We start from the raw sequence: 114272 nt of genomic DNA on the forward strand, positions 1-114272 counted from the left end.
TCGCGCGCCACCGGCTCGGTGGCCCCGGCCTCCTCGTGCTTGCCGAGTTCGACGGTGGGCGGCGTGGCCGTCACCTCGTCGGCCCCGGCCGCTGCCGAAACGGTGGCCCGGTGCACCCGTGAGGTGTCGGCCCCCGCTTCCGGCGGCGGCCCCTCCGAGCGCACCGCGCGCCGCCGGTTTCGGTTCGTCACCCCACCGGTATCACTCATCGCATCTGCTCCTGCACCATCGCTGTCAGACTCGTCGGGATCACCCCGGAGCCGTCCGGTCCGATATTGGCCTGACGGTACATGCGGCCGTCGGGTCCGAGCACGGTCCCGGTACGCGGATCGTAGGACCGCGTCTCGACCGACGCCGGTTGGGTCGCACCGGCCGGAGCGCCGGACGCACCGCCCTGTGGCTGCTCACCGCCGGTATCGCCGGACGGCGCCACCGGATTCGGCGGCCCGAACGGCGGATTGTCGCCCAGCGGCACGAACCCCTGCGGATCCCGGCAGAGTTCCGGCGTGGGCGCGCGCTTGCCCGGCACCTCCATACAGGGCGTATTGCGAATGCCGCGCACCGCGAACGGCGCGTCCTGCGAGACCTTGCAGTACAGGCCGCCCGGGGTGTCCGGCACATCCCGCAGTGCGGCCGAACGCCGCTGATCGGCGGGGAGGAAGCCGGTGGTGCAGCCCTGCGGGTCATTGACGCTGACCATGAAGTCGACCATGGCCCCGTACTCCAGCGGACCGTTGAGCGCGATCGTCAGCAGCGCTCCGACCAGCGGCGGGAAAACGACCAGCAGCTGTTCGATGCCCGGATCGTAGACGTAGCTGACCTGGCCGACGCTGGCCAGATTGCGCGCGAGCAGCGGCAGCGTCGGATTCAGGTCCTGGAACAGTCGGGTGGCGCTGCCGGCGGCGCCCGGCGTCTTGCTGAGCACATTGCGCAGCGCCGGATCGTGTTCGCGCAGTTGATCGGTCAGTGTGGCCAGATCCGCGGTCCACGACCGGATCGCCGCATCGGATTCGATCTGGGTGTCCAGCAGCGGCCCGATCTGATCGATCAGGGCCTTGGTGGCCTCGGAGTTGTTCCGCGCCTCCTGGACGAGCAGGGACGCGGAGTCGAGGAAGCGCTGCAGATCCGGACCGGCACCGTCGAATGCCAGGAAGGCGTCGTCGATGACCTGCCGCAGTTTGGTGTCCGCGACACTGTTCAGCAGTCGGTCGGTCTGTTCGAGCAGGGAGCCGACATCCTGCGGTAGCTTGGTCCGCTCCACCGGGATGACCGAACCGTCGGAGAGGTTGCCGCCCGTGCCGTTGTCGACCGGGAGCAGGTCCACATACTGCTCGCCGACCGCCGACACACTGCGCACCCAGGCGTCCACGTCGGAAGGGATCTTGTAGTCGCTGTCGATGGAGAGTTCGGCGTCGACACCCTCCGGCGTCAGGCGCACCGCCGTCACCTTGCCGACGGTGGTACCGCGATAGGTGACATTGGCGTTCTCGTAGAGTCCACCGGTGGCGGCGAGTCGCACCGTGACGTCGTAGCGGCCGATGCCGAACATGGCGGGCAGCTGCACGTACGTACCGCTCATCACGGTGATGCCGATAACCGTCAGCACCGAGAAGATGACCAGCTGGATCTTGACGAAGCGCGTGAGTTTCACTGTCCACTCCCCTGCGGCACGGTGAGTCCCGGAATCGCGGGCAGCCCCGGAATCGGCGGCAGCCCGGGAATACTCGGCTCGGGTGCCTGCGACTCCGGCCGGGGGTTCAGTGGCGCGGTCCGCGGATCGACCGGCTCACCGGGGGTGCCGCCCAGCTGGCCGAGCGCTCCTTCGACGCCGCCGAAGCGCGGACCGAGCGGCGTTCCGGTGAGGAAGTTCTTGCTCAGGCGCGCGGCGGTGAGATCGTAGGTGATCTTCACGTTGAGGTAGTCGCCGCGCACCGCGCCGTCCAGGTTCTTCAGCGAGAACGGGAAGGTGAGCAGCATGTCCAGCGCCGCACTGAGATTCGTTCCGGTATTGGCGATCTCCTGCAGCAGCGGCCAGAGGTTGGCCAGTTCGGCGGTGAGGTGATCGCCGCCGTTGTCCACGATGCGCGACACCACGTCGCTGAGCCCGCCGAGCGCGGTCAGCGCACGGGTGATGTTCTCCCGGCGGTCGGCGAGCACGGTCAGCGCCGGATGGATGTTCTCGATGGCCGCGACCACCCGATCCTGTTGCTGCGCCAGGATTCCGGAGAACCGATCCAGTCCGCCCATGGCCGCGATGATGTCGTTGGTCTGCGCGTCGAGCGTGGTGACGAGGGTGTTCAGCTGCGGCAGCAGTTCGCGGATGGCCTCGGTGTCGGTGCTCAGCGCGGTGTTCAGTTCCTTGGTGATGGTCTCCAACTGGCTGATGCCGCCGCCGTTGAGCACCACCGAGAGGGAGGACAGCGTCTGCTCGGTGGTCGGGTACGCACCCGCCCGCTCCAGCGGGATGACATCGCCGGGCCGCAGTTCGCCCTGTGCCGGAACATCGGTGGGCGCGGCCAGTTCGAGGTGGTTACTGCCGAGCAGGCTGGTCTGGCCGATCTTGGCCGTGGCGTTCGCGGGCAGCTTCACATCCGGTTCGAGGCTCACGGTGACCAGCGCGTGCCAGCCCTCCACCTCGATACCGGTCACCGAGCCGACCGCGACGTCATGGACGCGAACCGGCGAATTGCGGGTCAGCGTCGTGACATTCGGCATCTGGATCTTGACTTGCCACGCCCCCGCACCGGTGCCCTCCGCGCCCGGCATCGGCAACGAGTTGAGGCCGTCCCACTGACATCCGGTGGCGCCCAACGCGATCGCGATACCGATCGCCATGCCCGCCACCCGGGTGCGGGCGAGGTGTGTGGCACGTCTCGGTTCTGGACTGACCGGAGCGGAGAGCAAAGCCAACACAGCTTTCATCAGTTGCCTCCCGGAACGGCCAGTTCGGCGATGCTGCCCGGCACCGTGACGCCGCCGGCCGCGGCCGCGACCTCCGGTGTGCTGTACACCAGCTGCTCCGGATAGGCGGTCGCATTGGTCGGCGTGCTGAGCATGAGCGGCGGATAGTTCATGGCCATGCTGTTCAGCACCGGGCCGAGCATGGTGGCGCACAGGTCCGCGCTCTTGTCGGAGTCGTTGGTCTCCAGCGCCTCGATCGACCCGCAGAGGAAGCTGATCGGGTCGGCGAAGTTGGTGAGCACCGGATAGCCGGTCAGCGACCCCTGGGCGGGCTTGTAGATCTGATAGAAGTTCACCAGGGCGGTGGGGCCGGAGTGCAGCACGCGCTCCACCTCGGGCCGCTTGTCCACCAGCAGCTGGGTCACCTCGCTGAGCCGCTGCACGCTCTCGGTCAGCGCGCCGCCGCGGGCGTCGATGAAGCGCTGCACATCCGCGACCGCGATATCCAGATTCTCCAGTCCCGCACCGAGATCGGTGGACACTCCGGCCAGCACCGAGGACACCGAGGCGAGCCGCCCGCCGAACTGCACGATCTGGTCGTTGCTCTTGGAGAGCACGTCCACGAACTGCTGCAAATTGCGAATGGTGGCGAACAGGTCGGTGCGGCCGTCGGACAGCGTGGTCAGCGCGCTGGACAGCTCCCGCAGGGTGTCGCGGAACGCCTCACCGTTGCCGTCGAGATTGTCGGCGGCGGTGTCGACGAATCGACCGAAGGAACCCTGTTCGTCATCGCCCACCGGGCCGAGGGTCGTCGCCAGCCTGGACAGTTCGGTCTTGATGTCGTCCCACTCCACCGGAATGGCGGTGCGCTCGATCGGGATGGTCGCGCCGTCGGCCAGTTTGTCGCCGCCGGTGTAGGCGGGGGCAAGCTGAATGAACCGCGCCGACACCAGCGAGGGCGACACGATGACGGCCTTGGCGTCGGCGGGCAGGTCCACGCCGCGGTCGATGGTCATCCGCACCGTGACCCGGTCGGTGCCCGGATCCACGGAGTCGATGGTGCCGACCCGCACGCCGAGCACCCGCACCTGGTCACCGGCGTAGAGGCCGCTGGTGGACGGGAAGTACGCGGTGATCTGGGTCTTGCCGATCCGGCTCACCGCCGGGTACGCGAGCACACCGACCACCGCGATCAGCGCGACCAGGGCGACGGCCCACGTCCACCGGGGCAGCTGTCCGAGGTTCTTCAGTGCGTTCATTTTCCGGGCGTTCATTTTCCGGGCTCCGTCAGTGCGGGATACAGGCCGGGAGGCTGCTGCGGACTGTTGTCGAGGTAGGAGCGCAGGTCCTCGGGCAGATGTTCGGGCCACACCAGGGCGTCGACCAGCGGCTGCAACCCCTTGCTGGTCGCGTTGGAGATGTACGCCTGGAAGTACGGGCCGCCGCCCACCTGCTCGCCCAGTGCGCCCGCGTAGGGGCCGAGGGCGTCGAGGGCGTCGGAGAGGTTCTGCTCATTGCGCTGGAGCATCGCCAATACCGAGTTCAGCCGGTCCAGCGTGGGTCGCAGCTGGGCCTCGTTGTCGTTGACGAACCCGCTGAGCTGCTGGGCCAATCCGTTGACGTACTGGATCATCTGACCGAGCGCGGTGCGCCGCGCGTCCAGCTCGCCGAGCAGCTGATTGCCGTCGACGAGCAGCGCGCTGATCTTGGCGGCTCGATCGGACAGCACCTGGGTGACGCCCTGGGCCTTGCTCAGCAGCTCGGTCAGCGCCTGGTCGCGGGTGTTGATGCTGCGCGACAGGGCGGTGATGCCGTCCAGGGCCGACCGCAACGGCGCGGGCGTATCGGCGAAGGTGGCCGACAGCGCGTCGAGCGTGGTGTTCACCTGCTCCATGTCCAGGCCGTGCACGGTGGTGGCGAGGTCGCCGAGCGCGTCGTTGAGCGAGTACGGAGAGGTGGTGCGCTCCAACGGAATCGGCTCGTCCCGGCGCAGGCGGCCGTCCCCCGCCGGGGTGACCTCGAGGGATTTGCGACCGAGCACCGTATTGGTCTTGATGGCGGCGCTGGTGCGGTCGCCCAGCGTGATGTCGCCGTCGATGCTGAACCGCACGAGCACCTTCGCGCCGTCCAGCCGCACGTCCTCGACCCGCCCGGACCGCACGCCCGCGACCTGAACCTGGTCACCGGGCACCAGACCGCCCGCGTCACCGAAATGGGCGGTGTACTGAATACCGGAGGCCAGGAACGGCAATCGGTCGAACTGGAGCGAGGCCAGTGAGATGGTCACCGCCAGCACGATGCCGACGATGCCCACATTGATCACCGATGAGCGCTGTCCGTTCACTTCGCACACCTCCCGGTGGTCTGCGCGCCGGGCAGTTTGAGGAACAGCGGCTTGCCGTCGGGGCCGTCGACCAGGAAGTCGGTGCCGCAGACGTAGATGTTCAGGAACGATCCGTAGGAGCCGATGCGAACCAGCTTCTTGTAGGCGTCCGGCAGGTTCTGGATGATCCACTCGATATCGCCGGATTGATCGTCGATGCTCGTGGCGGTACGCCCCAGCTGGTTGATGGTCTCCTTCAGATCCGGCCGGGCCTGGGTGAGCAGCCCGGTGAGATCGCCTGTCGCCCCGGAGATCCGGGGAATGGCGTCCCCGATCGGATCCTTGTCCGCGGCCAGCCCGCTGACCAACCGCTGCAATTCGTCCAGCGTGGTCGCGAATTCCTGATCACGATCGTCGATGGTGGCCAGCACCGTCTTCAGATTCTCGATCACACTGCCGATCAGGGCATCTCGCTCGGACAGCGTCTTGGCGAAGGAGCCGGAGCTGTTCAGCAGCGACACCAGTGTGCCGCCCTGCCCCTGGAAGATCTGCAGCAGCGCCTCGGTGAGGTCGTTGACCTGCGCCGGATCCAGGCCGCGCAGCAGGGGCTTCATCCCGCCCAGCAGCATGTCCAGATCCAGTGCGGGCTTGGTGCGGTCGGTGCCCATGGTCGCGCCCTCCCGCATCACCTCCGCCGTGCCGGGGCCCTCCAGCAACTCCAGATACCGGTCGCCGACCAGGTTCTCGTAGCGGATGGCGGCCGTGGTGCTCTGGTAGAGCCGGTACTTGCGGTCCACGTCGAATTCGAGATGGGCGAGATTGTCCTCGCCGACCCGCACCGAGGTCACCGAGCCGACCGGCACACCGGCGATGCGCACCTTCGCCCCCGGCAGGATGCCCGACGAGCTGGTGAACACGGCCTTGTAGCCGTACTCGCGGGAGAACCGCATCTCACTGAAGACGATCCCGAGCATGCCCAGGATCAGCACCATGACGAGGGTGAACAGGCCGAGCTTGACCGTGACCGCGTGGGGTGTGAAGCGCACCGCTACCTCACCCCCGGCAATCCGGCGAACAGCAATTCGAAGACGGTGCCCTCGTTGAGGCTCGGTTCGGTCGGCGGCTGCCAGACATGCCCCTGTGAGGTGTCGGTGACCAGGTAGTTGGCCTTGTCACCGGTCTCCCAGCCGGTGACGTCCTCACAGTGCGGTCCGCCGGTGGCGTTCACCTTGGGCAGATCCTCCGGGTACTTGTAGGGCTCACCGGCGGGCATGAGGCTGGCGTTCATGGAGACCGCCGGATACCGGCCGCCGAAGATCTCACCGTAGAGCGGCATCAGCGGGCCGAGGCCGTTGACCACGCAGGACACCGCGGTGCGGTACTCGTACAGGGTGTCTGTGGCCGGATGCAGCAGTCGAAGTGCTTCCACCAGCGGCGATTCCGTCTCGTTCAGGATCGGGGTGGCGGTGTCGGCCAGTCCGATGATGTTGGTGAGCACCAGGTCCAGATCCCCGGCCCGCTCGGCCAGCGTCCCGCCGGTGACCACCAGATTGTCGGTGGTGCGCAGCAGATCCGGCACGGTGTCGGCGTAGAGGCCGGTGACCTGGGTGGTCTTGCGCAGATCCTCCTGCAGGGTGGGCAGTGAGGGGTTGATGTCGCGCAGGAACGCCTCGCTGTCGACGAGCAGCTGGTTGATCTTCTCGCCACGGCCCTGCAATGCCGAACCCACCGCCTGCAACGTGGCATTCAGCTTCTCCGGCTCGATTTTCGCGAGCACGTCATTGAGATGCTGGAACAGCGTATTGAATTCGACGGTAACCGAACTCGCTCGCACCACTGCGCCGGGTTGCAGTGATTCCCGCGAAGCATTCTGCGGCGCAATGAAATTGATATATTTCGCGCCGAATACCGTGGTGGACCTGATATCCACGACGGCATTGGCGGGCACCATCCGCAGCTGTTCCGGATCGAGTTCGAGATCGATGCGCGCGCCGTCGGCGGTGTTGTGCACACCGGAGACCTTGCCGATTTCCACGCCGCGGATCTTGACCTTGGCGTCCGGGTCGAGCACCAGGCCGCTGCGCGGCGATTCGACGGAGACCTTGACGGTGTTCTCGAAGCCGCCCGCGAACATGACCAGGCAGAGGGTGACCACGGCCACCACGCCCAGCACCATGCCGAGCCCGCACAGCCGGATCACCCACGGCTCTTCGAACCGTGATTGTGGTTTGCGTGTTTGCGTACCCATTCGCCGCCCTACCCGGAGAGATGGAAGTTGCCGGAGGTGCCGTAGATGGCCAGCGAGATCAGCAGCGTCACGGTGACGACCGCGACCAGGGAGGCCCGCACGGCGTTGCCGACCGCGACTCCCACGCCGACCGGCCCACCCGCGGCGTGGAAGCCGTAGTAGGTGTGAATCGCCATGACCGCCAGGGCCATGAAGATCGCCTGCGCGAACGACCACAGAATGTCGCTGGGAATCAGGAAGGTTTCGAAGTAGTGGTCGTAGACGCCCGCCGACTGCCCGTAGATCACCACGGTCGCGAAGCGACTCGCGATGAAGGAGGCGATCACGGCGAGCGAGTACAGCGGAATGATGGCGATGATGCCCGCGAGCATCCGGGTGCCGACGAGGAAGGGCACCGGGCGAATCGCCATGACCTCCAACGCGTCGATCTCCTCGGAGACGCGCATGGCGCCCAGCTGCGCGGTGGTGCCCGCGCCCAGGGTGGCCGCCAATCCGATGCCCGAGATCACCGGCGCGGCGATGCGCACATTGATGAACGCGGCGAAGAAGCCGGTCAGCGCCTCGACGCCGATATTGCCCAGGGAGCTGTACCCCTGCACGGCGATGGTGCCGCCCGCGGCGAGGGTGAGGAAGCCGACGATCACGACGGTGCCGCCGATGACCGCGAGCGCGCCGGTGCCCATGGAGATCTCGGCGATGAGCCGAATGGTCTCGGTGCGGTAGTGCACCAGCGCCCGCGGCACCGAGGCCATCGACTGCGCGTAGAACACGGCGTGTTTGCCGACGGAGTCGATACCCTCGCCAACACGCCTGACCCGCTTGGTGATTCGCGGGAATCTGGACTCGATCACGAACGCCATCAGATCACCGCGCCGTGAACTTGATGCCGACCGCGGTGACGACCACGTTAACCACGAACAACACCATGAAGGAGAAGACGACGGTCTGGTTGACCGCGTCGCCCACGCTCTTGGGGCCGCCCTTCACGTTCAGCCCCAGGTAGCAGGCGACGAGTCCGGCCGCGAGTCCGAACAGGGTGGCCTTCACCTCGGAGATGACGAGTTCCGGGAAGTGTGTCAGCAGCGTGATGCCGTTGACGAACGCGCCCGGGTTGACGTCCTGGAGGAAGACCGAGAACAGGAAGCCCCCGAGGATGCCGATGGTGCTGACGAGGCCGTTGAGCAGTGCCGCCACGAACATCGAGGCGAGCACGCGCGGTACCACCAGGCGTTGGATGGGATCGATGCCCAGCACCCGCATGGCGTCGATCTCCTCACGGATGGTGCGGGCGCCGAGATCCGCGCAGATGGCGGTGGCGCCCGCGCCGGCCACGATGAGCACGGTGACCATCGGGCCGACCTGGGTGATGGACCCGAAGGCCGCACCCGCGCCGGAGAGGTCGGCCGCGCCGATCTCCCGGAGCAGGATGTTGAGCGTGAAGCTGACCAGCACCGTGAACGGAATCGCCACCAGCAGGGTCGGGATGATCGATACCCGAGCCACGAACCACGCTTGTTCGATGAATTCGCGGCGCTGAAATGGGGGCCGTACCGCGGCGCGAGCGACGCTTCCGGCGAGTTCGAAGAACCCTCCGACCGCCCGCAACGGCACGGCAAGAACGTCGTTCATTCCCGCGTTTCCTCCTGCCCCTGCCTTGCTTATAGCGCACGAGATCTGAATGTGATCTACGCCCCGCTGAATGATTAGAACACGTTCACTGGCGCTGCGTAAGGCTTTCGCAGGTATTGAACAGCTCTTTTTCTCGGTGATAGCTAGGCGCTTGAGAACTTGTTCACTATGGGGTCACTCTCGTGTCTGAGACAGCCCTTGTGAGGCGTCCCACACCGTTGAACCCCATTCCTACCAATAGTTGATCGTGTGATCAACCGGGGGCCGGACGTAACCCCCGCTATGGGAAACTCAGTCCAGATCCATCAGCGACGACGCCGAAAAGGTAGCGCCGGAAGGGCGTTCGGCAAAATACCCGCCGAGTGTCGCGGCGAGTCCCGCCGCGGTCCACTCGCCCTCGGCATCGAAACGCCGCTCGACGACCGGCGCGGCCATCAGGGCGACCATCGGGCCGTACACCACGAACAGCTGGCCGGAGACGCGCTCGGCCGCCGGGGAGGCGAGGTAGGCCACCAGGCGGGCGACATGATCCGGCGACAGTGGATCGGGCCCGTCCTGCGGGGCGGCGGAGAAGACGTTCTCCGTCATGGCGGTGCGCGCCCGCGGGGCGATGGCATTGGCCGTCACGCCGAAACGTGCCAGCGCGCGGGCGGCCGACAGGGTCAGCGCGGTGATACCGGCCTTGGCCGCACCGTAGTTCGCCTGCCCCTCCGGACCGAGCAGTCCGGCCTCGGAAGAAGTGTTGACAATGCGCCCGTACACGGGCGCGCCCGCCGCCTTGGACTTGGCGCGCCAGTAGGCGCCCGCATTGCGGGTCAGCAGGAAGTGTCCGCGCAGGTGCACCGCGACGACGGCGTCGAAATCCTCGTCGGACATGTTGAACAGCATGCGGTCCCGGGTGATGCCCGCGTTGTTGACCACGATGTCCACCCCGCCGAAGGCTTCGTCGGCGGTGTGGATGAGGGCGTCGGCGGTGGCACGCTCGGCGATGCTGCCCGCGACGAATTCGGCCTTCGCGCCCAGTGCCCGGATATCGGCGAGGGTAGCGTTGACCGCGTCGTTCTCGGCGAGATCGTTCACCACGACCGACGCCCCGGCGCCGGCCAGGGCCAGGGCCTCGGCCCGGCCCAATCCGGCGCCGCCGCCGGTCACGATCGCAACCCGGCCCGCAAGACTCACATCAGAAACGCTCACCGGGCCGACTTTAGAACGTGTTACACCTTGCTAGCAAGGATGGTTTCAGACAAGTTTCAGGGCCGCCTTCGGGCACTGCGCCACGGCCGTGCGAACATCGTCCTCCTGATCGGCGGGCACCTCGGCGGCGGTGATGTGCAGGATGTCCTCGTCATCGAGATCGAACACGTCGGGGGCGATTCCGACACAGATGCCGTTCGCCTCGCACTGGTCGAGATCGACGGTGACCTTCATAGCCAACTCCTTTGCCACAACTATGGGCCGAGCCTAACAAGACAGCCCCTGCCCAGGTACCCGGAAATACCGGAACAGGCTCCCATACTGGAACAAGTTCCACTTGGTGTGCAATTATCGCCTCACCACCTCGGTTCGCGGCGCGAGCCTTCCAGGCCGCGAACCCGCCGCATCGCCAGGCGCGGCAGAAAGGACATCGCACTATGCGCATTGCGTATACGCCCGAGCAGGAACAGCTGCGCGCCGAACTGCGCGAGTACTTCGCTCGACTGATCACCCCGGAACGACGCGACGCGCTGTCGGCCCAGACCGGCGAGTACGGCCACGGCAACGTGTACCGCGAGGTCGTCGCCGAGATGGGACGCGACGGCTGGCTGGCGCTGGGCTGGCCCAAGGAGTACGGCGGGCAGGACCGCTCCACCATGGATCAGCTGATCTTCACCGACGAGGCCGCCATCGCGGGCGCGCCGGTGCCGTTCCTGACCATCAACTCGGTCGCGCCGACCATCATGCACTACGGCACCGAGGAGCAGAAGAAGTTCTTCCTGCCCAAGATCGCCGCGGGCGAACTGCACTTCTCCATCGGCTACTCCGAACCCGGCGCGGGCACCGATCTGGCCTCGCTGCGCACCACCGCCGTGCGCGACGGCGACGAGTGGATCATCAACGGCCAGAAGATGTGGACCAGCCTCATCGCCTACGCCGACTACATCTGGCTGGCCGCGCGCACCGACCCGAATGCCAAGAAACACAAGGGCATTTCCATGTTCATCGTGCCGACCACGGCCGAGGGCTTCTCCTGGACCCCGGTGCACACCATGGCCGGTCCGGACACCAGCGCCACCTACTACCAGGACGTGCGGGTCAAGCACAGCGATATGGTCGGCCCGGAGAACGGCGGCTGGTCACTGGTCACCAACCAGCTCAATCACGAACGGGTGGCGCTGACCTCCTCTGCCCCGCTGGCGCTGGCCGTGCGGCAGACAGTGGAGTGGGCGCGGGAGGCCAAGACCTCCACCGGCGCTCGCGTCATCGACCAGGAATGGGTGCGGATCAATCTGGCGCGCGTGCACGCCAAGGTGGAGTACCTGAAGCTGCTCAACTGGGAGATCGCCTCCCGGGCCGACGCGGGTGGGGATGCCGCGCCGCGCCCGTGGGACGCCTCCACCTGCAAGGTGTACGGCACCGAACTGGCCACCGAGGCCTACCGGCTGCTCATGGAGGTGCTCGGACCGCAGGCGTACCTGCGCCAGGACTCGCCGGGAGCGCAGCTGCGCGGGCGGCTGGAGCGCATGCACCGCGCCTGCCTGATCCTCACCTTCGGCGGCGGCACCAACGAGGTGCAGCGCGACATCATCGCCATGACCGCCCTACGCCAGCCGCCCGCCACGCGTTGAGAGCCGTGTCCGACACCCCGGCGTTCACGGGCCCTCCGTGGTTACGCAAGCTTCCTCCTCCCGGCCCTGAGCGAACGCCGACCGAAAGCTAGGTACCTCCATGGATTTCACCCTGACCGAAGCGCAGCAGGATCTGGCCCGGCTCACCGCCGAGGTGACCGGCAAGCTGGTCACCGCCGACCGGCTGCGCGAACTCGACCGCACCACCGATGCCGAGGGCAACGACACCGTGCGCTTCGACGCGGCGCTGTGGAAGTCGCTGGCCGAGACCGGCGTCCTGGCCGCGGCACTGCCGGAAGCGGTGGGCGGCAGCGATTTCGGCGTGCTGGAGCAGACGGCCGTGCTGCGTGAACTGGGCAAGTCGGTCGCGGCGGTGCCCTACCTGTGGTCGGTGGCGCTCGGTGCGGGCGCACTGGCCGCCTTCGGCTCCCCGGCGCAGCGCGAACTCGCCGCGGCCGCCGCAGCCGGCGAGACCATCCTGACCGTGGCGCTGAGCGAGGAGCGCAACTGGGAGCCCGCCACGCCCGTCACCACCGCCGACGAGAACGGCTCCTGGCGGCTGTCCGGCGTCAAGATCACGGTGCCCTTCGCCCGGCAGGCGGTGCGAATCCTGGTGCCCGCCACCGTGAACGGCCGCGCCGCCGTCTTCCTGGTCGATCCCGCCGAACCCACCGTGCACCTCGCCGACCAGCTGGTCACCGACCGCTCCCCCGAGGCGGAGGTCGAATTTGCCGGTGCCCCGGCGGAATTGGTGGGCACCCTGGAGCAGGGGCCGGAGATCCTGACCTGGCTGCTGGAGCGCGCCTGGCTGGGCCTGGCCGCCCAGCAACTCGGCACGGTGGAGCGCGGCCTGGAGCTGGTGGCCGAATATGCCCGCGAGCGTGAGCAGTTCAACCGCAAGATCGGCAGCTTCCAGGCCGTGGCGCAGCGCCTCGCCGACGCCTACATCGACGTGCAGGGCGTGCGCCTGGCCGTCCAGCAGGCGGCCTGGCGACTGGCCGAGGGCCTGGACGCCGCCGCCGAGATCCACACCGCCAAGTACTGGGCGGCCGACGCGGGCCACCGCATCGCCCACACCGTGGTGCACGTGCACGGCGGCGTCGGCATCGACCGCGATCACATCGTGAACCAGTACTTCACCGCCGCCAAGCACAACGAGTTCGCCCTCGGCGGCGCGAGCGACCACCTGCGCGCCCTGGGCGGCATCCTGGCCGCCAGCTGAGGTCCGCGCACCGGGCGGCGGCACGGATTCCGGGCCGCCGCCCGGTGCGTATCCGGCCCTGTCCCAGGGGCACCGATGAGTTTTCGATGTCCGCTTCGTCCTTACCGGTGACACGCAACGAGTACGCGCCGAGAGGACGACACCATGGCCAGCAAGATGATCTTCATCAATCTCCCCGTTTCCGATCTGGACCGGTCCAAGGGGTTCTACGAGGCGCTCGGCTGGAAGGTGAATCCGGACTTCACCGACAACAACGCCGCCTGCATCGTGGTGGACGACAACATCTGCCTGATGCTGCTGACCAAGGAGTTCTTCACCAACTTCAGCAAGCGTGCCATCGCCGACACCACCGGTACGGTGGGCGCGGCCTACGCCCTGTCCCTGGCCAGCGCCGCCGAGGTGGACAGTCTGGTCGAAGCCGCCCTGGCGGCCGGCGGCACCGAGGAGGCCGACGACAGCCGCCGCGCCCAGGAGGCCGAGGCGGGCATGTACGGCCGCACCTTCATCGACCCGGACGGCCACCAGTGGGAGCCCTTCCACATGAACTACCCGGGCTGATCCCCCGACGCCGACGTTCTCCGACGCCGAAATGCGAACGGCCCGACGGGTATACACCCGGCGGGCCGTTCACGCGTGTCGTCGCGCCGACGTCGGACCACCCCGACGTCATCCACCATGCGCGCCGACAGGGTCTACGCGGTGGTCGAAACCTCCGACCCTTCGCGCCACTCCTGCGGCAAACCGAAGAGCGGGAACAGTTTATCGGTGTCGAGGAAGAAGTTGAGACCGGAAATGCGATCTCCATCCAGTTCGAGCACGGTGATGGACCACGGCACCCACCGGCCCGGCTCGTCGCTCGGCTTGTAGTGGCCGAAGGCGGGCAAACCGTTCGCACCCGCCAGCGGCACCATGCGCGAATCGCGGCAGGCGTGGCCGTGGCCGAGCATGAAGGCGGCCACATTGTCCGGGCCCGACACCCACAGCGAGATGGGCGGCATGGACAGCGCCACATCCTCTTTCAGCAGGGCGGTGAGCGCGTCCATGTTGTAGGCCTCGAACGCCTTGACGAAATCGTCGACGAGTTTGCGCTGCTGCTCGTCGGTTTCGTCGAAGGTCTTGCCCTCGTCGGGCTGCACCTTGGACATGGTGGCGCGGGCGCGCTGCAGGGCACTGTTCACCGAGGCCGGCGACATCATGAGCATGTCGGCGGTCTCGTTCGCGGAGAAGCGCAGCACCTCGCGCATGATCAGGATGGCGCGCTGGGTGGCGGGCAGATGCTGCACCGCCGCCACGAAGGCCAGCCGCAGCGTGTCCTTCACCGAGGCGTGGTCGGCCGGATCAGCACCGAAGGCCAGCGCGTTCGGAATGGGCTCCACCCACACGTAGTCCGGCTCCGGCATGGGCAGCGGTGAGTCGGGCGTGGACGGCCCGTTCAGGTCCATGGGCCGGGCGCGGCGCTGCGGCCCGTCCAGCATGTCCAGACAGACATTGGTGGTGATCTTGTAGAGCCAGGAGCGCAGACTGGAGCGCCCCTCGAAGGACTCGTAGGACTTCCAGGCGCGTGTGAAAGCCTCCTGCACGGCGTCCTCGGCCTCGAAGGAGGACCCCAGCATGCGATAGGCGTAGGCACACAGCTCACGGCGGTGCCCCTCGAACGACTGCAACACCTCATCGAGGGAGGTGGTGGACCTGCCGGACTGCTTGCTCATAGGGCCACTCTGGCACACCCCACCGACATGTTGGGAGTATCGGAAAGGACTGCCTTCCATATCCTTCGGCTCCGGGCGAATCCTCGGATGATCCGGTGTTTTCCCTGGTTGAACGGATCGGAGCCGGTCGCGGCACGGATCGCGACCGGCTCCGGAACCGGGCACTACTTGCTGGCGGGCGCGGGCGCGTCCTCGTCGGCGGGACGCTCCTCGGTTTGCGCCTTGGCCCACGTGTAGTCGGGCTTACCCGCCGGATTCCGCTTGATCTGGTCCACGAACCACAACGCACGCGGCATCTTGTACGACGAGATCTCCTGTGTCAGCACCGGACGCAGCTCCTCGAGCGTGGGCCGGTTCGCGCCGCGACACTGCACGACCGCGACCACCTTCTGCCCCCAGCGCTCGTCCGGCACGCCGACCACCAGCGCGTCGAAGATCTCGGGGTGGCACTTGAGCGCCCCCTCGACCTCCTCCGGGTAGATCTTCTCGCCGCCGGAGTTGATGCTCACCGAACCGCGGCCCAGCATGGTGACGGTGCCGTCCTCCTCGACGCGGGCGTAATCGCCCGGAATCGAGTACCGCTTGCCGTTGAACTCCTTGAAGGTGGCCTTGGTCTTGGCCTCGTCCTTGTAATAGCCGAGTGGGATGTGCCCGCTGCGGGCCAGGAAGCCGATCTTGCCGGAACCGGGCTCGCAGGGATTGCCGTCCTCGTCGAGCACCTGGGTGGAGGCGTCGATCTTCACGCGCGGGCCGCCGGTGTGGTTCTGCCCCTTGGTGACCACGGACAGACCGCCGAAACCGGTCTCCGAGGAGCCGATGGAGTCGCTGATCATCCGATTCGGCAGCAGCTCGAGCATCTTGTCCTTGAGCGTCGGCGAGAACAGCGCCGCGCTGCTGGCGATGACGTAGAGGCTCGACGCGTCGTAGGGCTCACCGGTTTCCGGATTGCCCTCGAGCAGCGCGTCCACCATGGGCCGGGCCATGGCGTCACCGGTGATGAAAATGAGGTTGATCTTGTGCTTTTCGACGGCCCGCCACAGCCCGTGCCCGCTGAACTCCGCGAGCATGAGCGTCTTGCCGCCGCCGAACAGGCTCTGGAAGGTGGCCCACTGCGAGCCGCCGTGGATCATCGGGGCGACCGGGTACCGGACCATCTGCGGGTTGGCGGCGCCCAGCTTGGCGAGCTCCCACTCGTCGGTGACGTATTCGCCGGTGAGGAAGTTGATTCCGCCGCCGAGCACCCGCCAGACATCCTCCTGCCGCCACATGACGCCCTTGGGCATACCGGTGGTGCCGCCGGTGTAGAGCATGTAGACGTCGTCGGGCGAACGGTCCTCGAAGTCGCGCTCGGGCGAGCAACCGGCAAGCGCCGCTTCGTATTCCACGGCACCCTCGGGTAGCGGCAGGTCGGTGCCGTCCGCCACCACGAGGACCGATTTCAGCTGCGGGGTGTTCGGCCAGACGTTGGCGACCTTGTCGCTGTAGCGACGCTCGACCACCAGCGCGACCATATCCGAGTTGTCGAAGATGTACTGCAACTCGTTCTCGACATATCGGAAGTTCACGTTGACCATGACGGCGCGGGCCTTGAACACCGCCACCATGGCCTCGATGGCCTCGATGGTGTTCCGCGAGTAGATACCCACCTTGTCACCCGGTTGCACCCCCTGTTCTCGCAGGTAGTGCGCGAGTTGGTTGGCTCGCCCCTCGAGCTCGGCATAGGTAACCGAGCGAGTGTCGTCGACCAGAGCGACGTTATCCGGCATGAGGTCGATGGCGTGTTCGACAAGGTCCGCTATGTTGTGGCTCACATGATGAAAATAGAACGTGTTCCTGTGTGTGACAAGACACGATTTTCAATCCATACCACGAGAGATTGCCGCTGCCGCCACAGAAGAGATTGTGGCTGCCGCCACAGAGTACGTCGTTTACCGTGGGCGCATGGACTTCTTGGCGATCTTGCGCGACCGGCTCACGGCCTTCGGTGAGCTCATCACCGCGGACGTCGATCTCACCGCACCGGTGCCCACCTGCGGCGACTGGACCCTCCACGATCTGGTCGAGCATATGGGGCGCGGAAATCAATGGGTGGTGACGGCGGTCGCCGAACTGCGGGGCGACGGCGAGGGCGAACCCGCGCCGCACGATCCGGCCGAACTGCGGGCCTGGTTCGACCGAACCTCCGACGCTCTCGTCACCGCACTGTCGGCCGATCCGGCCACGGAGGCATGGACTTTCACCCGACTGGCCCCGCGCACCGTCGGCTTCTGGCGCCGCCGCCGCACCCACGAGACGGTCATGCACCTGTGGGACGCGCAGTTCGCGCTCGGCGTCGCCGCGCCGATCGACGCCGCGCTGGCCGACGACGGTATCGCCGAGGTCTTCGACATGTTCGCGCAGCGCATGATCGACCGCGGGCTGGCGACCCCGCCCGAGGCCGCCGTACAGGTGCGGTCCACCGACACCGGGACCATCCGGACCTATGGCAAGGGCGAGCCGACCGCCGAGATCGCCGCGCCCGCATCGGATCTGCTCCTGCTGCTGTGGCAGCGCAAACCGAGTTCGGACCCGGCCTTCGCCTGGCAGGGCGACCGGGAGTCCGGCGAGAGCGTGCTAGCCGGGCCGCTCACGCCGTGACGCCGGGAATATAGAACTCGTTCTACGACTGCACGAGGGGGGTGAGGCGGGCCAGCTGCTCGGTGTCGCGGACCCCGACGAGCAGCATGGTCACGCCCGCGTCCTCCCACACCTTCAGCTGCTCGCGCACCTGCGCCTCATTGCCGACGATCATCGTGTCGAGCATGAGCTCATCCGGCACCGCGGCCGCCGCCTCGTCCTTGCGGCCGCTCCGGAACAACCGGGTGATCTCCTCGACCTGCTCGCCGTACCCCATCCGCCGGTACACCTCGGCGTGGAAGTTCAGCTCCTCCGCACCCATGCCGCCGATGTAGAGCGCCATGACCGGCCGCATCCGATCGAGCTCGGCCTTCGAATCATCGGTGAGGATCACCTGGGCGGTGGCGGCGATCTCGAAGTCAGCCCGCGAACGCCGGGCACCCGCCCGCGCGAAGCCCTCGTCCAGCCAGGAGTTGTACATGTCCGCGAGCCGGGGCGTGTAGTAGATGGCCAGCCAGCCGTCGGCGATCTCGGCGGTCAGCGCCACGTTCTTCGGCCCTTCGGCCCCCAGCCAGATGGGCAGGTCCGCGCGCAGCGGATGGGTGATGGGCTTGAGCGGCTTACCCAGGCCGGTCGCGCCCGGACCGGTGTAGGGCAGCGGATAGTGCGGTCCGTCGCTGGTCACCTTGGCCTCGCGGGCCAGCACCTGCCGCACGATCGACACGTATTCGCGGGTCCGCTGCAACGGCTTGGCGAACGGCTGCCCGTACCAGCCCTCGACCACCTGCGGTCCGGAGACCCCGAGCCCGAGGATGTGCCGTCCGCCGCTGAGATGATCCAGGGTCAGCGCGGCCATGGCCGTGCCCGCGGGCGTGCGCGCCGACATCTGCACCACCGACGTCCCCAGCCGCACCCGGTCGGTGCTCGAACCCCACCACGCCAGCGGCGTGAACGCGTCGGACCCCCAGGACTCCGCCGTGAAGACGGCGTCCCACCCGGCCTGCTCGGCCGCGACGACCAACTCCTGGGCATTGCCGGGCGGCTGTGCACCCCAATAACCGAGCTGCAACCCGAACCGCATGATCGACTCCCTTCCCAACTGGCCTCTTGCGACCATAATAAGAACCTGTTCTACTCGATCTCGTGACTCTGGGGAACACCGAAGTACTCGCCGCACCGCTGCGGATGCAGTTCGACTACACCCGCTCCACCGGTCCGACCATCGGCCGCTTCCTGACCGGCCTGCGCGTCGGGCAGATCGTCGGTGTGCGCGGCTCCGACGGGCGCGTGATCGTGCCGCCAGCGGAATTCGATCCGATCACGGCCGAACGGCTGACCGAGTTCGTCGAGGTCGCCGATGTGGGCACCGTGCGGTCATGGAGTTGGGTGGCCGAACCGCTGCCCGGCCAGCCCTTCGACCGCCCCTTCGCCTGGGCGCTCATCCAACTCGACGGCGCGGACACCGCCCTGCTGCACGCCGTGGACGTGGCCTCGCCCGCGGATATCAGCACCGGGATGCGGGTGCGGGCGCGCTGGGCGACCGAGCGCAAGGGCTTCATTCACGACATCGCCTGCTTCGAACCGGGCGAATTCTCGGTCGCCGCAACGCCCGCGGAGGAGACCGAGCCGATCACCGGCATCGTGACGCCGATCGACCTGAGCTTCAAGCACACCGCCGCACCGCAGGAGACCGCCTTCCTGAAGGCCCTCGTGGAGGGCAGGCTGCTCGGCGCGAAGGCGGGCAACGACGGCAAGGTGTACTTCCCGCCGCGCGGGGCGGACCCGCGCACCGGCGCACCCACCGAGGACTACGTCGACCTGCCCGACACCGGCATCGTCACCACCTACTGCGTGGTCAACGTGCCGTTCCAGGGCCAGCGCATCAAGCCGCCGTACGTGGCCGCCTACATCCTGCTGGACGGCGCGGACATCCCCTTCCTGCACCTGGTGCTCGGTATCGACGCCGCCGAGGTGCGCATGGGTATGCGGGTGAAGGCGGTGTGGAAGCCGCGGGAGGAATGGGATTACGGGCTGGACAACATCTCCCATTTCGAGCCCACCGGCGAGCCCGACGCCGACTACGAGACCTTCGCGCACCACCTGTAGAGAGGCGCTGAAACCTTGAACAACACAACGGATATCGCGGTGGTGGGCTTCGCGCACGCACCGCACGTGCCGGAGACCTTCGGCACCACCAACGGCGTGGAGATGCTGCACCCCTGCTTCACGCGGCTGTACGACGACCTCGGCATCAAAACCGCCGATATCGACTTCTGGTGCTCCGGCTCCTCGGATTACCTTGCCGGGCGCGCCTTCTCGTTCATCTCCGCCATCGACTCCATCGGCGCGGTGCCGCCCATCAACGAATCCCACGTGGAGATGGACGCGGCCTGGGCACTCTACGAGGCGTGGGTGAAGCTGCGCTCCGGACAGGCGAAGACGGCGCTGGTGTACGGCTTCGGCAAGCCCTCGGCGGGCACTCTGCGCCAGGTCCTCACCCTCCAGACCGACCCCTACGTCGTCGCGCCGCTGTGGCCGGACGCGGTGTCCATGGCCGGATTGCAGGCGCGGGCCGGACTGGACGCCGGACGCTGGACCGAACAGGACATGGCCGCCGTCGCCGCCGAGAGCGCCGCCGCCGCGGCCGCCTACGGCGAGGCGACCGAGACCGCCCGGACCGAGACCGATATCGAGAAGCTGCTGGCCGCGCCGTACGTGGCCGACCCGTTCCGGGCCCACGACATCGCGCCCATCACCGACGGCGCGGCCGCCATCGTGCTGGCCGTGGGCGACCGGGCGCGCGAGCTGTGCGAGCGGCCCGCCTGGCTGACCGGTATGGCGCACTACATCGACACCCCGATGCTGGGCGCGCGCGATCTCACCGTCTCGGAGTCCACCACCCGTGCGGCCCGCGCCGCCATCGGCGACGGCCCGGCCGGATTCGACGTCGCCGAACTGAACGCGCAGTACAGCCATGAGCAGATCATTCTCCGGCAGGCCATCGGGCTGAACGGTTCGACCCGCATCAACCCCTCCGGCGGGCCGCTGGCGGGCAACCCCCTGTTCGCGGCGGGTCTGGAGCGCATCGGCTTCGCCGCCACCGAAATCATCAACGGCAATGCGAATCGCGCCCTGGCCCACGCCAGCAGCGGTCCGGCGTTGCAGCAGAACCTGGTCGCCACTTTGGAGGCACGATGAACGCAGCATCGCACAGCGATTCGGTGAGGGGTGGTGGCCGGGAGACGGGTGGGCCCGCCGCCGTACTCGGCACCGGACAGACCAACCATGTGACCAAGCGGTCGGACGTGTCCATGGCGGGGATGTGCCGCGAGGCCATCGACCGCGCCCTCGCCGACGCCGAGCTCACCATGGCCGATATCGACGCGGTCGTCATCGGCAAGGCCCCCGACTTCTTCGAGGGCTCCATGATGCCGGAGCTGTTCATGGCCGACGCCCTGGGCGCGACCGGGAAGCCGCTGCTGCGCGTGCACACCGCCGGTTCGGTGGGCGGCTCCACCGGCATCGTGGCCGCCAATCACGTGCAGGCGGGCGTATACGGCAAGGTGCTCGCCGTCGCCTGGGAGAAGCAGTCGGAATCCAATGCCATGTGGGCGCTGTCGAATCCGGTGCCCTTCACCAAGCCGGTCGGCGCGGGTGCGGGCGGCTACTTCGCCCCGCATGTGCGCGCCTACATCCGCCGCGCCAATGCCCCGCTGCACATCGGGGCCATGGTCGCGGTGAAGGACCGCCGCAACGGCGCCCGCAATCCGCTCGCCCACCTGCGGCAGGCCGATATCACCATGGATTCGGTGCTGGCCTCCCAAATGCTCTGGGATCCCATTCGTTTCGACGAGACCTGCCCGTCCTCGGACGGTGCGTGCGCGCTCGTCATCGGCGACGAGTCTTCGGCCAAGGAGCAGGAGGCCCGCGGCCGGACGGTGGCGTGGGTGCACGGCACCGCCATGCGCACCGAACCGCTCGCCTACGCGGGTCGCGATCAGGTGAATCCGCTTGCCGGACAGGACGCTGCCCGGGCCCTGTGGGAGCAGGCCGGCATCACCAATCCGCTCGAGGAGATCGACGCGGCCGAGATCTATGTGCCGTTCTCGTGGTTCGAGCCCATGTGGCTGGAGAATCTCGGCTTCATGCCCGAGGGCGAGGGCTGGAAGCTCACCGACTCCGGCGACACCGCCATCGGCGGCAAGCTGCCGGTCAATCCGTCCGGCGGCGTGCTGTCGTCCAATCCGATCGGGGCCTCCGGGCTCATCCGCTTCGCCGAGGCCGCCAAGCAGGTGATGGGCCGCGCGGGCGACTATCAGGTGGAGAACGCCCGCAAGGCCTTCGGGCACGCCTATGGTGGTGGCTCACAGTACTTCTCGATGTGGGTCGTGGGGAGTGAGCAGCCGTGACCACCACCACCGAGCATCCGGCGCGGGTCGCCGGAGCCGCCTCGCAGGCCGCCGTCCGGGCGCGCGACAAGGCCGCCTGGGTCGCGCTCTTCGCCGCCGACGGCATCGTGGAGGATCCGGTCGGGCCGTCCTTCTTCGACCCCGAGGGCAAGGGCCACCGCGGCACGGAGGCCATCGCGGCGTTCTGGGACAAGGCGATCGCCCCGACCGAGCAGATCGAATTCCTCTTCGAGGACTCCTTCGCCTGCGGCCGCGAGATCGCCTTCACCGGGAAGATCCGCACGTACATGGGCGGCCAGGTGATCGACGCCGAGGGTGTCTTCACCTACAGGGTGGACGAGGACGGGAAGATCCTGGCCCTGCGCGCCTTCTGGGAGCAGGAGCGCGCCATGGCGACCATGAAACCGGCTGGAACACGCTAGAACTCGTGCCCGACCGCTACGCGAGCGGGCACGATCCTCGCTCGATACGATCCGAAATGCGCGGCGGGCGTCCGGATTCCGGACGCCCGCAGCGCTTTTCGTATCGGCACTGTCGATTCGCCTCAGTGCCGCACGGGGCACGTCTTGTAATCGACCTCGAACTCCTTGATCCCGTTGAGCCAGCCGGAGCGCAGTCGCCGCGGATCGCCGATGCCGGTGATATCCGGCATGTGATCGGCGATGGCATTGAAGATGATCTCCACCTCGAGGCGGGCCAGGTTCGCGCCGATGCAGAAGTGTGCGCCGGTGCCGCCGAAGGACAGGTGCGGGTTGGGATCCCGCAGGATGTCGAAGGTGAACGGGTCCTCGAACACCTCTTCGTCGAAGTTGGCCGACCGGTAGAGCAGCACCAAGCGCTGTCCCTTCTCGATCCGGACGCCCGATAGTTCCGTGTCCTCCAACGCCGTGCGTTGGAACATGCTGACCGGCGTGGCCCAGCGGATGATCTCGTCCGCCGCTGTCAGGGGCCGCTTCTCCTTGAACAGCTCCCACTGCTCCGGATTCTCGAGGAAGGCGAGCATGCCGTGCGTGGTGGCATTGCGGGTGGTCTCATTGCCCGCCACGGCGAGCATCATGACGAAGAAGCCGAACTCCTCCGACGACAGCGCCTCCCCGTCGATCTCGGCCTGCACCAGTTCGGTGACGATATCGCTGGCCGGACACCGCTTGCGTTCCTCGGCCATCTGGTACGAGTAGCCGAGGATCTCGGTGGAGGCGACCAGCGGGTCGGCATCGCTGTCCGGATCGTCGTAGCCGGTCATCTCGTTGGACCAGCGGAAGATCTTCTTACGGTCCTCCTGCGGCACGCCGATCAGCTCGGCGATGGCCTGCAGCGGCAGTTCGGCCGCCACCTGCTCGACGAAGTCACCGCGCCCGGACTCGGCGGCGGCCCGCACGATCCGCTCCGCCCGCGCGGTCAGCTCGGCGCGCAGGCCGTTGATCACGCGCGGCGTGAAGCCCTTGGCGATGATCTTGCGCAGCTTGGTGTGCTCGGGCGCGTCCTTGTTCAACATCACGAACCGCTGCATTTCGATCTGCTCACGGGTGATGTCGTCGTTGAAGCGCGGGATGGCGGTGTTCTCGAAGTTGGAGAACACGTCGCTGCGCCGGGAGACCTCTTTGACGTCGGCGTGCTTGCTGACCACCCAGAAGCCGTCGTCGTGGAAGCCGCCCACGTCCGGTGATTTGGGGTTCCACCAGATGGGGGCGGTCCGCCGCAATTCGGCGAATTCTTCGACCGGGACTCGGCTCTCCCACATGTCCGGGTCCGTGACATCGAATCCGTCCGGAAGATTGGGACGCATTGAGGTGTCGACCACCAGCAGTCTCCTTCGACCGACTGAAACACGTTCTACCATCATTGAAGCACAGGTGGTACGACTGAGGAAGGCGAATTAGTAAACAGCTGTAACAGAATCCGAACCTGTTTCAGTTTGTACCCGAAAGGAACGACATGGGAACTCCCGTCATCGTCGAGGCCGCGCGCACGCCCATCGGCAAGCGCAACGGCTGGCTTGCCGGCCTGCACGCCGCCGAACTGCTCGGCGCGGCACAGCGGGGCGTGCTCGAACGAGCGGCCTTGGACCCCCTGCTGGTGGAACAGGTCGTGGGCGGCTGCGTCATGCAGGTCGGCGAGCAGTCGAACAATGTCACCCGCACCGCCTGGTTGCACGCGGGCCTGCCCTGGCAGACCGGCGCGGTGACCATCGACAACCAGTGCGGCTCCGCCCAGCAGGCCGCGGGCCTGGTCGCCGGACTCATCTCGACCGGGGCCATCGAGGTCGGCCTGGCCTGCGGCATCGAGTCCATGAGCCACGTGCCGCTGGGCGCCAATGTCGGCACCCACGCCGGGCCCCGCCGTCCGGCCAGCTGGGATATCGACATGCCCGACCAGTTCACCGGCGCGGAACGAATCGCCAAGCGGCGCGGCATAACTCGCGACGACACCGACGCCCTGGGTGAGCGCTCACAGCGGCTGGCCGCGCAGGCGTGGGCGGAGGGCCGCTTCGACCGCGAGGTGCTGACCGTCAAGGGCGCGCCGCAGGTGGACAAGGAGGGCAACCTCACCGGCGAGACCATGGACGTCAGCCGCGATCAGGGCCTGCGCGAGACCACCCGCGAGGGCCTGGCGAAGCTGAAGCCGGTGCAGGAGGGCGGTATTCACACCGCGGGCACCTCCTCGCAGATTTCCGACGGTGCCGCAGCCGTTCTACTCATGGACGAAAGGGCCGCCGCACGCAATGGTTTGCGCCCACGCGCCCGCATCGTGGCGCAGTGCCTGGTCGGCGGTGAGCCCGAATACCAACTCGACGGGCCGGTGCAGGCGTGCGCCCGCCTGCTGGAGCGCAGCGGCATGAGCATGAGCGATATCGACTTGTTCGAAATCAACGAGGCTTTCGCATCCGTGGTGCTGTCCTGGGCCTCGGTGCACAAGCCCGACTTCGACCGGGTGAATGTCAACGGCGGGGCCATCGCGCTCGGCCACCCGGTCGGCAGCACCGGATCGCGGTTGATCACAACGGCTTTGCATGAGCTGGAGCGCTCAGGCAAGAGCACCGCGATGATCCTCATGTGCTGCGGTGGTGCACTCGCGACGGGCACGATCATCGAACGGGTCTAGTCCCCAACCATTTTCGGCCATGAGGTTGAACATTCATCCTACGACCGCTCAAACGTGGCGTACGCCACACAAACTTCGGTACAGACAAGATGATGACTCGTCAGCTATCTTATAGCTACTAGCGGCTTGTTACGGAAGACCTTCGCGACGGGCCAGAACCGGGGCTCTTAAGCCATCCGCAAGAACCGTGAGGGTGGCCCGCAAACGCCCAAGCCACAGCGGGTTCACCGGATCACCGCCGAGAAGGTTCAAGGAAATCGCGAATCAGGCGTAGGTTTTCAGTTACTGAGCCGCTAATATCAATGATACGTATCCGAGATAACGACTGTTAGTACAGCGAAGGGAATTGGGCGGCTCACAATGGCTGATTTCGCGGCGCGGCTGAACAAGCTGTTCGAAACCGTGCATCCCCCGGGGCGTAAGCCGCACACCAACGCAGAGGTGGCGGCGGCCTTGACGGCCTCCGGCCATCCGATCTCGAAACCGTATCTGTCACAGCTGCGGTCGGGACAGCGCACGAATCCGTCGGACGAGACGGTGGCTGCGCTGGCGAAGTTCTTCAAGGTCAAGCCGGACTACTTCTTCAACGACATCTACGCTGCCAAGATCGATCATGATCTGGAGCTGCTGTCCCAGCTGCAGGGCTACGGACTGCGTCGGCTGTCGAGTAGGGCCTTCGACCTCTCCGAAGAATCACAGAACCTCCTCACCTCCATGGCGGAGAAGTTGCGGGCATCAGAGGGGCTGCCCGAAATTCCTCCGGACGGCACGGAATAGGCCCTGCCTCAAGGCAACACAGTGCGAGTGACTCGGAACCGCACTGTGTTGGTTTGTCACAGGACTCTTCCAGCCGGTTCCACGAGGAGCGTTCGAACGATACGGCGCTGCTTGCAGGGCAGCGTCGCCATCGTGCGGCTGGCACATGGGGTGTTGCACCGGTCTCAGGGCACAGAGACCATGTGGCGTACACCCCTGCGCGGAGCAGATATGCGCACTCCTGGCATATCGCTGCGCGGGGTCCGAGCACATATCGGTGAGACGACCTCCCCTGGTGTGCATCGCGCAGATTGTCGGGCGATGCACCGGATACGGCCACGGGGGGTCGTTTCGTTTTGCTGGATTTCCGATCGAGTTGTGCAAACCGCACACGCGATCTGTGCAAAGTGCACTTTCAGATGCACACGACGGTCAGGACCATCGCCATTCCGGCGCACTTATGACCGGAATCCACCGAAAGGTGGACCCCGGTCGAATAGAGCGTTTCAGCGCTGCGCGGACGGCTGACCGGCCCCACTTTCCAGCGCCTCGTCGAAGGCGCGAGCAATGGCCTGAGCCCAGCCGCGTGGGCTCACGCCGGGGGGCGGGGCGATCCATCGACCGTCGACCACGGTCTCGCCGAAGGGATTCCGCGCCCACAACGCCACCCGCTCGGCCCGTTCGGCCACCGATTCGGGCGGCGCACCGGCATCGGCCAGCTCCACGCCGCCGCCGGACTGCAAGAACAGGGCGTCCATGATCTGCGCCACCTGGTCGGATGCCTTGAGCTGGGTGGTGGACCCGGTCTGATCCTTGGTCACCACCTCCGGGAAGCGCGCCACCAGCACCCGGTGCAGGGTGCGAATCTCCCGCAGCAGCAGGCGAGCTCGCAGCCAGAGCTCGATCACGATCCACACCGCGCCCACGGCGATCAGCAGTGACGCGATCTGCCAGGCGGGCCAGAACCAGTCCGGCTGCTGCGGTTTCGGCATGGCGGCGTGATCGATCTCACGTCGCAGCGACAGCGTCGACAGCACACCGACCACCAGGGTGCCGGTGGTGTAGAGCGCGATGCCGCGGCCCAGGGTGGTCCAGTCCAGGTTGCGCACGCCGGTGATGACGATGAAGACGCAGCCGAGCAGGGCGACCACCCAGCCGAAGGTGGTGGACCACACCAGGGTGATGGTCATGGCGATGAGGCCGCCCGCATAGATCATCCAGGAGATCTGGCGCAGATTCCGGCGTGACACCACCGGCCACGCCGCCGCGGCCACCACCGAGGTCGCCGTCACGAACAGCGTCCAGAGCATGGGAGTGAGCCTGTCGGACAACCACATTCCGCGCACCCCGGCCGGCGCGATGTGATCGACCGCCACCGCCACATCCGGAATCGCCACGGTGGAGGCCGCCGCGACGGATGCCACCGCGATCACGATCGCCACCCGCGCGGTCGTCGCGGGCTTGACGAGCACCCGGCCCACCCGCGCCCCGGCCGCCATCCAGACCAGTAGAGCCGTCAACCAGAAGGTCATGCCGTGTCCTCCCGCTCGAGGGGGTGACCATGATCACGTACGCTGCCTCCTCCGGGCTCTGACCCGGTCAGCAGTCTCCCTCGCGGATGCCCGGGGGACCCTCCGTGGTTACGCACGCTGCCTCCTCCGGGCCCTGACCCGGTCAGCAGTCTCCCTCGCGGATGCCCGGGGGACCCTCCGTGGTTACGCACGCTGCCTCCTCCGGGCCCTGACCCGGTCATCCGAGTGCCTCGTCGAAGCGCAGGACCGAGACGCCCGCGCCGCGGCTGTTGAATACGCGCAGTCGGGTCATGAGCATGTTCGCGAAAGTCTCCGCCTCCCACTCGCACAGTTCGTCCTCGCCGAGATCCACGATCTGCTGGTGTGCGCGCTGGCTGAGCATGTAGGCGATGAGGTCCTCGCTGGCCTCCAGCGTGACCTCGGTCGCGGCCTCGCCCGGATGGTCGAACACGATATGCCCCAGCTCGTGCGCGAGGGTGTGCTCGCGCGTGGGTAGCGCGGCGGCCAGCACGATCACATCGCGGTCCGGGTAGCTGCGGCGCTGACCGCACACACCCGGCCCCAACTGCGCGCTGGCGATCTCGATGGGCCGCCGTCGCTCCAGCGAGATGGCGTCGACCACCTCGTCGAGGGTGGTGGCGTCGAAGTCGGCGGCGACCGCGCACACCGCGTCGACGGCGGCCGCCACCCGACGGTAGGACCTGCTGGCGCTGCTATGCGCTCGACTCTCGGTCATCGCTGCCCCCTCACGCCCTCGGGCCGAAGAACTGGGCGCGCGCGGCATCGATCCGCGCCTGCGCCGCGGACGCGCTCTGCGCGCTCACTGCACCGGAACCCACGCCCGCCAGCGTGAGCGCAATGAGTCCGCCGATGACCGACAGCAGTTTGATCGGTGGCAGCAGACCCGAGTCGGAGGTGGGCCGCACCTGCGGATCCGGCTGTGCCAGCACCGGATCGGGCGCCGCCGGCGGAGCGGGAGGCGCGGGTGGTGCCGGAGCCGCCTCCACCGCGGGCGGCACGACCAGCGGAGCCACCACGGGCAGCGGTACCTGGGGCGCGGGTGCGGGCGGTTTCGGAATCTCCAGCGGTACGGGCGGAGGCACCGGTGCGGGTGTCGGCTGCGGGATCAGCAGTAGCAGCAGCGGGGAGGCGCAGACGGCGGCCGAGCCGACCCCGGCCGAGCCCAGCGCGCCCGAACCCGTCGCCGCCGAACCGGCCCCGGCGGAACCGACCGCCGCGGAACCGATCCCGGCGGAACCGACGGCTGCCGAACCGACCCCGGTCGATCCGGTCGCGGCCGAGCCGAGCGCGGCCGAACCGGCACCCGAACCCGTCGCGGCGGACCCGGCGGCGGAACCCGCACCCGCGGAGCCCACCCCGGCCGAACCGACGGCCGCCGAACCGGTACACAGCGCGGCCAGCGCGGCCGACCCGGTAGCGGCCGATCCCACCGCCGCGGAACCCACAGCGGCCGAACCCGTCCCGAGCCCCGCCGAACCCGTGATACCCAGCAGCGTGGCCAGGGTCGCGGCGGCCGAACCCGTCCCGACAGCGGCGGAACCCACTGCCGCCGAACCGGTCCCGAGACCGGCCGAACCCGTGATACCCAGCAGCGTGGCGAGAGTCGCCGCGGCCGAACCCGTCCCGACAGCGGCGGAGCCGACCGCCGCCGAACCGGTCCCCAATCCGGCGGAGCCGGTGAGACCCAACAACGTGGCGAGGGTGGCCGCCGCCGAACCGGTGCCGACAGCGGCGGAACCCACTGCCGCCGAACCGGTCCCGAGACCGGCCGAACCGGTGAGGCCGAGCAGTGCCGCCATACCCGCGGATCCGGTGCCGAGTACGGTGCCCGCACCCAGGCCGGCGGAACCCACTGCGGCGGAACCCGTTCCGAGCGCGGCGGACCCCGTGGTCAGGGCGGCGGAACCGGAGCCGACGACCACCGACCCGGCTCCCGCGCCCGCCGAGCCGAGGGCGGCCCCGGCCGAGCCGGTGGCGGCGGAACCGGTACCCAGGGCGGCGGAACCCGTTCCGCCGACGGCGGATCCGGTGGCGGCGGAGCCCACGCCCGCCGAGCCGGTGGCGGCCGAGCCGATTCCGGCCGAGCCGGTGCCGAGCAGTGCGCCGACCAGATCCCACGGACCGGCGGCGGGGGTCGGCTGCAGGGGTACTTGGACGGGCTGGGGTTCGGGCGCGGGTTCGAGGTCGATGCCGCCGGGCTGGGCCAGGGCCGCCATGGGCCCGAGCAGCGTCGTACCGGCGACCATCCCGGCCACCGCCACTATGCGCAAGGTGCGACCAACACTCACGCGACAGCCTTCCCCTCATCGGTTTTACTGCGCAGTCCAATCGCCCGGTCGCCCCGATTGCCGGACCTTTGCGGAACGCGGGTCATGCTACCGACAACCCACCCACCCCGCACAACTCTTCCCGGCATTAGGGGCTGCAACCAACCGTACGTCCACCCCCGCCCCGACACGCCGAATATCACAAACCGCCCCAGGACAATTCGGGCGTAACACCCGCACCACCGCGCAGCTCACCCCACCCGGCACGCCATTGTGAGACTGCCTGGTCCGCACGCGACCGATTGGTTTGCTGTGCCGGAAACGAAAGAGGTTGCGGGAGAGCGATCCACCATAGCGGCCATCGCGAAATGTGATGATGGACACAAACGAACGTCGCCGGTACCCCGCGAGCGGTACCGGCGACGTGAGATCTACGAGTGCTATGCCCCGTAGACCGGCTCGGGTTCGGTGGCCTTGCTCAGCAGATCGCGGACGACCGGACCGAGCTCGGCGGGCTCCCAGCGTGCGCCGCGGTCCACCGAGACGCCGTGCCGCCACCCGTCGGCGACGGTCACCTTGCCTCCCTCGACCTCGAACATGCGACCGGTGACACCGGCGGAGTCCGCACTGCCCAACCAGACCACCAGGGGTGAGACATTCTCCGGCGCCATGGCGTCGAATCCGTCCTCCGGGGCCGCCATCATGTCGGCGAAGACGGTTTCGGTCATGCGGGTGCGCGCGGCGGGCGCGATGGCATTGACGGTGATTCCGTAGCGCGCGAACTCCGCCGCCGCGGTCAGGGTCAGGCCCGCGATACCGGATTTGGCGGCGGCGTAGTTGCCCTGGCCGACACTGCCGAGCAGACCCGCGCCGGAACTGGTGTTGATGATGCGTGCCTCGGGCCGACGCCCCGCCTTGGATTCGTTGCGCCAGTACTCGGCGGCATGTCGCATGGGCGCGAAATGGCCCTTGAGATGGACCTTGATCACGGCGTCCCACTCGTCCTCGCCGAGGTTCACCAGCATCCGGTCCCGCACGATGCCCGCATTGTTGACCAATACGTCGAGGCGGCCGAAGGTCTCGACGGCGGTGGCGATCAGGCGGCGCGCACCCTCCCAGTCGGAGATGTCGTCACCGTTGACCACGGCCTCGCCGCCGAGCGCCTTGATCTCCTCGACCACCTGCGCGGCCGGGGAGTCGGGGCTGGGCGCACCGTCCAGTTCGGCTCCGAGGTCGTTCACCACGACCTTGGCTCCGGCGGCGGCGAAGGCGAGGGCGTGCGCGCGGCCGATGCCCCGGCCCGCACCGGTCACGATGACCACGCGGCCGTCGCAGATCTTGTTGTCCGTCATATCGATACCTCTGTGTCGGAAGAGTTGAGGATCGGGGGCCCAGCCCCCGCGCCCCCGGTGGATGAGTGGTATCCGGAGTCCGCGGGCCCAGCCCCCGCGCCCCCGGCGGCCGTGAGGTTCTCGGGCTCCCACCCGGCTAGCCCCCTGCTGCCGAGGGCACCTCGGCGGTGGAGGCGTCCAGGAAGGCGGGCTTCTCGCCGCCGCCGTGGACCAGCAGGGTGCCGCCGCTGATGTAGGAGGCCAGCGGGGAGGCCAGGAAGGCGGCGGAGCGGCCGATATCCTCGGGGGTGGCCAGGCGCTGCAGCGGGACGGTGCCGCTCACCGCGGCGATGCCGTCGTCGTCGCCGTAGTGCAGGTGGGAGCTCTCGGTCTCGACCATGCCGCAGATGACCGAATTGATCCGGACCTTGGGGGCCCATTCGACGGCGAGCGACGAAACCAGGCTGTCCACACCGGCTTTCGCGGCACCATAGGCGGCGGTGCCGGGCGAGGGCCGGTGCCCGCTGACGCTGGAGATCATCACGATGGAACCGCCGCCGCGCTGTCGCTGCATCACCTCGTTGGCGGCCTGCGACACCAGCAGCGGCGCGAGCAGGTTCAACTGCACGATCTTCGAGTGGAAGTTGGCGCTGGCGTCGGCGGCCAGCGCGAAGGGCGCGCCACCGGCATTGTTCACCACGGTGTCGAGCCGCCCGTACTTCAGCACGAGGGTGTCGACGAGTTTCCGCACCGAATCCGGATCGCGCACATCGCACGGCAGGAAGTCGATCGCCCGGCCGTCCACCTCGACGGGCATGTCGGCGGGTCGGCGCGCACAGGCCACCACGGTCGCACCGGCCTCCAGGAAAACCCGGCTGATCCCGGCTCCGACGCCGCGCACGCCGCCGGTCACCAGGACGACGGAGCCGGAGAGGTTCACTTCGATTGCCACCGTGCTAACCTACCAAGCACTTGCTTGCTTTGCCAACGATGGGACATTCGATGGGGATCAACCGTCACACCGAATCCGACGGCGTGGAAGTCGTCACTGTCGACTACCCGCCGGTCAACGCCCTGCCCTCGGACGGCTGGTTCGCCCTGGCCGACGCCGTCCGCGAGGCGGGGCGCGACCAGATCACCCGGGTGGTGGTGCTGCGCGCCGAGGGGCGCGGATTCAACGCGGGCGTGGACATCAAGGAGATGAACCGCGACACCGGACATACGGCCCTGATCCGCGCCAACCACGGCTGCTTCGAAGCCTTCGCCGCCGTCTACGACTGCCAGGTCCCCGTCGTGACCGCCGTGAACGGCTTCTGCCTCGGCGGCGGCATCGGCCTGGTCGGCAACTCCGACGTCATCGTGGCCTCCGACGACGCCACCTTCGGCCTGCCCGAGGTGGATCGCGGCGCGCTCGGCGCGGCCACCCATCTCGCACGCCTGGTCCCCCAGCACCTGATGCGCACCATGTTCTACACCGCGGGCACCCTCACCGCGCAGCAGCTGTACCACTACGGCTCGGTCTACAAGGTGGTGCCGCGGCCCGAACTCGACGCCGCCGCGATGGAGGTCGCCAAGAACATCGCGAACAAGGACGGCCGCGTCATCCGCGCCGCCAAGCGGGCGCTGAACGGGATCGACGTGCAGGACGTGCACCGCTCCTACCGCTACGAGCAGGGCTTCACCATGGAACTCAATCTCGCGGGCGTGGCCGACGAGATCCGGGCGCGCTTCGACGACGATCTGGCCGCGCAGAAGAAGGGGAAGTAGAGCCATGCGCGACAAGCGAATGTCCCTGGACGACGTGGTCGGCGAACTGCGCAGCGGAATGACCATCGGCCTCGGCGGCTGGGGTTCCCGGCGCAAGCCCATGGCCTTCGTGCGGGCACTGCTGCGGTCGGACATCACCGATCTGACCGTGGTCAGCTACGGCGGGCCGGACCTCGGCCTGCTGTGCTCGGCCGGCAAGGTACGCAAGGCGTACTACGGTTTCGTCTCCCTGGACTCCGCGCCGTTCTACGATCCGTGGTTCGCCAAGGCGCGCACCGAGGGCGCGATCACCGTGCGCGAAATGGACGAGGGCATGGTGAAGTGCGGCCTGCAGGCCGCCGCCGCCCGCCTGCCGTTCCTGCCGATCCGCGCCGGATTGGGTTCGGCCGTAATGGATTTCTGGGAGGGCGAGCTGAAGACGGTCGAGTCCCCCTATCCGACCGACGGCAAGACCGAGACCCTGGTCGCCATGCCCGCGCTCGACCTGGACGCCTCCTTCGTCCATCTGGACCTGGGCGACAAGCACGGCAATGCCGCCTACACCGGCGTCGATCCCTACTTCGACGATCTGTACTCGCTGGCGGCGCAGCGCCGGTACCTCTCGGTGGATCGACTCGTGGAGACCGACGAGTTGGTGAAAGCCGTTCCGCAGCAGGCGATCATCCTCAACCGCATGATGGTCGACGGCGTGGTGGAAGCCCCGGGCGGCGCGCACTTCACCTTCTCGGGCAGCTACGGCCGCGACGAGCGGTTCCAGCGCCACTACGTGGAGGCCGCCAAGACGCCCGAATCGTGGGCCGAGTTCAGGGCGCGCTACCTGGACGTCCCCGAGGACGAATACCAGTCCGCCGTCCGCGCTTTCGCCGAGGAGCAGAAATGAGCGACACCGCCGTAATCACTCGGGCCGAGGTCTGCGTCGTCGCGGCGGCCGAGATCTTCCGCGGCGCGGGCGAGATCATGGCCAGCCCCATGTCCACCGTCACCACCATCGGCGCGCGGCTGGCGCGGCTGACCTTCGAGCCGGATCTGCTGCTCTCCGACGGTGAGGCGCTGCTGCTCGCCGAGGTTCCGCCCATCGGGGGCAAGGCGCCCATCGAGGGCTGGATCCCGTTCTCCAAGGTGTTCGACGTGGTGGCCTCGGGTCGCCGCCATGTGGTCATGGGCGCGAATCAGCTGGACAGGTACGGCAATCAGAACCTGTCGGCCTTCGGTCCGCTGCAACGTCCGACCCGGCAGATGTTCGGCGTGCGCGGCGCTCCCGGCAATACCGTCAACCACGCCACCAGCTACTTCGTGCCCAAGCACAGCAAGCGGGTGTTCTGCGAGAGCGTCGACATCGTCTCCGGGATCGGCTACGACAGGATCGATCCGGAGAATCCGGCCTACCGGTTCCACCATCTGCACCGGGTGGTGTCGAACCTGGGCGTCTTCGACTTCGGCGGACCCGGGCACACGCTGCGCGCGCTGTCGCTGCATCCGGGCGTCACCGCCGACGAGGTCGCCGAGAACACCTCCTTCGAGATCGCCGGGCTGGCCGAGGCGGGCGAAACCCGGCTGCCCACCGAGGAGGAACTGCGGATCATTCGAACGGTGCTGGATCCCAAGGGTTTCCGGGAGAAGGAAGTGACATCGTGACCGCCCGGCTGCGCACGCCGCTGACCGAACTGATCGGCATCGAACACCCCATCGTGCAGACCGGGATGGGCTGGGTCGCCGGACCCGGCCTGGTCTCGGCCACCGCCAATGCGGGCGGCCTGGGCATTCTGGCCTCGGCCACCATGACCTTCGCCGAACTGGAAGCGGCCATCGCCAAGACCAAGGCGCAGACCACCAAACCGTTCGGCGTGAATATCCGCGCCGACGCCAGCGACGCCCCCGAACGCATCGAACTGCTCATTCGCGCGGGGGTGCGGGTCGCCTCCTTCGCCCTCGCGCCCAAGCAGGAGCTCATCGCGAGGCTGAAAGACGCCGGTGTGGTGGTGGTTCCGTCCATCGGCGCGGCCAAGCACGCGGTGAAGGTGGCGAAGTGGGGTGCGGACGCGGTGATCGTGCAGGGCGGCGAGGGCGGCGGGCACACCGGCCCGGTCGCCACCACCCTGCTGCTGCCCTCGGTGCTCGACGCCGTGGACATTCCCGTGGTCGCCGGCGGCGGCTTCTTCGACGGGCGCGGGCTGGCGGCGGCGCTGTCCTACGGTGCGGCCGGGGTCGCCATGGGCACCCGCTTCCTGCTCACCCAGGAGAGCAGCGTGCCGGACGCGGTGAAACAGGAGTATCTGCGGCGCGGACTCCAGGACACCGTGGTCTCCACCAAGGTCGACGGCATGCCGCACCGGGTGCTCAATACCGAACTGGTGCAGCGGCTGGAACATTCGGGCCGCACCCGCGGGTTCGTCGCCGCGGCGGCGAACGCGCTGAAGTTCAAGGGCATGACCGGCATGACATGGTCGACCATCGTCAAGGACGGTCTGGCCATGCGCAAGCACAAGGACCTCACCTGGTCGCAGGTCATCATGGCGGCCAATACCCCCATGCTGCTGAAAGCCGGTCTGGTGGAGGGCAATACGCAGGCGGGTGTGCTGGCCGCGGGCCAGGTCACCGGCATCATCGAGGACCTCCCCACGGTCGCGGACCTCATCGACCGCATCATCGACGACGCGGTCGCCCGCATCGACGACCTGAACTCCTACCGCGTCACCGACCCCGAATCCGCGACCGCCTGAACCCTGCGACCGCAGGCCCCCTGCGACCGCTTGGCCCTTGCGACCGCAGGTCCCTGCGACCGCCCGACGTGTGCGTCACGGCCCGGACCCGTGACCCCCTGATCCGCGCGGCAGACACGATTCGCCGCGCAACCCGACGGATCCGGACCATCCCGTCCGATCCGCGGCGCGACCACCACCTACCGGTCGCGCGAGCCGCCCCCGGTTCCTCTCGCCCGGGGGCGGCCTTCGCGCTTTTCGGCGGACTGGGCAACACCGCCCTGGCACCTGCAAGCGCCGACCTGCGGAAAAGCACTCGAGCTATGTTTGAGGCGACCGTTCGCAATGGGTTGGAGTGATTTCCGTGAGCGTTCCCGCCATGCACCCACGGCCGGGAAGTTTGCGCGTTATCGCAGAGCAGATCGAACGCGCCACGGGACTGCGCGTGGAAATCCTGGGCGGCCACCTCGTGATGTCGCCGCCGCCGCGCGGTAAGCACGCGGGAACGATCCGCAGGCTGCGCGTTCAACTCGAGGCGCGAATGCCGCCCGGTCGCGCAACTTACGAGGTGACCTCGATCGGCATGCCGGACGATGCCGATGACTACTGCACCCCCGGTCTGGTAGTCCTGCCCGACGCCTGGGACGTGGACGATTCCTGGCTGGCGGATCCGGCCGATGTCGAACTGGCGGTCGAGGTTATCTCGCAGTCGGAGAAGGCTCCACGGATCACCGACAAGAACGGCTGGTACAGCGCAGCCGGAATTCGAACGCTACTGGTCCTCGATCCACGATTCGGACGCTGGTCGGTGTTCACGCATCCGAGGGCCGGTGAGTACCACGGCCAGCTCACCGGGGAATACGGTGAGCTGGCTCCGCTGCCGGAGCCGTTCGGCTTCGCTCTCGATACCGAGTCTCTGCCCGTCTATCGGTGAGGACTCGACACCCCGTGCGCGCGGTCCGCGGCCGGATTCCTCGATGCTGCGGTCGGCGATCTGGGCCACGCCGACCGCCACCTGTTCGTCGGCGTGTGCCCTCGCGGCATCCGCCGATGCTCGCCCGGGTGGCGGTCGGTTCTGTGCGGCGCGAGCTCGAATCAGCCGCTCGTCAGCCCAGGACGACTCAAGCGGCGTTAGCGGTGCACACCACGGTGTGCACCCACGCCCCGCTCAGTTCGGAGGAGCCGAAGCTGGCCAGTGGCGCGGTGGGCGTGTACTCGCCCAGGCGGGAGTATGCCGCGTCCTCGGCCTCCTTTCGGGTCGGACCGCTCGCAGCGGCGGCGCCGTCGGCACTCTCCACGATGACCCCACACCCGTTGGCCCACGACAACCAGATCTCACAGTCGTCCGCACCGCAGTCCGCGAGAGCAGCCTGCTTGGCCGTTTCGAAGCTCGGCGTGTTGACGCCGACGCCGGACTGCCACATCGACGGGCTGAAGGCGATCGCGGCGAACTGACCCCCGACCGCATTGGCGGCGCCGGCACCGGCCAGCGATCCCACGACCAACCCGGCGGCGGCCACGAAGCCGCCGATCTTGCTCATCTTGCTCATTACTCAGTGGTCCTCACTCACAGTCGCTCCGGTACGGAGCTACCAAGATCATCCACGAATCGGCTGTGATGCACACGTCGTGGCTCGCTCTCGGTCCCCACCCGGGTTCCCCTGTCATCCCGCTGTCGGCGGGCGGCTACCGGGTGGGCGGCTCGTCGTAGGAGGAGGTGCCCTCGTCCAGCAGCGGCTCCTCCACCTTGAAATGCGCCGGGGCGAACAGGCGCAGCACGTGGTAGCCGGTGATCACGACAATGGTGCCCAGCGCGATGCCGGAGAGGGTGAAGTTCTCGGTGATCTCCATGCTCACATTGCCGATGCCGATGATCAGGCCCGCGGCGCACGGCACCAGGTTGAGCGGATTGCGCAGGTCGACTTTGGCATTGGTCCAGATCTGCGCGCCGAGCAGGCCGATCATGCCGTACAGGATGACGGTGATGCCGCCGAGCACACCGCCCGGAATGGCGGCGACCACCGCGCCGAACTTGGGGCACAGGCCGAACAGCAGCGCGAACAGGGCCGCCGCCCAGTAGGCGGCCGTCGAATAGACGCGGGTGGCGGCCATGACGCCGATGTTCTCGGAGTAGGTGGTGTTGGGCGGGCCGCCGAAACCGGTGGAGAGCATGGAGGCCGCACCGTCGGCGGCGATGGCGGTGCCGAGTTTGCCGTCCAGATCGTCGCCGGTCATCTCGCCGACGGCCTTGACGTGGCCGACATTCTCGGCGACCAGCGCGATGACCACGGGCAGCGCGACCAGGATCGCCGACAGCTCGAAGGCCGGGGCGTGGAAGTCCGGCAGGCCGATCCAGGCGGCGTCGGCCACCCCGGACAGATCCAGCCGCCAGTGCTCGGTGACCGCCCCGCTGCCGTCGGCGGAGGTGATCGGGCCGAGAATCCGGTCCAGCAGCCACGACAGGCCGTAGCCGAACAGCAGCCCCAGGAAGATCGCGATGCGCGCCCAGAAGCCACGCAGCGCGACAACCGCCAGACCGGTGAACAGCATGGTGAGCAGCGCCGTCCACTGGTCCTGCGGCCAGTAGGTGGAAGCGGTGACCGGCGCCAGGTTGAAGCCGATGAGCATGACCACCGCACCGGTGACCACCGGCGGCATGGCGGCGTGGATGATGCCCGCACCGAACCTGCGCACCGCCAGACCGATGAGGAATAGGGCCGCGCCGACCGCCAGGCAGGCGCCGGTAATGGTGGCGATACTGCCGCCGTCGGCCTTGATCACCGCGGCCACGCCCACGAATGAGAGCGAACAGCCCAGGTAGCTGGGCACCTTGCCGCGGGTGGCGAGCAGGAAGATGGCGGTGGCGACGCCGGACATCATGATGGCGAGGTTCGGATCCAGCCCCATCAGCACCGGGGCCACGAAGCTCGCGCCGAACATGGCGACCACATGCTGGGCGCCGAGCCCGAAGGTGCGCGGCCACGACAACCGCTCATCGGGTTTGACGACCGCGCCCGGGGCGGGAGTCCGCCCGTCGCCGTGCAGCGTCCAACGCACGCCGAGGTCCATACTCACTCCGCTTTCTACGGGTCCGAACAATGCTGCGAGCATCGTAGGCGAGCAAACGCTCGGCTTCGCGCCGCGGCGGAGGGGCGGGAGTCCGACGGGCGCGGCAGCCCGGCCCGGACTCGGCGAGCACCACAGCGATAGTCCGCAGCAACCACGACGAGCCGCCGCGAGCACCGCGCGAGCACCGGGAGGCCCGACCCCCACGAGCGTGAATGAGATTTCGACGTGCGCACCCGGCCGGGAGCCGACGATCGGCGACGAGCAACCGGTCCCGGTGCGGCGGGCTAGAGGCCGTAACGCCGTCGGATGTGTGGGGGTAGGGCGTGCGGGTTCTCATCGGTGCTGTCGAGGTCGTCACCGGGAAGTTGCCGCGGCTGGCGGGGCGCGGGTCGAGTGGGCCGCCGCGTCGGCGGGTGGGGCTGTGCTTGCCCACCCTGCGCCCCTGGCGCGGACTGCCCGAGCGCACCGGTTGCGGGCGGGAGCACACCGGTGGGTGGTGTAGAGCCGACCACGGCCCCACACCGCGTCGGCACGGCGGATGGTGCCGGGTCGCTTGCGGGCTGCTGCCGCATCGACCGGGCGGGATGCCGCCGCGTGCGCTCGGCGGACTCCGCCTCGATCTCGATGAAGTGGTGCAGCGCCGCGGCAATGGTCGGGTCGGTGACCAATTCCCGGCGCAGGTCCGCCACCTGGTCGGCGGCCTGCCGTAGGGCTTCGGTATGCGCGGCCGAAATCGCCTGTGCCAGCACCGGATCAGCGAGCTCGAGGGCGGTGATGCGGCCATCGGAGGCGACCTCGATTCGAATCCCGGCCGACACCGCCGCCCCGCGCACCCGCTCGATCCCGTCCTGCACGCGGCGGGCCGTGCGCGCGATCTCCTCGAACCGTCCGGCCACCGATGCCGACATGCCGACCTCACCTCCCGCGCTGCCGTCCACCGGCATCGACACTCCAACCGCACCACTGCGCTCCCCGCACGACCACCCCCCCAAGTCATCCACGTCCACCTCGCACACGCGCCGGATCACCCACGCACCCCCGTCATCCGTGCGACCCACGTCGCCGAGCGCCGGATCGCCCGCACGGTCGATGCCATCTACGCGGCAGAGTTGTCCGCGACGGCCACTTCACCCGCACGCTCGGCGTCGGCACTCATACCTGCGCGGCTCGGTCGTAACGTGGCTCGGGTCGCACGATCCATGGTGGTCGATCCGGTGCTCGTCGGGGGCGGATCGGGTGTTCTCGCACCGGTTTCAGGCGGATGGGTTCGGGGTTCCGTCGAAGTAGCGCTGCACCGTGGGGCCGAGCCAGGTGACGAGTTCGTCGGTTCTCATGGCTACCACCGGGGGCAGGCGCAGGACGTAGCGGCACAGGGCGACGCCGAGCATTTGGGTGGCGATGAGGCCCGCGCGGGTGATCGCGTCGGCCGGTGCGGCGCCGCGCGCCACGATCATGGGCACCACCTGGCCGCCGAACACCTCGCGCATCTTCTGGGCCGCACCGTCGTTCGTGACCGCGGCGCGCAGCAGGGCGGCGAGGGATTCGTCGGTATCCCAGCGCTGGACGGCGAAGGACACCAGGGCCGTGCCCAGTTCGGAGATGGGGACGTCGGCGAAGTCCGGGAGCCGCAGGTCGATATCGGCAGCCAGGGCGAACAGTTTGTCCTTGGAGCCGTAGTAGCGCATCACCATGGCCGGGTCGATGCCGGCGTCGGCCGCGATGGCGCGAATGGTGGCGCGGTCGTAGCCGTCGCGGGCGAAGCGTTCGCGCGCCGCGGTGAGGATCGCGGCCCGAGTCGCGTCGGACCGTCTGGTGCGTTCCGCAGTCATGTCAACAAGTGTAGGCCAACAAGTGTTGACCAAACGCCGTCGTGGCTCTATCGTTGTCAACAAGCGTTGGCCAACAGATGTTGACCGAATAATACCCTTGGAGGACATGATGATTCCCGAAAAGACCGATGTCCTGGTGATCGGCGGCGGACCCACCGGACTCATGCTCGCCGGGGATCTCGCGCGAGCGGGCGTCACGGTGACCCTGGTGGAGAAGCACGCGCACGGCTCGGAACTCACCCGCGCGTTCGGCGTGCACGCCCGCACCCTGGAGCAGTTCGACGCCCGCGGCATCGCGGACGAGGTACTCACCGGCGGAGCCACCCTGGACAAGCTGCGGCTGTTCGAGCACGCCGTGGTCGATCTGGGCAAGCTGCTCGACAGCCGCTTCCCCTACCTGCTCATCACCCCGCAGACCCACGTCGAGGACGTGCTGCGCAAGCGCGCGCTGGAGGCGGGTGCGAACCTGGTGACCGCCGCCGAACTGATCACCTTCACCGACACCGGTGACGGCGTCGACGCCGAGGTGCGCTACGAGGATTCGGTCCACCCCGTGCGGGCGCGGTACCTGGTGGGCGCGGACGGCTACCACAGCCGGGTGCGCGAAACCCTCGGCCTGGAGTTCCCCGGCAAGTCGGTGCTGAAGTCCATCACGCTGGCCGACGTCCAGCTCAGCGAACCGCCCCAGGATGTGCTGGCGGTCAACGGCGTCGGCGACGCCTTCGCCTTCATCGCGCCCTTCGGCGACGGCTGGTACCGGATCTTCGCCTGGAACCGCCGCAATCAGGTGCCCGACAGCGAACCGGTGACGCTGGAGGAACTGCGCGAGGTCGTCACCCGGGCGCTCGGCACCGATTTCGGCATGCACAGCCCGCGCTGGCTCTCGCGCTTCCACAGCGACGAGCGGCAGGTCGAGTCCTACCGGGTCGGCCGGGTGTTCCTGGCCGGCGATGCGGCGCACGTGCATTCACCCGCCGGCGGTCAGGGCATGAACACCGGCATCCAGGACGCCGCCAATCTGGGCTGGAAGCTCGCCGCGGCCGTGCAGGGCTGGGCTCCGGAGGGCCTGCTGGACACCTACCACGCCGAACGGCATCCGGTCGGCGCGGAGGTGCTGCGCAGCAGCGGCGCCATCATCCGCGCGGCCATGCTGGAATCCAAGCTCGGGCAGCTGGTGCGCAACACCCTGGCCGGTGGCGCGCTGTCGCTGCCGCCCGTCGCGCACAAGGTGGCCGGATCGCTGTCGGGCATCGGGTTCGCCTATCCGCGCAAGCACGGCACGGATCACCTGGTGGGCACCCGCGCCGCCGATATCGAGCTCACCGACGGCCGGCTCTACGAGGCGCTGCGCGACGGCAAGTTCGTCCTGGTCACCGCCGCCGCGACGGCGGTACACGGGCAGGACGACCGGGTCCGGATCGCCGTCGCCGCGGACCCCGACCAGCGGCCCACGCTGGTCCGCCCGGACGGCTACATCGCTTGGGTCGGAGCCCGGGGCGCCGTGGATCTGGATGCGGCACTGGCGGATTGGGTCCACTGAGTCAGGACAGGATCCGAATCTGCGACATCATGTCGTGGTCGGCGTGGTCGAGATTGTGGCAGTGCCAGACATAGCCGCGAATCTCCGGAGCCGCCACGGAATGTCCACCGTGCATGCCGCCGGGTGCGATCGCCTCCGCACCCGGCGGCACACGCAGTGCGGCATCCGGATCGAAGCCCAGCTCCGCCACCGACGGCCAGTGCACCAGCACCCGGGTGATGGTGTCGGTCGGGCACTCCACCGTGTCCTTCCAGCCGTATTCCCATGGCGGTGGCAGCTGCTGAGGGCCGAGCGCGTACGGATCGGCCGACGGGGCCCAGCGAATTCCGAAGGCGGGCGGCAGATTCGACCACCAGTAGGCCGAGGTGAGAATGGGCTGCCGCCCGAGCACCCGCATCCGCGCCAGATGGATGTGGATGGGATGGTCGAAGGGCGTGCTGTTCACGATGTCCCACTGCTCCACCGATCCCGCCCGCGCCCGGTCGATGTCCTCGGTGAGGAACGGCAGATTGTTCTGCGACATCATGGTCGGGAAGACGGCGGCCGCGCGCGAGTCGTCGTTGAGTCCGAGCAGCGTCATGGTGCGCACCGACTGCGGAACCGCCATCGGCGCAAGCGGTTCCGGCAGTAGCGGACCACCGCGCAGCACCGGCGGCACGACTGCTGGCGGCCCGCTCCCGGCCACCGCGAACCGCATGATGGGCCGCAGCTCCGGCACCATGAACACGGTATTGCCGAGGTCGTTGTAGGCGGTGTTGATCAGGTCCACGGTCTCGCCGTCGCGCATGCCGCTGAAATCGACGAGCAGGTCCACTCGCTCCCCCGGGCTGACGCGAATGGACGGCGTCGCAACCGGCGCGTCCAGCAGTCCGAGATCGGTGCCGATGGCCCACAGCGGCAGCCCGTTGGTGAGCTCGAAAATATAAGGGCGCGAATTGGACCCGTTGAGCAGCCGGAACCGGTACAGGGTGCGGCGCACCTCCAGGCGCGGCCAGACCACCCCGTTCACGCACGCCACGTCGCCCAACTGCCCGGACTGGTTGTAGCCCTCGGGAATGTAGATCCCCACCATGGGCTGGATGCTCCCGTCCGGGTTGAAGGTGCGGTCCTGCACGATCAGCGGGATCTCGAACTCCCCGGCGGGCAGTCCGAGCGGATTGTCCGCCGCTCCGGTGTCGAATTCGTCCCGCACGTAATACATTCCGGCCAGCCCCGCCTGGATGTTGAGCCGGGTGATCCCCATGGCGTGATCGTGATACCACAGCGTGGCGGCCTCCTGGCGATTGCTCGGCTCGTAGGTGGCGCGGCGGCCGTTGCGCCAGGTGACGAGCGGATGCCCGTCGGCGTCCGGGGCGTTCGCGCCGCCGTGCACGTGCACCGTCATGCGGGGATCGGTGCGATCCAGCTCGGTGACGCCGTGCATGGTGAGGTCCACGTGCGAGGCGAGCACATGGGTGCCGAGTTCATTGCGAAAGCTGATGCGAGCCGGGCGATCTCGCCAGGCTTCCAGATTCGGTCCCAGATACGCCCGGTCGTAGCCCCAGGTGCGGGTTTCCGGCAGGTCGCGATGGAAGCGGTGCGTCCCCGACCGGGCCGCGAAGTTCCCGGCGGCGGGGCGGGTCTCCGGAATGGGCAGGGCGTCCACGAAGGGTTCCAGGGGCGGTGAGTGATAGTTGAGCGGCGTGATGGGCGGCGGCGGGATCGGGGGCACCGGCAGCGGTGCGGGCGGCAGCGGGACCGGGGCACCCGCCGCGGGCACGGCGAAGCCCGATGCGGCGATACCGAGAGCCCCCATCAGGAACCCCCGTCTGGGCAGGTTCGCACTCATGACCACACCGATTCTGCGCCGCGGTACCCGAGAGAGACCGAGGCTCTGGCGTTTTCGTTATCCAACAGACTCATCGGCCCGGACGCCACCGCCATTACCCGCCGATACGGCGAACGCCGCGCACCCGGGGTGCACGGCGTCCGAATGCGACCGACGGTCAGCCCATGCGTTCGATGATCGTCACATTGGCGGTGCCGCCGCCCTCGCAGATGGTGAGCATCCCGTAGCGGCCGTTCACCCGCTCCAACTCGTTGAGCAGCGAGGCGAACAGCTTCGCACCGGTCGCGCCGAGCGGATGGCCGAGCGCGATCGCGCCGCCGTTGACGTTCACCTTCTCCGGATCGGCCCCGGTCTCTTCGATCCACGCCAGCACCACCGACGCGAATGCCTCGTTGATCTCGATGACATCCATGTCGTCGATGGTCAGCCCGGTCTGCTCCAGCGCCCACCTGGTGGCCGGAATGGGCGCGGTGAGCATGAGGATCGGATCCGCGCCGCGGGCGCTCACGTGGTGGATGCGGGCGCGCGGGGTGAGGCCGTACTCCTGTACCGCCCATTCCGAGGCCAGCAGGGTGGCGCTCGCACCGTCGGAGATCTGGCTGGCCACCGCCGCGGTGATGCGGCTGCCCTCGGCGAGCGGCTTCAGGCCCGCCATCTTCTCCATGCTGGTCTCGCGCGGGCCCTCGTCGATCCAGAAGTCACCGACCGGCACGATCTCGCGGTCGAACTTGCCCTCGACGATGGCCTTGCGGGCGCGGTCGTGGCTGCGCAGCGCCCACGCCTCCATCGCCTCGCGGGAGATGTCCCACTTCTCGGCGATCATGTTCGCGGAATTGAACTGCGACACCTCACCGGTGCCGTAGCGGTGGTCCCAGCCCTGCGCGCCGACGAAGGGCGCGTCGAAGCCGTACTGCTGACCCGCGAGCATGGCGGCCGAGATGGGAATGGCGCTCATGTTCTGCACGCCGCCCGCCACGATCACCTCGGCGGTGCCGGACATGACGGCCTGCGCGCCGAAGGTGATGGCCTGCTGCGAGGACCCGCACTGGCGGTCGACGGTGACGCCCGGCACCGATTCCGGGTAGCCGGCGGCCAGCCAGGCGGTGCGGGCGATATTGCCCGCCTGCGGGCCGATGGTGTCGCAGCAGCCGAAGACCACGTCGTCGACCGCCACCGGGTCGATAGCGCTGCGGCCCAGCAGTCCCTGGATCGCCGCCGCGCCCAGGTCGGCCGGGTGCACCTCGGCCAGGGCGCCGCCGCGCTTGCCGACCGGGGTGCGCACGGCGTCGATCACGTACGCCTCGCGCATGGGGGCGTACCGGCGGCGGGTGGGTGCAGACATGAAGAACTCCTACTTGCTGGGCTGTTCGGGATTGGTCAGCCCGTCGAGCACGATGGTCAGATACTGCTTGGCCAGGCTGTCGACCGTGATGCGGCCGCCGGGGCGGTACCAGCGCACCGACACCCAGACGGTGTCGCGCAGGAACCGGTAGGCCAGTTCGATATCCAGTTCCGGCCGGAAGCTGCCGTCGGCGACGCCATTGGTCAGCACCCGGTGCCACAGCTCCCGGAACTCTTTGTTGTATTCCTCGATGTAGCCGAAACGCGGTGTGCCGCTGAGGCGTTTGGCCTCGGCCTGGTAGATCGCCACCGCGGCGTGCGATCGGTCGAACGATTCGTACGACGCGATCACCAGGGCTTCCAGGGTGTCGCGGGTGGGCAGGCCCGCGTCGACGATCTCCCGGTAGCGACCGAAGAGGTCGTCGAGGAAGCCGCGCAGGATTTCGTCCACCATCGCTTCCTTGGAATCGAAGTGGTGGTAGAGACTCCCCGATAGAATCCCCGCCGCGTCGGCGATATCGCGGACCGTGGTGGCGCGCAGGCCCCGCTCGGCGAAGAGATCGGCGGCCAGGCCCAGCAGCTCGCTGCGACGTGCTGATTTGGAGGGGTCAGGTGGTGGGGTCACCTCGCCAATATACAACCAAGCATTTGCTTGGTCGAGTCAGCGCACCGAGTAGCGCAGCGGCGAGGCGACGGAGAGGTCGGCCAGCAGGCGGTCGCAGATCACTATGGGCGAGATTCCGGCCCGGGCCATGCGGGCCACCAGGGCGAGACGACGTTCGGGGCTGTCCCATTCGACCGTGAGTGGATCGCGGCCCGGGCCCGCGTCCACGGTGGCCATGACCCGGGGGACACCGCCGTCACCGCGTTCCTCACTGAGCTTGAGCACCATGCCGCGCTGCCAGGCGCGGTAGGTCTCCATATCCGCGCCCACCACCAGCTTGTCGGTGGCGGCGCACAGCCCCTCGGCGATGCCGTCGGCGAAAGCCACATTGTCGTAATGGAATTGACGGCAGCGTCGAACCACCTCCAGCAGATCCGCCCGGACCTCGCACAGCAGGGCGGTGCGTTTGTGGCGGCGGCGCGCCTCCTCGCTGTCGCCGAAGGAGTCGCGGGACAGGCCGATTCGCCGCGCCCGTTCGCGATCACGGGCGAGGTCGTGGCGGAGCGCGCCACGCGGATCGCGGGTGACGTCTTCCTCCGCCACCGCGTGCTGTTCGAGAATCCGCGCCGCGCGCATGGCGGTGGCGCGCTCGGAATCGTGGTCCAGTAATTCCGCTCCCAGCGTGAGAGCGGCGAGTACGGCATTGTCGATACGGCGGCGCGCGAGTACCACCTCGCGCACCAGCTCGAGTTCCAGTTCTTCCTGGGCTTGTTGTCGCTGATCCCGACCCATGGGTCGCGCCCTTCGACGTGTGGCATCGGCCTAAACCAGGATTGCACACCGAGCGCATGGGCGCGCCAGCCATTTTCTTTCCTGTGGATAAATCAGCGATCCGACAGAAGGCGAATGAAATCAGGCGCGCTGACTGCTGATCGAAATGACTTCACCGGTCAGATAGGTGGTGTAGTCACTGGCGAGCATGGCGATGGTCGCCGCCACCTCCCACGGCTCGGCGGCGCGGCCGAAAGCCTCCTGCGAGGTGAGGTGATCGAGCAGATCGGCCGAGGTGACCTTGTCCAGGAAGGCGTGCCGCGCGATGCTCGGCGCCACGGCGTTGATCCGCACCCCGTATTCGGCCGCCTCGACGGCGGAGCAGCGGGTCAGCGCCATCACCCCGGCCTTGGCGGCGGCGTAGTGCGCTTGGCCGTGCTGGGCGCGCCAGCCCAGCACGCTGGCATTGTTGACGATCACGCCGCCGTGGGCCGCCTCGCGGAAGTACCGCAGCGCGGCCCGGGTGGCGCGGAAGGTGCCGTTCAGGGTGATGTCGACGACCCGGTCCCACTGCTCGTCGGTCATGTCGACCACGGGCGTCTCACCGCCGAGCCCGGCATTGTTGACCACGATGTCGATCCGCCCCAGCGCGGCCACGGCCCCGGTGAACAGCGCGTCCACCTGTTCGGTGCTGCTCACGTCGCAGGCCGAAGAGGCCACCCGGCGATCCGGGAATTCGGCCCGCAGCGCCGCCTCGGTCTCCTTCAGCCGACGTTCGTGCCAATCCGAGACGACCACGTCCGCGCCCTCGGACAGCAGCCGACGGGCGGTGGCGGAGCCGATGCCGGTGCCCGCGGCGGCGGTCACCACGGCGATCTTGCCGGCTAGCAGGCCGTGGCCGGGGGTCGGTTCGGGAGCAATGGACAAATCGGTCACGGCCGAGCCTCTCGCGGAAGTCCGAGCACCCGCTCGGAGATGATGTTGCGCTGCACTTCGTTCGATCCCCCGTAGATGGTGTCGGCGCGGCTGAACAGGAACAGCCGCTGCCAGGCATTGAGGTCGTCACCCGGCGCGTCGGCAATGAGGCCGGGCGCGCCGAGCACATCCATGGCCAGCTCCCCCAGGCCGCGATGCCAATTCGCCCACAGCAGTTTGGTGACCGACGCGTGCCCGGCGGCGGTGCGGGCGTCGACGGTGGCCGAGCCGTGGCCGTCGTCGAGGGTGCGCAGCACGTGGGCACGCAGCACCCGCAGCCCCACCCAGGCCCGGTCCAGCCGGTCGGCGATCACCGGATTGTCGATCGCCCCGTTCTCCCGCGCCACCGCCTCCAGGTCGGCGAGTTCGCGGGCGTATCGAATCGACTGCCCCACGGTGGAAATGCCGCGCTCGAAGGTGAGCGTGCCCATGGCCACCCGCCAGCCGTCGCCGGGCTGACCGACCACCAGATCGGCGGCGGTGCGGGCATTGTCGAAGAAGACCTCGTTGAATTCGGCGGTCCCGGTGAGCTGGACGATGGGCCGCACCTCGATACCGGGCTGCTTCATGGGCACCAGCAGGTAGGACAGCCCCCGATGCCGCTGCGATCCCTTCTCGGTGCGCGCCACCACGAAGCACCAGTCGGACAGGTGCGCCAGCGAGGTCCAGATCTTCTGCCCGGTGATCGACCACTCGTCGCCGTCCAGGTACGCGGCGGTGGACACGGCCGCCAGATCCGATCCCGCGCCGGGCTCGGAATAGCCCTGGCACCACAGTTCGGTGACACCGCGGATGCCCGGCAGGAAGCGCCGCTTCTGCTCCTCGGTGCCGAAGGCGATGAGGGTGGGACCGAGCAGTTCCTCGCCCAGGTGCGAGACCCGGCTGGGCGCGTCCGCCTTGGCGTACTCCTCGTGGAAGATGATCTGCTGCCGCAGGGTGGCGTCGCGACCGCCCCACTCCACCGGCCAGCCCAGGCAGGTCAGCCCGGCGGCGGCCAGGGCACGATCCCATTCGAGGCGTTCGTCGAAGGCTTCGTGTTCGCGGCCGGGACCGCCCAGACCGCGCAGTTCGCGGAACTGCCCGGTGAGGCTCTCGGCCAGCCATTCACGCACTTCGGCGCGGAATTCGGCGTCGCGTCCCGCCTCCATCCCACTGGCCGGTTCGGGGGTCTGGATCATGCTCACGTCGGTAGAGTAACCTACCAAGCACTTGCTTTGTTAGACCCATTCCCGGACGGCAGGAATTCCGATGACACCACCTCCGCAGACCACTCCGCTGGCTCTGCACGACGCGGCGCGCGCCTACGGCGATGCCCCCGCCGTCGTCGCCGGTGCCGTACGACTGAGCTGGGCGGAACTGCTCGACTCGGTGCGTGAGACGGCCCGGGCGCTGCTGGCGCGCGGGATCGGCAGCGGCGACCGGATCGGCATCTGGGCTCCCAATACGCACCACTGGGTGACGGCCGTACTGGCCACCCACTACGTGGGCGCGGTCATCGTCCCGCTCAATACCCGCTACGTCGCCGAGGAGGCCGCGGATGTGCTGGCGCGGGTGGACGCCAAGGCGCTGTTCATCGCGGGGCCGTTCCTGGGCCGCGACCGGCTGGCCGAATTGCGCGCAGCCGCACCGGATCTGAAGATCCGGACGATCATCGTGATACCGGGCGACACCGGCCCGGGCGGCACCGATGATGCCGGGGCGGCTGCCACGGATGATGCAGCCGCGATCGGCACGGGTGGCGTCGGCGCGTCCGCCGCCCGCACCGGCGACGACACGCTGACCTGGCGCGACCTGGCCGCGCTGGCCGAACAGGTGAGCACCGCGGACGCCGTCGCCCGCGCGGAATCCGTGTCCCCGGACGACCTTTCGGACATCCTGTTCACCTCCGGCACCACCGGCCGCAGCAAGGGCACGCTCATCGCGCACCGCCAGGCGCTCGCGGGCGCGCGGGCCTGGTCCGAATGCGCCACCCTGAACAGCACCGACCGCTACCTGGTGGTGCCGCCGTTCTTCCACAACTTCGGTTACAAGGCAGGCATTCTCGCGTGTCTGGTGACCGGTGCGACCATCGTGCCGCAGGCCACCTTCGACGTGCCCGAGACCATGCGGCTGGTGCAGGACCACCGCATCACGGTGCTGACCGGGCCGCCCACCATCTACCAGACCATCCTGGAGCATCCCGCGCGCCGCGACGCCAATCTGAGCAGCCTGCGGGTGGCGGTCACCGGCGCGGCCACCGTGCCGGTCGTACTCATCGAAAGAATGCGCACCGAACTGGAATTCGATGTGGTGCTCACCGCCTACGGGCTCTCGGAGTCCGGCGGCTTCGGCACCATGTGCCGTCCGGAGGACGACGCCGAGACCATCGCCAACACCTGCGGTCGCGCCATCGGCGACTTCGAGGTCGCACTCGCCGACAACGGCGAGGTGCTCATCCGCGGATCCCAGGTGATGCTGGGCTATCTCGACGATCCGGTGGCCACCGCCGACACCATCGACTGTGACGGCTGGCTGCACACCGGCGACGTCGGCACCCTGGACGGACGCGGCTACCTGAAGATCACCGACCGGCTCAAGGACATGTACATCTGCGGCGGGTTCAATGTGTACCCCGCCGAAGTCGAACAGGCCCTGGCCCGGCTCGATGGCGTCGCCGAGACCGCGGTCATCGGGGTGCCGGACGAACGGATGGGCGAGGTCGGCAAGGCGTTCGTGGTGCGCAAGGCCGGATCGGGCCTCACCGCCGACGACGTGGTGGCGCACGCCAAGACGCTGCTGGCCAATTTCAAGGTGCCGCGCTACGTCGAATTCCGTGATCAGCTGCCCTACAGCGCCGCCGGGAAGGTGCTCAAGCGGCAGCTGCGCGACGACACCGGCCGTGCGGAGAACGAGGAGAGAGCGTGAGCCAGGAACCAGGGCCGATCCCCGACGAGGGCGAGGTGGTGCGCTACGAGACGCGCGGACCGATCGCGATCGTCACCCTCAACCGACCCGACTACCGCAATGCGCAGAACTCGGTCATGACCTACGCCCTCGACGCCGCCTTCACCCGGGCGGTCGAGGATCCCGAGGTCAAGGTGATCGTCCTGGCCGGCGCCGGAAAGCATTTCAGTGCCGGACACGATATCGGCACGCCGGGACGCGATCACCACGTCACCTACGAGAACAAGGCCGCGCTGTGGTGGGACCACGTCGACCGCCGGGGCGGCGACCAGCGCTTCGCCCGCGAATCCGAGGTGTACCTGGGCATGTGCCGCCGCTGGCGGGAGATCCCCAAGCCCACCATCGCCATGGTGCAGGGCGCGTGCATCGCGGGCGCGCTCATGCTGGCCTGGTCCTGCGACATGATCGTGGCGTCGGAGGACGCGTTCTTCTCCGATCCGGTGGTGCGCATGGGCATTCCGGGCGTCGAGTACTTCGCGCATCCGTGGGTGCTGGGTCCGCGCCGCGCCAAGGAGATCCTGTTCACCGGTGAACGCTTCAGCGCCGCACAGGCTTACGAATGGGGCATGGTGAACCGCGTGGTGCCGCGCGCCGAACTGGAGAGCCACACCTTCGCCCTGGCCGAGCGGATCGCGGAGATGCCGCAGTTCGGCCTGGCGCTCACCAAGAAGGCCGTCAACCAGTGCGAGGACCTCATGGGTATGCGCGCCGGGATGGATTCCGTCTTCGGCCTGCATCACTTCGCACACGCACACAATGCCGAGGTCGGCGCGGATTCCCTGGGCGGCATGAACGCCAGGTCCATGAAGGCGGCCGCCGACCGGAACGGGGTGAGGTAGATGGATCTCGAATTCGATGCCAGGACCGAGGAATTCCGGCGCGAGGTGCGGGAGTTCCTGGCCGCCCACGTACCGGCCGCTCCGCTGCCGTCCATGGACACCGCGGCCGGTTTCGAGGCGCATCGGGCGTGGGAGGCCACGCTCGCCGACGCCCGGTTGTCGTGTGTGGCCTGGCCCGCCGAGTACGGCGGCCGGGACGCCTCGCTCACCGAATGGGTGATCTTCGAGGAGGAGTACTACGCGGCCGGAGCGCCCGGGCGGGTGAGCCAGAACGGCATCTTCCTGCTCGCGCCGACGCTGTTCGAACACGGCTCGCCCGAGCAGTTGGCTCGCATTCTGCCGAGAATGGCTCGCGCCGAGGACATCTGGGCGCAGGCGTGGTCGGAACCCGAGGCGGGCAGCGACCTCGCCGGGATCCGGTCCACCGCCAAGCGTACCGAGGGTGGCTGGCTGCTCAATGGCCAGAAGACCTGGAGTTCCCGTGCGTCCTACGCTGATTGGGGCTTCGGACTGTTCCGCAGCGACCCGGAGGCGCAGCGGCATCGCGGGCTGACCTATCTGATGTTCCCGCTCACCGCCGAGGGCGTCACCGTGCGACCGATTCCGCAGTTGGACGGTGAGCCGGGCTTCGCGGAGATCTTCCTGGACAATGTGTTCGTGCCCGATCGGGACGTGATCGGGGAACCGAACAACGGCTGGAAGGTCGCCATGGCCACCTCCAGCAATGAGCGCGGACTCTCGCTGCGCAGCCCGGGACGGTTCACCGCCACCGCGGCCAAGCTCATCGACCTGTGGCGCACCGTCGCCGACGGCTCCGACACCGCTGCCCGCGATCGGGTGGTGGACGCCTGGGTCGGCGCGGAGGCGTACCGGCTCAACACCTGGGCCACCGTCACCCGGCTCGCCGAGGGCGGCCAGCTGGGCGCGGAATCCTCGGTGAACAAGGTGTTCTGGTCCGACCTCGATATCGCCATGCACGAAACCGCGCTGGAGCTGCACGGTGCCGCCGCCGAACAGGAGTCGGCGTGGACCGACGGCTACCTCTTCTCGCTGGCCGGCCCGATCTACGCGGGCACCAATGAGATTCAGCGCAACATCATCGCCGAACGCCTGCTCGGCCTGCCGCGATAGTCGACCGGAGAACGACATGCGATTCGCTCTGACAGCAGAACAACTCGACTTCGCGGCCAGCCTGCGCAAGATGTGCGAGGCCGCCAAGACGCCGAATACGGTGCGCGGCTGGGCGGCCGGGGATCCGGCCGCCGGGAAGGCGCTCATCCGGCAACTGGCCGAGGCCGGTGCGCTCGGGCTCACCGTCACCGAGGACAACGGCGGCTTCGGGGCCGGTCCGGTGGAACTGGTGGTGGCGTGCACCGAGATCGGCCGGGCCGCCGTGCCCGGACCGCTGGTGGAGACGGCCGCGGTGCTTCCCGCACTGCTGCAAGCACTTCCGAGCACCGAACAGACCGGAGGCTGGCTCGGCGGCTTCGCCGAGGGAGCCGTACTGGGCACCATCGCCCTGCCCGCGCCGGGCACCGCCGCGGAACCGCTCGCCCTGGATGCCGATACCGCCGATGTGGTGCTGGTGGCGACCGGTGACCGGGTGTCGCTGGCCACGCCGCAGGAGCACATCCGGTCGGTGGACGCGGCGCGACGGCTGTTCCCCGTCATCGAAGAGACCGTGCTCGCCGAGGGTGAGGGTGTGCGCGCCGCCATCGACGCCGCCTTCGGCGCGGGTGCGCTCGCCACCGCCGCCCAACTCCTGGGGGCCGGACGGGCGCTGCTGGACATCAGCGTGGAGTACGTGAAGCAGCGCCACCAGTTCGGCAAGCCGATCGGGCAGTACCAGGCCATCAAGCATCATCTGGCGGACGTCCTCATCGGCCTCGATATGGCGCAGCCGCTGCTCTACCGGGCGGCACTCTCGGCACAGGACGCGACCGCGACCACGGCGCGCGACATCTCCGCGGCCAAACTGGCCGCTGGGGAGGCCGCGTACCGGGCCGCGCGCACCGCGCTCCAGGTGCACGGGGCCATCGGGTACACCGCCGAATGCGATCTGTCGCTGTGGATCACGAAGGTGACCGCACTGCGCTCGGCGTGGGGCACAGCGGATTTCCATCGGACCCGGATCGCCGAGGCGCTGCGCTCGGAAGGGTCGGCGGCGTGAGGCCGCCGAACACGCGCGGTACAGCGCGACGCCCCGGCACCGTGCGACACCCCAGCGCCGCCCAGTGGCGGGGCACAGCATCCCGTCCACGCCGACATCGGCACGGCGGGCGCGGTTCTCGCCCGGAGACCACTGTGCCCCGTAGCCACGCGGCTGCTCCCGTACACCGGAACGGTCACAGCGTGGGCGCTTGCACGCGGGGGCGGCGGCCGCACCCCACGCGGCCACACGCCGCTCGAACTGAAAGTGGTACCACATGGGTCTGAGTGCGGAGCAGCAGGAACTCGCGAGCACCGTGCGCGCGGTGTTGGCCAAACACGGGGACAGCGCCGCCGTGCGGCGCGGGCTCGATGGCCCGCGCGGATACGACGAGCAGCTGTGGTCGCTGCTGTGCGAACAGGTCGGAGTGGCGGCGCTGGCGATTCCGGAGGAGTTCGGCGGCATCGGGGCCGGACCGGTCGAATCCCTGCTCGTGGTCGAGGAATTGGGCCGCACGCTGAGCGCGCCGCCCATGCTCGGGTCGGCGGTGCTGGGAGTGCGTGCGCTGCTGCTCGCCGGTGACACCGAGGCGAACGAGCGGCTGCTGCCGGAGGTCGCCGAGGGTGCACGCACCCTCGCCCTGTGCTGGGCCGGGCGGCACGGCTGGGACGAGTTCGGTGTCGCGGCCACGAACGGAAAGCTCACGGGCACCACGCATTACGTGCTCGACGGGGCGTATGCCGACACCCTGCTGGTGCTCACCGCCGACGGACTCTTCGAGGTGGACGGTGCGGCGGACGGGGTCGCGCGGCAGACGATGCCGACCCAGGACCCCTCGCGGCGGCTGACCGACATCGGTTTCGAGGGCGTCACGGCGCGGCGGCTCGGCGGCATAGCCATGGACCGGTTGCGGGCGACCGCCTGGCTGGCGGTGGCCGCCGAGCAGGTCGGGGCGGCACAGCAGTGCCTGGACCTGACCGTCGACTACACCAAGTCGCGGGTGCAGTTCGGGCGGCCCATCGGCAGCTTCCAGGCGCTCAAGCATCGGATGGCCGATATGTACGTGCAGGTGGAGTCGGCGCGGTCGATCGCGCACCATGCCATCGCGGCGCTGGCCGCGGGTGACGTGGACGCGGTGGATGTGGCGGCGGCGCGACTGTACTGCACCGACGCGCTCAATGCGGTGGTGTCGGAGATGGTGCAGATGCACGGCGGTATCGCGATCACCTGGGAGCATGACGCGCATCTGTTCTTCAAGCGGGCGCACGGTCTGGCGCAGTTGTTCGGATCGCCCGCGCGGCCGCTGGCACGACCGGCTTAGCGGCGCATCTCCTCGGCACAGGCCGGTGGTCTCGGACGTTCGCCCTGGCCACCGGGCCTGTGCGGTATCTCACCGCGGGAATATAGTTAGCATACGCAATCATTGAAGTTCTGTCTCGCGTCAGCTCTGACCACTGGATCGCGCTTCGAGCGCCTGACGGATCAACGCTCGAGCAGCATCACCCGTGACCGACTGGCTTACCAGGACATCAAAGGTCCGGTGGTAGATCTTTATCTCTCGAGGTTGAGTGATACTCAGTTCCGCCGTAATCCCTTCGACCAACACCCTTTTCGAATCGAACATCACGAAACCGGTCGTGGCAGTCTCAAAGGGCGCTGTGCGCGGAATGATTCCCAATGTCACCCGTGGCATCCCCTGGACGGCTATCAGCCGATCCATCTGCCCCGTCATGGTCTGATCGTCACCGACCGTCGTATACAGCGCTTGTTCGGCAATCACGAAGTGGAACAGGCGTTCTCGCTGGTACAGGACCTGTTGACGCTCCATGCGCTTGGACACGCCCTGATCGAGATCGTTGGGTATCTGCTGAAACTCGATCACCTTTCGCAGGATGCCAGCCGCATAGTCCGCGGTTTGGAGTAGTCCGGGGATGAGAACCGGTTCGAACCACCGAAGTATCCGAGCCTCTGACTCCCACTTGATCGACGCCTGTTGGCGTCTCCTGGTTCCGGTGCTCAGGATCTTCCGCCACTCGAGGTACGCGGAATCGATATTTTGCCGAGTGGCTATCAGGTCTGCTAACTGGTCTTCAGCATTGCAGTGTCGGCAGTACGCTTCGAGGTCTTCGCGTGACGGCTTGATCTTGCCGTACTCGAGTTTGGAAACCTTACTGGCATCCCAACGGTTTCGGCGCGCCAGTTCCGCACCACTGAGCCCAGCATGAAAACGAATCTCCCGAAGCCGTGCCCCGAGAGATTCGCGCTGTCGATGAAGAGATTCCGTCACTGGTTGACGTACTCCGTATACGGCGTAGCCAGCGACCAGAACCGGTATTTGAGTTGACGACAGTAAGCGGCGATGTGCGGATCAGTGGTAACCGCGCCAGACCAGCCGCCCGACTGCCCGAACGCTGAGAAGATCACTAGTTCATCGTCGAACAACCAGAAGTCATCCGGTGGCACTTCACCCGCAAGGTGTCTGGGCAAGTACCTGATGTCCTCCCCCGCTTGGGTGTTCAGCTCCGCCACACTCAGCGCGAAGCGGGTGTAGTCGGTATGCGGCTCGGTGACGATACGGACCCTGGTCACCGGAACGCTCCGGCTGACCGTCTCCTGCACGAGATCTGTCCAGGGCTGGAACCAGGCGTAATCATCGGGTTCGTGTGCCAGGAACCGCCTGAGCGGTTCGTGCTCATACGGCTCGGCGTACGAGTCGAGCACCTCCAGGTGGAATGCCTCCCGCTTGCAGGTCCGGAGCAGGTCCGGAAACCCCTCATCGGGCACTAGCCGCACCGTAGAATGTCCTCTCTCGCTTGGGAACCGAGATCGCAGTTTCATCGTCGGCTAGATCCAGTTGGCTTAGCGTCTCGTGATCTGTGATCGGTTGGCCGGTAAGGATGAAGGTACCTCGACCGGTATCGGTCAGGGTTCCACCGATGAACGTGTCCGGCTCCAGGAAGCCGAGCAGCAGATGCGGCAGCTCTACCGTGTCAGCCCGGTCGGTCTTCCATGCCTGGATGACGTACCTGCGCTGGTCATCTACCAGCAAAGCGGGGCATCCGTTGTTGGTGCTTCCGCCTTTGCCCAGAAAACGCAATGACATCGCTTTCACCTCTCTGTGAACCGTGCTCGTTGATGCACGACGCCAATCAAGTCTGGCTCTGGCTCGCAGGCTATGACTAGTGAATACCTGAAACGTGCACGATTGAGCATGATCGTAGACGCTGGTGCCAGCCGCTCCTTAGCGTTTGATCGGGCGCTCGGGGGCGGTGCGGTCGACCCGCTCCCGGTCGCCGACCACCGACGAACCAAGGGGAGCGGGATGGCCAGGCGTAGCAGGCTCGGAGAGTTCCCCGGCGGCGTACTGGAGATCAGCGCCTACGACGATGACCCTGTAGACGGGCATCCAGGGGTGTATCTGGAGATCTACCACGCTGCCGACGACACCCAGCGAGGAACCGAAATGCGCTACCACGCAACCGCGATCGGATATCTGCGGACCGATGTATCTGGCGTGGCCCAGTTCTGGGACGAGTCGCAGATTCGTAAGCTGGCCGCTCGGCTCGGCTACGACTTCGCCGACATGATCGTCTACGACCCGAAATTCGGTCGGCCACCGCTGGCACGGCTGAAGGCCCAAGCCACCCGGCTCGACGCCGAAGCGGTCATAGTCCCCGGCCTCGAACACTTCGAGGGCGGACAGGTACCCGAAACACTGGTGCGCCAGGTAGCCGTGATCACCGTGACCCCGGAAGAAACCTACGCGCGGCGCGCTACGCCACATCCGCCGGATCTGCCGCCCGGCGCGGCGAACGGACCCTGAACACGCTCACCTGGGACCGTGCAGCGCCCCCCGACTCCACCGCCAACGCATCCAACTTCCCAGCGTCTGCGTGGTTGCGGGGCTTCCGGCGCGCGGTGTCGCACAATCTCGGAAAGGGCACCCGGCGGCGAGAGGGGTTCGCTATGGATGGCGGAACGTGGGTTGTGCTGATCATGGCGGTGGTGGCGGCGTTAGCGCCGATCTGGCTGCTGTGGTTGCGGCGGCGGAAGATCAAGCGGTACGGGATCGGTGGCGGGGAGTTCAACCATCCGTTCGCGACCTTGGGATACGGGGGTGTACCGCCGGGAACGGTTATCCAGGAGGACTTCGGCGGGCCGGGGAAGTCCGAACCGATCGGGCGAGGTTCGGACGATCCCGATGACGAACCCGACATACGCCGCCACGACTAATGGTGCAGGACCTCGACCTCGCGGGTCGGGGGCTTGCTGCCGAACTTGGCGCGCAGGGGGTAGAGGGCGGCTACCGCCAGGAGGCTGATGGTGGAGGCCAGGAGTTGGTTGCGCTGGTCGGGGTTGCGGGCCATCGCTATGAAGACGATGGCGATGGCGGCGATGACGAGCCAGCTGAGATAGGGGTAGCCCCACATTCGGTAGGTGAGGGCCGAGGGGTCCTCGCGGCGGAGGCGGGCGCGAAGACCCAACTGGGAGAACATGATCGCCACGTAGACGAAGGCCAGCACCACGCCGATGGAGTTCACCAGGAAGGTGAAGACCTGGTCCGGGGAGACATAGGAGGCGATGACCGCGCCCCAGGCGGCGACGGTGCCGAGCAGCACCGCGCGGGCGGGGACGCCGCGCTTGTTCACCTTCACCAGACCGGCGGGGGCGTCGCCGTCACGGGTGAGGACGTAGAGCATGCGGGACGAGACGTAGATGGCCGAGTTGAGCACCGACAGCACGGCGGTCAGGATGACCACCTGCATGATGGTGCCCGCGGCGGGCACACCCATGTGGTCCAGGGCGCTGACGAACGGACTCTTCAGCACCTCGGCGTCGTTCCAGGGCAGGATGCAGACGATGAGGAAGATCGAGGCCACGTAGAACAGGCCGACCCGCCACAGCACGTTGTTGGTGGCGCGGGCGACGACCTTCCCCGGCTCCTTGGATTCGGCCGCCGCCACGGTGACGATCTCGGTGCCGCCGAAGGCGAACATCACCACCACGATGGCGGAGAACACGCCGGCGATGCCATTGGGCACGAATCCGCCGTGCCCGGTCAGATTGTGCAGGCCGCCGTCGGCGTCGGGCCACAGACCGAACAGGTACACCGCGCCCAGCACCAAAAACAGCACGATGGCCACGACTTTGATGGAGGCGAACCAGAATTCGAATTCGCCGAAGGACTTCACCGACACCAGGTTGACGGCGGTCATGATCACCAGCAGCGCGGCGGACAACACCCACTGCGGCAGGTCCACCCATGCGCCGAGGATGGCGGCACCGGCCACGGCCTCCGCGCCGACCAGGATGACGTACAGGTACCAATACAGCCAGCCGACCACGAATCCGGCGAACGGCCCCATGGACATGCGCGCGTACTCGGCCAGCGATCCGGCCACCGGGCGGGCCACCACCATCTCGCCCAGCGCCCGCAGCACACACAGCACCAGCAGCCCGGCCGCCGCGTAGGACAGCACCGCGGCGGGTCCGGCGGTCTGGATGACCGAGCCGGAGCCGACGAACAGGCCCGCGCCGATCGCGCCGCCGATGGCGATCATCGTCATATGACGTCGCCGCAGGCCGGGCCGCAGCCCCTCCCGCTCCTGTGTGATCGGCACCGTCACTCTGACCGCCACCTTCTGGGTTGTTGCTCGAATGTTGCGGCTACACCATATCGGCCCTGGTCATGCGACCAGAACCCGAGGTGTGAGCTCGGCCGCCGAGGGGACCCGCCGTTCGCGGTCCCGAACTCGGCAGGGCGGAGCGGGGTGATCCGACGTCCCCGAGGTGCGCCGACGGCCGGAGTCGGGCGGGCGCAAACGAATTCGGCGTAGCGTCGGAAGGTATGAGCGAGACGAATCGGAGCGGGGTCCGCGTCGAGCCGTGTGCCAAGCGCGTGCGGAGCTATCTCGGAGGTCACCTGGTCGCCGACACCCGCCATCCAGTCCTGGTGTGGGAACACCCCCACTACCCCACCTACTATCTGCCCGCCGCCGACCTGACGGCCAAGCTCGAGCCGTCCGGCGACGCCCGCGGCTCCACCGAACTCGGCGACGGCACCGTCTTCGACGTGCTGGCCGACAATGCCACCGCCTTCGGCGCGGCCGTGCGCTACCTGGACTCCCCCATACCGGAACTGCGGGAGTTGGTGCGGCTGGACTTCGACGCCATGGACGCCTGGTTCGAGGAGGACGAGCCGATCTACGTCCACCCGCGCGATCCCTACAGCCGGGTGGACGTCCTCGCGAGCTCGCGCCATATCCGCGTGGATATCGACGGCACCACCGTCGCCGACTCCCGCAACCCGCGCATCCTCTTCGAAACCGGGCTGCCCGCACGGTATTACCTGCCGATGACCGATGTGCGCATGGATCTGCTGCGCGAGTCCGACACCACCAGTCAGTGCCCGTACAAGGGGACGGCCTCGTACTGGAGCGTGCGGATCGGGGAGAAGGAGTATCCGGACATCGTGTGGGGGTATCCGACGCCGCTGCCGGAGAGCCAGAAGGTTGCCGGGCTGGTGTGCTTCTACAACGAGAAGGTGGACATCTGGGTGGACGGCGAATTGCAGGCCAGGCCCGCCAGCCCGTTCAGCTGAGAAGCGGCGCGACCCGGGGATCGCGGTCGAGCCGCCCGCCCCGGCCTCGGTCCCACGTCGGGCCACCCGGTCCGGCGGCCGTGTCAGCCCGCTCGAGTCAGCCCGCTCGAGTCAGTGCGCCCGGGGCCAGCAGGGCGCGGGTGGTCTCGTGCGCCGGGGCCGCGAAAACGCTTGCCGTATCGCCGGATTCCACCACCCGACCGGTGTCCAGCACGGTGACGGTGTCGGTGCGTTCGGCGATGAGCGGCAGATCGTGCGCGATGAGCACCAGGGCGAGCCGATGGCTTACGCGCAGCCCGGCCAGCAGGTCCATGATCGCCGCGCCGGTGCGGTCGTCGAGCGCGGAGGTCACCTCGTCACAGATGAGCACATCCGGCTCGGCGGCCAGCGCCCGCGCGATGGCGACCCGCTGCCGCTGCCCGCCGGACAGTTCGTGCGGATACCGCCGCGCGAAGTCCGGCGACAGCTCGACCTGCCGCAGCAGCTCCGCCACCCGCTCCGCGCGCTCCCCCGCCGCGCAGCGCCGATGCAGCCGCAGCGGCCGCCCCAGCGTCTCCCCCACGCTCCGGCTCGGATTCAAGGCCCCCAGCGGCGACTGCGGCACCAACTGCACCCGCCGCCGCTGCTCCCGGCTCCGCCGCCGCGACTCCCGACGCAACGCCACCCCGTCGAGCGTCACCGTCCCCCGCTCGGGCGGATGCAAACCCACCACCGCCCGCGCCAGACTGGTCTTTCCCGAACCGGACGGCCCCACGATCCCGACCGCCCGCCCCGCACCGACGGCGAGGCCGACACCGTGCAGCACCCGCTGCCCGCTCCCGGCGAAGGCCACCTCCAGCCCCCGCACCACCAGCAGCGAATCCTTTTCCAGGGCAGCGGCTTCCGCACCACACCACGCTGCTGCGAGCAGGCCGGAATCGCTCTCATCGGCCTGCGAGCCGACGATAACCACCCCGCCCGGACCACCGAGCCGCAGCTCCGAGCCATCACCCGTGCCGAGCGTCGCTCCCGACACCTCCGTGGTCGAAGCCGACGGCCGCGATGCGCCCACGGCACCCAGATCGCCGCCGACACGTCCGCCTGCGCGGGCAGCACCGTCTTGATCGCCCGTGTGACTGTCGACGGCTCCTGCCGCGACTCGGTCACCGGCCGGGTCCTCGCTCCGCCTCGGCGTGGGTCCGCCGCAGTCAGCGGGGACGCTGTTCGCCGACTCCGGCCTTCCCGCACGGACAGGCGAGCATTCCGACGGCATATTCCCGTCCGAGGTCGCCGCCGTTGGCGCTGACCCGGTCCGTTCGACCGGTGTGCCGGTATGGGCGGCCTCGGATTCGGCACAACGGTCCGTGGCCGGCGCGGGCGAGTCACCCGCGAACGTCGGGGCGGCCCGGGTAGCCGCGCCGGTGGCGGTATGGACCGAGGGGCCGCCCGGTTCGAGGTGGATTTCGGTGTCCGCGATGCGGTCGACCAGGGCGCGGTCGTGGCAGGTGAGGACGATGGCCAGGGCGCGGGTGTGGGCCAGGGCGCGGAGCAGGTCGGCGATGTCGTCGCGGAGTTCGGGGTGCAGGCCCGCGGTGGGTTCGTCGAGCAGGAGGACGTCGGGACGGCGGGCCAGGGCGCGGGCCAGGGCCACGCGGCGCTGCTGACCGCCGGAGAGGGCGGCGGGGCGGCGGGTGGTGAAGCGGCGGTCGGTGGGGAGGCGGACCTCGGTGAGCAGGTCGGTCACCGTGGACGGGTCGGCGGCGAGTTCGCGGACGAGGGCGCGTACGCGCATGCGCGGATTGAGGGCGGACCCGGGGTCCTGGCCCACGAAGGCGATGCGGGTGCGGCGAAGCTCGCGCAGAGCAGTGGTGTCCAGGGCGAATACGTCGCGGCCGAGCACCTCCACGGTGCCGCCGGTGCGGGTGGTGCCGGGCGGCAGCATGCCGGTGAGCGCGCGCAGCAGGGTGGTCTTGCCCGCGCCGGAGCGTCCGGTGAGCGCCACGACCCGGCCGGGCTCGGCATCGAGGGACGCGTCGCGCAGCAGCATCCGCCCGTCCGTCGCGGCGACCGCGAGATTGCGCACCCGCACGGCGGGGTGGCCGGGCGGCGTGGTGGGACCGGCGTCGGGCATCAGCGTTTGGTCGCCTCCCGGCCGAGTTGGACGGCGCGCACGACGCGTGCGAGGCCGGGACGATCCGCGGGCGCCGCGCCGTCGGCGGGCAGGGTGAGGGTCTGTTCCTCGTGCTCCGGCGTGATCTCGTCGCCGGGCTGGAGCTGCCGCTTGGGTAGCCGTGCGGAGTTCATCGCAGGCTCACCGCCTTTCGTCCTACCTGTGGTGTCAGGGCGGCCGCCGCGAGATTGACGCTCATGGCGAGCACCCCGACAAGCAGACTAGGGGCGATCACCGCCCAAGGGTTGAGGAGGACGCCGGGACCGTTCTCCCGGATCATGAGTGCCCAGTCGGCGGCCGGGGGTTGCGGACCGATCTGGAGAAAGCCCGCGGTCGCCACGATATAGACGGCGGCCACGAACCGCAGCCCGAACAGAGCCAGCAGAATGGCACGCAGATTGGGCAGCACCTCGCGGAACACCAGGTGCCACAGGTGTTCACCGCCCGCGGCGGCGGCCTCGACGTAGCCGGATGCCGCGATGGGGGCCGCCGCGCCGGTCACCAGCCGCACCGCGTAGGGCACCCCCAGCACCACCGCCGCCGTGATGATCGCCACTCTTCCCCCGCCCGGCCATGACAGTGCGATGAGCAACAGCCCGAGCACGGCGGGCAACAGGATGAGCAGATCGGCCGTCCGGTCGACCACCCGCCCGACCCCCGGCCGCAGCGCGCTCACCGCACCCAGCCCCGCCGCGACCACGGTGACCAGCACGGCGGCCAGCAGAGCCGAGACCACAAGTTCCCGTCCACCCGCCAACACCCGGCTCCACACATCCCGCCCGAGCAGATCACCGCCGAGCGGGGCGGCACCGCCCGGTTCGGCATACGGCCCGGTCACCGGAACGTCGATGGGATGCGGAGCCAACCACGGCCCGGCCAGCGCCAACCCCACCAACACCAGCGCGGGCAGCAACCGCACGACGAACCACAACCGTGCACGAGGCCGGAGAGTAGACGGGCGGGGGCGCATCATCGGGCCTCACCCGACCATCCGGGGAGGATTGGGCCGCCGCGCGGGCCGACACCGCCGGGTGCGGTATGAGACCCGGCCACCGGAATGTCGATGGGATGCGCGGCCGGCCACGGCCCGGCCAGCGCCGACCCCACCAACACCAGCGCGGGCAGCACGACGAACCACAACCGTGCACGAGACCGGAGAGTGGACGGGCGTGAGCGCATCACCGGACCTCACCTGCCGCTCCGGGGAGGACCGAGCCGCCCCGGCGGGCGACAGACCGCCGAGCGGTTGCGCGGTTGACCGGCGACCCCGTGCCATCGCCCGGCCACACGCGGCCGGGCATCGAACTTGTCCTCGGCGCGGGCCGGGTGCTGCCGATTCGCACGCCGCGGCCGACCTCGGCAACGCGGGGCCGGGTGGGGTTCATCGGCGGCCTCCGGCCAGGGCGTCACGGATCAGGTCGGCGGTGAGCAGCATGAGGGTGATGACGGCACCGGCGAGCGCGGTTACGCCCGCCACCAGGGGTGCGTCGCGGTCGGCGGCGGCGGAGGCGAGGACCGAGCCGATGCCGGGGTAGTTGAAGACGGCCTCCACCACGACGGCTCCGCCCAGGAGCATGCCGGTGGAGGTGGCCAGGCCGGTGACGATGGCGGGCAGCGCACCGGGGAGCATGTGGCGCAGCAGTATTCGGGATGGCGCGAGGCCGTCCAGGACGGCGGCGTCCACATGCGGTTCCCGGGCTTCGTCGGCGAGGGCGGCGCGGACGATGCGGATATTCCAGCCGGTCTGCGGGACGGTCAGCGCCAGCACCGGCAGGATCAGCATGTCCAGGCTGGCCGGGCCGCCGTCCGCCCCGGTGATGGTGACGGCGGGCAGCCATCCGGCCCAGAGCGAGAGCAGCGCGACCAGCGCCACCGCCACCACGAATTCGGGCAGCGCCAGCATGGCGGTGGCGGTGCCGGAGATGGCGCGGTCGAGCGGACCGCCGGGGCGCAACGCCGCCCAGCACCCCAGGGCGAGCGCGGCCACGGCGGTGAGCAGCAGCGCGAGCCCGCCGAGCAGCAGGGTGTTCGGGAAGGCCCCCGACACCAGCTCCCGCACCGGCACACCCCGCGCCGACAGCCCGAGGTCCCCGGTCGGCAGCCCGCTCAGCCATTCCCAACAGCGTTGCAGCACCGGACGATCCAGCCCCAGCATGACCCGCCGCCGCTCGACGTCCGCGGCGCTCTCGCCCCGTTCGGCGGTAGCCGACGCGGCATCACCGGGTAGCAGGTCGACGGTCACGAACACCAGTACCAGCAGGATCACCAGCAGCAGTGCGCGTTTGGCGAGGAGCAGTGCGACGCGTCCCACCCAGCGCAGCGGTCGCGGATGCGCCGCCGTGCGCGGTAGTCCCCGGTAAGCACCCGAACGCGGTGAGCTCAGTCGTCTCGCAGTGTGCCGCCACCCGTCGTGCCGCACCCGCCGCAGCACGCTGTCGCGCCCCGCCCGGTACGGCGCACCGTCGCTTCCCTCATGGCGCTGCGCTCCACCACGGCGCACCTCGCGCCGCGCTCCGTCCCTCCCCGCGCCGAGCAGCGCACCACGTATCACCCGGCGAGGCAACCCATCTCGCCGCACCGGGCGAGGCAACCCATCGCCGCCCTCGTGGCGCCGACTCCGTTGTTCCGGTAGCGCGCCGTGCTCCGCCGAAGAACCGCGGCCCGGACCAGCCATCGAGGACGAGTCCGCCTCCGGGGTGCGCGGCTGCGCTTGCCCACCCTGCGCCCGTGGCGCAGACTGCCCAAGCGCGTCCGACACCGGCCCAGCCGAGCCCGACACAGCCCCGCCCGGCACAACCGCCCGGCCCGGTTCGTCCGGGTCGGCGTGGTGGTCGAGGGGTGTCAGCGGGCCAGCCATGCGCCTTCGAGTTGCACCCTTCCGTATCCGGGCAGCTTCGGCAGGCCGCGGACCGCCGAGCCCGCGAGGTCGATGCCGTCGGCCATGCCCCACAGCAGGTAGCCGGAGCGGTCGTATTGGATGCGCTGGAGTTCGTGCAGCAGGTCCGCGCGCGCCCCGGCGTCGGCGGTCGCCACGGCGGTGCGGTAGGTCTCGTCGAATTCGGTGTCGCGCCAACCGGCTTCGTTCTGCCCGCTGTCGGAGACCATGGTCTTGCTGGCGAAGAACAGGACGGAGTCGTTGGTGCCCCAGTAGGTGGTGTAGAGGTCGCCTTTCAACCAGGTGTCGTCCCAGAACGAGCCCGACTCCTGTTTGACCACTTCCACCTTCACCCCGGCTTCGCGGACCTGGGTGGCGAACAGCGTCGCCGATTCGGCCAGTCCGGCGATGTCCTCGGTGGTGTACAGCGAGTAGGTCTTGGCGGTGTCGAATCCGGTCTCGCGCAGCAGCTTCTTCGCCGCGTCGAGATCCCGGGTCCGCTGTGGGATGTCGCGGGCGTACTCCGGATCGCCGGTGCCGAGGATGTCGTTGCCGACGGTGCCGTACCCCGACAGCACCTGCGTCACCATGGCCTCGCGGTCGACGGCCAGCCGCAACGCCTCCCGCACTCGGGGGTCGGCGAAGGGGCTGCCCTCGGCGGTGCGCATGACGATGGGCATGGCCATGTCGTCGGCGCGCCGGACGGTGCGAATATCCCTGCGGCCCTCCGCCGTTCGCGCCGCCACCGCGCCCACATTGGAGGCCAGGTCGATCTGCCCGGACATGAGCGCCGAGGCCATGGCCTGCGGGCTCTCGAAAATGCTCACCTCGATGGCGTCGAGATGCACCTCGCCGCCGTACCACTGCTCGTTGCGCACCAGCCGGGCATTGCCGCCGCGGAACCACTCCAGCACGAACGGCCCGGTGCCCGGGGCGTTCTCGATATCAGTGGTCCCGTCGGGCACCACGAAGGTGGTGAGCCGGGTCAGTTGCGGCAGTTCGGCATTCGGGTAGTCGGAGACGAGCACCACCGTGCCGTCACCCTCGACGGTGATATTGCGCGCCTGGATGCCCGGTAGACGCGAGGCCCCGGCGGGCGTTTCACGCAGTCGCCGCAGCGAATACACGACATCGGCGGCGGTGACCGGCCTGCCGTCGTGGAATGTCGCGCCGGGCGCGATGGTGAAGCGCCAGGTCGTCAGGTCCGGCGACGCCTGCCACGCGCTGGCCAATCGCGGTGCGGTGATGGTGTTCTCGCCCGGCACGGTGAGGGTGTCGTAGCGCAGACTGAGAATCAGGTAGTCGCTCTCGTTGGCCTGCGTACCGTGCGGATCGCGGGTGATGGCCCCGGGCCGCCCCAGCGCTCCCACCCGCAGCGTGCCGCCCCGCCGCGGCGGTCCGGACTCATCGACCGGCGCGCCGGATTCGTTGCCGCCACAGGCGGCGAGCAGCAGGGCGAGGCTGAGCCCGCCACCGGCCTGGAACAACTGGCGTCTGGACAGATCCACGTCGTCCTCGTTTCGACTGGCGACACAATGCGATTAGGTTTGCCTACCCTGTTTGATTGTCGTACACAAGTCGGCCGGGGACACCGCCGTTCAGACCGCGATCACCTCGGGCTTGTCCACGGCCCGCCGATACCGCCCCGGAGCCAGGCCGTATTCGCGCTCGAGCGCCTAGGCGAATGCGGACCGGTAGCCGATCCGGCGCGTCACGGCCGCCAGAGGCGCGTCGGTATCGCGCGGCAGGCATGCGGCGGTGAGCAGACGCCAGCGGGTCGGATATGACAGCGGCGGTTCCCCACGGTGGCGGTGAAGCGGCGGGCCAGCGTGGCACACGAGACCCCGGCGGCGGCCTCAACGTGACGGGCATGAGCCTAGATTGGTGGGCATGAGCGACGACCGACCGCCACTGGCCGCCGAACTGGATCTGCTCCCGCATCCGGAAGGCGGCTGGTATCGGGAAACCTGGCGCAGCCCGGTGGAATTCACGCCGCCGGGCTACGACGGACCGCGCGCCAGCGCCACGGCCATCTACTTCCTGCTGCTGCCCGGCGAGAAGTCCGCCCCGCACACCGTGGCCTCGGACGAACTGTGGCTGTGGCATCGCGGCGGACCGCTGGCGCTGAACATCGACGGCGAGGAGATCATCCTCGGCCCCGATGTCGAGCGGGGCCAGCGGCCGCAGGCGATCGTGCCCGGCGGCGTCTCGCAGGCGGCCCGCCCGCTCGGCGACGACTACGTGCTGGTGAGCTGCGTGGTCGCCCCGGGCTTCGACTTCGCCGACTTCCGGCTGGACTAGCCGAATACGCCCGGCACGGTCACGCCCCGCACCCCGCGCAGCGGCAGCATCTGCGCGGCCGCGCTGACGGTGTCGAATTCACCGCTGGCGCCGCGCACATCCGAGGTCGGGGCATGCCGGATACGGCGGTCACCGTCAGGAATCGATCTCGAGCATCCCCTCGGCGACGGCGTGCTCGATGGTCTTCTCCAGCTTGGGGCAGGAGTCGGGCTTGCCGAAGATCGGCCCGGCCTCGGCCATGCGGCGGAAGACCGGGCAGTGTGCGGCCGGGTCGGCCGTCCACTGCACCGTCTTCTGGTGGGTGCTGTGCTTGCGCACCAGTACCTCGGTCCCGCAGGACTGGCAGGCGAGCGGGGTGAAGCCCGCCTCCATGTAGTGCTTCTTGTCCTCGACCGTCTGGGCGCGCACCAGTGCCTGCCGCTCCGGACTGTCCGCGAAATCGGGTGCCTTCGCCCAGTTGGTCATCAGACGTTCGCCTCCTGCGTGGTCGCGGCCGCCTCCGCCTCCCGCTTCTTGCGCAGGTTCTCGGCGACCTCCAGTTCCCATGCCTCGTTGGCCTTGGACGTGTCGACCTCGAATTCGAAGCGCTGCGTCGAGCGCGGGTCGACATCGGCCACGTCCACGTAGAACTGGTCGTACCAGCGTCGCAGCTGGTAGACCGGGCCGTCCTCCTCGGTCAGCAGCGGGTTGTCGATCTTGGACTTGTGCTTCCAGATCTCGACGTCCTGCAGGAAGCCCTCGCTGATGCCGTCGGTCATCTTCTCGGCGAAGCCCTGCGCCTGCTCGTCGGGCAGCCCCTTCGGCTTCTCCAGGGTGACGCCCCACTGCAGTACGAAGGAGTTCTGCGTGACCGGGTAGTGGCAGTTGATGAGGACCGAATTGACCTCGAAGCCGCTGTAGATGTTCTTCAGGGGGTTGATCATGTACGACGGCCCGAAATACGACGCCTCCGACTCCAGCAGCACGTCCACACCGGCCTCGGCCGCGGAGCCGATATCGGGGCGGCCCTTGGTCTTCAGGTACTGGGTGGCGATGTGGCCCTCGAAGACGTTCTTGAAGTACGTCGGGAAGGCGTAGTGGATATAGAAGAAGTGCGCCATGTCCACGACGTTGTCGATGATCTCGCGGCAGTTGGAGCCCTCGATCAGCATGGTGTGCCAGGTCCACGGGGTCCAGGCGTCGCTCATCCGCTCCAGCGGGTTGCCCTCGGCGTCGATGAACGCGCCGTCGATGTAGGGAATGGTCACCTCGTCCGGCGGCGGGTTGCCCTCGTGGTCGTGCCAGACGAACAGTTGTCCGTTGCGCTCGAGCGCGGTCCAGGCGCGGGTGCGGGCCAGCGGTGGCACGCGCCGCGCGTAGGGGATCGCCTTGCATTTGCCGTCGCCGCCCCAGCGCCAGTCGTGGAACGGGCAGGCGACCTCGTCACCCTTGATCTCGCCCATCGACAGGTCGCCGCCCAGGTGGCGGCAGTACGCGTCCAGTACCTGCAGGTCGCCGCCGCTGTCGGCGAAGATCACCAGTTTGGTACCGAAGACGTTGACCGAGTGCGGCTTTCCGTCGCGGAAGGTGTCGGCCAGGCCCAGGCAATGCCAGCCCCGGGCATACCGGGTGGGCATGCTGCCCACGTCGATCTCACGGACCTTTCCGCGGGGCCCCTGGGGGGTTGTTGCCATCGTCCATCCTCCTCTGGAAGTACTAGAACACGTTACAAAATAGTCGGGGTTATGCGCCAGCCAGAGATCGATGAGCAGGCGAGAGCCGCATTCGACCACGGGAGTCGCCATGTTCTCGACACGGAATAGGAACGTGTTCTAGTCTCGAACCCAGACGAATACGTTCCCGATCTACCAGGCAGGAGCAACTGGCGAGATGACGCAAGAAGTAGTGGAGCGGGTCGAGGCGCTGCTGCCCACGTTGCGCGACCGCGCACAGGAGGCGGAGGACCTGCGCCGCCTGCCCGAGGAGTCCGTCAAGGATCTGCAGGAGACCGGGTTCTTCAAGCTGCTGCAACCGCGCCAGTGGGGCGGGCACGCCGCCGACCCGGTCGTCTTCTACGACACCGTGCGCAAGATCGCGAGCGCCTGCGGTTCCACCGGCTGGGTGGCGGGCATCATCGGCGTGCACAACTGGCACCTGGCCCTGTTCGACCAGCGGGCGCAGGAGGAGGTCTGGGGCGAGGACACCGACGTCCGCATCTCCTCGTCGTACGCGCCCATGGGTGCGGGCCTGGTGACCGAGGACGGCAGCGGCTACACCGTGAAGGGCTCGTGGGCCTGGTCCTCCGGCTCCGATCACGCCGACTGGGTGGTCGTCGGCGGACCGGTGATCAAGAACGGCAAGCCGGTCGATTTCGGCTCGTTTCTCATCCCCCGCACCGAATACCGCATCGACGACGTGTGGAACGTGGTCGGCCTGCGCGGTACCGGATCCAACACGGTCGTGGTCGAGAACGTGTTCGTACCCAAGCACCGCTTCCTCAGTTTCCGTGCCATGAGCGATCTGAAATCTCCTGGCCTGGAGCAGAATACCGATCCGGTGTACAAGATGCCGTGGGGCACCATCCATCCCACCACCATCTCCACCCCGATCGTCGGCATGGCCTACGGCGCGCTGGAGGCGCACGTGGAGCACCAGGGCAAGCGGGTCCGCGCCGCCTACGCGGGCGAGAACGCCAAGGACGATCCGTTCGGCAAGGTGCGTATCGCCGAGGCCGCCAGCGATATCGACGCCGCGTGGCGGCAGCTGTCGGGCAATGTGGCCGACGAGTACGCCTACCTGGTCGAGGGTCGCGAAGTCCCCTTCGACGTGCGGGCGCGCGCCCGCCGCGACCAGGTCCGCGCCACCGGTCGCGCCATCTCCTCGATCGACAAACTGTTCGAGGCGTCCGGCGCCACCGCGCTCGCGAACGGCACTCCGCTGCAACGGTTCTGGCGTGACGCCCACGCCGGACGCGTGCACGCCGCCAACGATCCCGAGCGCGCCTACGTCATGTACGGCACGCACGCCTTCGGGCTCCCGATCGCGGATACGATGGTGTAACCGATGACCGCAGTGGGAGAAATCACCTTCGAATCCACCTCGCGCTACGCGCAGGTGCGGCCGGATCTGACACTGCACTACCACGAGGCGGGGGTCGGCAACGGCCCCACCATCGTGCTGCTGCACGGCGGCGGTCCGGGCGCGAGCTCGTGGTCCAACTTCGCCAAGAACATTCCGGTGCTGGCAAAGGACTTTCACGTCCTCGCCGTGGACCAGCCCGGCTTCGGACGCTCCGACAAGCCGGTGGACCACCCGCAGTACTTCGTGCACAGTTCCACCGCACTGAAGGATCTGCTGGACACCCTGGAGATCACCGAACGCGTGCATCTGCTGGGCAATTCGCTCGGCGGCGGCACGGCCACCCGGTTCGCGCTGGACTTCCCGGACCGGGCGGGCAAGCTCGTACTCATGGGTCCGGGCGGACTGAGCACCAACCTGTTCGCGCCGGACCCCACCGAGGGCGTGAAGCTGCTGTCCAGGTTCAATGTCGAGCCCACGAAGGAGAACCTGGAGGCGTTCCTGCGGATCATGGTGTTCGATCAGTCGCTCATCACGCCGGAACTCATCGAGGAACGCTTCGCCTCCGCCTCCGCGCCCGAGGCGCTGGCCGCCACCCGTGCCATGGGAAAGTCCTTCGCCGGAGCGGATTTCGCCAAGGGTATGATCTGGCGCGACGCCTACAAACTGCGGCAGCCGGTGCTGATGATCTGGGGCCGTGAGGATCGCGTGAACCCGATCGACGGCGCGCTGGTGGCGTTGAAGATGATCCCGCGCGTGCAACTGCACGTGTTCGGCGGCTGCGGCCACTGGGCGCAGCTGGAGAAGTTCCACGAATTCAACCGGCTGGCAACCGACTTCCTGCTCGGTGGCAAGGAGAAGTGAGCATGGGGATTCGAGCGCTCGGATATATGCGCATCGAGGCCACCGATATGGCGGCCTGGCGCGACTACGGGCTCAAGGTACTCGGCATGATGGAGGCTCCCGGCCCCGATCCGGACGCCCTCTACCTGCGCATGGACGACTTCCCGGCGCGCCTGGTGATCATCCCCGGCGACAAGGACCGGCTGCTGGTCTCCGGCTGGGAGGTGGTGGACGCCCCGGCGCTGCAAGCGCTGCGGGAGCGGCTGTCCGGGCACGGGGTGGCGTTCAAGGAGGCCACCAAGGAGGAGCTCGCGGATCGCCGGGTGGAGAACATGATCCGCTTCGAGGATCCGTCCGGGAATGTGCTGGAGGCGTTCCACGGGGCGCAGTACCTGGCGCGGCGGTTCGTGAGCCCGTACGGGCACAAGTTCGTCACCGCCGAGCAGGGGCTCGGGCACGTGGTGCTCACCTGCACCGACGACGCCGCCGCCCAGGCGTTCTACCAGGATGTGCTCGGCTTCCGGCTGCGCGACTCCATGCGGCTGCCGCCGCAGATGGTGGGGCGGCCCGCCGACGGCGATCCGGCCTGGCTGCGGTTCTACGGCTGCAATCCGCGCCACCACTCGCTGGCCTTCCTGCCGCTGCCCAACCCCACCGGTATCGTGCACCTCATGGTGGAGGTGGAGAACTCCGACGATGTCGGGCTCTGCCTGGACCGCGCGCTGCGCAAGAAGGTGAAGATGTCGGCGACGCTGGGGCGGCACATCAACGACAAGATGCTGTCGTTCTACATGAAGACGCCCGGCGGGTTCGACATCGAATTCGGCTGTGAGGGTTTGGAAGTCGAAGACGAGTCGTGGATCGCCCGGGAGTCGACGGCGGTCAGCCTGTGGGGTCACGACTTCAGCGTGGGATTCAAGTGAGCGACGGGGCGGAGATGACGACCGAGGAGTTCCCGGCGATCGACGGGCGCGGGTTTCGGAATGTGCTGGGGCAGTTCTGCACCGGCATCACCATCATCACCACCTTCGACGAGGTCGAGGGAGTGAAGACGCCGATCGGGTTCGCCTGCCAGTCCTTCGCCGCCCTGTCCCTGGAACCGCCGCTGGTGCTGTTCTGCCCCACCAAGGGCTCACGCTCCTGGGCGGCCATCGAACGCAACGGGCGGTTCAGCGTGAGCATCCTCGCCGAGGACCAGCGAGAGGTGTGCGCCCGCTTCGGTTCCCGCGAACCCGACAAGTTCGCCGGAACCCCCTGGCACACCTCGGATCTGGACCTCCCGGTGCTGGACGGCGCATTGGCCACGATCCAGTGCACGGTGGCCGATGTGCGCGACGGCGGCGATCACTTCATCGTGATCGGACGGGTCCTGGCCCTGTCGGAGGCCACGGCCTCCGGCAGGCCGCTGTTGTTCTACCGGGGGCAGTACACCGCCATCGAGCCGGAGAAGACCACGCCCGCGCCGTGGCGAGCCGATCTGGAGCATTTTCTCACCACCACCACGTTGGATACTTGGTTGTAGCGAGTCGGGAGGGGTTCGAGGGCTCCGCACCGGGAGTTCGGGGGCTCGTCCCTCGTCGCCTCCGGTGGTGAGTTCGCGCTGGTTCGGACTAACCGCCCCCGCGAATTGCGTTCGCGGGGGCCGGTTATCGTTCGATCAGGCGGCGACGCGGGTCTGGCGGCGGTATTGCCCCGGGGGCAGGCCGTACTCGCGTTTGAAGGCCTTGCCGAAGGCGAACTCGGAGGTGTAGCCGGTGCGGGCGGCGATCTGACCGACCGGGATGTCGTCTTCGCGCAGCAGCCGAGCGGCGGTGGTGAGCCGCCAGCGGGTGAGGTAGGCGAGCGGTGGTTCGCCGACCATGGTGGCGAAGCGTTTGGCGAAGGCAGCGCGGGACAGGCCCGCGCGGTCGGCCAGGGATTGCACCGTCCAGGCGGCCCCGGGGTCGGCATGGATGGCGGCCAGGGCGGGGGCGACCGCCGGGTCACGCAGCGCGGCGGCCCAGCCCACCGATTCCGAGGCGGGCTGGTCTTCGATCCAGGCCCGCAGGATGTACAGCAGCAGGGAATCGATGAGCGCGGGCACGATGCCGTGCGAGCCGATACGCGGATTGTCCAGCTCCGCGCCGAGCAGTTGCACGGCCGCCGTCAACTCCGGATAGTGCCCGTGGCGGGCGGGCAGGTGGATGAACTCCGGCAGCTGCCGCAGCAGCGGATGCCGACGCGACCCGTCCAGGTGGTAGTTGCCGCACAGCAGGCTGGTGCGCGGTCCGTCACCGCCGAGCGAGACCGCGCCCACCGGTGGCCGCCCCGAATACTGTTCCGGCCGAGGCTCTTCCGCCGGAGTGTCGGGATGATCGGCGAGGATGTGGCCCGCGCCGTCACGCAGGAAGATCACGTCGCCGGGTCCGAGCGCGACCGCTTCGGACGAGTCGGCCGAGGGGATGATCCAGCACGTCCCGTGCAGCACCACGTGGAACCCCGCGCCCAGCACCTCGGGCAGCCGCATCGCCCACGGCGCGCGCCCGTCGGTGCGCACCGAATTGGGCGCACCGGTCCGCATCGAGGCCAGCGCCTCGCTGAGCACGTCCATCCACCACTCGCTTCCCTCGAAGTCCACCATTGCCGCGCGACCTCGAATCACTCCGAGCCACACGTATCACGCGTCATGGGTGGTGGCCGGGCACGATCCGACGGTGGTCAGTTCACCGCCAGCACCACCTTGCCCACAGTCTGCCCGGACCCCACCAGCTCATGGGCGGTGGCCGCCTCCTCCAGCGGCAGGGTGCGCGAGACGTGCGGGCGGATCTTGCCCGCGTCCACCAGTTCCGCGATGGCCTCCAACGCGGCGTAGTCGGGTTCGACCGAGACTCCGGCGAAGCGGCGGCCCGCGGCCTCCACCTGCGCCGCGCGCTCGGGGTTGAAGTGCTCCATGATGCTCACCAGCACGCCGCCCGGCTTCAGCACCCGCAGCGAGCGCTCACCGTCGGCATTGGAGTCGAAGACCACGTCGAGGTCGCGCAGGACCTCGGCGTAGTCGGTGGTGCGGTAGTCGATCACCTCGTCCGCGCCCAGTTCCCGCACGAAGTCGTGTTTGGCGGCGCTGGCCAGTGCGATCACGTGCGCCCCGCGGGCCTTGGCGATCTGCACGGCCAGATGGCCGACCCCACCGGCCGCCCGGTGGATCAGCACCCGGTCGCCCGCCGTGATACCGGCCCTGTCGACCAGGCCCTGCCAGGCGGTGAGCGCGGCCAGCGGCAAGGCGGCGGCCTCGACGTGGCTGAGGGACTTGGGCTTACGCGCCACCTGACGCGAGGGCGTGGCCACGTATTCCGCGTAGCCGGTGGCGGCGCGCGGGAAGAACGGCATGCCGTAGACCTCCTCGCCGACCGCGTACCGCGCCCCCGGGGCGACGGCCTCGACCACGCCGGAGATATCCCAGCCGACGCCGAAGGGCGGCTCGCCCAGCAGCGGGATGGCCCCCGCCCGCACGGCCACGTCGACCGGATTCACCGAGCTGGCGTGCACGCGCACCAGGACCTCGCCGGACAGCAGTTCCGGCCGCTCGATCTCGGCGACCTCGAGCACCTCGGGTCCGCCGATCGACTTCTGAATCACCGCACGCATTGTCACTCCCGTTGTTGTTCCGTTCGATCCGATACGGCAACACTACGAATGATCGGCAAGACGATGTATGGCTCAGAATCTCGAAATTTGGTCTGAACGTCTTCCCGATGAGATGGACCATCCGGTAGGCGGAGTCATCGGCAGGCGGAGTCACAGGGGACGAACACCGTGCCCACAGAGAAGGATTACCGTTCCCGCGTAGCGTTCGAGGCCGTGGCCGAGATGGAACGCATTACGTCCGATCCCCGCGTGTGCCGGGGGCTGCCCGTGGTCCGGGGGCTGCGGTATCCGGTGGCGCTGCTCGCGGATCTCCTCGGCGCGGGGGTGAGCGCCGAGGAGATCCTGTCCGACAATCCGGGGCTCGAGGCCGCGGATCTGTACGCGGTGTGGCGGTACGCGGCCGGATAGCGGGCCGGGCCGCGACCTGTAGGTCGCGGCCCGGCGTGCCTCCGAGTTCAGTTGTCCCTCCGAGCTCAGCGGCATCCTCAGGGTAACCATCCGGCGCGAGCGAGCGGCATCCTCACCTTCCCGCCAGCGGGGAGGTGAGCGTTCAGGCGGTGGCCGCCGCCTGTTCCCGCCGCAATTCCAGGGCGATGTCGATGAGCTGATCCTCCTGACCGCCGACCAGCTTGCGCTGACCCGCGCGCACCAGCATCTCGGCGGCGGAGACGCCGTAGCGCTCGGCCTGCCGCTCCGCGTGGCGCAGGAACGACGAGTAGACGCCCGCGTAGCCCATCATGAGCGCCTGGCGGTCGAGCAGGCATTCAGCGGGCATGGCCGGGCGGACCACATCCTCGGCGGCGTCGGTGACGGCGAAGAAGTCGACACCGGTCTTGATGCCGAGCTTGTCACAGACGCCGATGAACGCCTCGACCGGCAGATTGCCCGCGCCCGCGCCGAAACGCCGGGCGGAACCGTCGATCTGGGTGGCCCCGGCACGCACCGCGTACACCGAGTTCGCCACGGCCAGGCCCAGGTTCTCGTGACCGTGGAAGCCGACCTGGGCGTCGTCACCGAGTTCGGCGACCAGCGCCGCCACCCGGTCGGTGACCTGCTCCAGCACCAGCGCGCCGGCGGAGTCCACAACGTACACGCACTGACAGCCCGCGTCGGCCATGATGCGGCCCTGCTTGGCCAGCATCTCCGGGGTGGTGCTGTGCGCCATCATGAGAAAGCCGACGGTCTCCAGGCCGAGTTCCCGTGCCAGCCCGAAGTGTTGGATCGACACGTCGGCCTCGGTGCAGTGGGTGGCGATGCGGCAGATGCTCGCGCCGTTGTCCTGCGAGATCTTGATGTCCTCCTTGACGCCGACGCCCGGCAGCATCAGGAAGGCGATCTTGGCGCGCTGCGCCGTATCGGCGGCGGCCTTGATCAGTTCCTGCTCCGGGGTTTTGGAGAACCCGTAGTTGAACGAGGAGCCGCCCAGGCCGTCACCGTGGGTGACCTCGATGACCGGCACCCCCGACGCGTCCAGGGCGGCGACGATATCGCGCACCTCGGTGACGGTGAACTGGTGGCGCTTGTGATGTGAACCGTCCCGCAGCGAGGTGTCGGTGACGCGCACATCGAGTTCGCCCGAGTAGGGCTTGAACACGTTGTCCATGATGAAATCTCCTTACACCCGCGCCGAGAGGATCTGATCGGCCACGACCTCGCCCACCCGAGTGGCGGCGGCGGTCATGATGTCGAGGTTGCCCGCGTACGGCGGCAGGAAGTCGCCCGCGCCCTCCACCTCCACGAAGATCGACACCTTCGCCATGCCACCGGAAACCAGCGACGGCTCGTCGAACTGCGGTTCGTTCAGCAGCCGGTACCCGGGCACGTACTCCTGGATGGAATTCTCCATGGCGTGGATGGACTCGGCGATGGCATCGCGGTCGGCGTCCTCGGGAATCGCGCAGAAGATGGTGTCGCGCATGATCATCGGCGGTTCGGCCGGATTCAGGATGATGATGGCCTTGCCGCGCTTGGCCCCACCGATGGTCTCCACACCCTTGGAGGTGGTCTTGGTGAACTCGTCGATATTGGCGCGGGTGCCGGGACCGGCCGACACCGAGGACACCGACGCCACGATCTCGGCGTACTCCACCGGCACCACGCGGGATACGGCCGCCACCATGGGAATGGTGGCCTGCCCGCCGCAGGTGATCATATTGACGTTCGGGGCCTCCACCAGCGAGTCCAGATTCACCGGCGGGATCACGGCCGGGCCGACCGCGGCGGGGGTGAGGTCGACGGCGCGGATTCCGGCCGCCTCGTACTTGGGCGCGTAGGCGCGGTGCACGTACGCCGAGGTGGCCTCGAAGAGCAGATCGGGTTTGTCGGGCAGGGCGAGCAGCCAGTCCGCGCCCTCGGCCGAGGTCTCCAGGCCCAGTCCGCGGGCCCGCTTCAGGCCCTCGGAGTCCGGGTCGATGCCGATCATCCAGCGCGGCTCTATCTTCTCCGACCGCAGCAGCTTGTACAGCAGATCGGTGCTGATATTGCCGGATCCGACGATCGCGGCGGTGACCTTGTTCGCAGTCACGGCAGTTCTCCTACTCGGTGTCTTCTCAGCGGAAACGTCTGCTCAGCTGAAACGCAGACGGACGGAACCGAGTCCGGCGAACTCGGCGGTGAAGTCGTCGCCCGGACGGGCGTCGATGGCGCGGGTGCAGGAACCGGGCAGCACGATGTCCCCCTTCTTCAAACGCACCCCGAACGAGGCGACCTTGCGTGCCAGCCACGCCACCGCGATGGTCGGATCGCCGAGCACGGCGTCGCTGCGTCCCTCCGCCACCACCTCACCATTGCGGGTGAGCACGGCGTCGATCTTCTTGATATCCAACTGATCCGGGGCGACCCGCTGCGGACCCAGCACCCAGCCCGCCGAGGAGGCGTTGTCGGCGATGGTGTCGCACAGGCCGATCTTCCACTCCTTGATGCGGGTGTCGATCAGTTCGATGGCGGGTGCGTAGGCGACGGTCGCCGCCAGCACGTCGGCTTCGGTGCAGTCCTCGCCCGGCAGATCGGCGCCCAGCACGAATCCCACCTCGACCTCCACCCGCGGGTACAGGTATTTCGAGGTGTCGACCGGAATGTCTTCGAACACTTCCATTTCCGCGAGCAGATGACCGTAGTCGGGTTCGTCCACGCCCATCATCTGCTGCATGGCCTTGGAGGAGAGCCCGACCTTGTGACCGATCACACGTGCGCCGCCGCCGACCCGCTGCCGGATATTGATGAGCTGGATCTCGTACGCGTCGACGACGTCGATGTCCGCATACCGTGCCACCAGCGGATCGAGCGGCACCCGATCCCGTTCGGCGACCGCGAGCTCGTCTGCCAGTTCCTTCCGTACCGCGTCGGACAGCACGCTTGTTTCCTTCCATCGAGGGTCAGGCCGTTGACCCGGCCGTACCGAGCATAGGAACTGAAACGAGTTTCGTATCGGGGTTTCGCCCCGAGAGTCCCAGCTGCCAGACCAAGATAGACCAAACCTGGTTTGATTCTATAACGTGTTCTACATGAACGATCCGGTTAGTAGCGAGCACAGCTACGACGTGGTGGTGGTCGGCAGCGGAGCCGCCGGAATGACCGCCGCGCTCACCGCCGCCCACCACGGGCTGCGTGCGGTGCTCATCGAGAAGGCACCCCACTACGGCGGATCCACCGCACGCTCGGGTGGAGGCGTGTGGATTCCCGGCAACAAGGCGCTGAAAGCCGCCGGACGCCCCGACGACCGCGAGGAAGCCCGCACCTACCTGCACAGCATCATCGGCGACGCGGTGCCCGCGGACCGGATCGACACCTACATCGACCGCGGCGCGGAAGCCTTCGACTTCGTGCTCGACCACACCCCGCTGAAGATGAAGTGGGTGCCCGGCTACTCCGACTACTACCCGGAGGCACCCGGCGGCCGAGGCGAGGGCCGCTCCTGCGAACCCGCGCCGTTCAATGCCAAGATCCTCGGCGAGGAGCGCTTCACACTGGAGCCGCCCTACGCCAAGGCCCCGCTCAATGTCGTGGTCATGCAGGCCGACTTCGTGCGGCTGAACCTCATCCGCCGCCACCCCAAGGGCATCATGCGCGCCATGCGGGTCGGCGCGCGCACCTATCTCGCCAAATGGACCGGCAAGCACATCCTCGGCATGGGGCAGGCGATCATCGCCGCCATGCGCAAGGGGCTCATGGACGCGAACGTGCCGGTATTGCTCGAGACCCCGATGACCAAGCTCGTCGTGGAGGACGGCCGGGTCGTGGGCGTGGAGGCGCTGCGCGACGGCAAGCCCGTCGTCTTCCGCGCCCGCCACGGCGTGGTGCTGGGCAGCGGCGGCTTCGAGCACAACGCCGAGATGCGCACCAAGTACCAGCGTCAGCCCATCGGCACCGAATGGACCACCGGCGCGGCGGCCAATACCGGCGACGGCATCATCGCCGGGATGGAGGCCGGGGGCGCGGTGGACTTCATGGAGGACGCCTGGTGGGGGCCGACCATCTTCAAGGGCGGCAAGCCGTGGTTCGCGCTGGCCGAGCGGAATCTGCCCGGCACCATCATGGTCAACGCCGACGGCAAGCGATTCGGAAATGAGTCCGCTCCTTACGTCGAGGCCGTGCACACCATGTACGGCGGCGAATACGGGCAGGGTGACGGTCCGGGCGAGAACATCCCCGCCTGGCTGGTCTTCGATCAGCGCTACCGCAACCGCTACATCTTCGCCGGATTGCAGCCTGGTCAGCGGATTCCGTCCCGCTGGATGGAAAACGACAACATCGTCAAGGCCGACACCCTCGCGGAACTGGCCGACAAGATCGGGGTGCCCGCGGCGAATCTGACCGCCACCGTGGAACGGTTCAACTCGTTCGCCGAAACCGGGGTGGACGAGGATTTCGGGCGCGGCAAGAGCCACTACGACCGGTACTACGGTGACCCCACCGTGAAGCCGAACCCGTGCCTGGCGGCGCTGGTGCAAGGGCCCTTCTACGCGGCCAAGATGGTGCCCGGCGACCTCGGCACCAAGGGCGGACTCGTCGCCGACACCGCCGGGCGCGTGCTGCGCGAGGACGGCAGCGTGATCGAGGGCCTCTACGCCTCCGGCAACAGCGCCACCCCCGCCATGGGCCACACCTACGCCGGGCCCGGCGCGACCATCGGCCCGGCCATCACCTTCGCCTACCTGGCCGTCCTCGATATCGCCGCCAAGGCGAAGCGGAGCGAGGCCGCCGAAGCGTCCTGAACCGTCCCAACCCGGTTCAGGATCGGGTTGGGCGCGTCCGGGTCACAGCGAACGCGCCCAACCCACCCCTGCCCGCCGGTGCCTGCACACCCCGGGCGGTACAACCGAATACGCGATACATCCGAGGACACGGCGGTCGCCCGCCGGGGGCATACCGGCCCGACGGGCGGCCGCCGCCCGGCGCGGACACCGGACCGTCCACACCGCGCCGACGGGCATGCTCACCACGAGTTGGACCGAGGCCCCGGCTCCCGTCTCGTGCGACGACGCTCGAGCACGGCGGGGGACCGATCGGAATGTCCCGACAAGCGAGCACAGGGCTTGCGCCGATGCGGGCGCGACAACAGGATCAGAGCCGCATGGGTACGTCCGCGCGGCTTCCGCCCGGATACGACGCGGCGGCACCATGGGAGCGCCGCCCACCGAGAGTCACGAGGAGACCACATGCCCATCGACCTGAACAGCGCGCTCGGCGCGGAGATCCCCGGGCGGGAGTTCGCCTGGTCGCCGAGCGATGTGCAGCACTACAACCTGGCGCTGGGTGCGGGCGCACTGTGGACCGATGCGGCGGAGCTGCGGTATCTCGACGACCGGGAGCCGCAGGTGCTGCCGTCCTTCGCCACCGTCGCGCCCACCTTCCACGAGACCGAGCCACCGCGGGTGCGGTTCACCGGTATCGACATCGATCTGGCGAAGGTGGTGCACGGCAGTCAGGAGATCGTGGTGCACCGCCCGATTCCCGCCTCCGGCAAGGCCACCACGGTCGGCCGCGTCACCGATATCTGGGACAAGGGCTCGGCCGCGGTGGTGTGGCGTGAGGACACCGTCACCGGCTCCGACGGGGAACCGCTGTGGACCGCCCGCTCCTCCATCTTCGCCAAGGGCGAGGGCGGCTTCGGCGGCGACCGCGGACCCTCCTCCAAGACCGAATTGCCGGACCGCGCACCCGATTTCGACGTCCTCACCCCCACCCTCCCGCAGCAGGCCCTGCTCTACCGCATGTGCGGCGACCGCAACCCCCTGCACTCCGACCCCGAATTCGCTCGCAACGCCGGCTTCCCCAACCCCATCCTGCACGGTCTGTGCACCTACGGCCTGGTCCTCAAAACCGCCACCGACACCGCCCTGGACCGAGACGCCGCCCGCGTCAAGGGCTTCCGCGCCCGCTTCGCCGGGGTCCTCTACCCCGGCGAAACCATCCGCACCCGAATCTGGCGCACCGACACCGAACTGCTCATCACCGCCACCGCCGTGGAGCGCGACGACGCCCCCGTCCTCAACGACGTCGCCCTCACCCTCGCGTAGTCGCCGAGGGGGAACTGGTGGCGGAGGCTACTCGACCGATGCCGCCACCAGTTCCCCCTCGCACACGGAACCCTCATGGCTCGTCCGCGCCTCGCGCGTAGGTCACCTCCGGGTTGACGGTGATCACGTCGAGCTGTTCGACCAGCCCGGCCGGCACCTGCCCGCCCTCGAAGTGCTCGGGACCGGGGACGATGACGGCCACGGCGTCCAGGCGGGTGGCCTGTGCCTTCAGCCGGGCCAGTGGCGGCCGTCCGAACTTGGGGTCGTAGACGATCATGTCCGCGAAGTCGTAACCGAGACGGCTCGCGAGCGTTCGTATCCGGCTCTGATCCCGAACTCGAGCCATGCCGGACACATCGGTCCGCAGATAGCCGAGGGCTGTTGGCCTGCCACACATTTCGCTTCCTCGCTCGGTCTCGTCGGCGCTGTTCAACTCCAGGTACACGCCCGGCCCGGCGACGCCGGGCCGGGCATCGTCGTAAACGCGGAGTTCGAGCACTCCGCCGGGGAACTCGCACAGCCTGGTGCGCGTGGTCATCGGTCACCCCTGTCCGCTGGTAGTCGTGTGCGACAGCACAGCCGATGCCGGAAACTTCGGAAAGTGAAAATAGGGAATCCGAATAACTCTCCCGAATCCGCAGCGCGGCAACCGATCTACCTGCGACGATTGATCCGATACGGGACCACGGGGTGATCCGGAACGGGACTGACATGATGGAAGGCGACAGCAGCATCACCCGACGCCAGCTGGGCAGGTATCTCAGGGACGCGCGGGAATCGGTGGGGATGACACTCGAGGACGCGGCAAAGCTCATGGAGTGGGGCAAGAGCAGTTTGCAGCGCATCGAGAAGGGATGAACCAGAAGATCCGGATACGCGATCTCGACGGGTTGATCGAGATCTATGCGATTGACGACGACCGCGCGGCCGGGCTGCGGGGCCTCGCACAGCAAGCAGCCGGGAAGAGCTGGTGGCACGAGTTCGGGGGGCTCATCCCCACGAACTTCAACGTATACATGGGGCTCGAATCAGCCGCACAGACTATGTCGAGCTATCAGCCAGATCTCGTGCCGGGGCTACTTCAGACCACCGATTACGCACACGTCGTGGCACGGAACGCGTACCCGAACGATACTGAGCACGACATCGCGGGCCGCGTCCGATTGAAGATGGGACGGCAACGAAAGATCACCCGACGCACGAAGCCCGCCGTGCTGCACGTCGTGCTGGCGGAAACCGTGCTGCGCCGCGTAATCGGCGGACCTGCGGTCATGGCTGCTCAGCTGCGCCATATCGCTGACGCGAGTACCCGTCCGAACATCACCGTTCGGCTGTTGCCGCTGTCGGCAGGTTGCCCTACCGGCGAGCAGATCGGCCCCTTCATCATCATGGAATTCGGCACAGACAGTCGTGGCGCGCCGGAGGAACCGACAATCGTCTATTCCGAAGGCTTTACCAGCGACATGTACAGCGAGAAGCTGAGTATCGTTGAGCGATACACGTACGCGTGGCAGAGCCTCCAGCGCGCGTCGCTTGATGAGGACCTCACCAGATCGCTGTTGCGGGACAAAGCAAGGGAGTACGAGCGTGAACGATGATCTGTCCCAAGCCAAATGGTTCAAGAGCAGCCGCAGCGGAGGCGGCAAGGAGTGCGTCGAGGTCGCATTCCTCGGTGAGAGCGCGGTCGGTGTCCGCGATTCCAAGAACCCTTCCGGCCCCGCGCTGATCTTCGCGGCGGCCGAGTGGGATGCCTTCACCGCAGGCGTCACCGCAGGCGAGTTCAACCGATCGAGGTAGCGGCGCTCGACCTCTCGCCGACGCAGGGTCAGTCGATACTGCCCGGAGGTGCCACCCATACGTGCGGCTGCCGGGTGACGGTGGCGATGCGCTCGAAGTCGGAGTCGTAGTGCACGAGCACAGCACCGTGGAATTCAGCGACAGCGGCCGTCAGGAGATCGACGGCCCCGGCTGCACGATGCAGCCCGTGCCGGGCCATCAACAGCTGTACCTCACGCGCGCGGTCCGCGACGGACTCGTTGATCGGCAGATTGATATAGCCGGCGCGGCGGGCATGCGCGACCTTCTGCACCTCGGCCAAGTTCCGGCCGGAGTATCCGGCCTCCAGGTCTACCGTCGCACACGTTGCGGCGGCCCGGTCCACGATGAGTCCGGAAATCACCTTCCGGACGACATCGTGCCGACTCCGGGCGGCCGCCGAGGTATCGATCAGATGCAGTCGCAGCGGCGCGGTCGCGCTCAACGGCGAGCCTGGCGCATGATTTCAGGATCCCCGATGTCGGAGCCGACCCCCAGACCGAAGGGTCGTTGATCACCTGCTCGATGCGCCGCCTACGCTCCTGCTATTCGTTGCCGAGGCCCATCCGGATTGGCCGTTCTCCCCATCCCATGAGGTAGACGGCGACGATGTGTTCGAGTTGGCGGATACCGCCAGCGGTACCAGTGGGCGCGTCCATACGCGCACCGGCGTAGCGATCGAAGAGGATGCCTTCGAGCACGGCGAGGAAGTCGGCGGCGTCGGACTCGGGAGCGCGGGAGCCGAAGGCGGCGAACAGCTCTCGCGCCTCATCGAGGGAGAACAGGGAGTTGGTCAACCGGCGACGCAGTTCCGAGTCGCCCAGGAGATCCACGAGCAGTGCGTGTCGCACGATCAGGTGGTGGCGGCGGTGAGCCAATAGGTCATCGAGCCAGCGCGCTATGTCACGAGCAATGTGCGACGGGGTGAGCTGAGCGTTCAGGTCCCGCCGCATCGCGGCGAAATCGTCGCGGGAGCGGGCGTGGATGCGGTCGACAATGGCCTCGATGAGCGCGCGTTTGGTGCGGAAGTAGTAGGACGTGGAGCCTGCGGGCAGGGTCAGGGCGTTGTCCAGGGCGCGGTGGGTCAGGGCTCGCAGGCCCTGGGTGGCGATGAGGTCTATGGCGGTGTCGACGATGCGGGTGCGGCGGTCGGGCGGTGTGGACATGGTCACCTTTCCTCGCGGGCCCTCCCACGAGCCTCTACAAATGTAGAGGACTCTCTACGGGTGTAGAGGCGAGGAGGGTGGGATGAGCGTCGACGCGGTGACCCTGGACGCGGATCAGGCGATAGCCGCGCGGCGGCTGGCAGACCTCGAGGGGCGGCTCGGACGGCGGTGGCGGCGGGTGCGCGGGGTGTATCTGCACGGGCGGCCGGGGCGGGGGAAGACCATGCTCATGGATCGGTTCTTCGCCGAGGTGCGGTCGGATCGCAAGCGGCGCTTTCATTTCCACGAGTTCTTCGCCCGGCTGCATCGGGCCGTGCACGAGACCGGTTCCATCGGCGGGGCCGTCGACGCGCTGCTGGACGGTGCCGAGCTGGTGTGCTTCGACGAGTTCCACATGCATGATCCGGGTGATGCCACCCTGGTCGCGCGGCTGCTCGATACATTGTTCTCGCGGCGCATCACACTGGTGGTGACCTCGAACTATCCGCCGGAGCGGCTGCTGCCCAATCCGCTGTTCCACCACCTGTTCGTGCCGACCATCGAACGGATTCGCGAGCATCTCGACGTGGTGTCGGTAGACGGCCCCCGGGACTATCGCGCGGCGGGCGGGGCGGGCGGGGGCTTCGCGGGTGGGGCGTACATCGTCGGCGATTGCGGCGTGCGCGGCGGCGTGGCGGTCCCCGTCGGGCATCGCATGCTGCGCGCGCGGCGGGCCGAATCCGGGTCGTTGACCGTCGATTTCGCGGAGCTGTGCGGAATTCCGGTGTCGGCGGCGGACTTCCTGGAACTCGCCGGGAGGTTTCGCCGTTGGACGGTCTGCGAGGTGCCCGCGCTCGGTGCGGTCGATCCGGAATGGGTCATGCGGTTCGTGCATCTGGTCGATGTGCTGTACGACGCCGATCTGGAGCTGTGGGTTTACGCGCGGGTCGCCCGGGGCGAACTGGGGCGCGGGGTGGCCGGGGTGCCGGACCTCGGGCGGGCGCTGAGTCGGCTTAACACCCTTCGATTTCACGCTCGCGACCAGCATTGATCATGTGCACGAAGCGGGTCTGACGGCCGAGTGAACTCGCCGACCGGACCGACGTTCGGGGTTCATGTCCCGTCCATACCTACGGGGGCTGACGTTGCGGGCGGCTTCTTACGGTGCTTGCAGGAGGCAGCACCGACCGGAGGGGACCCGATGCGAATCCTGAAAAAGGCCCGGGAGTCGATTCCCGAGCCCCTACCCCTCGCAGACCAGCGCGAAGACCGACTGCGGGTGCTGGTCGTCGCCGAATCCTTCCTGCCACAGGTCAACGGTGTCACCAACTCGGTGCGCCGGGTACTCGACCATCTCGCCGCCGAGGGGCACCAGGCCGAACTGCTCGCCCCCACCGGCCCGCGCAGCTACGCCGGATTCCCGGTGCACGTGGCGCGCGGCGCGCGGCTGCCCTTCTATCGCGACTTCCGGATCGGGCTGGAGACGCGTCGCCGCCTGCGCCGCATCATGAAATCCTTCCAGCCCGACGTCGTACACATCGCCTCCCCCGCCACCCTCGGCTATCAGGCCGCGGTGGTCGCCGCCGAACGCGACGTGCCCTCGGTCGCCATCTACCAGACCGATCTGGTGGGCTTCGCGCAGCGCTACGACCTCCCCGGCGGCGTGCGCGCCATGACCGCGCTGACCCGCCGCATCCACCTGCGGGTGGACCGCACCCTGGCCCCGTCCACCGCGAGCCTGCGGCAGCTCAAACTCATGGGTGTGCCCGGCCTGGCGCACTGGCCGCGCGGGGTGGACCTGGAACAGTTCGACCCGTCGCGCCGCTCCCGGGAACTGCGAGAACGATTGGCCCCCAACGGCGAAGCCCTGGTCGGCTACATCGGCCGCCTCGCCCCCGAGAAGGAACTGGAACTGCTCGCGCACCTGCGGCGGCTGCCGAACGTCCGGCTGGTCGTGGTGGGCGGCGGGCCGGAGGAGGCGCGGCTGCGAAAACTGTTGCCGCACGCCACCTTCCTCGGCGTCCTGCACGGCGAGGAACTGGCCACCGCGTACGCCTCCCTCGATGTCTTCGTACACACCGGCCGCCACGAAACCTATTGCCAGGCAGCGCAGGAGGCCCTCGCCTCCGGCGTGCCCGTGGTCGCACCGGCCGCGGGCGGCCCCGTGGACGTGGTCGAGCCCGGCACCGGATTCCTCTATCCCCCAGGCGATGCCGACGCCATGGTCGGCTTCGTCGAGCAGCTCGTGAACGATCCCGCGCTGCGCCACCGGACCGCTGCCGCCGCCCAGCAGAGCGTGCGGAACCGCTCCTGGGCGGCGGTCAACCACCTGCTCGTCAGCTACTACCGCGAGGTCATCGCCGAGCGTCGTGGCGACGAGCGGATCACCAAGGAGGCCTGCTGATGTTGCGCATATCCGTCATCGGCACGGGATATCTCGGCGCGACCCATGCCGCGGGCATGGCCGAACTCGGATTCGACGTCCTGGGCGTCGACAACAATGCCGCCAAGGCGGCCGCGCTGGCGGCCGGGCGGGTGCCCTTCCACGAGCCCGGCCTGCCGGAGCTGCTGAGCAAGCACGTCGATCAGGGGCGACTGAGCTTCGGCACCTCGCTGGCCGAGGCCGCGGGCTTCGCCGACGTGCACTTCCTGTGTGTCGGAACCCCCGAAAGCCCCACCGGCGCGGCGGATCTGTCGCAGCTGTACGCGGCGATCGAGGCACTGGTGCCGCAGCTGACCCGCAACTGCCTGATCGTCGGCAAGTCCACGGTCCCCGTGGGTACCGCCGAGGCCCTCGCCGCGCGCATCGACGAGCTCGCCCCGCGCGGCATCGCCGTGGAACTGGCTTGGAATCCGGAATTCCTGCGCGAGGGCCACGCCGTATACGACACCCTGCACCCGAATCGCCTGGTCTTCGGCGTCACCACGCCGGATGCGGAATGGGCGCTGCGGCAGGTGTACGCCGCCGCCATCGCCGAGGGCGCGCCGGTGGTGGTCACCAATCTGCCGACCGCCGAACTGGTCAAGGTGTCGGCCAATGCCTTTCTCGCCACGAAGATCTCGTTCATCAACGCGATGGCGGAACTGTGCGAGATCACCGGCGCGGATGTGAACCTGCTGGCCGACGCGCTCGGTCACGACGACCGCATCGGCCGCAAGTTCCTGGGCGCGGGCCTGGGGTACGGCGGCGGCTGCCTGCCCAAGGATGTGCGCGCGCTCATCGCCCGCGCCGGTGAACTGGGCGTGCCGGAGTCGGTGCGCTTCCTCGACAGCGTCGACGCCATCAACCTGCGCCGCCGCGAGCGCGTGGTGGCCGAGACCCTGGAGGTGCTGGGCGGCGACCGTCCCACCGGCCGGGTGGCCGTGCTGGGCGCGGCGTTCAAACCGCTCTCCGATGATGTGCGCGATTCCCCGGCCCTGGATGTGGCCGTGCGGCTGCACAACGCCGGAATCGAGGTCACCGTCTACGATCCGGAGGCCAACCGGTCCGCCAGCCGGATCGCCCCGCAACTGCGGTACGCGCCGAACGCGACCGCCGCCGTGCTCGGCGCGGATGTGGTGCTGCATCTGACCGAATGGCGCGAGTTCCGCGAACTCGATCCGGCGCTGCTGAGTTCGGTGGCGCGCCGCCGGGTGCTCATCGACGCCCGCAACACCCTGGATCCCGAGCCCTGGTTGACCGCCGGGTGGGACTTCCGGGCGCTGGGCCGACTGGTGGAGCGGCGGGCGGGTGCCGGGCACGTGGATCCGCTGCTGGAATCGGCCTGAGCGAGGGCCGTGACGGCCGCCGTCAAGCGACTTCGGTGGGTCCGGTGACTGTTCGGACTTCGAGATAACCCGTTTCAGATCGGCGCTCGGATCCCACAGGCATTGTGCGAGTTCACAGGCGAATCCGCACTGATCTGGGGACTTCGCGAAAGCCGGTGACCTATGCGGTGATCGCGGGTAATCCGTGTTCGCCATTTCCCGCCCGACGGACCGCTTGGCATGTAACTATGACCCTGTTTTGTGCAGGACTCAGGTTGGCTGGGGGTGCTCGTGACCGGGGTGCGAGCGGTGGCATCGCGCGCGATCGGACTGATCGCGCTCTTGGTGCTGGCCGTGCTCGCCCTGCGCGGCTACATCCCCGGCACCGGCGGGCCGCGCGCACCGCACACACCCCCCGTGGTGGCGGTGGCCCTCATGCCGGTCCTGCTGCTGGTCTCGGTGGTGATCCTGCTGGCGGGCGTCATCAACAGCCAGCATCGACTGCCGCTGGCCATGCCGGAACCCGATCGAGACGCCGGCGGCGAACACTGGCGGCTGAGCCGCCTCGGACTGCTGATCCTGATCGGACTGGCCGCCCTCGCCCTACTGCTCACCGCGATGGTCTCGGTACTCCTGGTCGGCCCCGCACGTGACGAACCGACGGAGAACCGCACGGCCCCGACCGCCTCGGACACCGCCACCGCGGTACCGGATACCACGCCCCCCGACTCCGTCACCGCACCCCGGCTCTCCGGTACCGCGCTCATGCTGGTGGGGGCCGGAGCGGTAGCGCTGGTGGCGGTGGCCATGGTCGGTCTGGTGGTGGTCGCGGTGAGCTCGAGACGCAGACCGATGGCGCACACCACGCCGCCCACACCGGAGTCGGCCCGCGAAATGGTCTCGCTGGCCAAAGTGGCCGAGATGGGTCTGGCGGCCATGATCGCGCCCGGCCAGGATCCGCGCACCGCCATCATCGCCTGCTACGTGGCCATGGAACGGGGTTTGGCGCAGGCGCGCGAGGTGGCCCCGCTGGTCTCGGACACCCCGTCCGAGGTGTTGGCGCGGGCCTTCGAACGCGGTGTGCTGCACGACGCGTCCGCGCGGGAGCTGGTGGCGCTGTTCGAGGAGGCCCGGTTCAGCCCGCATTCCATGTTGGAGTGGCAGCGGATGCGGGCCGAGCAGCTGCTGCGTATCGTATTGCAGGATCTGCAGGGGCAAAAAGTATGAAATTTATTGCTGCACAACAGGTCCGGATGGGGGTCCGGGCATGAACCGCACCGCCGTCGTCGTCGGGGCGCTGCTGCTGGTGGCCCTGTTCGAAGTGCTGGCCTTCGGCAATCAGCGGGAAACCCTGCTGATCGCCGCCGCGATTCCGGTGGCCGGGGCGTTGGCGCTGCTCATCTGGTCGCTGGTGGAGCGGGCCCGCCGCGTCGAACGGGACGACCTGGCCGACAACGAGGTCGACAACGGCCCGGCCGAGATGCTGCGCCGCTGGCAGGCGCGGGCGCAGATGCTGGCCGAACGCTCGGAAGGCACCCGCGCCGACTGGGACCGCCACCTGCGACCGCTGCTGGCCAAGGAATTCGAACTCTCCAGCGGCCACCGCAACACCAAGAACCGGCGGGCCGCCGAAGCGGCCGGGGTGCTGCAGTTCGGTCCGGAACTGTGGCGCTGGGTGGACCCGGCCAACTCCGCACTGCGCGACCAGACCACCCGCGCACCGGGCCGCGCGGCGCTGGACGAGATCCTGCGCCGCCTCCAGAACATGTGACACCCGAGATGCGAGAAGAACTATGACCTCACCGATGGACATCACCATCAAGCGCACCGACGCGGTGCTGCGGGAACTGTCCCGGGTGGTGGTCGGCAAGCGCGAAGAACTGCAGCTGATCATGATCGCGGTGCTGTCCGGCGGGCACGTGCTCATCGAGGATCTGCCCGGCCTGGGCAAGACCCTCATCGCGCGCTCCTTCGCCGCCGCGCTGGGCCTGAACTTCACCCGCGTGCAGTTCACCCCCGACCTGCTGCCCGCCGACCTCATCGGCTCCACCATCTACGACATGCATTCGGGCCGTTTCAGTTTCCGCCGCGGACCGGTGTTCACCAATATGCTGCTCGCCGACGAGGTGAACCGCACCCCACCCAAGACCCAGGCCGCGCTGCTGGAGGCCATGGCCGAGGGGCAGGTCTCCATCGACGGTGAAACCTTCCCGCTGCCACAACCTTTCGTCGTCATGGCCACCGACAACCCGATCGAGTACGAGGGCACCTATCCGCTGCCCGAGGCACAACTCGACCGTTTCGCCATGCAGCTGCGCCTGGGGTACCTGTCCGAACAGGACGAGACGCAGATGATCCGGCGGCGGCTCGAACGCGGCTCCGCCCCGCCCCAGGTCGGTCAGGTGGTGGATGCCGAGGGACTGTTGGAGATGCGGCATTCCGTCGAGTTCGTGAGCGTGCACCCCGACGTGGTCGGCTACGTGGTGTCGCTGGCGTCGGCCACTCGCGGCCATCCGCAGGTGGAGGTGGGCGCGAGTCCACGCGCGGAATTGGACCTGGTGCAGATGTCGCGGGCGCGGGCGCTGCTCAACGGCCGCGACTTCGTGGTCCCCGAAGATGTGAAGGCCCTCGCCATTCCGGCCATGGCCCACCGCATCACGCTGCGACCAGAGATGTGGGTGCGCCGCATCCGAGGCGAGGACGTGATCGCCGAACTGCTGCGACGGCTGCCGGTGCCGCGCGCCACCACGACATGAGACACCGCGACACCAGCACCGCCACCGAGGCCGAATTGCGGTGGCGGCCCGCGCCGCTGGTGTACATGCTGGCCGCGGCCTCCGCGCCCGCGCTGGTGCTCGCGATCGTGCTGGGCAAATGGCAGCTGGTGGTGTTCGCCGCACCCCTGCTCGGCGTGCTGGCGACCGCGCCACTGCAACAGTCACGCACCCGCATCCAGGTGGACGGGGCCGGAATCCTGCGCTGCTTCGAAACCGAGGAAGTGACCCTGGCGGTCGCGACATTCGTGGAGTCCGGGCACGCGCTGCTGCGGCTGCATCCGGAGCCGATTCCGGGCATGGAGATGCGCGTGGAGGAGTCGATCGACTCCGGAAACGTGCCCGCCGGACTGCGTTTGGCGCTGTCGTCGCCGCGTTGGGGGCGGTTTCCGGTGCCCATCCGGGTGTCTGCGCTGAGCCCGGCCGGGTTGGCGGTGGCGTCGGTGCGGCTGCCCGCCGGGGAGGTCTTCGTGTACCCCATCGCCGACCCGCAGCGCATGCGGTTGCCCCGCACCGAATTACCCGAACGCATCGGCACCCATCTCACCCGGCGGCACGGGCCGGGCGTGGAATTCGCCGATGTGCGCGCGTACGCGCCGGGTGATCAGCTGCGCACGGTGAACTGGCCGGTGAGCGCGCGGCGCGGACGACTGTTCGTCACCGAGCGCTTCACCAACCGGGCCGCGGATGTGGTTGTGCTGGTGGACACCTCACTGCAAGCGCCCGGCCCGGCATCGGATTCGCTGGAGCTGTCCGTGCGCGGCGCGGCACAGGTGGCGCAGTCGGCGCTGCAGGCCGGTGACCGCACCGCCGTGGTCTGCCTCGGCAAGTCGCCGCGCTGGCTGCGACCCGATATCGGCCGCCGCCAGTTCTACCGCATCGTCGACGCGGTACTCGACGTCGGCGAGGAGCACATCCCCACCTCCGGCACCCTCGCCCCGCACACCGCCGTGCCGATCGGCGCGATCGTGGTGGCCTTCTCCACCCTGCTGGACACCCAATTCGCCTTGGCGCTCATCGATCTGCGCAAACGCGGGCACGTCGTGGTCGTGGTGGACGTGCTGCGCGGCGCACCCTTCGCCGACGGCCTCGATCACACGCTGGCCCGCATGTGGCAGTTGGAACGCGCCTCCATGTACCGCGATATGGGCACGGTCGGCGTCGACATCGTCGCCTGGCCCGAAGGCACCCGCCTCGACCAGGTCATGCGCCTCATCCCCGAACACCGCCGAACGGTCCGGGTGCGCCGATGACCAGATTCCTCGCCGTCCTGTCCGGCCTGCTCCTCACCACCGCCGTCGGCCTCCTCGAACCCTGGACGGCCCTACCGGTTCTCGCCCTCGTCGTCGCGGGTTGGCGCTGGCGCGTGCTCGCCGTCGCCGCCGTCCTGGCCGCCCTCGCCGTCGTCGCCTGGCTCGACACCGGCGCGGTCGAAGCCGGAGCCATCGGCCTGGTGGCCACCACCTACCTGCTCAACACCGCCACCGTCTCCGCCCCCGTCGGAGTAGTCCCCACCACCATCCCCTCGGTGGCCGGCGCCATCGTCTTCACCCTCGCCGCCGGAGCCGCCGCCCTGCTCCCGGTCCACCTGGCCTGGGCCCCCATCGCCGCACCGGTGGTGGTGATCCTCCTCTACGCCTGGCTCATCCAGGGGCTGGCCGATCGCCGCCCGGCGGACGGGTGACGCGTGTGGCGTCAGTCGGCGAGATCGGCAAGCGCCGCTGCCACATGCAGGTTGTCGACGCTGTGCAAGGCGCTGACAGCGGGCGGCAGTGCATTCACGCTGCGGCAGGCCGACAGCAGCCGGATGTGCACCGCCCAGGTCAGCAGGGGCGGCTCGGAGAGCAGCGGCAGCAGCAGTTCGACATTGCCGCTCAGCAGTGACACCGCCTCGGCGCGGATACTCTCCCGAAGATCGTTGCGCGCCAACTCGATCAAGCGGTCGTCGAGCGCTCCGGGTGGAGTGTGGGCCGCGCAGGTGGCCAGCGCCTCGATCCCGTGGGTGCTCGCGACCGCACCGGAGGCGACCAGATCCCACGTGAACGCTGCGATTTCCGGTGATGGCGGCACGAACCGAAGGTGGTAGACAGCCGCTTTGCGGACGGTCAGCCGCGGATCGTGGGCCAGCGTGAGCAGGGCGTCCACTTCGTGCCAGCTCGACAGGGCTGGGCAGCACAGTTCCCGCACCTCCGGGTCCGGATGAGCGGACAGGAACGCGGCCAAGCCGGGGCGGTCGGCGGCGGGCACCGTGCTCCAGTCGTAGTCGCACAGTGCGGTCAGCTTCGCCGTCCACGGGCCGTCGAGATCGGAGTACACGGACACGAACTCCGCTGCGGCCGGGACGGGTGGCTCGAGGCGAGCTCGCGGTGGCGTGGAAACCGGCGCGGTGTCGCGTTCGAACTCGCCGAGCAGGTCGGCGATCGGCGCGAGCCAGCGCCCGATACGCGATCGCGCATCCGCGAAGTCATCGAGCAGGTCCGCCCAGGCATCCCGCGCCGCCGCCGCCCGTGCGTCGTCCCCTCGGGCGATCTCGTGCAGCAGCCGTAGCGTGACTCGGCTGGGATAATAGCGCAGGGTGTCGATCGCGGCGACGGCGACGCCGGTGTCGCCGTCACCCGCGGCCCGGTGCAGCGACGGTTCGGCCACCACCGGTTCGTCCCAGCCCAGGACGTACGCCGCGGTTTCCCGCACTGCGGGGTCTCGGTGCCCCAGCCCCGCGATTTTGTACCGCTGCCAGCGCGGTTCCTCGAAACCGAACGCGATTCCGGCCAATGCGTCCCGATACAGCCGATGGGACGGATCGCGCACGACCGGCTCGATCAGGTCGGCCTCACCGCGGGTCGCCTGCCGCAGCACACACGCACGGACCACGTCGTCCCCGGCCTCCCACCAGGCACGCAACCTCGCCCCCTCCGGGCACATCGCCGCATCCTCGAGCGCCTGCAATGCGGCCCGCCGGATCTCGACCGGCCGAGTGAGGTCCCGCCCGATCTCGGCCAGCGATGCGACAGCACGCGGGTCACCCAGCCGCCAGAGCGTGTCGACGATCCCCTCCCGCTCCACCGCACCGGAGCCACTCAGTCTCCGAATCAACTCGAAGGTCGCCGACCGATCCCGCTGCTCCGCAATCCGCTCCAACTCCGCTGACACCGACATCGATCCATCTTCACCGAGCCGCCTCGGAACCACCGAGATTCACCGCCCTTGGCGTCAGCCGTATCGCTCGACGAGTGCGCTGCCGATCAAGGCCAGACGGTCTCGCACGCTCGGGGGGCCGGTCACAGCGACCCATTCGACCAGTCCGGCAAGCTCACCGGCGAGCACATACTCGTTCGAGCCGCGGATCACGACCTCGATGCGGCCGTCGGGCGTGGGACCTCCCACGTCGAGCCGACCGCCGAACGCCCTCCGGAGTATGTCGACTCCGTGGGGCTCGCATACCGCCTGGATCGCGAGGGGTGTTCGCTCGCGGTCGACCTCGTCCGCGATCTCGCGCCAGCTCTGGGCGAGATCGAAGTCCTCGGGTCGGTGCGCGAGGTCATCGGCCGGGTCGGCGGATGACACTCGGTCGATCCGGAAGGTTCGCCGACCGGTCTCGGTGTCGGCGACGAGATACCAGGCCGTGCCCTTGGTGACGACGCCCAGCGGGTGGACGGTGCGCTCGGATTCCGCGCCGGTGCTGTCGACGTAGCCGAGCCGCACCTGGACGCCGCGGATCACCGCGTCTTGGAGTTCGTCGAGGAAGGGCGGTGGTCGGTGCTCGATACGACTCGAGCCCCAGGGCTGCGGGTCCACGACCGATGACGATGCCGCCGCCTCGGCCTGCGCCCGGAAGGGCTCGGGCAGGGCATGGACGAGCTTGCGCAGGGCCGCTTTCACCGCCGGTGTCGCGGCCGAGGCCGGCCCGGCGACCAGGAACAGCGCGCGGGCCTCGCTCGCGGTCAAACCGGACAGATCGGTGCGGGCGCCGCCCACGAGACGCCAGCCGCCGCCTCGACCCTGCAGCGAGTACACGGGCACCCCGGCCATGGCCAGGGCGTCGAGATCGCGGCGGGCGGTGCGCTCGGAGACCTCCAGCTCGCGGGCGACCTCCGCCGCCGTCACCTGCTTGCGCTGTTGCAGCAGCAGGAGGACGGCCACCAGTCGGTCTACTCGCACACGAACAAGAATTTCACAGAAACCGGTCATAGGATGACCGGTTTAGCTCCGCATGATGGCTACATGTTCAAGCCAACCGATTTTCCCGAGCCCACCCTCATTCCGGTCAACGGTGTGGAACTGGAGGTCTTCGAAGCAGGCCGAGAGAACGCCGGAAGACCCATAGTGCTCTGCCACGGCTGGCCCGAGCATGCCTTCTCCTGGCGACACCAGCTGCCCGCCCTCGCCGCCGCGGGCTATCACGTCATCGTCCCGAACCAGCGGGGCTACGGACATTCGTCCTGCCCGACCGAAGTGACGGACTACGACATCGAACACTTGTCGGGTGATCTCGTCGCACTTCTCGATCACTACGGATACGACGACGCCACCTTCGTCGGACACGATTGGGGTGCGATGGTCGTGTGGGGGCTGACCTTGTTGCATCCACACCGGGTGAACGGCGTGATCAATCTGAGCCTGCCTTACCAGGAGCGCGGAGAAAAGCCCTGGATCGAGCGCATGGAGGAAGTCCTGGGCGGCGACTTCTATTTCGTTCACTTCAACCGACAGCCAGGTGTCGCGGACGCCGTACTGAACGAGAATACGTTCCGCTTCCTGCGCAACCTGTACCGAAAGAACGAACCACTCGCAGCACCGGAACCAGGAATGCTGATGATCAATCTCGCCCACGCGGAGACGGTGCAGGGCGATCCCCTGCTGAGCGACAGCGAACTGGCGGTCTTCGTCTCCGCCTTCGAGACCTCAGGCTTCACGGGCAGCATCAATTGGTACAGAAACCTAGACCGCAACTGGCACCTCTTGGCCGATGCGAACCCGATCATCCAGCAACCCACGCTCATGATCTACGGCGACCGTGATCGGGTCCAGCAGTCGGAGAATCTGTCGGAGTTCGTCCCCAATGTGGAAGTGGTCAACCTGGACTGCGGTCATTGGATCCAGCAAGAGAAGCCGGAAGAAACGAACCGGGCGATCGTGAAGTGGCTGACCGATGTCACCGGCACCACCCCAGGTCTACCCCGCCCGCGATAATCCACTCCACCGGGGCAAACCCAATCGGGTGCACTGGCCCACGGGTCGTACTCCGTTTCGTACAGATCATCCGATTCGTCGCAGCCGCCTGGCGACATCGGTGAATCCGTCAACAGTGCTCACAGGATGGCTGTGGCCGCCGCTGCCCCGTTGAATGCAGGATTGGCCACTCGACGTCGCGGCAGTAGCCCAGACCACCACACCTTCTCCGCCGGGTGCGGCGTGTCGGACCTCTGATTCGGACCGGCGAGGCGTTGTGGATCGCTATCTTCGACACGTGGCTGAGACGCTGAACGGCGACGGTAGCGATCGGAAAGCCGTGCTGCGGTCACAACAGAGCCTGATCGTGCTAGCGGTCATGGTCGCCGTAGTGGGCGCGGTTGTTGGTACTTCCGCAGCAGTTGGGTCCGCGATGATCGCGTTCGCGGTGCCGGGCATCCTGGGAGGAGGCGGCGGACTCCTGATCTGCCGCGCTGTGGGCACGCGCGGTAATGCCGCGATCCGAGTTGCGTACTCCGTACTGCTGGTCATCGGATTGCTGGCACTAACAGCGTTTTTCAGCGTAAGAGCCGGCCGCACCGGGCCGGACATCGGTCTCGGCGGTGTGCTGATGTTGGGCTTGTTGACAGGGTTGCCCGGTGCTTTCGGTACCGGGGCAATCATCTGGACTCGACGACGTGGCCGGATCGCCCGGTGACCAGGGTTCTGAGCTGCACGATGATCGCCGAGCTGATTCCGGAGTTCATCGCAGGTTTACGGATGCGAGAAATCCCACCCGCCCCCGACCAGATGTGGGACGCAAAACACTGCACCTGGTCCGATGCCGAGGGCCTGCGCGAGCGCAGCATCGGTCAGGAGCTTCGCGCGACATCTGCCGGTGATCTGGCCCCGATGCGGTCCGGAGAAATCTACACCGGTGATACACCGCCGTATCGAGCGCTCGAATCACCGAGGGTCGTTACCCCCCGACGAAGTCGTCGGGCAGGATCTGAAATGTCGCGTATCGGCGCAATGGCCTGATCACGCGAAAGTCCCTGCGATCCAAGGTCAGAATCTGATCGGTGTCGAAGTGGTCGGCCAGCACCACGCAGGTCGCGTCGACGATATCGAGGTTGAGGTCGTGGTACGCAGCGCGGACCTCCAGAGCCGTATGCAGTTGTGCGGCACCGATTTCCCCGAGCACGATGCGGGTGGCGGCGATTCGATCGGCCAGCTTGCCCAAGACCGCGTCGGCGACCTTGCGACCGGCGCGAACGCTCGCCACGTGATGCACCTCGGTCAGCGCGAGCGGGCTCACCACCAGCGCACTCGCGGCGTCCGCCGCCCGCCGTACCGCGAAATGCTCCGGGTCGGAGCGGTTGAACAACGCCAGCAGACCCGAGGTATCGGCGACGACGATCATGCGGGCCGATTCATCGCATCATGGATGTCGTCCTTGCCGATCGGACCACCCATGTCGAACGTATCCTCGTCGCCGACCAGCGGTTCCGCCCATCGACGATGCCGCATGAGGTACTCCCGGACCGCATCCCTGGTGATCTCGTGCTTGGAGCGCCCCTCGGACTCGGCTTGCGCTTCGAGCGCAGCCTCTTCATCGGAGGGAAAACGCATGGTCCACGCCATACCCAGAAAGATACCATCTGTGATACCAGGCCTCTGTGGAAATACGCGTCGGCGGCACAGGCAACATCTCGGCCCGCATACGGCCGCACGGCTGCTGCACACATGGCCGCTGCGTCACCGCGCATCTGGCCGTTGTCGGACAACCGTGTGTCAACCAGCCGGTGCGTCGGGGAAGGCGGTTGCGTCCCCCGACGCGCGGGTGCGCCCGGAGCGATCAGTTGGTGCTGAGGATCAGGCCCGAGGTGGGGACGCCGGTGCCGGCGGTGACGATGATGTTCTCCAGGCCGTCGACCTGATTCACGGAGGTGCCGCGGATTTGGCGGACGCCCTCGGCGATGCCGTTCATGCCGTGGATGTAGGCCTCGCCGAGTTGACCGCCGTGGGTGTTGAGGGGGAGGCGGCCGCCTAGTTCTATGGCTCCGTCGGCGATGAAGTCCTTGGCTTCGCCGCGGGGGCAGAAGCCGAGTTCTTCGAGTTGCATGAGGACGAAGGGGGTGAAGTGGTCGTAGAGGATGGCGGCTTGCATGTCGGCGGGGGTGAGGCCGCTCTGGGACCAGAGTTGGTCGCCTACCAGGCCCATTTCGGGGAGGCCGGTGAGAGCGTCGCGGTAGTAGCTGGTCATGACGTACTGGTCGGCGCCGGAACCCTGTGCGGCGCCGAGGATTACGGCGGGCTTGTTGGGGAGGTCGCGGGCGCGGTCGGTGCTGGTGACGACCAGGGCCACGCCGCCGTCGGTTTCCTGGCAGCAGTCCAGCAGGTGCAGGGGTTCGGCGATCCAGCGGGAGGACTGGTGATCCCCCAGGGTGATCGGCTTGCCGTAGAAGTGGGCGGCGGGGTTGACCGCCGCGTGTTTGCGGTCGGCGACGGCGACGCGGCCGAAGTCCGCGCTGGTCGCGCCATAGACGTGCATATAACGGCGGGCCACCATCGCCACCTGGGCGGCGGGGGTGCCGAGACCGTGGGTGTAGGAGAAGGCGTTGTCCACGCCCGAGGAGGACGGGTTGCCGGTGGCGAGGTGGGTGGCGAACTGGCCGAAGCGATTTCCGGAGCGCTCGTTGAAGGCGCGGTAGGCCACCACCACATCCGCGACGCCGGTCGCCACCGCCATGGCGGCCTGCTGCACGGTGGCCGCGGCCGCACCGCCGCCGAAGGGGATGTTGCTGAAGAACTTCAAGCTCGGAATCCTGGCCGCACGGGCCACGGCGGCCTGGGTGTTGGTGTCCATGGTGAACGTCGTCAGGCCGTCCACGTCCGCCGGACTCAGCCCGGCGTCCGCGAGCGCCGCCGTGACCGCCTCCGCGGCCAGGCGCAGTTCACTGCGCCCGGAATCCTTGGAGAAATCCGTCGCGCCGATGCCGACAATGGCAGCGCGGCCACTCAATTCGCCGGTCGCCCGACCACCGCTTGCTGTGGTCACTTGCCTGCCTCCTGCAGCGAGATGACGGCCTTGGCCGTGATGTGGTCACCGAGGCTGTCGCGGCCGACGACCTCGATGGTGATCTCATCGCCCTCGACCGCGATGACCGAGCCGGTCAAAGTCAGGGTGTCGTTCGCGTAGAGCGGCACACCCAGGCGCAGGGCGATGGACTTCACGATGGCGCGCGGTCCGGCCCAATCGGTGACGAAGCGCTGCACCAGCCCGGTGTCGGTGAGGATATTGACGAAGATGTCCTTCGAACCGCGCTCGACCGCCTTGTCGCGATCGTGGTGCACATCCTGGAAATCCCGGGTGGCCAGCGCCGAACTGATCACGAAGGTCGGGTCGGCGTGAATCACCAACTCGGGCAGTGTGGTTCCCACCCGCACGGTGGCGGGCTCAACGGCGGAGGTCATTTCACAGCCTTCCAGTACGGCACGGTGTTGTCGTCGTCGAGCGCCTCGAAACCGACCTCGACCGGCAGCCCCACCTCGACCTCGGCGGGCTCGACACCGCGCAGCTCACCCAGCATCCGCACCCCCTCCGCCAGTTCGACCAGCGCCACCACGTACGGCAGCGCGCGGCCGGGCACCTTCGGCGCGTGATGCACGACGAAGCTGAACACGGTGCCGCGCCCGGACGCCACCACGTAGTCGGTCTGCTCCGACTTGTCCTTCCACAGCGCCGGAACCGGCGGATGCTGGAGGCTGCCGTCGGGGCGACGCTGGATGCGCAGCTCGCCGAGCTTGGTTCCCGCCCAGAAGAATTCGGTGTCCTTGGAGACGGTGGGCCGCACCCGCTTCGCGAGGTCTTCAGCCGGATCGGGTTTCGCCGCTCCCGGCGCGAATTTGAGGATGCGGAACAGCATTTCGGTGACCAGCTCGTCGCCCACGTACCAGCTGGTGCGGTAGGTGGCGAACCACCCCTCCCCCAGTCCGGTGCGCTTGGGCCCCACCAGCGAATCCAGGGAGCTGCGCACGTTCACCTGTTCGCCGACCCGCAGATACCGGTGGTAGATCTGCTCGCAGTTGGTGCCGACCACCGAGGTGTAACCGGCCGCGTCCAGCAGGTCGTTGGTGGCGTTCATGGGATCGTCGGCGGGGCGAACGCCGTTCAGGCCCAACATGGTCCACACCTGCGCCATGGCGGGCGGCGCGACCACGTCGGGATGCCCGGCCTCCCGCGCCGCCGCCACGTCCACGTAGATCGGGTTGGTGTCGCCGATGGCCTCCACCCAGTTGTTGATCATCGGCTGGTTCACCGGATCGCGGGCCAGGCGCGGCGCGGACTGCCCCGCCGCCTTGATCTTCTCGGCGGCCGCGACGATATCGTCGGCCGTGAAGCTCTGTGACACAGGGGAACTCCTATCGGGGGACGCGAGGCAGCCGCAGGCCCATCTGGGCCATCGGACACAGCGCGCATGACTTCGAGGCGACCGCAACGGCTCCGGACACCATCGACTCCTACCGGGGGACGCGGGGCAGCCGCAGGCCCATCTGGGCGATCAGCTCACGCATGACTTCGTTCACGCCGCCGCCGAAGGTCACCACCAGGTTCTGCTTGGTGCGCCGGTCCAGCCAGGTCAGCAGTTCGGCGGTGGCCGGGTCGGCGGGGTCGCCGAAGCGGCCCACGATCTCCTCGGCCAGACGGCCCGCCTCCTGGAGCGCCTCGGTGGAGTACACCTTGGTGGCGGAGGCGTCGGCGATGACATCGCGCGGGTCGGCGTCGGAGCGCTCCATATTGGACGCCACCTGCCAGTTCAGCAGTTCGTTCAGCCGCACCATGGCGTGCAGGCGGCCCAGCGACCGCCGCACGTCGGCCTCGCCGAGCACGCCACGCACTCGCGCCCACTCCCGCACCCGGTCGTAGAGCTGTTCGATCTTGCCGGACGGGCCCAGGCTCACCCGCTCGTGATTGAGCTGGGTGGTGATGAGCTTCCAGCCGCCGTTCTCCTCGCCGACGGTCATGGCCGCCGGCACGCGCACATTGTCGAAGTAGGTGGCGTTGGTGTGGTGCGCGCCGTCGCAGGTGATGATGGGCGTCCACGAGTAGCCGGGGTCCTTGGTATCCACGATCAGGATCGTGATGCCGCGGTGGCGGGACTCCACCGTGCCGGTGCGCGCCGCCAGCCAGATGTAGTCGGCCTCGTGCGCACCGGTGGTGAAGATCTTCTGCCCGTTGACGATCCAGTCGCCGTCGGCATCGCGCACCGCGCTGGTGCGCAGCGCGGCGAGGTCGGTGCCCGCCTCCGGCTCCGAGTAGCCGATGGCGAAATGAATGTCACCGGAGAGGATTCCGGGCAGGAACGTGCGCTTCTGCTCCTCGGTGCCGAAGGTTTGCAGTGCCGGGCCGACGGTCAACAGGGTGACCAGCGGCACCGGCACGTCCGCGCGCACGGCTTCGTTGTAGAAGATCTGCTGTTCCAGCGGCCCGAAGCCCTGGCCGCCGAACTCCTTCGGCCAGCCCACACCGAGCCAGCCGTCGGAGCCCATTCGACGCACCACCGCGCGGTAGGCGTCGCCGTGCCGGTTCACCAGCATCTCGGCCTCCTCTTCAGGAGTCACGAGACCGGTGAAGTACGAACGTAGATCGTCGCGCAACCGCCGCTGTTCGGCGGTCAGTTCGATGTACATCTGGCTCCCAGTCGGTCCAGCCGGAAGGATTCGCCGCCGAGCCAGCGGGCGATGTCCTTGGCCTGTGAGTAGTAGCGGTGCAGCGGGTGAGTCACATCGACGCCGATGCCGCCGTGCAGGTGATGACACTTCTGCAGGGCCGCGGGCAGTTCCGCGGCCACCGTGTAGGCCAGCACGTCGAGGTCGTCATCGGTACGTTCGTTGTGCTCGGCGGAATCGCTTGGTTGCGCCAACGCCCAGTTCGCCGAGACGGCGGCCGCGTGCAGGGTGCGCGAGACCACGTAGACGTCCGCGATCTGCTGTGCCACCGCCTGGAATTCGGCCAGCGGACGGCCGAACTGCTGGCGGGTGCGCACGTGTTCGGCGGTCAGCGCGATCACCCCTTTGAGCAGTCCGTCGGCCACCGATCCGAGGCACGCCAGCGCGTAGCGGTGCAGTTCGGCGAGTCCGCCTGGCAGCAGCCGCTCGGCCGGCACCGCTACGTCGTCGAGGACGAGGGTGAACTCCGGTACGCCGTCGGAGGTGGGGTTGGCGGTGCGGGTCAGCCCCGCCGCGTCCCCGTCCACCACCGCGATGCCGTTGTCGGTGGGGATCAGGATCCAGCGCGCGGTGTCGGCGTAGGGCACCGCCACCTTGCGGCCGGAGACGCGCACGGTGGTCCCGTCGGAGACCGCGGCGGTCTCCGGCTTCACCGTGAACGGCGCGCCCGGCTCGTTCAGTGCCGCCGTGATGACCGCGCCCTCGGCCACCGCGGGAAACACCTCCTGCGCCAACGCATCCGGCACGCCCGCCGCGACCAGCGGCAGCACGCCGAAGCCCAAGGTGGTCAGCGCGGGCACCTGCACGGCGTCGGTGGCCAGCTCGGTGAGCAGGGCCGACACCTCCAGTAGCCCCATACCGTCGCCACCGTATTCCTCCGGTAGCGCGACAGCCAGTAACCCGCTGTCGACGAGGGTGGGCCATAACGCGATATCGCGCGCGCTCTCGCGTTCCAGCAAACTTACGACAACCTCGGCGACAGCGTCCTGGCTCTCGTCCCGTGTGAAGTCCAATGCAATGCTCCCGGTTGAGTGTGGCTGGCTACTGCGATTCGCGAGGCAGCCCGAGAATTCGTTCACCGGCAACGGTCAACAGAATCTGCTCGGTTCCGCCCGCAATGGACAAACAACGCGTGAGCAGGAATTCTTTCACCACGTCCGATTCCAGGGCGCCCGGCACGCCCGACAATTCGACAGCGAATTCGGCCACCGCCTGCCGATGTCGCACACCGACCAGTTTACGAACGCTCGATTGTGGGCCGGGATCGCCGCCGCTGAGCAGTTTGCGTGCCGCCCGAGCTTCCAGCAAAGTTCCAGCGACCGATTCCGAAACAAGTCCACCCAGGCGATCGGCCACCAATTCCGCACCCGGCCCGGAGGTCGGCACGGCGGCGATGAGCGCCTCCAGTTCCTCGCCGATTCCCTTGCCGCCCATGGCGACCCGCTCGGCCGAGAGGGTGGAGCGGGCGATCTTCCAACCATTGCCCAGCTGTCCGACCAAGCATTCGTCCGGCACGAAGACATCATCGAGGAATACCTCGCTGAACTTCGCCTCGCCGGTGATCTGCACCAGCGGCCGAATTTCCAAGCCCGGACTATTCATTTCCACCAGGAAATAACTGATGCCCTTGTGCTTGGGCGCGGCGGGATCGGTGCGCGCGAGGCAGATTCCCCACGTCGCCTCTTTCGCCAACGACGTCCACACCTTCTGCCCGCGCAGTTTCCAACCGCCGTCGACCCGCTGGGCCACCGTGCGCAATGCCGCCAGATCGGAACCCGCCTCCGGTTCGCTGAACAGCTGACACCACACCACCTCGCCGCGCAGCGTGGGACCGGCGAAGCGTTCGATCTGTTCCGGCGTGCCGTATTGCAGCAGGGTCGGCACGGCCCAGTTGGCGATGGCGATATCGGGCAACTCGATTCCGGCCTTGCGGATCTGCTCCTCGATCAGCGAGCGCAGCACCGGCCCCGCGCCGCGCCCGTACGGCCGCGGCCAATGCGAGGCCAGCAGCCCGGTGTCCGCCAACGCGTTTCGCTGCTCCGCCGGGGGTAGGGCGGCGATGCCGGAGAGCTCGGCGGCCAGTACCGCCGCCTGCTCCGCGTCCAGACCGACGGCCTCCCGAAGCGGTTCGCCCGCCAGCGCGGAATCCGCGCCCAGGTCCAGGCCGACCGTGCGGCGCTGCCCCTGGAGCGTCAACTCCGCGACCCGCGCCCGCCAGCGCGCCGAACCGCCCAGCAGTTGCCGCAGTGCGACGGCCCGCCGCAAATACAGATGCGCGTCGTGCTCCCAGGTGAAACCGATTCCACCCAATACCTGAATACAGTCCTTCGCGGTCTCCACCGCGGCGTCCAGCGCGACCGCCAGTGCGATGCCGGCGGCCAACGGCAGTTCCGAACCTCCGGTATCGACCGCGTCGGCGGCGTCGGCGGCCACCGCGCGAATCTGTTCGGCCCGGCACAGCATCCACGCGCAGATGTGTTTGACCGCTTGGAATTCGCCGATCTTCTTACCGAATTGCTCACGCACCTTGGCATATTCGGTGGCGGTTTCCAGGCACCAGCCGGCGATACCGGCGGCTTCGGCGGCCACCAGCACGGCCGCCAGATCGAGTACATTCTCGCGCGGCGTGAAGATCTTTTCCGGCGCGACGGTGACATTCGCGCAGACGACGCGGGCGAGAGGAGTGCTGTGGTCGAGCGGTTCCAGCGGTTCCACCCGCAAGCCCGCGGTATCGGCGTCGAGCAGGCACCAGCGGGTGCGGTCACCGGTACGCACCGGGACCAGCACGGCCGTACCGGGTGCGGCCCCGATCACAACGTCCCACTCGCCCGTGAGGGTGAGACCCGTTTCACCGGCCGATATCTCGATTTCGCCCCCGAGAGCCACGCCGCACGGCGTATTCTCGTCGAGCGTCTCCCCGGCAACGAGTCCAGCCAATGCCGTGGAGAGAACCGGACCGCCGACAAGATCATGCGCCGCCTGTTCCACCAGTACGGCGAGATCCCCGACCGTTCCGCCCGCACCGCCCGTCGCCTCGGGCACCGCGACCCGGAATATTCCGAGATCGGCGAGGCGCGACCAGTATTCGCGCCAATAGTCCGGCGCGCCGGTCCGCATTGTTGCAATTGGGCGCATCGCGGCGGCCCATCCGCGCATCGACTCCTGGACGGCTTTATGCTCGTCAGTGGTGGCGATGGTCACACTCCATACCGCCTTTCCGGCGTGACTCCCACACCTAGAACATGTTCTAATATTCGAGCCGGGCGTAAGTCAAGACGTCGCCCGGGCGCGGTACGAACTCGTAAGGAAAGGACTTTCAACCGATGGCCAGTCCCTCCCGATCGCAGGCCGCCGAACCGGCTGCCGCCAGCCGCACCGCGCCGGTGACCACGCTCAGTGAGGAGGACCTGAGCTCGGCCGCCCAGCGGGACCGGCGCAAGCGCATCCTCGACGCGACCATGGCGCTGGCCTCCAAGGGCGGCTACGACGCGGTCCAGATGCGCGCGGTCGCCGAACGAGCGGACGTCGCCGTCGGCACGCTGTACCGCTACTTCCCGTCCAAGGTGCACCTGCTGGTCTCCGCGCTGGCGCGGGAATTCGAGCAGTTCGAGAGCAAGCGCAAGCCGCTGCCGGGCGACACCCCGCAGGAGCGCATGCACCTGATGTTGCAGCAGGTGACCCGGGCCATGCAGCGCGATCCGCTGCTCACCGAGGCCATGACGCGCGCCTTCATGTTCGCCGACGCCTCCGCGGCCGCCGAGGTCGACCGGGTCGGCAAGGTGATGGACCGGTTCTTCGCCCGCGCCCTGGCCGAGGACACCCCCACCGACCGTCAGCTGGCCATCGCCCGCGTCATCTCCGATGTGTGGATGTCGAATCTGGTGGCGTGGCTGACCCGGCGCGCCTCGGCGACCGATGTCACCGAACGGCTGGAGCTGACCGTCGACCTGCTCATCGGCGACGGCAAGTAGCCCTGACACGTCCAGCTAATCAATCGCGGCCAGCAACCTCGACCGCGACCCGTCCGGCGTGGCATATCTCACCGTCGCGCCGGACCGCCGCGTTTTCGCAGGTGAAAGCCGCTGCCGCGGAGTGACTCACGAGTAGCCCACCGGTGTTCACAGCGCGCATCCGGGACAGTTCGCCCGAATGTAAACGCCATGTATCACGCCCCCAACATGTGGGCAATCAGCACCCAGTAGAGTTTCTCGCGCCCTGAAATTTCTCCTCCGATCACTAGGTTGGATGCGTGAGCGCACAGGATCTGCCACTGGAACTTCGCCGGGCACTCGCGGCGGTCGCGCGGGTGCCGCGACTGCTGGTCGCATCGGACTACGACGGGACGATCGCGCCGATCGTCTCCGACCCGGCGAAGGCTTATCCCCATCGGGAGTCGGTGAGTGCCCTGCGCGCTCTCGCCGGACTCACCGGCACCACCGCCGCCGTGATCTCGGGCCGTGCGCTCCGTGATCTCGCGGCGCTGTCGCGGCTGCCCGTCGAGGTGCAGCTCATCGGCAGCCACGGCTCGGAGTTCGATGTCGGCTTCGTGCACGCCATCGACAACGACGCCAAACAGTTACTGCAGGAAGTGCAGTCGACCCTGACCCAGATCGCCCAGGACAACCCGGGCGTCACCGTCGAGATCAAACCGGCCAGCGTGGCCCTGCACGTCCGGAACGCGAGCCCGGAAATCGGGCGCCGGGCCCTCGTTCAGGTGCGCCAGGGTCCCGCCAGCTGGGTCGGCATCCAGGTCACCGAGGGTAAAGAGGTCATCGAACTCGCGGTGGTGGAAACCGACAAGGGCGCGGCCCTGGATATCGTCCGGCATCAGCAGGGCGCGTCGGCGGCGGTGTTCATCGGCGACGACGTCACCGACGAGAAGGCGTTCAAACGCCTGTCCGGACCCGATGTCGGCATCAAGGTCGGCGAGGGCGAGAGCCTCGCCAAATACCATGTCGCCAATACCGAGACGGTGTCCAAGGCGCTGGCCTTCCTGCTGGAAGAGCGCCGCACGTGGTTGGCCGGTGCCTCCGCCCCCCGAATCGAAAGGCTGACCATGCTGGCCAGCCCTCGATCCAAGGCCCTGGTCACCCCCGACGGCACCATCACCTGGCTGTGCCACCCCGAGCCGGACTCCGCGGCGGTGTTCGCGCACCTGCTCGGCGGATTCAGCGCCGGACACTTCAGCATTTCGCCGGAGCGCGCCGGACTGCCGCTGTCGCAGCGCTACATCGACGGCACCATGACCGTCGAAACCCGTTGGGCCAGCTTGCAGGTCGTCGACTACCTGCCGCACGACGTGGTACCCGAGCGCACCGACCTGACCCGCGTCATCACCGGTGACGCGCGCGCCGTCGTGACCTTCGCGCCGCGACCGGAATTCGGTCAGGTGCCGGTCAAGCTGATCCGCCAGGCCGGCGGAATCCGGGTGCAGGGCACCAACGATCCCATCGTGCTGCGCTCCCCCGGTATCGAGTGGGAGATCGTCGACGACGGCATCCACCACACCGCGCGCGCCGTGGTCGATCCCCGCAACGGGCCGGTCGTGCTCGAAATGCGATGCGGCACCTCCGATCTCGCACCCGCCATGACGCCGGAGGCGGACCGGCGGCGGGAAGCCGAGCGGTACTGGAAGGACTGGGCGGGCAAACTCGAGCTGCCGCCGCTGAAACCGGACCTCATGAAGCGGTCCGCGCTCACCCTGCGCGGACTCGTGCACGCGCCGTCGGGCTCCATCCTGGCCGCGGCCACCACCTCGCTGCCCGAGGACATCGGCGGCGTGCGCAACTGGGACTACCGCTACTGCTGGCTGCGCGACGCCTCGCTCACCGCGTCGGCGCTCGTCTCGCTCGGCTCCCTGCACGAGGCCGAGGAACTGCTCGCCTGGACCCACCGGGTGCTGGAAACACTGCCCGGCCCCGAGCGCCTGCACCCGCTGTACACCCTCTACGGCGAGACGCTGCCGCCGGAAGCCGTCATCGACCAGCTGCCCGGCTATGCCGGATCGCGGCCGGTGCGCGTCGGCAACGCGGCGAATATGCAGGTGCAGCTGGACGTGTTCGGCCCCATCGTGGACCTCATCTCACAGCTGGCGCATGCCCGCGAGAAGAAGGGCATCACCGATCCGAGTCAGGCCCTGCCCGACGCGGATTGGGAGCTCGTGGTCGCCATGGTCTCGGCCGTGCAGCGGCGCTGGCGCGAACCCGACCACGGCATCTGGGAGATCCGCGGCAATCCGCGGCACCACGTCTACTCCAAGGTCATGGGCTGGCTCACCGCGGACCGGGCCATCACCCTGGCCCGGCAGTTCGGGCGGCCGCTGGACCCGGACTGGGAGAAGCTGCGCGACACCATCGCCGACGAGGTGAAGGTGGAGGGCTGGAACGACGAGGTGCAGTCCTACACGGCGGCCTACGACGGCACCGATCTGGACGCCGCCACCCTGCACATCGGGCTCAGCGGACTGATCGAACCGTCGGATCCGCGCTTCCACGCCACCGTGGTGGCCACCGAGGCGGAGCTGCGCAGCGGCTCGACCGTGTACCGGTACCACCACGACGACGGTCTGCCCGGCGGCGAGGGCGGCTTCCACCTGTGCGCGGCCTGGCTGGTCGAGGCGTATCTGCTCATCGGCAAGCGGGAGGACGCCGAGGCGCTGTTCGCCCAGCTGGTCGACGTGGCGGGGCCGACCGGTCTGCTCTCCGAGGAGTACGACCCGGTGGCCGAGCGCTCGCTCGGCAACCACCCGCAGGCGTACAGCCACCTGGGCCTGCTGCGCTGCGCCCAGCTGCTCAGCCAGCCGGTGGCGGCGGTGCTGGCGCCGCAGGCATAACCGGCCGGAGCTGTTCGAGACCCCCGTGGGCAACCCGCCCGCGGGGGTCTCGCGCATTGTCCGCGGTGTCGCCGGACACAACCGACGGCCGCGATGCGGAAGTGTCCGACACCGTGCGCTACATTTAAATGGAAATCGTTTCCGTTTTGAGCCAGTGCAAGTGGAGTACCCCGCGTGACAAGCAAAATCGCAGTTCGCCTCGCCGGAATCGCCGTGGGTGTCGCCACCGCCGCAGCCCTCACCGCCTGCGGGACCGGCTCCGACGATCCCGACAAACTGACCATCGTGGCCTCGACGAATGTCTGGGGGGACATCACCGAGCAGGTCGCCGGGCCCGATATCGAGGTCGAGTCGCTGATCTCCGATCCGAGCGCCGACCCGCACTCCTACGAGGTCACCGCGGTCGAGGCCGCCAAGATCAGCGACGCCGATCTGATCGTCTACAACGGCGGCGGCTACGACGAGTTCATCGACAAGGCCATCGCCGGCAAGGACAAGAGGACCGTCAACGCGGTCGAGGTCGCCGGGGAGGACCCGCACGCCCACGACGCTCCCGCCGCGACCGAGGCGAAGCCCGACGAGCACCGCGACGAGCATGCCGACGAGCACGGGCACGACCACGGTGACGGCAATGAGCACGTCTGGTACGACGTGCACGTCGCCGGAGAAGTCGCCAACCACATCGCCGAGGTGCTCGGCGAACTCGACCCGGACAACAAGCAGAGCTACGCCGACCGGGCCGTCGCCTTCAACGACAAACTGACGGCCATCGAGACCACCATCGAGCGCATCGCCGCCGAACACCCGAATACGCCGGTCGTACAGACCGAGCCGCTCGCGTACTACCTGCTGCTCGACGCCAAGGCCGACGATCGCACGCCGCACGAATTCCAAGAAGCCGTCGAACAAGGCACCGATCCGTCCCCGGCGTCGGTGGCCGCCGTGCGCGACCTGCTCACCGGCAAGCAGGTCCGGGCCCTGGTCTACAACATCCAGACCGAGGACAAGACCACCAAGGAGCTGAAGGCCATGGCCGAGGCGGCGGGCATCCCCGTGGTCGAGGTGACCGAAACCCTGCCCGAGGGCCTGGATTACATTCAGTGGCAGACCCGCAACGCCGAGGCCCTGGCCAAGGCGCTGAGCTGATCGCAGCCCCGACATCGTCAGCCTTTCCCATGTCCGCCAACGTCGCGATCGGAGAAGAGATAATGGACGCTTCCACCTCGGCTCCCCACGCTGACGAAGCGGCGGGAATCAATGGACGGGGCGACGATATGAACACCCCTGTGAACAGCGTTATCTCTGCCGACAGTTCGACCGGCGGCCCCCTCGGCGACAGCGCACTCGCGACGGGAACCCCGGCCGTGCGGCTGACGTCGGCCCGGCTGGCGTTCGGGGAGCGCACGCTGTGGGACGGGCTCGATCTCGAGATCGCGCCCGGCGAGTTCATCGCCGTGCTCGGACCCAACGGTTCCGGCAAGACCTCACTGCTGAAAGTGCTGCTGGGCCAGCTCGGCCTGTCGGCCGGGACCGCCGAGATCGCGGGCGGTCCGGCCCGCGCGGGCAATCCGGATATCGGCTACATCCCACAGCAGAAGACCATCGACGCCGGAGTGCAGTTGCGCGGCGTCGACCTGGTCGGGCTCGGCGTGGACGGGCACCGCTGGGGGCTGGGCCTGCGCGGGCGCAAGGAACGACGGCGCAAGGTGGCCGCCGCCATCGCCGACGTGGGCGCGGCACACTTCGCCGACGCTCCGCTGGACGTGCTGTCCGGCGGCGAGCAGCAGCGGCTGCGGGTGGCCCAGGCCCTGGTCGGCGACCCCCGGGTACTGCTGTGCGACGAACCGCTGCTCAGCCTGGACCTGGCCAATCAGCGGCTGGTCTCCGAACTCATCGACAAGCGCCGCCGCTCCCACGACACCGCCGTGCTGTTCGTGACCCACGAGATCAATCCGGTGCTGCCGCTGGTGGATCGGGTGCTGTACCTGGTGGACGGCAAATTCCGGATCGGCCCGCCCGACGAGGTGATGACCACCGAGGTGCTCTCGCAGCTCTACGGCACCGAGGTGGACGTGCTGCGGGTGCGCGGCCGCCTGGTGGTGGTCGGCACCGGCGACACCATGGACGCGCTCGGCGCGGCCGGAGCGCAGCACTGCCACGGTGACGGCGAGGTGCGCGCGTGAACGACAAACTCGCCGACGTTCTCGCCAAGATGTTCGACTTCTCCACCACCGCGCATCTGCTGTCCTACGACTTCGTGCAGCAGGCCGTGCTGGCGGCGGCGCTGCTGGGCCTGCTCGCGGGCGCGATCGGGCCGCTCATCGTGAGCCGCCAGATGTCCTTCGCGGTGCACGGCACCAGCGAACTGTCGCTCACCGGTGCGGCGGCGGCGCTGCTGGCCGGGATCGGGGTCGGCTTCGGGGCCATCGCCGGGTCGGTGGTGGCGGCCGTGCTGTTCGGGGTGCTGGGTTCCCGTGCGCGCGAACGCGATTCGGTGATCGCGGTGGTGCTGTCGTTCGGGCTGGGTCTATCGGTGCTGTTCCTGTGGCTCGGGCCCGAGCGCGCGGGGTCGAAGTTTTCGCTGCTCACCGGGCAGGTGGTGAGCGTCGGCGATTCCGGGCTCGGACTGCTGGCCGCCTGCACGGCGGGCGTGCTGGTGGTACTCGGATTCGTCTACCGCCCACTGCTGTTCGCCAGCACCGATCCGGAAGTCGCGGTGGCGCGCGGGGTTCCGGTGCGCGCACTCGCCGTGGTGTTCGCGGTGCTGGTCGGCATCACCGCCGCCTTCGGGGTGCAGATCGTGGGCGCGCTGCTGGTGCTCGCGCTGCTCATCACGCCCGCCGCCGCGGCGGCGCAGGTGACGGCCAACCCGGCGCACGCCGCCGTGCTGTCCATCGTGTTCGCGGAGGTCGCGGCGGTCGGCGGCATCCTGCTCTCGCTGGCTCCCGGCGTGCCCATCTCGACCTTCGTCACGACCATCTCGTTCGCGATCTACGTGATCTGCCGAATGGTCGGCCGCCGCACCAGGACCCGCGGACGGGTGCTCGTCACGGCCTGAGCACCGCAACGCAGGACGGCCGGCCCGCCGTGCGAGTGCGGATCGACGCCGAGGATGCCGTGCACGGCGCAGCTGGCTGGCGATCCCACGTGCCGCGCCGATCCTCCGCCGCAGCCGAATGAGTAGCAACGGACCCGGCGGGCTCGGACCGGCGAAGTGTCCGGGGCTCCGCACCTCGATACTCGCGATCTGCCGCATGAGGGGCAGCGGATCGCGCCCGGCGTGCACCCTCCGCGACGACGCCCCCTCGTCCGGTCGCGGAGGGTGTACGCGCAGGGGTGCGCCGCGATGGACCGCACGCCGCGGCACCGACCCGTCAGGTTGCGGCCGACCGCACGCGCGTTGCGAGTCACCCGGACACGTGATGCTCGACGAGGCGACCGGGTCACAGCCGCCGAACCCGCGCAGCGCCCGGGCGCGCGGCACCCACAACACCCGCGCGGTCAGCCGTCCGCCGCGGCACGCCGATCGGCCGCGACCGGGTGCGCCGGTGAGCGACGAGGGCGTCCGCCGACGAGCCACCGGTCCAACCGTGCAGGCTGTTCAGTCCCCGCCCTCGCCCGCCAGGGCGAACAGGCCGTCCGAGGTCTGTTCGACGAGGCCGTCCACCAGCAGCGAGTCCAGGGCGCGGTCGCGCTGGCCCGGATCGCGGGTCCAGGCCAGGTCCAGGCGGACGCGTTCGACCGGGCCGTGGGCGGCGCGCAGCACGTCCATGAGGCGGCCGCGGGCCTGGCGGTCGGTGCCCTCGTACTTCTGCACCTTGCGGACCACGTCCGAGGCCGGTCGCCCGGCGCCGACCCAGGCGCACGACGGCAGCGGGCAGCGGTCGCAGTCGGGGTTGCGGGCCGTGCAGACCACCGCGCCGAGTTCCATGAGGGCGGCCGAGAAGACCGCGGCGCGGTCCACCCGCACCGGCAGCAGGGCCTCCGTCTCGGCCAGGTCGCGGGCGGCGGGATTGCCCGCCTCGGCGCGGCCGTGCACGGCCCGGGCGACCACCCGGCGGACATTGGTGTCCACCACGGGCACCCGCTGCCCATAGGCGAAACAGGCCACCGCGCGGGCGGTGTACGCGCCGATCCCGGGCAGGCCCAACAGCACGTCCACATCCGCGGGCACCTCGTCGCCGTGGTCGCGGGCCAGCGCCCGGGCGCATTCGTGCAGTCGCAGCGCCCGCCGCGGATAGCCGAGCTTGCCCCACGCCCGCAGCACCTCGCCCTGGGACGCGGCGGCCATGGCCGAGGGCACCGGCCAGCGCGCCACCCACTCCCGCCAGATCGGCTCCACCCGCGCCACCGGCGTCTGCTGCAGCATGATCTCGCTCATCAGAATCTGCCACGCGGTCACCTCGGGCCGCCGCCACGGCAGATCCCGCGCGGTCTGCTCGTACCACTCGACCAGTGCGTCGCTGTCCATCTCCCGCCCTCCTCCCGGCCCGTCGGAGCCGGGACATCCGACGCCACGCGATGGTAGTCGGCAGGTCGGGCGGGGTGCTCACGGCCGGTGGCGGCCGGGCGCAAGGGGGTGTTTGCCGCGCCGTAACGTAGCGGACTCGCCGGTAACCCATGCGATGTGGAGAATGGGACACATGCCGCAATCCAATCCGATCAGTGCCTGGAAAGCCCTGCGCGAGGGCAATGAGCGTTTCGTGAACGGCAATCTGCTGCACCCCAGCCAGGGAGCCGCCGATCGCGCCAAGCTGGTTGCCGGGCAACACCCGCAGGCCATCCTGTTCGGCTGCGGTGACTCCCGCGTGGCCGCCGAGATCATCTTCGACCAGGGCCTGGGCGATATGTTCGTGGTCCGCACGGCCGGACACGTGGTGGACAGCTCGGTGCTCGGGTCCATCGAGTACGGCGTGCAGGTGCTGAACGTCCCGCTCATCGTGGTGCTCGGCCACGACAGCTGCGGCGCGGTGCGCGCCACCATCGACGCCCTCGACAACGGCAATGTGCCCGGCGGCTTCATCCGCAGCGTGGTCGAGCGGGTCACGCCGTCCATCCTGCTGGGCCGCCGCGAGGGGTTGGAGACGGTGGACGACCTGGAGGCGCGGCACGTCGAGGAGACCGCGCGCCTGCTCATGCAGCGGTCCATGGTCATCTCGCAGCGGGTGGCCGCCGGTGAGTGCGCCATCGCGTGCGTCACCTACAAGCTCGGCGAAGGACAGATCACGCTGCGCCGGGTGATCGGCAATATCGGCGAGGTCGTCTAGCCGCCGGAACGGACGTTCGGCGCAGGTGGGGACCCCGCGAGCTGGTCGGGTGTCCGAAGGGGCTGAAATCTACCCGGCCCCAGGGGCTTTTCCCCACCGACACGCCGCGACCCTGAGCCGGATGCACCCAACTGTGCCCTTACCGTAGTTGCCGTGCTGGAACCGAATGGACCACTGCCGCCGGAAATCTACTGGCGTCGCCGACTGCTCGCGATCGGCGCGCTGGTAGTCGCCCTCGCACTGGTGCTCTGGCTGGCCTTCGCGCTACTGCGCGGCGACGGCGACGACAGCTCCGCCGCCGCGGACACCACCACGGCCGCCACCAACAAGGCGGCCGGAAGTTCCTCCGACACATCGGAGTCGGATTCGGCGCAGTCCCAGGCCAATGCCACCGCCGAGGCCGGGCCCGCGGCACAGGGCAAGCAGTGCCCGGACCAGTCCCTCGCGGTGAAGGTGAGCGTCGGCGCGCCCACCTACAAGGCGGGTGAGCAGCCGGTCTTCGGCATCGTCATCACCAATATCTCCAGCGAGGCCTGTGAGCGCGATATGGGTTCGGGGTTGCAGGAGGTCGCGGTGA

The 114272-nt window shown here is 68.4% G+C and carries 113 protein-coding genes (2 of these 113 running past the window's edge); 52 read left to right on the forward strand and 61 right to left on the reverse strand.

Annotation, left to right across the window (positions count from 1 at the left end):
• The 11 genes from QJS31_RS13700 to QJS31_RS13750 all read right to left on the reverse strand — a co-directional run.
• A protein-coding gene (locus tag QJS31_RS13700; RefSeq protein WP_306356866.1) for a hypothetical protein crosses the window boundary here: on the reverse strand, window positions 1-209 show its 5' end (the start). It extends 724 nt beyond the left edge of the window; only the first 209 of its 933 coding nucleotides appear in the window; it begins with the start codon at window positions 207-209; its stop codon lies beyond the left edge, outside the window.
• Window positions 206-1651: an MCE family protein gene (locus tag QJS31_RS13705; RefSeq protein WP_306356867.1), complete on the reverse strand. Its 1446-nt coding sequence runs from the start codon at window positions 1649-1651 to the stop codon at window positions 206-208. Before QJS31_RS13705 ends, QJS31_RS13700 begins: the two co-directional genes overlap by 4 nt.
• Window positions 1648-2835 carry an MCE family protein gene (locus QJS31_RS13710; RefSeq protein WP_282779049.1) on the reverse strand — a complete coding sequence of 396 codons (1188 nt, stop codon included), beginning with the start codon at window positions 2833-2835 and terminating at the stop codon, window positions 1648-1650. Before QJS31_RS13710 ends, QJS31_RS13705 begins: the two co-directional genes overlap by 4 nt.
• A gap of 86 nt (window positions 2836-2921) precedes the next feature.
• Window positions 2922-4160: an MCE family protein gene (locus QJS31_RS13715; protein ID WP_282779057.1), complete on the reverse strand. Its 1239-nt coding sequence runs from the start codon at window positions 4158-4160 to the stop codon at window positions 2922-2924.
• 11 nt (window positions 4161-4171) lie between these two features.
• Complete coding sequence (locus QJS31_RS13720; RefSeq protein ID WP_282779050.1) at window positions 4172-5245, reverse strand: MCE family protein; 1074 nt, start codon at window positions 5243-5245, stop codon at window positions 4172-4174.
• Window positions 5242-6216 carry an MCE family protein gene (locus QJS31_RS13725; protein ID WP_051036799.1) on the reverse strand — a complete coding sequence of 325 codons (975 nt, stop codon included), beginning with the start codon at window positions 6214-6216 and terminating at the stop codon, window positions 5242-5244. The genes QJS31_RS13720 and QJS31_RS13725 overlap by 4 nt, the downstream gene beginning before the upstream one ends.
• A gap of 56 nt (window positions 6217-6272) precedes the next feature.
• Entirely contained in the window at window positions 6273-7424 is a 1152-nt protein-coding gene (locus QJS31_RS13730) for an MCE family protein (protein ID WP_306356868.1), read from the reverse strand.
• A gap of 56 nt (window positions 7425-7480) precedes the next feature.
• A complete protein-coding gene (locus tag QJS31_RS13735) occupies window positions 7481-8332 on the reverse strand; it encodes an ABC transporter permease (protein WP_029925420.1) in 852 nt (283 codons plus the stop codon).
• 4 nt (window positions 8333-8336) lie between these two features.
• The gene (locus QJS31_RS13740; protein ID WP_029925419.1) at window positions 8337-9101 is read right to left on the reverse strand and encodes an ABC transporter permease; all 765 of its coding nucleotides are present in this window, start codon (window positions 9099-9101) and stop codon (window positions 8337-8339) included.
• A gap of 291 nt (window positions 9102-9392) precedes the next feature.
• Complete coding sequence (locus QJS31_RS13745; RefSeq protein ID WP_282779052.1) at window positions 9393-10295, reverse strand: 3-oxoacyl-ACP reductase; 903 nt, start codon at window positions 10293-10295, stop codon at window positions 9393-9395.
• 45 nt (window positions 10296-10340) lie between these two features.
• On the reverse strand, window positions 10341-10529 hold the full coding sequence (locus tag QJS31_RS13750; protein ID WP_029925417.1) for a ferredoxin: 189 nt from the start codon (window positions 10527-10529) through the stop codon (window positions 10341-10343).
• A gap of 203 nt (window positions 10530-10732) precedes the next feature.
• Between QJS31_RS13750 and QJS31_RS13755 the strand changes: the two genes are divergently transcribed.
• From QJS31_RS13755 to QJS31_RS13765, 3 genes are all read left to right on the forward strand, one after another.
• Window positions 10733-11926 carry an acyl-CoA dehydrogenase family protein gene (locus QJS31_RS13755; RefSeq protein ID WP_282779053.1) on the forward strand — a complete coding sequence of 398 codons (1194 nt, stop codon included), beginning with the start codon at window positions 10733-10735 and terminating at the stop codon, window positions 11924-11926.
• A 100-nt stretch (window positions 11927-12026) separates the two neighbouring features.
• Window positions 12027-13148 carry an acyl-CoA dehydrogenase family protein gene (locus tag QJS31_RS13760; RefSeq protein ID WP_306356869.1) on the forward strand — a complete coding sequence of 374 codons (1122 nt, stop codon included), beginning with the start codon at window positions 12027-12029 and terminating at the stop codon, window positions 13146-13148.
• A 144-nt stretch (window positions 13149-13292) separates the two neighbouring features.
• Window positions 13293-13706, forward strand: a complete 414-nt coding sequence (locus tag QJS31_RS13765; protein WP_306356870.1) for a VOC family protein — start codon at window positions 13293-13295, stop codon at window positions 13704-13706.
• Between the two features lie 134 nt (window positions 13707-13840).
• Here the strand turns inward: QJS31_RS13765 and QJS31_RS13770 are convergent, their stop codons facing one another.
• Both QJS31_RS13770 and QJS31_RS13775 read right to left on the reverse strand, forming a co-directional pair.
• Complete coding sequence (locus tag QJS31_RS13770; protein ID WP_282784889.1) at window positions 13841-14857, reverse strand: sigma-70 family RNA polymerase sigma factor; 1017 nt, start codon at window positions 14855-14857, stop codon at window positions 13841-13843.
• A gap of 164 nt (window positions 14858-15021) precedes the next feature.
• A complete protein-coding gene (locus QJS31_RS13775) occupies window positions 15022-16668 on the reverse strand; it encodes an acyl-CoA synthetase (RefSeq protein WP_282784891.1) in 1647 nt (548 codons plus the stop codon).
• A 130-nt stretch (window positions 16669-16798) separates the two neighbouring features.
• Between QJS31_RS13775 and QJS31_RS13780 the strand changes: the two genes are divergently transcribed.
• On the forward strand, window positions 16799-17494 hold the full coding sequence (locus QJS31_RS13780) for a maleylpyruvate isomerase family mycothiol-dependent enzyme (protein ID WP_282784893.1): 696 nt from the start codon (window positions 16799-16801) through the stop codon (window positions 17492-17494).
• Between the two features lie 22 nt (window positions 17495-17516).
• Here the strand turns inward: QJS31_RS13780 and QJS31_RS13785 are convergent, their stop codons facing one another.
• Window positions 17517-18554, reverse strand: coding sequence for an LLM class F420-dependent oxidoreductase (locus QJS31_RS13785; RefSeq protein WP_282784894.1), 1038 nt, complete (start codon window positions 18552-18554; stop codon window positions 17517-17519).
• A 62-nt stretch (window positions 18555-18616) separates the two neighbouring features.
• Here QJS31_RS13785 and QJS31_RS13790 point away from each other — a divergent pair, with 62 nt between their 5' ends.
• From QJS31_RS13790 to QJS31_RS13805, 4 genes are read left to right on the forward strand one after another with little or no spacing between them, the layout of a single operon-like run.
• Window positions 18617-19579 carry a Zn-ribbon domain-containing OB-fold protein gene (locus QJS31_RS13790; RefSeq protein WP_282784895.1) on the forward strand — a complete coding sequence of 321 codons (963 nt, stop codon included), beginning with the start codon at window positions 18617-18619 and terminating at the stop codon, window positions 19577-19579.
• Window positions 19580-19594: 15 nt separating this feature from the next.
• Window positions 19595-20671, forward strand: a complete 1077-nt coding sequence (locus tag QJS31_RS13795) for a thiolase domain-containing protein (protein ID WP_282784896.1) — start codon at window positions 19595-19597, stop codon at window positions 20669-20671.
• Window positions 20668-21882, forward strand: a complete 1215-nt coding sequence (locus QJS31_RS13800; RefSeq protein WP_282784898.1) for a thiolase domain-containing protein — start codon at window positions 20668-20670, stop codon at window positions 21880-21882. The genes QJS31_RS13795 and QJS31_RS13800 overlap by 4 nt, the downstream gene beginning before the upstream one ends.
• Window positions 21879-22304, forward strand: coding sequence for a nuclear transport factor 2 family protein (locus QJS31_RS13805; protein ID WP_282784900.1), 426 nt, complete (start codon window positions 21879-21881; stop codon window positions 22302-22304). Before QJS31_RS13800 ends, QJS31_RS13805 begins: the two co-directional genes overlap by 4 nt.
• Window positions 22305-22426: 122 nt before the next feature.
• Here QJS31_RS13805 and QJS31_RS13810 read toward each other — a convergent pair whose 3' ends face one another.
• Window positions 22427-23668 carry a cytochrome P450 gene (locus QJS31_RS13810; protein WP_306356934.1) on the reverse strand — a complete coding sequence of 414 codons (1242 nt, stop codon included), beginning with the start codon at window positions 23666-23668 and terminating at the stop codon, window positions 22427-22429.
• A 149-nt stretch (window positions 23669-23817) separates the two neighbouring features.
• Here QJS31_RS13810 and QJS31_RS13815 point away from each other — a divergent pair, with 149 nt between their 5' ends.
• Together QJS31_RS13815 and QJS31_RS13820 are read left to right on the forward strand one after the other, a co-directional pair.
• Window positions 23818-24984 (forward strand): steroid 3-ketoacyl-CoA thiolase, encoded by a 1167-nt coding sequence (locus tag QJS31_RS13815; RefSeq protein ID WP_039809188.1) that lies wholly within the window; start codon window positions 23818-23820, stop codon window positions 24982-24984.
• A 360-nt stretch (window positions 24985-25344) separates the two neighbouring features.
• Window positions 25345-25761 (forward strand): helix-turn-helix domain-containing protein, encoded by a 417-nt coding sequence (locus QJS31_RS13820; protein WP_011207048.1) that lies wholly within the window; start codon window positions 25345-25347, stop codon window positions 25759-25761.
• A 485-nt stretch (window positions 25762-26246) separates the two neighbouring features.
• Here the strand turns inward: QJS31_RS13820 and QJS31_RS13825 are convergent, their stop codons facing one another.
• The 5 genes from QJS31_RS13825 to QJS31_RS13845 all read right to left on the reverse strand — a co-directional run bounded on the left by QJS31_RS13825 (window position 26247) and on the right by QJS31_RS13845 (window position 31843).
• Window positions 26247-27272, reverse strand: a complete 1026-nt coding sequence (locus tag QJS31_RS13825) for a hypothetical protein (protein ID WP_282785514.1) — start codon at window positions 27270-27272, stop codon at window positions 26247-26249.
• Window positions 27273-27489: 217 nt separating this feature from the next.
• Window positions 27490-28008: an ImmA/IrrE family metallo-endopeptidase gene (locus tag QJS31_RS13830; RefSeq protein ID WP_029925400.1), complete on the reverse strand. Its 519-nt coding sequence runs from the start codon at window positions 28006-28008 to the stop codon at window positions 27490-27492.
• Window positions 28009-28018: 10 nt separating this feature from the next.
• Window positions 28019-29581 carry a hypothetical protein gene (locus tag QJS31_RS13835; protein ID WP_306356871.1) on the reverse strand — a complete coding sequence of 521 codons (1563 nt, stop codon included), beginning with the start codon at window positions 29579-29581 and terminating at the stop codon, window positions 28019-28021.
• A 419-nt stretch (window positions 29582-30000) separates the two neighbouring features.
• Window positions 30001-30912 carry an SDR family oxidoreductase gene (locus QJS31_RS13840; RefSeq protein WP_195144961.1) on the reverse strand — a complete coding sequence of 304 codons (912 nt, stop codon included), beginning with the start codon at window positions 30910-30912 and terminating at the stop codon, window positions 30001-30003.
• 136 nt (window positions 30913-31048) lie between these two features.
• Window positions 31049-31843: an SDR family oxidoreductase gene (locus QJS31_RS13845; protein ID WP_372341593.1), complete on the reverse strand. Its 795-nt coding sequence runs from the start codon at window positions 31841-31843 to the stop codon at window positions 31049-31051.
• 50 nt (window positions 31844-31893) lie between these two features.
• Here QJS31_RS13845 and QJS31_RS13850 point away from each other — a divergent pair, with 50 nt between their 5' ends.
• The 5 genes from QJS31_RS13850 (at window position 31894) to QJS31_RS13870 (ending at window position 36291) form a co-directional block, all read left to right on the forward strand.
• Window positions 31894-32658 carry an enoyl-CoA hydratase family protein gene (locus tag QJS31_RS13850; RefSeq protein WP_306356872.1) on the forward strand — a complete coding sequence of 255 codons (765 nt, stop codon included), beginning with the start codon at window positions 31894-31896 and terminating at the stop codon, window positions 32656-32658.
• 4 nt (window positions 32659-32662) lie between these two features.
• Window positions 32663-33538: a CoA transferase subunit A gene (locus tag QJS31_RS13855; protein WP_306356873.1), complete on the forward strand. Its 876-nt coding sequence runs from the start codon at window positions 32663-32665 to the stop codon at window positions 33536-33538.
• Complete coding sequence (locus QJS31_RS13860; RefSeq protein ID WP_282778143.1) at window positions 33535-34293, forward strand: CoA-transferase subunit beta; 759 nt, start codon at window positions 33535-33537, stop codon at window positions 34291-34293. The genes QJS31_RS13855 and QJS31_RS13860 overlap by 4 nt, the downstream gene beginning before the upstream one ends.
• The gene (locus QJS31_RS13865) at window positions 34290-35378 is read left to right on the forward strand and encodes a nitronate monooxygenase family protein (protein WP_306356874.1); all 1089 of its coding nucleotides are present in this window, start codon (window positions 34290-34292) and stop codon (window positions 35376-35378) included. The genes QJS31_RS13860 and QJS31_RS13865 overlap by 4 nt, the downstream gene beginning before the upstream one ends.
• Before the next feature lie 379 nt (window positions 35379-35757).
• Window positions 35758-36291, forward strand: coding sequence for a Uma2 family endonuclease (locus QJS31_RS13870; RefSeq protein ID WP_306356875.1), 534 nt, complete (start codon window positions 35758-35760; stop codon window positions 36289-36291).
• A gap of 187 nt (window positions 36292-36478) precedes the next feature.
• On the opposite strand, the gene QJS31_RS13875 is transcribed toward QJS31_RS13870, so the two are convergent.
• From QJS31_RS13875 to QJS31_RS13890, 4 genes are all read right to left on the reverse strand, one after another.
• Window positions 36479-36907, reverse strand: coding sequence for a DUF4189 domain-containing protein (locus tag QJS31_RS13875; protein WP_282778137.1), 429 nt, complete (start codon window positions 36905-36907; stop codon window positions 36479-36481).
• A 136-nt stretch (window positions 36908-37043) separates the two neighbouring features.
• Window positions 37044-38426, reverse strand: coding sequence for a uracil-xanthine permease family protein (locus QJS31_RS13880; protein WP_282778152.1), 1383 nt, complete (start codon window positions 38424-38426; stop codon window positions 37044-37046).
• Between the two features lie 284 nt (window positions 38427-38710).
• Complete coding sequence (locus QJS31_RS13885; RefSeq protein WP_306356876.1) at window positions 38711-39376, reverse strand: hypothetical protein; 666 nt, start codon at window positions 39374-39376, stop codon at window positions 38711-38713.
• A gap of 303 nt (window positions 39377-39679) precedes the next feature.
• Window positions 39680-40255 (reverse strand): TetR family transcriptional regulator, encoded by a 576-nt coding sequence (locus QJS31_RS13890; protein ID WP_282778133.1) that lies wholly within the window; start codon window positions 40253-40255, stop codon window positions 39680-39682.
• A 106-nt stretch (window positions 40256-40361) separates the two neighbouring features.
• Between QJS31_RS13890 and QJS31_RS13895 the strand changes: the two genes are divergently transcribed.
• On the forward strand, window positions 40362-41795 hold the full coding sequence (locus QJS31_RS13895) for an FAD-dependent monooxygenase (protein WP_282778132.1): 1434 nt from the start codon (window positions 40362-40364) through the stop codon (window positions 41793-41795).
• A 1-nt stretch (window position 41796) separates the two neighbouring features.
• Here the strand turns inward: QJS31_RS13895 and QJS31_RS13900 are convergent, their stop codons facing one another.
• From QJS31_RS13900 to QJS31_RS13925, 6 genes are all read right to left on the reverse strand, one after another.
• Entirely contained in the window at window positions 41797-43623 is a 1827-nt protein-coding gene (locus QJS31_RS13900; protein ID WP_306356877.1) for a multicopper oxidase family protein, read from the reverse strand.
• 157 nt (window positions 43624-43780) lie between these two features.
• Entirely contained in the window at window positions 43781-44932 is a 1152-nt protein-coding gene (locus tag QJS31_RS13905; protein WP_306356935.1) for an acetyl-CoA C-acetyltransferase, read from the reverse strand.
• A 42-nt stretch (window positions 44933-44974) separates the two neighbouring features.
• Complete coding sequence (locus QJS31_RS13910; RefSeq protein ID WP_029925372.1) at window positions 44975-45589, reverse strand: TetR/AcrR family transcriptional regulator; 615 nt, start codon at window positions 45587-45589, stop codon at window positions 44975-44977.
• A gap of 36 nt (window positions 45590-45625) precedes the next feature.
• Window positions 45626-46360: a hypothetical protein gene (locus QJS31_RS13915; RefSeq protein ID WP_282778128.1), complete on the reverse strand. Its 735-nt coding sequence runs from the start codon at window positions 46358-46360 to the stop codon at window positions 45626-45628.
• Window positions 46361-46480: 120 nt separating this feature from the next.
• The gene (locus QJS31_RS13920; RefSeq protein WP_306356878.1) at window positions 46481-47275 is read right to left on the reverse strand and encodes an SDR family oxidoreductase; all 795 of its coding nucleotides are present in this window, start codon (window positions 47273-47275) and stop codon (window positions 46481-46483) included.
• Complete coding sequence (locus QJS31_RS13925) at window positions 47272-48492, reverse strand: acyl-CoA dehydrogenase family protein (protein WP_306356936.1); 1221 nt, start codon at window positions 48490-48492, stop codon at window positions 47272-47274. The genes QJS31_RS13920 and QJS31_RS13925 overlap by 4 nt, the downstream gene beginning before the upstream one ends.
• Before the next feature lie 70 nt (window positions 48493-48562).
• On the opposite strand from QJS31_RS13925, the gene QJS31_RS13930 reads away from it, so the two are divergent.
• The 5 genes from QJS31_RS13930 to QJS31_RS13950 all read left to right on the forward strand — a co-directional run bounded on the left by QJS31_RS13930 (window position 48563) and on the right by QJS31_RS13950 (window position 54566).
• Window positions 48563-50218, forward strand: a complete 1656-nt coding sequence (locus tag QJS31_RS13930; protein ID WP_306356879.1) for a FadD3 family acyl-CoA ligase — start codon at window positions 48563-48565, stop codon at window positions 50216-50218.
• Complete coding sequence (locus QJS31_RS13935) at window positions 50215-51096, forward strand: enoyl-CoA hydratase (protein WP_306356880.1); 882 nt, start codon at window positions 50215-50217, stop codon at window positions 51094-51096. Before QJS31_RS13930 ends, QJS31_RS13935 begins: the two co-directional genes overlap by 4 nt.
• Entirely contained in the window at window positions 51097-52227 is a 1131-nt protein-coding gene (locus QJS31_RS13940; RefSeq protein ID WP_282778121.1) for an acyl-CoA dehydrogenase family protein, read from the forward strand. It begins immediately after the preceding gene.
• Window positions 52228-52243: 16 nt separating this feature from the next.
• Window positions 52244-53266 (forward strand): acyl-CoA dehydrogenase family protein, encoded by a 1023-nt coding sequence (locus tag QJS31_RS13945; protein WP_306356881.1) that lies wholly within the window; start codon window positions 52244-52246, stop codon window positions 53264-53266.
• A 256-nt stretch (window positions 53267-53522) separates the two neighbouring features.
• Window positions 53523-54566: an acyl-CoA dehydrogenase family protein gene (locus QJS31_RS13950; protein ID WP_306356882.1), complete on the forward strand. Its 1044-nt coding sequence runs from the start codon at window positions 53523-53525 to the stop codon at window positions 54564-54566.
• A gap of 120 nt (window positions 54567-54686) precedes the next feature.
• Here the strand turns inward: QJS31_RS13950 and QJS31_RS13955 are convergent, their stop codons facing one another.
• From QJS31_RS13955 to QJS31_RS13965, 3 genes are read right to left on the reverse strand one after another with little or no spacing between them, the layout of a single operon-like run.
• Window positions 54687-55532: a helix-turn-helix transcriptional regulator gene (locus QJS31_RS13955; protein WP_282778114.1), complete on the reverse strand. Its 846-nt coding sequence runs from the start codon at window positions 55530-55532 to the stop codon at window positions 54687-54689.
• Window positions 55529-56029, reverse strand: coding sequence for a DUF6879 family protein (locus QJS31_RS13960; protein ID WP_282778112.1), 501 nt, complete (start codon window positions 56027-56029; stop codon window positions 55529-55531). Before QJS31_RS13960 ends, QJS31_RS13955 begins: the two co-directional genes overlap by 4 nt.
• A complete protein-coding gene (locus tag QJS31_RS13965) occupies window positions 56019-56348 on the reverse strand; it encodes a hypothetical protein (protein WP_282778111.1) in 330 nt (109 codons plus the stop codon). Before QJS31_RS13965 ends, QJS31_RS13960 begins: the two co-directional genes overlap by 11 nt.
• Window positions 56349-56567: 219 nt before the next feature.
• Here QJS31_RS13965 and QJS31_RS13970 point away from each other — a divergent pair, with 219 nt between their 5' ends.
• Entirely contained in the window at window positions 56568-57068 is a 501-nt protein-coding gene (locus QJS31_RS13970) for a hypothetical protein (protein ID WP_282778110.1), read from the forward strand.
• A gap of 143 nt (window positions 57069-57211) precedes the next feature.
• The gene (locus tag QJS31_RS13975) at window positions 57212-57478 is read left to right on the forward strand and encodes a hypothetical protein (RefSeq protein WP_282778108.1); all 267 of its coding nucleotides are present in this window, start codon (window positions 57212-57214) and stop codon (window positions 57476-57478) included.
• On the opposite strand, the gene QJS31_RS13980 is transcribed toward QJS31_RS13975, so the two are convergent.
• On the reverse strand, window positions 57475-58872 hold the full coding sequence (locus QJS31_RS13980) for an amino acid permease (protein ID WP_282778107.1): 1398 nt from the start codon (window positions 58870-58872) through the stop codon (window positions 57475-57477). The genes QJS31_RS13975 and QJS31_RS13980 overlap by 4 nt on opposite strands.
• Before the next feature lie 221 nt (window positions 58873-59093).
• On the opposite strand from QJS31_RS13980, the gene QJS31_RS13985 reads away from it, so the two are divergent.
• Window positions 59094-59846 (forward strand): DUF427 domain-containing protein, encoded by a 753-nt coding sequence (locus tag QJS31_RS13985; RefSeq protein ID WP_282778105.1) that lies wholly within the window; start codon window positions 59094-59096, stop codon window positions 59844-59846.
• Window positions 59847-59943: 97 nt separating this feature from the next.
• Here the strand turns inward: QJS31_RS13985 and QJS31_RS13990 are convergent, their stop codons facing one another.
• From QJS31_RS13990 to QJS31_RS14015, 6 genes are all read right to left on the reverse strand, one after another.
• Window positions 59944-61956, reverse strand: a complete 2013-nt coding sequence (locus QJS31_RS13990) for an ABC transporter ATP-binding protein (RefSeq protein ID WP_306356883.1) — start codon at window positions 61954-61956, stop codon at window positions 59944-59946.
• Window positions 61956-62129 (reverse strand): hypothetical protein, encoded by a 174-nt coding sequence (locus QJS31_RS13995; RefSeq protein WP_306356884.1) that lies wholly within the window; start codon window positions 62127-62129, stop codon window positions 61956-61958. Before QJS31_RS13995 ends, QJS31_RS13990 begins: the two co-directional genes overlap by 1 nt.
• The gene (locus QJS31_RS14000) at window positions 62126-62914 is read right to left on the reverse strand and encodes an ABC transporter permease (RefSeq protein WP_306356885.1); all 789 of its coding nucleotides are present in this window, start codon (window positions 62912-62914) and stop codon (window positions 62126-62128) included. Before QJS31_RS14000 ends, QJS31_RS13995 begins: the two co-directional genes overlap by 4 nt.
• Before the next feature lie 50 nt (window positions 62915-62964).
• The gene (locus tag QJS31_RS14005; protein ID WP_306356886.1) at window positions 62965-63135 is read right to left on the reverse strand and encodes a hypothetical protein; all 171 of its coding nucleotides are present in this window, start codon (window positions 63133-63135) and stop codon (window positions 62965-62967) included.
• Between the two features lie 241 nt (window positions 63136-63376).
• Window positions 63377-64546: an ABC transporter permease gene (locus tag QJS31_RS14010; protein ID WP_306356887.1), complete on the reverse strand. Its 1170-nt coding sequence runs from the start codon at window positions 64544-64546 to the stop codon at window positions 63377-63379.
• A gap of 290 nt (window positions 64547-64836) precedes the next feature.
• Entirely contained in the window at window positions 64837-66378 is a 1542-nt protein-coding gene (locus tag QJS31_RS14015; protein ID WP_306356888.1) for an ABC transporter substrate-binding protein, read from the reverse strand.
• 382 nt (window positions 66379-66760) lie between these two features.
• Here QJS31_RS14015 and QJS31_RS14020 point away from each other — a divergent pair, with 382 nt between their 5' ends.
• The gene (locus QJS31_RS14020; protein WP_282781858.1) at window positions 66761-67171 is read left to right on the forward strand and encodes a cupin domain-containing protein; all 411 of its coding nucleotides are present in this window, start codon (window positions 66761-66763) and stop codon (window positions 67169-67171) included.
• Window positions 67172-67306: 135 nt separating this feature from the next.
• Here the strand turns inward: QJS31_RS14020 and QJS31_RS14025 are convergent, their stop codons facing one another.
• Both QJS31_RS14025 and QJS31_RS14030 read right to left on the reverse strand, forming a co-directional pair.
• Window positions 67307-67636 carry a hypothetical protein gene (locus QJS31_RS14025; protein ID WP_306356889.1) on the reverse strand — a complete coding sequence of 110 codons (330 nt, stop codon included), beginning with the start codon at window positions 67634-67636 and terminating at the stop codon, window positions 67307-67309.
• The gene (locus QJS31_RS14030) at window positions 67636-68844 is read right to left on the reverse strand and encodes a Rieske 2Fe-2S domain-containing protein (protein WP_282781854.1); all 1209 of its coding nucleotides are present in this window, start codon (window positions 68842-68844) and stop codon (window positions 67636-67638) included. Before QJS31_RS14030 ends, QJS31_RS14025 begins: the two co-directional genes overlap by 1 nt.
• Window positions 68845-69040: 196 nt before the next feature.
• Between QJS31_RS14030 and hsaA the strand changes: the two genes are divergently transcribed.
• From hsaA to hsaB, 4 genes are read left to right on the forward strand one after another with little or no spacing between them, the layout of a single operon-like run.
• Window positions 69041-70210 (forward strand): 3-hydroxy-9,10-secoandrosta-1,3,5(10)-triene-9,17-dione monooxygenase oxygenase subunit, encoded by a 1170-nt coding sequence (hsaA, locus tag QJS31_RS14035; protein ID WP_282781852.1) that lies wholly within the window; start codon window positions 69041-69043, stop codon window positions 70208-70210.
• 3 nt (window positions 70211-70213) lie between these two features.
• Window positions 70214-71092, forward strand: coding sequence for a 4,5:9,10-diseco-3-hydroxy-5,9,17-trioxoandrosta-1(10),2-diene-4-oate hydrolase (gene hsaD / locus QJS31_RS14040; protein ID WP_282781850.1), 879 nt, complete (start codon window positions 70214-70216; stop codon window positions 71090-71092).
• 2 nt (window positions 71093-71094) lie between these two features.
• Entirely contained in the window at window positions 71095-71994 is a 900-nt protein-coding gene (hsaC, locus tag QJS31_RS14045; RefSeq protein WP_372341595.1) for an iron-dependent extradiol dioxygenase HsaC, read from the forward strand.
• Between the two features lie 14 nt (window positions 71995-72008).
• A complete protein-coding gene (gene hsaB / locus QJS31_RS14050; RefSeq protein WP_282781871.1) occupies window positions 72009-72593 on the forward strand; it encodes a 3-hydroxy-9,10-secoandrosta-1,3,5(10)-triene-9,17-dione monooxygenase reductase subunit in 585 nt (194 codons plus the stop codon).
• A gap of 135 nt (window positions 72594-72728) precedes the next feature.
• Here hsaB and QJS31_RS14055 read toward each other — a convergent pair whose 3' ends face one another.
• Both QJS31_RS14055 and QJS31_RS14060 read right to left on the reverse strand, forming a co-directional pair.
• A complete protein-coding gene (locus QJS31_RS14055) occupies window positions 72729-73691 on the reverse strand; it encodes an AraC family transcriptional regulator (protein ID WP_306356891.1) in 963 nt (320 codons plus the stop codon).
• Between the two features lie 77 nt (window positions 73692-73768).
• On the reverse strand, window positions 73769-74695 hold the full coding sequence (locus QJS31_RS14060) for an NADP-dependent oxidoreductase (protein ID WP_282781843.1): 927 nt from the start codon (window positions 74693-74695) through the stop codon (window positions 73769-73771).
• A gap of 222 nt (window positions 74696-74917) precedes the next feature.
• On the opposite strand from QJS31_RS14060, the gene QJS31_RS14065 reads away from it, so the two are divergent.
• On the forward strand, window positions 74918-75103 hold the full coding sequence (locus QJS31_RS14065) for a DUF433 domain-containing protein (RefSeq protein WP_282781869.1): 186 nt from the start codon (window positions 74918-74920) through the stop codon (window positions 75101-75103).
• A 142-nt stretch (window positions 75104-75245) separates the two neighbouring features.
• Here QJS31_RS14065 and dmpG read toward each other — a convergent pair whose 3' ends face one another.
• The 3 genes from dmpG to QJS31_RS14080 are packed head-to-tail and all read right to left on the reverse strand — an operon-like array spanning window position 75246 to window position 78047.
• Complete coding sequence (gene dmpG, locus QJS31_RS14070; RefSeq protein ID WP_306356892.1) at window positions 75246-76298, reverse strand: 4-hydroxy-2-oxovalerate aldolase; 1053 nt, start codon at window positions 76296-76298, stop codon at window positions 75246-75248.
• Between the two features lie 12 nt (window positions 76299-76310).
• Window positions 76311-77219: an acetaldehyde dehydrogenase (acetylating) gene (locus QJS31_RS14075; RefSeq protein ID WP_306356893.1), complete on the reverse strand. Its 909-nt coding sequence runs from the start codon at window positions 77217-77219 to the stop codon at window positions 76311-76313.
• A 42-nt stretch (window positions 77220-77261) separates the two neighbouring features.
• Entirely contained in the window at window positions 77262-78047 is a 786-nt protein-coding gene (locus QJS31_RS14080) for a 2-keto-4-pentenoate hydratase (protein ID WP_306356894.1), read from the reverse strand.
• A 142-nt stretch (window positions 78048-78189) separates the two neighbouring features.
• Here QJS31_RS14080 and kstD point away from each other — a divergent pair, with 142 nt between their 5' ends.
• Complete coding sequence (kstD, locus tag QJS31_RS14085) at window positions 78190-79908, forward strand: 3-oxosteroid 1-dehydrogenase (RefSeq protein WP_372341596.1); 1719 nt, start codon at window positions 78190-78192, stop codon at window positions 79906-79908.
• Between the two features lie 444 nt (window positions 79909-80352).
• Entirely contained in the window at window positions 80353-81213 is an 861-nt protein-coding gene (locus tag QJS31_RS14090; RefSeq protein WP_306356896.1) for a MaoC family dehydratase, read from the forward strand.
• A 73-nt stretch (window positions 81214-81286) separates the two neighbouring features.
• On the opposite strand, the gene QJS31_RS14095 is transcribed toward QJS31_RS14090, so the two are convergent.
• A complete protein-coding gene (locus QJS31_RS14095) occupies window positions 81287-81751 on the reverse strand; it encodes a hypothetical protein (RefSeq protein WP_306356897.1) in 465 nt (154 codons plus the stop codon).
• Window positions 81752-81999: 248 nt separating this feature from the next.
• On the opposite strand from QJS31_RS14095, the gene QJS31_RS14100 reads away from it, so the two are divergent.
• The 3 genes from QJS31_RS14100 to QJS31_RS14110 are packed head-to-tail and all read left to right on the forward strand — an operon-like array spanning window position 82000 to window position 83010.
• Window positions 82000-82071 (forward strand): hypothetical protein, encoded by a 72-nt coding sequence (locus QJS31_RS14100; RefSeq protein WP_306356937.1) that lies wholly within the window; start codon window positions 82000-82002, stop codon window positions 82069-82071.
• On the forward strand, window positions 82068-82811 hold the full coding sequence (locus QJS31_RS14105) for a DUF5753 domain-containing protein (protein WP_306356898.1): 744 nt from the start codon (window positions 82068-82070) through the stop codon (window positions 82809-82811). The genes QJS31_RS14100 and QJS31_RS14105 overlap by 4 nt, the downstream gene beginning before the upstream one ends.
• Entirely contained in the window at window positions 82801-83010 is a 210-nt protein-coding gene (locus tag QJS31_RS14110) for a DUF397 domain-containing protein (protein WP_306356899.1), read from the forward strand. Before QJS31_RS14105 ends, QJS31_RS14110 begins: the two co-directional genes overlap by 11 nt.
• A gap of 28 nt (window positions 83011-83038) precedes the next feature.
• Here the strand turns inward: QJS31_RS14110 and QJS31_RS14115 are convergent, their stop codons facing one another.
• Both QJS31_RS14115 and QJS31_RS14120 read right to left on the reverse strand, forming a co-directional pair.
• Window positions 83039-83473 (reverse strand): PIN domain-containing protein, encoded by a 435-nt coding sequence (locus QJS31_RS14115; RefSeq protein WP_306356900.1) that lies wholly within the window; start codon window positions 83471-83473, stop codon window positions 83039-83041.
• Between the two features lie 100 nt (window positions 83474-83573).
• The gene (locus QJS31_RS14120) at window positions 83574-84194 is read right to left on the reverse strand and encodes a TetR/AcrR family transcriptional regulator (RefSeq protein ID WP_306356901.1); all 621 of its coding nucleotides are present in this window, start codon (window positions 84192-84194) and stop codon (window positions 83574-83576) included.
• Between the two features lie 82 nt (window positions 84195-84276).
• Here QJS31_RS14120 and zapE point away from each other — a divergent pair, with 82 nt between their 5' ends.
• From zapE to QJS31_RS14160, 8 genes are all read left to right on the forward strand, one after another.
• Complete coding sequence (gene zapE, locus QJS31_RS14125) at window positions 84277-85224, forward strand: cell division protein ZapE (RefSeq protein WP_306356902.1); 948 nt, start codon at window positions 84277-84279, stop codon at window positions 85222-85224.
• A 150-nt stretch (window positions 85225-85374) separates the two neighbouring features.
• Complete coding sequence (locus QJS31_RS14130; RefSeq protein WP_282777022.1) at window positions 85375-86577, forward strand: glycosyltransferase family 1 protein; 1203 nt, start codon at window positions 85375-85377, stop codon at window positions 86575-86577.
• Window positions 86578-86579: 2 nt separating this feature from the next.
• Window positions 86580-87941 carry a UDP-glucose/GDP-mannose dehydrogenase family protein gene (locus QJS31_RS14135; RefSeq protein ID WP_306356938.1) on the forward strand — a complete coding sequence of 454 codons (1362 nt, stop codon included), beginning with the start codon at window positions 86580-86582 and terminating at the stop codon, window positions 87939-87941.
• Between the two features lie 288 nt (window positions 87942-88229).
• Window positions 88230-89147 (forward strand): DUF4129 domain-containing protein, encoded by a 918-nt coding sequence (locus QJS31_RS14140; protein ID WP_282777021.1) that lies wholly within the window; start codon window positions 88230-88232, stop codon window positions 89145-89147.
• Window positions 89148-89187: 40 nt separating this feature from the next.
• Window positions 89188-89691, forward strand: coding sequence for a hypothetical protein (locus QJS31_RS14145; protein ID WP_282777020.1), 504 nt, complete (start codon window positions 89188-89190; stop codon window positions 89689-89691).
• Window positions 89692-89713: 22 nt separating this feature from the next.
• On the forward strand, window positions 89714-90676 hold the full coding sequence (locus QJS31_RS14150) for a MoxR family ATPase (protein ID WP_282777018.1): 963 nt from the start codon (window positions 89714-89716) through the stop codon (window positions 90674-90676).
• Window positions 90673-91947, forward strand: a complete 1275-nt coding sequence (locus QJS31_RS14155; RefSeq protein ID WP_282776992.1) for a DUF58 domain-containing protein — start codon at window positions 90673-90675, stop codon at window positions 91945-91947. The genes QJS31_RS14150 and QJS31_RS14155 overlap by 4 nt, the downstream gene beginning before the upstream one ends.
• Window positions 91944-92378 (forward strand): hypothetical protein, encoded by a 435-nt coding sequence (locus tag QJS31_RS14160; protein WP_282776990.1) that lies wholly within the window; start codon window positions 91944-91946, stop codon window positions 92376-92378. Before QJS31_RS14155 ends, QJS31_RS14160 begins: the two co-directional genes overlap by 4 nt.
• An 11-nt stretch (window positions 92379-92389) precedes the next feature.
• On the opposite strand, the gene QJS31_RS14165 is transcribed toward QJS31_RS14160, so the two are convergent.
• Window positions 92390-93850 (reverse strand): hypothetical protein, encoded by a 1461-nt coding sequence (locus QJS31_RS14165; RefSeq protein WP_306356903.1) that lies wholly within the window; start codon window positions 93848-93850, stop codon window positions 92390-92392.
• Between the two features lie 54 nt (window positions 93851-93904).
• The gene (locus QJS31_RS14170) at window positions 93905-94852 is read right to left on the reverse strand and encodes a YafY family protein (RefSeq protein WP_282776987.1); all 948 of its coding nucleotides are present in this window, start codon (window positions 94850-94852) and stop codon (window positions 93905-93907) included.
• A 63-nt stretch (window positions 94853-94915) separates the two neighbouring features.
• Here QJS31_RS14170 and QJS31_RS14175 point away from each other — a divergent pair, with 63 nt between their 5' ends.
• Together QJS31_RS14175 and QJS31_RS14180 are read left to right on the forward strand one after the other, a co-directional pair.
• Window positions 94916-95884, forward strand: a complete 969-nt coding sequence (locus QJS31_RS14175; RefSeq protein ID WP_306356904.1) for an alpha/beta fold hydrolase — start codon at window positions 94916-94918, stop codon at window positions 95882-95884.
• A 277-nt stretch (window positions 95885-96161) separates the two neighbouring features.
• Window positions 96162-96581, forward strand: coding sequence for a hypothetical protein (locus QJS31_RS14180; RefSeq protein ID WP_282776984.1), 420 nt, complete (start codon window positions 96162-96164; stop codon window positions 96579-96581).
• A gap of 261 nt (window positions 96582-96842) precedes the next feature.
• On the opposite strand, the gene QJS31_RS14185 is transcribed toward QJS31_RS14180, so the two are convergent.
• The 8 genes from QJS31_RS14185 to QJS31_RS14220 form a co-directional block, all read right to left on the reverse strand.
• Window positions 96843-97286: a type II toxin-antitoxin system VapC family toxin gene (locus QJS31_RS14185; protein WP_282776983.1), complete on the reverse strand. Its 444-nt coding sequence runs from the start codon at window positions 97284-97286 to the stop codon at window positions 96843-96845.
• Window positions 97283-97507 carry a ribbon-helix-helix protein, CopG family gene (locus tag QJS31_RS14190; RefSeq protein ID WP_282776981.1) on the reverse strand — a complete coding sequence of 75 codons (225 nt, stop codon included), beginning with the start codon at window positions 97505-97507 and terminating at the stop codon, window positions 97283-97285. Before QJS31_RS14190 ends, QJS31_RS14185 begins: the two co-directional genes overlap by 4 nt.
• Window positions 97508-97721: 214 nt before the next feature.
• Entirely contained in the window at window positions 97722-98924 is a 1203-nt protein-coding gene (locus QJS31_RS14195; RefSeq protein WP_306356905.1) for a lipid-transfer protein, read from the reverse strand.
• Window positions 98921-99340, reverse strand: coding sequence for a MaoC family dehydratase (locus QJS31_RS14200; protein WP_306356906.1), 420 nt, complete (start codon window positions 99338-99340; stop codon window positions 98921-98923). The genes QJS31_RS14195 and QJS31_RS14200 overlap by 4 nt, the downstream gene beginning before the upstream one ends.
• Entirely contained in the window at window positions 99337-100278 is a 942-nt protein-coding gene (locus tag QJS31_RS14205) for a bifunctional MaoC family dehydratase N-terminal/OB-fold nucleic acid binding domain-containing protein (protein WP_306356907.1), read from the reverse strand. The genes QJS31_RS14200 and QJS31_RS14205 overlap by 4 nt, the downstream gene beginning before the upstream one ends.
• Before the next feature lie 109 nt (window positions 100279-100387).
• Entirely contained in the window at window positions 100388-101557 is a 1170-nt protein-coding gene (locus tag QJS31_RS14210) for an acyl-CoA dehydrogenase family protein (protein ID WP_282776974.1), read from the reverse strand.
• Complete coding sequence (locus tag QJS31_RS14215; RefSeq protein WP_306356908.1) at window positions 101542-102609, reverse strand: acyl-CoA dehydrogenase family protein; 1068 nt, start codon at window positions 102607-102609, stop codon at window positions 101542-101544. Before QJS31_RS14215 ends, QJS31_RS14210 begins: the two co-directional genes overlap by 16 nt.
• Window positions 102610-102637: 28 nt before the next feature.
• Entirely contained in the window at window positions 102638-104797 is a 2160-nt protein-coding gene (locus QJS31_RS14220) for an acyl-CoA dehydrogenase family protein (protein ID WP_282776970.1), read from the reverse strand.
• 122 nt (window positions 104798-104919) lie between these two features.
• Between QJS31_RS14220 and kstR the strand changes: the two genes are divergently transcribed.
• From kstR to QJS31_RS14245, 5 genes are all read left to right on the forward strand, one after another.
• Window positions 104920-105567, forward strand: coding sequence for a cholesterol catabolism transcriptional regulator KstR (kstR, locus tag QJS31_RS14225; protein WP_282776969.1), 648 nt, complete (start codon window positions 104920-104922; stop codon window positions 105565-105567).
• A gap of 278 nt (window positions 105568-105845) precedes the next feature.
• The gene (otsB, locus tag QJS31_RS14230; protein ID WP_282776967.1) at window positions 105846-108428 is read left to right on the forward strand and encodes a trehalose-phosphatase; all 2583 of its coding nucleotides are present in this window, start codon (window positions 105846-105848) and stop codon (window positions 108426-108428) included.
• A gap of 174 nt (window positions 108429-108602) precedes the next feature.
• Complete coding sequence (locus QJS31_RS14235; protein WP_282776965.1) at window positions 108603-109574, forward strand: metal ABC transporter solute-binding protein, Zn/Mn family; 972 nt, start codon at window positions 108603-108605, stop codon at window positions 109572-109574.
• 128 nt (window positions 109575-109702) lie between these two features.
• On the forward strand, window positions 109703-110611 hold the full coding sequence (locus tag QJS31_RS14240) for a metal ABC transporter ATP-binding protein (RefSeq protein ID WP_282776962.1): 909 nt from the start codon (window positions 109703-109705) through the stop codon (window positions 110609-110611).
• On the forward strand, window positions 110608-111486 hold the full coding sequence (locus tag QJS31_RS14245) for a metal ABC transporter permease (protein WP_282776960.1): 879 nt from the start codon (window positions 110608-110610) through the stop codon (window positions 111484-111486). Before QJS31_RS14240 ends, QJS31_RS14245 begins: the two co-directional genes overlap by 4 nt.
• A gap of 543 nt (window positions 111487-112029) precedes the next feature.
• Here QJS31_RS14245 and QJS31_RS14250 read toward each other — a convergent pair.
• The gene (locus tag QJS31_RS14250; protein WP_282776958.1) at window positions 112030-112899 is read right to left on the reverse strand and encodes an A/G-specific adenine glycosylase; all 870 of its coding nucleotides are present in this window, start codon (window positions 112897-112899) and stop codon (window positions 112030-112032) included.
• A gap of 172 nt (window positions 112900-113071) precedes the next feature.
• Between QJS31_RS14250 and QJS31_RS14255 the strand changes: the two genes are divergently transcribed.
• Together QJS31_RS14255 and QJS31_RS14260 are read left to right on the forward strand one after the other, a co-directional pair.
• Window positions 113072-113695 carry a carbonic anhydrase gene (locus QJS31_RS14255; RefSeq protein WP_143983062.1) on the forward strand — a complete coding sequence of 208 codons (624 nt, stop codon included), beginning with the start codon at window positions 113072-113074 and terminating at the stop codon, window positions 113693-113695.
• A 153-nt stretch (window positions 113696-113848) separates the two neighbouring features.
• On the forward strand, window positions 113849-114272 hold the 5' portion of the coding sequence (locus QJS31_RS14260) for a DUF4232 domain-containing protein (RefSeq protein ID WP_029925258.1). It continues 236 nt past the right edge of the window; only the first 424 of its 660 coding nucleotides appear in the window; it begins with the start codon at window positions 113849-113851; its stop codon lies off the right edge, out of view.

Origin of the sequence: Nocardia sp. CC213A (genome assembly GCF_030766805.1) — a bacterium.
Lineage (GTDB): Bacteria > Actinomycetota > Actinomycetes > Mycobacteriales > Mycobacteriaceae > Nocardia > Nocardia otitidiscaviarum.

Bases quoted from the DNA above. Each gene is read 5' to 3' on its own strand.
- QJS31_RS13710 (WP_282779049.1), bottom strand. From the start codon at position 2,835: ATGGCGATCGGTATCGCGATCGCGTTGGGCGCCACCGGATGTCAGTGG.
- QJS31_RS13715 (WP_282779057.1), bottom strand. From the start codon at position 4,160: ATGAACGCACTGAAGAACCTCGGACAGCTGCCCCGGTGGACGTGGGCC.
- QJS31_RS13725 (WP_051036799.1), bottom strand. From the start codon at position 6,216: ATGGTGCTGATCCTGGGCATGCTCGGGATCGTCTTCAGTGAGATGCGG.
- QJS31_RS13735 (WP_029925420.1), bottom strand. From the start codon at position 8,332: ATGGCGTTCGTGATCGAGTCCAGATTCCCGCGAATCACCAAGCGGGTC.
- QJS31_RS13740 (WP_029925419.1), bottom strand. From the start codon at position 9,101: ATGAACGACGTTCTTGCCGTGCCGTTGCGGGCGGTCGGAGGGTTCTTC.
- QJS31_RS13750 (WP_029925417.1), bottom strand. From the start codon at position 10,529: ATGAAGGTCACCGTCGATCTCGACCAGTGCGAGGCGAACGGCATCTGT.
- QJS31_RS13755 (WP_282779053.1), top strand. From the start codon at position 10,733: ATGCGCATTGCGTATACGCCCGAGCAGGAACAGCTGCGCGCCGAACTG.
- QJS31_RS13760 (WP_306356869.1), top strand. From the start codon at position 12,027: ATGGATTTCACCCTGACCGAAGCGCAGCAGGATCTGGCCCGGCTCACC.
- QJS31_RS13765 (WP_306356870.1), top strand. From the start codon at position 13,293: ATGGCCAGCAAGATGATCTTCATCAATCTCCCCGTTTCCGATCTGGAC.
- QJS31_RS13770 (WP_282784889.1), bottom strand. From the start codon at position 14,857: ATGAGCAAGCAGTCCGGCAGGTCCACCACCTCCCTCGATGAGGTGTTG.
- QJS31_RS13780 (WP_282784893.1), top strand. From the start codon at position 16,799: ATGGACTTCTTGGCGATCTTGCGCGACCGGCTCACGGCCTTCGGTGAG.
- QJS31_RS13785 (WP_282784894.1), bottom strand. From the start codon at position 18,554: ATGCGGTTCGGGTTGCAGCTCGGTTATTGGGGTGCACAGCCGCCCGGC.
- QJS31_RS13800 (WP_282784898.1), top strand. From the start codon at position 20,668: ATGAACGCAGCATCGCACAGCGATTCGGTGAGGGGTGGTGGCCGGGAG.
- QJS31_RS13810 (WP_306356934.1), bottom strand. From the start codon at position 23,668: ATGCGTCCCAATCTTCCGGACGGATTCGATGTCACGGACCCGGACATG.
- QJS31_RS13815 (WP_039809188.1), top strand. From the start codon at position 23,818: ATGGGAACTCCCGTCATCGTCGAGGCCGCGCGCACGCCCATCGGCAAG.
- QJS31_RS13820 (WP_011207048.1), top strand. From the start codon at position 25,345: ATGGCTGATTTCGCGGCGCGGCTGAACAAGCTGTTCGAAACCGTGCAT.
- QJS31_RS13825 (WP_282785514.1), bottom strand. From the start codon at position 27,272: ATGACCTTCTGGTTGACGGCTCTACTGGTCTGGATGGCGGCCGGGGCG.
- QJS31_RS13830 (WP_029925400.1), bottom strand. From the start codon at position 28,008: ATGACCGAGAGTCGAGCGCATAGCAGCGCCAGCAGGTCCTACCGTCGG.
- QJS31_RS13840 (WP_195144961.1), bottom strand. From the start codon at position 30,912: ATGACGGACAACAAGATCTGCGACGGCCGCGTGGTCATCGTGACCGGT.
- QJS31_RS13850 (WP_306356872.1), top strand. From the start codon at position 31,894: ATGGGGATCAACCGTCACACCGAATCCGACGGCGTGGAAGTCGTCACT.
- QJS31_RS13855 (WP_306356873.1), top strand. From the start codon at position 32,663: ATGCGCGACAAGCGAATGTCCCTGGACGACGTGGTCGGCGAACTGCGC.
- QJS31_RS13860 (WP_282778143.1), top strand. From the start codon at position 33,535: ATGAGCGACACCGCCGTAATCACTCGGGCCGAGGTCTGCGTCGTCGCG.
- QJS31_RS13875 (WP_282778137.1), bottom strand. From the start codon at position 36,907: ATGAGCAAGATGAGCAAGATCGGCGGCTTCGTGGCCGCCGCCGGGTTG.
- QJS31_RS13880 (WP_282778152.1), bottom strand. From the start codon at position 38,426: ATGGACCTCGGCGTGCGTTGGACGCTGCACGGCGACGGGCGGACTCCC.
- QJS31_RS13890 (WP_282778133.1), bottom strand. From the start codon at position 40,255: ATGACTGCGGAACGCACCAGACGGTCCGACGCGACTCGGGCCGCGATC.
- QJS31_RS13895 (WP_282778132.1), top strand. From the start codon at position 40,362: ATGATGATTCCCGAAAAGACCGATGTCCTGGTGATCGGCGGCGGACCC.
- QJS31_RS13900 (WP_306356877.1), bottom strand. From the start codon at position 43,623: ATGAGTGCGAACCTGCCCAGACGGGGGTTCCTGATGGGGGCTCTCGGT.
- QJS31_RS13905 (WP_306356935.1), bottom strand. From the start codon at position 44,932: ATGCGCGAGGCGTACGTGATCGACGCCGTGCGCACCCCGGTCGGCAAG.
- QJS31_RS13915 (WP_282778128.1), bottom strand. From the start codon at position 46,360: ATGGGTCGGGATCAGCGACAACAAGCCCAGGAAGAACTGGAACTCGAG.
- QJS31_RS13925 (WP_306356936.1), bottom strand. From the start codon at position 48,492: ATGATCCAGACCCCCGAACCGGCCAGTGGGATGGAGGCGGGACGCGAC.
- QJS31_RS13930 (WP_306356879.1), top strand. From the start codon at position 48,563: ATGACACCACCTCCGCAGACCACTCCGCTGGCTCTGCACGACGCGGCG.
- QJS31_RS13940 (WP_282778121.1), top strand. From the start codon at position 51,097: ATGGATCTCGAATTCGATGCCAGGACCGAGGAATTCCGGCGCGAGGTG.
- QJS31_RS13945 (WP_306356881.1), top strand. From the start codon at position 52,244: ATGCGATTCGCTCTGACAGCAGAACAACTCGACTTCGCGGCCAGCCTG.
- QJS31_RS13950 (WP_306356882.1), top strand. From the start codon at position 53,523: ATGGGTCTGAGTGCGGAGCAGCAGGAACTCGCGAGCACCGTGCGCGCG.
- QJS31_RS13965 (WP_282778111.1), bottom strand. From the start codon at position 56,348: ATGTCATTGCGTTTTCTGGGCAAAGGCGGAAGCACCAACAACGGATGC.
- QJS31_RS13970 (WP_282778110.1), top strand. From the start codon at position 56,568: ATGGCCAGGCGTAGCAGGCTCGGAGAGTTCCCCGGCGGCGTACTGGAG.
- QJS31_RS13975 (WP_282778108.1), top strand. From the start codon at position 57,212: ATGGATGGCGGAACGTGGGTTGTGCTGATCATGGCGGTGGTGGCGGCG.
- QJS31_RS13985 (WP_282778105.1), top strand. From the start codon at position 59,094: ATGAGCGAGACGAATCGGAGCGGGGTCCGCGTCGAGCCGTGTGCCAAG.
- QJS31_RS13990 (WP_306356883.1), bottom strand. From the start codon at position 61,956: ATGCCCGACGCCGGTCCCACCACGCCGCCCGGCCACCCCGCCGTGCGG.
- QJS31_RS13995 (WP_306356884.1), bottom strand. From the start codon at position 62,129: ATGAACTCCGCACGGCTACCCAAGCGGCAGCTCCAGCCCGGCGACGAG.
- QJS31_RS14020 (WP_282781858.1), top strand. From the start codon at position 66,761: ATGAGCGACGACCGACCGCCACTGGCCGCCGAACTGGATCTGCTCCCG.
- QJS31_RS14025 (WP_306356889.1), bottom strand. From the start codon at position 67,636: ATGACCAACTGGGCGAAGGCACCCGATTTCGCGGACAGTCCGGAGCGG.
- QJS31_RS14030 (WP_282781854.1), bottom strand. From the start codon at position 68,844: ATGGCAACAACCCCCCAGGGGCCCCGCGGAAAGGTCCGTGAGATCGAC.
- hsaA (WP_282781852.1), top strand. From the start codon at position 69,041: ATGACGCAAGAAGTAGTGGAGCGGGTCGAGGCGCTGCTGCCCACGTTG.
- hsaD (WP_282781850.1), top strand. From the start codon at position 70,214: ATGACCGCAGTGGGAGAAATCACCTTCGAATCCACCTCGCGCTACGCG.
- hsaC (WP_372341595.1), top strand. From the start codon at position 71,095: ATGGGGATTCGAGCGCTCGGATATATGCGCATCGAGGCCACCGATATG.
- hsaB (WP_282781871.1), top strand. From the start codon at position 72,009: ATGACGACCGAGGAGTTCCCGGCGATCGACGGGCGCGGGTTTCGGAAT.
- QJS31_RS14055 (WP_306356891.1), bottom strand. From the start codon at position 73,691: ATGGTGGACTTCGAGGGAAGCGAGTGGTGGATGGACGTGCTCAGCGAG.
- QJS31_RS14060 (WP_282781843.1), bottom strand. From the start codon at position 74,695: ATGCGTGCGGTGATTCAGAAGTCGATCGGCGGACCCGAGGTGCTCGAG.
- QJS31_RS14065 (WP_282781869.1), top strand. From the start codon at position 74,918: ATGGAACGCATTACGTCCGATCCCCGCGTGTGCCGGGGGCTGCCCGTG.
- dmpG (WP_306356892.1), bottom strand. From the start codon at position 76,298: ATGGACAACGTGTTCAAGCCCTACTCGGGCGAACTCGATGTGCGCGTC.
- QJS31_RS14090 (WP_306356896.1), top strand. From the start codon at position 80,353: ATGCCCATCGACCTGAACAGCGCGCTCGGCGCGGAGATCCCCGGGCGG.
- QJS31_RS14095 (WP_306356897.1), bottom strand. From the start codon at position 81,751: ATGACCACGCGCACCAGGCTGTGCGAGTTCCCCGGCGGAGTGCTCGAA.
- QJS31_RS14105 (WP_306356898.1), top strand. From the start codon at position 82,068: ATGAACCAGAAGATCCGGATACGCGATCTCGACGGGTTGATCGAGATC.
- QJS31_RS14120 (WP_306356901.1), bottom strand. From the start codon at position 84,194: ATGTCCACACCGCCCGACCGCCGCACCCGCATCGTCGACACCGCCATA.
- zapE (WP_306356902.1), top strand. From the start codon at position 84,277: ATGAGCGTCGACGCGGTGACCCTGGACGCGGATCAGGCGATAGCCGCG.
- QJS31_RS14130 (WP_282777022.1), top strand. From the start codon at position 85,375: ATGCGAATCCTGAAAAAGGCCCGGGAGTCGATTCCCGAGCCCCTACCC.
- QJS31_RS14145 (WP_282777020.1), top strand. From the start codon at position 89,188: ATGAACCGCACCGCCGTCGTCGTCGGGGCGCTGCTGCTGGTGGCCCTG.
- QJS31_RS14150 (WP_282777018.1), top strand. From the start codon at position 89,714: ATGACCTCACCGATGGACATCACCATCAAGCGCACCGACGCGGTGCTG.
- QJS31_RS14155 (WP_282776992.1), top strand. From the start codon at position 90,673: ATGAGACACCGCGACACCAGCACCGCCACCGAGGCCGAATTGCGGTGG.
- QJS31_RS14160 (WP_282776990.1), top strand. From the start codon at position 91,944: ATGACCAGATTCCTCGCCGTCCTGTCCGGCCTGCTCCTCACCACCGCC.
- QJS31_RS14165 (WP_306356903.1), bottom strand. From the start codon at position 93,850: ATGTCGGTGTCAGCGGAGTTGGAGCGGATTGCGGAGCAGCGGGATCGG.
- QJS31_RS14175 (WP_306356904.1), top strand. From the start codon at position 94,916: ATGTTCAAGCCAACCGATTTTCCCGAGCCCACCCTCATTCCGGTCAAC.
- QJS31_RS14185 (WP_282776983.1), bottom strand. From the start codon at position 97,286: ATGATCGTCGTCGCCGATACCTCGGGTCTGCTGGCGTTGTTCAACCGC.
- QJS31_RS14190 (WP_282776981.1), bottom strand. From the start codon at position 97,507: ATGGCGTGGACCATGCGTTTTCCCTCCGATGAAGAGGCTGCGCTCGAA.
- QJS31_RS14200 (WP_306356906.1), bottom strand. From the start codon at position 99,340: ATGACCTCCGCCGTTGAGCCCGCCACCGTGCGGGTGGGAACCACACTG.
- QJS31_RS14210 (WP_282776974.1), bottom strand. From the start codon at position 101,557: ATGTACATCGAACTGACCGCCGAACAGCGGCGGTTGCGCGACGATCTA.
- kstR (WP_282776969.1), top strand. From the start codon at position 104,920: ATGGCCAGTCCCTCCCGATCGCAGGCCGCCGAACCGGCTGCCGCCAGC.
- QJS31_RS14240 (WP_282776962.1), top strand. From the start codon at position 109,703: ATGAACACCCCTGTGAACAGCGTTATCTCTGCCGACAGTTCGACCGGC.
- QJS31_RS14250 (WP_282776958.1), bottom strand. From the start codon at position 112,899: ATGGACAGCGACGCACTGGTCGAGTGGTACGAGCAGACCGCGCGGGAT.
- QJS31_RS14255 (WP_143983062.1), top strand. From the start codon at position 113,072: ATGCCGCAATCCAATCCGATCAGTGCCTGGAAAGCCCTGCGCGAGGGC.